94 protein-coding genes and 1 pseudogene (2 of these 95 cut by a window edge) are annotated in these 115,343 nt (G+C 57.7%); 40 read left to right on the top strand and 55 right to left on the bottom strand.

Annotated features, from left to right (window positions below; translation table 11 throughout):
- From ACZ1GS_RS04605 to ACZ1GS_RS04590, 4 genes are all read right to left on the bottom strand, one after another.
- Window positions 1–725, bottom strand: the 5' portion of a protein-coding gene (locus ACZ1GS_RS04605) for an acyltransferase family protein (protein ID WP_472697314.1). 328 nt of this gene lie to the left of the window's left edge; only the first 725 of its 1,053 coding nucleotides appear in the window; its start codon is at window positions 723–725; its stop codon lies beyond the left edge, outside the window.
- 131 nt (window positions 726–856) lie between these two features.
- Complete coding sequence (locus ACZ1GS_RS04600) at window positions 857–1,159, bottom strand: hypothetical protein (RefSeq protein ID WP_472697313.1); 303 nt, start codon at window positions 1,157–1,159, stop codon at window positions 857–859.
- Window positions 1,134–3,215: a ribonucleoside-diphosphate reductase subunit alpha gene (locus ACZ1GS_RS04595; protein ID WP_472697312.1), complete on the bottom strand. Its 2,082-nt coding sequence runs from the start codon at window positions 3,213–3,215 to the stop codon at window positions 1,134–1,136. Before ACZ1GS_RS04595 ends, ACZ1GS_RS04600 begins: the two co-directional genes overlap by 26 nt.
- Before the next feature lie 518 nt (window positions 3,216–3,733).
- Window positions 3,734–4,078 carry a hypothetical protein gene (locus ACZ1GS_RS04590; RefSeq protein ID WP_472697311.1) on the bottom strand — a complete coding sequence of 115 codons (345 nt, stop codon included), beginning with the start codon at window positions 4,076–4,078 and terminating at the stop codon, window positions 3,734–3,736.
- A gap of 194 nt (window positions 4,079–4,272) precedes the next feature.
- Between ACZ1GS_RS04590 and ACZ1GS_RS04585 the strand changes: the two genes are divergently transcribed.
- The 3 genes from ACZ1GS_RS04585 to ACZ1GS_RS04575 are packed head-to-tail and all read left to right on the top strand — an operon-like array spanning window position 4,273 to window position 7,819.
- A complete protein-coding gene (locus ACZ1GS_RS04585) occupies window positions 4,273–5,331 on the top strand; it encodes a patatin-like phospholipase family protein (RefSeq protein WP_472697310.1) in 1,059 nt (352 codons plus the stop codon).
- A gap of 15 nt (window positions 5,332–5,346) precedes the next feature.
- Window positions 5,347–6,873, top strand: coding sequence for a fumarate hydratase (locus ACZ1GS_RS04580; RefSeq protein ID WP_472697309.1), 1,527 nt, complete (start codon window positions 5,347–5,349; stop codon window positions 6,871–6,873).
- 28 nt (window positions 6,874–6,901) lie between these two features.
- Window positions 6,902–7,819: an EamA family transporter gene (locus ACZ1GS_RS04575; RefSeq protein ID WP_472697308.1), complete on the top strand. Its 918-nt coding sequence runs from the start codon at window positions 6,902–6,904 to the stop codon at window positions 7,817–7,819.
- On the opposite strand, the gene ACZ1GS_RS04570 is transcribed toward ACZ1GS_RS04575, so the two are convergent.
- Window positions 7,814–8,644 (bottom strand): SDR family NAD(P)-dependent oxidoreductase, encoded by an 831-nt coding sequence (locus ACZ1GS_RS04570; protein ID WP_472697307.1) that lies wholly within the window; start codon window positions 8,642–8,644, stop codon window positions 7,814–7,816. The two genes, ACZ1GS_RS04575 and ACZ1GS_RS04570, sit on opposite strands and share 6 nt — an antisense overlap.
- Before the next feature lie 101 nt (window positions 8,645–8,745).
- Between ACZ1GS_RS04570 and ACZ1GS_RS04565 the strand changes: the two genes are divergently transcribed.
- The 10 genes and pseudogenes from ACZ1GS_RS04565 to ACZ1GS_RS04520 all read left to right on the top strand — a co-directional run bounded on the left by ACZ1GS_RS04565 (window position 8,746) and on the right by ACZ1GS_RS04520 (window position 19,814).
- Window positions 8,746–9,015, top strand: a complete 270-nt coding sequence (locus ACZ1GS_RS04565; RefSeq protein ID WP_472697306.1) for a hypothetical protein — start codon at window positions 8,746–8,748, stop codon at window positions 9,013–9,015.
- Window positions 9,016–9,196: 181 nt separating this feature from the next.
- Window positions 9,197–11,266: a TonB-dependent receptor plug domain-containing protein gene (locus tag ACZ1GS_RS04560; RefSeq protein WP_472697305.1), complete on the top strand. Its 2,070-nt coding sequence runs from the start codon at window positions 9,197–9,199 to the stop codon at window positions 11,264–11,266.
- Between the two features lie 51 nt (window positions 11,267–11,317).
- A complete protein-coding gene (locus ACZ1GS_RS04555) occupies window positions 11,318–13,126 on the top strand; it encodes an ABCB family ABC transporter ATP-binding protein/permease (protein WP_472697304.1) in 1,809 nt (602 codons plus the stop codon).
- Window positions 13,127–13,215: 89 nt separating this feature from the next.
- Window positions 13,216–15,003, top strand: coding sequence for a DNA helicase RecQ (gene recQ / locus ACZ1GS_RS04550; protein WP_472697303.1), 1,788 nt, complete (start codon window positions 13,216–13,218; stop codon window positions 15,001–15,003).
- The gene (locus tag ACZ1GS_RS04545; RefSeq protein WP_472697302.1) at window positions 15,000–15,365 is read left to right on the top strand and encodes a hypothetical protein; all 366 of its coding nucleotides are present in this window, start codon (window positions 15,000–15,002) and stop codon (window positions 15,363–15,365) included. The genes recQ and ACZ1GS_RS04545 overlap by 4 nt, the downstream gene beginning before the upstream one ends.
- A gap of 103 nt (window positions 15,366–15,468) precedes the next feature.
- Window positions 15,469–15,897 (top strand): protein tyrosine phosphatase family protein, encoded by a 429-nt coding sequence (locus tag ACZ1GS_RS04540; protein ID WP_472697301.1) that lies wholly within the window; start codon window positions 15,469–15,471, stop codon window positions 15,895–15,897.
- 8 nt (window positions 15,898–15,905) lie between these two features.
- Window positions 15,906–16,913 carry a hypothetical protein gene (locus tag ACZ1GS_RS04535; RefSeq protein ID WP_472697300.1) on the top strand — a complete coding sequence of 336 codons (1,008 nt, stop codon included), beginning with the start codon at window positions 15,906–15,908 and terminating at the stop codon, window positions 16,911–16,913.
- On the top strand, window positions 16,910–17,257 hold the full coding sequence (locus ACZ1GS_RS04530; protein WP_472697299.1) for a TonB family protein: 348 nt from the start codon (window positions 16,910–16,912) through the stop codon (window positions 17,255–17,257). Before ACZ1GS_RS04535 ends, ACZ1GS_RS04530 begins: the two co-directional genes overlap by 4 nt.
- A 79-nt stretch (window positions 17,258–17,336) precedes the next feature.
- The gene (locus tag ACZ1GS_RS04525; protein WP_472697298.1) at window positions 17,337–18,293 is read left to right on the top strand and encodes a sterol desaturase family protein; all 957 of its coding nucleotides are present in this window, start codon (window positions 17,337–17,339) and stop codon (window positions 18,291–18,293) included.
- Window positions 18,227–19,814, top strand: a pseudogene (locus ACZ1GS_RS04520) (GMC family oxidoreductase). Before ACZ1GS_RS04525 ends, ACZ1GS_RS04520 begins: the two are co-directional and overlap by 67 nt.
- Window positions 19,815–19,938: 124 nt before the next feature.
- Here ACZ1GS_RS04520 and amt read toward each other — a convergent pair.
- From amt to ACZ1GS_RS04465, 11 genes are all read right to left on the bottom strand, one after another.
- The gene (amt, locus tag ACZ1GS_RS04515) at window positions 19,939–21,273 is read right to left on the bottom strand and encodes an ammonium transporter (protein ID WP_472697297.1); all 1,335 of its coding nucleotides are present in this window, start codon (window positions 21,271–21,273) and stop codon (window positions 19,939–19,941) included.
- Between the two features lie 17 nt (window positions 21,274–21,290).
- Complete coding sequence (locus tag ACZ1GS_RS04510; protein ID WP_472697296.1) at window positions 21,291–21,629, bottom strand: P-II family nitrogen regulator; 339 nt, start codon at window positions 21,627–21,629, stop codon at window positions 21,291–21,293.
- A gap of 143 nt (window positions 21,630–21,772) precedes the next feature.
- Window positions 21,773–22,591 (bottom strand): patatin-like phospholipase family protein, encoded by an 819-nt coding sequence (locus ACZ1GS_RS04505; protein ID WP_472697295.1) that lies wholly within the window; start codon window positions 22,589–22,591, stop codon window positions 21,773–21,775.
- 34 nt (window positions 22,592–22,625) lie between these two features.
- Window positions 22,626–22,838, bottom strand: coding sequence for a putative signal transducing protein (locus tag ACZ1GS_RS04500; RefSeq protein WP_472697294.1), 213 nt, complete (start codon window positions 22,836–22,838; stop codon window positions 22,626–22,628).
- Between the two features lie 6 nt (window positions 22,839–22,844).
- Window positions 22,845–23,402, bottom strand: a complete 558-nt coding sequence (locus ACZ1GS_RS04495; protein ID WP_472697293.1) for a pyridoxamine 5'-phosphate oxidase family protein — start codon at window positions 23,400–23,402, stop codon at window positions 22,845–22,847.
- Window positions 23,403–23,428: 26 nt separating this feature from the next.
- Window positions 23,429–23,965 carry a CPBP family glutamic-type intramembrane protease gene (locus ACZ1GS_RS04490; protein WP_472697292.1) on the bottom strand — a complete coding sequence of 179 codons (537 nt, stop codon included), beginning with the start codon at window positions 23,963–23,965 and terminating at the stop codon, window positions 23,429–23,431.
- A complete protein-coding gene (locus ACZ1GS_RS04485; RefSeq protein ID WP_472697291.1) occupies window positions 23,946–24,491 on the bottom strand; it encodes a DUF924 family protein in 546 nt (181 codons plus the stop codon). The genes ACZ1GS_RS04490 and ACZ1GS_RS04485 overlap by 20 nt, the downstream gene beginning before the upstream one ends.
- Complete coding sequence (gene tldD, locus ACZ1GS_RS04480; RefSeq protein ID WP_472697290.1) at window positions 24,491–25,921, bottom strand: metalloprotease TldD; 1,431 nt, start codon at window positions 25,919–25,921, stop codon at window positions 24,491–24,493. The genes ACZ1GS_RS04485 and tldD overlap by 1 nt, the downstream gene beginning before the upstream one ends.
- Before the next feature lie 48 nt (window positions 25,922–25,969).
- Window positions 25,970–26,182, bottom strand: coding sequence for a zinc-finger domain-containing protein (locus ACZ1GS_RS04475; protein WP_472697289.1), 213 nt, complete (start codon window positions 26,180–26,182; stop codon window positions 25,970–25,972).
- Window positions 26,183–26,250: 68 nt separating this feature from the next.
- Window positions 26,251–26,775, bottom strand: a complete 525-nt coding sequence (locus tag ACZ1GS_RS04470; protein ID WP_472697288.1) for a DUF4402 domain-containing protein — start codon at window positions 26,773–26,775, stop codon at window positions 26,251–26,253.
- A 77-nt stretch (window positions 26,776–26,852) separates the two neighbouring features.
- Window positions 26,853–27,374 (bottom strand): DUF4402 domain-containing protein, encoded by a 522-nt coding sequence (locus ACZ1GS_RS04465; protein WP_472697287.1) that lies wholly within the window; start codon window positions 27,372–27,374, stop codon window positions 26,853–26,855.
- 160 nt (window positions 27,375–27,534) lie between these two features.
- Here ACZ1GS_RS04465 and ACZ1GS_RS04460 point away from each other — a divergent pair, with 160 nt between their 5' ends.
- Together ACZ1GS_RS04460 and nadB are read left to right on the top strand one after the other, a co-directional pair.
- Window positions 27,535–28,470 carry an ABC transporter ATP-binding protein gene (locus ACZ1GS_RS04460; protein WP_472697286.1) on the top strand — a complete coding sequence of 312 codons (936 nt, stop codon included), beginning with the start codon at window positions 27,535–27,537 and terminating at the stop codon, window positions 28,468–28,470.
- The gene (nadB, locus tag ACZ1GS_RS04455; RefSeq protein ID WP_472697285.1) at window positions 28,467–30,071 is read left to right on the top strand and encodes an L-aspartate oxidase; all 1,605 of its coding nucleotides are present in this window, start codon (window positions 28,467–28,469) and stop codon (window positions 30,069–30,071) included. The genes ACZ1GS_RS04460 and nadB overlap by 4 nt, the downstream gene beginning before the upstream one ends.
- 24 nt (window positions 30,072–30,095) lie before the next feature.
- Here nadB and ACZ1GS_RS04450 read toward each other — a convergent pair whose 3' ends face one another.
- Complete coding sequence (locus ACZ1GS_RS04450) at window positions 30,096–32,501, bottom strand: HAD family hydrolase (RefSeq protein WP_472697284.1); 2,406 nt, start codon at window positions 32,499–32,501, stop codon at window positions 30,096–30,098.
- Between the two features lie 291 nt (window positions 32,502–32,792).
- On the opposite strand from ACZ1GS_RS04450, the gene ACZ1GS_RS04445 reads away from it, so the two are divergent.
- The 3 genes from ACZ1GS_RS04445 to ACZ1GS_RS04435 all read left to right on the top strand — a co-directional run bounded on the left by ACZ1GS_RS04445 (window position 32,793) and on the right by ACZ1GS_RS04435 (window position 38,346).
- Complete coding sequence (locus ACZ1GS_RS04445; RefSeq protein ID WP_472697283.1) at window positions 32,793–33,107, top strand: DUF4212 domain-containing protein; 315 nt, start codon at window positions 32,793–32,795, stop codon at window positions 33,105–33,107.
- Between the two features lie 11 nt (window positions 33,108–33,118).
- On the top strand, window positions 33,119–34,894 hold the full coding sequence (locus ACZ1GS_RS04440; RefSeq protein WP_472697282.1) for a sodium:solute symporter family protein: 1,776 nt from the start codon (window positions 33,119–33,121) through the stop codon (window positions 34,892–34,894).
- A gap of 77 nt (window positions 34,895–34,971) precedes the next feature.
- Window positions 34,972–38,346 carry a hybrid sensor histidine kinase/response regulator gene (locus ACZ1GS_RS04435; protein WP_472697281.1) on the top strand — a complete coding sequence of 1,125 codons (3,375 nt, stop codon included), beginning with the start codon at window positions 34,972–34,974 and terminating at the stop codon, window positions 38,344–38,346.
- Window positions 38,347–38,350: 4 nt separating this feature from the next.
- On the opposite strand, the gene ACZ1GS_RS04430 is transcribed toward ACZ1GS_RS04435, so the two are convergent.
- A complete protein-coding gene (locus tag ACZ1GS_RS04430) occupies window positions 38,351–38,998 on the bottom strand; it encodes a response regulator transcription factor (RefSeq protein WP_472697280.1) in 648 nt (215 codons plus the stop codon).
- A 294-nt stretch (window positions 38,999–39,292) separates the two neighbouring features.
- Here ACZ1GS_RS04430 and ACZ1GS_RS04425 point away from each other — a divergent pair, with 294 nt between their 5' ends.
- The 7 genes from ACZ1GS_RS04425 to ACZ1GS_RS04395 all read left to right on the top strand — a co-directional run bounded on the left by ACZ1GS_RS04425 (window position 39,293) and on the right by ACZ1GS_RS04395 (window position 50,671).
- Window positions 39,293–40,741, top strand: coding sequence for a DcaP family trimeric outer membrane transporter (locus tag ACZ1GS_RS04425; RefSeq protein ID WP_472697279.1), 1,449 nt, complete (start codon window positions 39,293–39,295; stop codon window positions 40,739–40,741).
- A 402-nt stretch (window positions 40,742–41,143) separates the two neighbouring features.
- On the top strand, window positions 41,144–44,284 hold the full coding sequence (locus ACZ1GS_RS04420; RefSeq protein ID WP_472697278.1) for an efflux RND transporter permease subunit: 3,141 nt from the start codon (window positions 41,144–41,146) through the stop codon (window positions 44,282–44,284).
- Window positions 44,281–45,432, top strand: a complete 1,152-nt coding sequence (locus ACZ1GS_RS04415) for an efflux RND transporter periplasmic adaptor subunit (protein WP_472697277.1) — start codon at window positions 44,281–44,283, stop codon at window positions 45,430–45,432. Before ACZ1GS_RS04420 ends, ACZ1GS_RS04415 begins: the two co-directional genes overlap by 4 nt.
- A gap of 5 nt (window positions 45,433–45,437) precedes the next feature.
- Entirely contained in the window at window positions 45,438–46,820 is a 1,383-nt protein-coding gene (locus tag ACZ1GS_RS04410) for an efflux transporter outer membrane subunit (protein WP_472697276.1), read from the top strand.
- Window positions 46,821–46,920: 100 nt separating this feature from the next.
- A complete protein-coding gene (locus ACZ1GS_RS04405) occupies window positions 46,921–48,105 on the top strand; it encodes a serine hydrolase domain-containing protein (protein ID WP_472697275.1) in 1,185 nt (394 codons plus the stop codon).
- A gap of 192 nt (window positions 48,106–48,297) precedes the next feature.
- Window positions 48,298–49,626 carry a TonB-dependent receptor plug domain-containing protein gene (locus ACZ1GS_RS04400; RefSeq protein WP_472697274.1) on the top strand — a complete coding sequence of 443 codons (1,329 nt, stop codon included), beginning with the start codon at window positions 48,298–48,300 and terminating at the stop codon, window positions 49,624–49,626.
- Complete coding sequence (locus tag ACZ1GS_RS04395) at window positions 49,580–50,671, top strand: TonB-dependent receptor domain-containing protein (RefSeq protein WP_472697273.1); 1,092 nt, start codon at window positions 49,580–49,582, stop codon at window positions 50,669–50,671. Before ACZ1GS_RS04400 ends, ACZ1GS_RS04395 begins: the two co-directional genes overlap by 47 nt.
- Window positions 50,672–50,726: 55 nt before the next feature.
- Here ACZ1GS_RS04395 and ACZ1GS_RS04390 read toward each other — a convergent pair whose 3' ends face one another.
- The 5 genes from ACZ1GS_RS04390 to ACZ1GS_RS04370 form a co-directional block, all read right to left on the bottom strand.
- Complete coding sequence (locus ACZ1GS_RS04390) at window positions 50,727–52,550, bottom strand: putative bifunctional diguanylate cyclase/phosphodiesterase (protein ID WP_472697272.1); 1,824 nt, start codon at window positions 52,548–52,550, stop codon at window positions 50,727–50,729.
- 222 nt (window positions 52,551–52,772) lie between these two features.
- The gene (locus tag ACZ1GS_RS04385; RefSeq protein ID WP_472697271.1) at window positions 52,773–53,570 is read right to left on the bottom strand and encodes a tryptophan 2,3-dioxygenase; all 798 of its coding nucleotides are present in this window, start codon (window positions 53,568–53,570) and stop codon (window positions 52,773–52,775) included.
- Between the two features lie 111 nt (window positions 53,571–53,681).
- A complete protein-coding gene (locus ACZ1GS_RS04380) occupies window positions 53,682–54,533 on the bottom strand; it encodes a 3-keto-5-aminohexanoate cleavage protein (RefSeq protein ID WP_472697270.1) in 852 nt (283 codons plus the stop codon).
- A gap of 1 nt (window position 54,534) precedes the next feature.
- Complete coding sequence (locus tag ACZ1GS_RS04375; protein ID WP_472697269.1) at window positions 54,535–56,244, bottom strand: N-acyl-D-amino-acid deacylase family protein; 1,710 nt, start codon at window positions 56,242–56,244, stop codon at window positions 54,535–54,537.
- Window positions 56,245–56,376: 132 nt separating this feature from the next.
- The gene (locus ACZ1GS_RS04370) at window positions 56,377–56,796 is read right to left on the bottom strand and encodes an Lrp/AsnC family transcriptional regulator (protein ID WP_472697268.1); all 420 of its coding nucleotides are present in this window, start codon (window positions 56,794–56,796) and stop codon (window positions 56,377–56,379) included.
- A 134-nt stretch (window positions 56,797–56,930) separates the two neighbouring features.
- Between ACZ1GS_RS04370 and ACZ1GS_RS04365 the strand changes: the two genes are divergently transcribed.
- Window positions 56,931–58,109: a PrnB family protein gene (locus tag ACZ1GS_RS04365; protein ID WP_472697267.1), complete on the top strand. Its 1,179-nt coding sequence runs from the start codon at window positions 56,931–56,933 to the stop codon at window positions 58,107–58,109.
- 6 nt (window positions 58,110–58,115) lie between these two features.
- Here ACZ1GS_RS04365 and ACZ1GS_RS04360 read toward each other — a convergent pair whose 3' ends face one another.
- The gene (locus tag ACZ1GS_RS04360) at window positions 58,116–59,198 is read right to left on the bottom strand and encodes a YeiH family protein (protein WP_472697266.1); all 1,083 of its coding nucleotides are present in this window, start codon (window positions 59,196–59,198) and stop codon (window positions 58,116–58,118) included.
- A 218-nt stretch (window positions 59,199–59,416) separates the two neighbouring features.
- Between ACZ1GS_RS04360 and ACZ1GS_RS04355 the strand changes: the two genes are divergently transcribed.
- Genes ACZ1GS_RS04355 through ACZ1GS_RS04345 form a run of 3 tightly spaced genes read left to right on the top strand, consistent with a single transcriptional unit; the run spans window position 59,417 to window position 64,854 of the window.
- Window positions 59,417–60,268 (top strand): cyanophycinase, encoded by an 852-nt coding sequence (locus ACZ1GS_RS04355; RefSeq protein WP_472697265.1) that lies wholly within the window; start codon window positions 59,417–59,419, stop codon window positions 60,266–60,268.
- Window positions 60,269–60,295: 27 nt separating this feature from the next.
- Window positions 60,296–63,094 carry a cyanophycin synthetase gene (gene cphA / locus ACZ1GS_RS04350; protein WP_472697264.1) on the top strand — a complete coding sequence of 933 codons (2,799 nt, stop codon included), beginning with the start codon at window positions 60,296–60,298 and terminating at the stop codon, window positions 63,092–63,094.
- An 11-nt stretch (window positions 63,095–63,105) separates the two neighbouring features.
- Window positions 63,106–64,854 (top strand): Mur ligase family protein, encoded by a 1,749-nt coding sequence (locus tag ACZ1GS_RS04345; RefSeq protein ID WP_472697263.1) that lies wholly within the window; start codon window positions 63,106–63,108, stop codon window positions 64,852–64,854.
- Between the two features lies 1 nt (window position 64,855).
- Here ACZ1GS_RS04345 and ACZ1GS_RS04340 read toward each other — a convergent pair whose 3' ends face one another.
- From ACZ1GS_RS04340 to ACZ1GS_RS04330, 3 genes are all read right to left on the bottom strand, one after another.
- A complete protein-coding gene (locus ACZ1GS_RS04340; RefSeq protein ID WP_472697262.1) occupies window positions 64,856–65,755 on the bottom strand; it encodes an isoaspartyl peptidase/L-asparaginase family protein in 900 nt (299 codons plus the stop codon).
- Between the two features lie 113 nt (window positions 65,756–65,868).
- On the bottom strand, window positions 65,869–66,537 hold the full coding sequence (locus ACZ1GS_RS04335; protein ID WP_472697261.1) for an SOS response-associated peptidase: 669 nt from the start codon (window positions 66,535–66,537) through the stop codon (window positions 65,869–65,871).
- 75 nt (window positions 66,538–66,612) lie between these two features.
- Window positions 66,613–68,082 (bottom strand): helicase HerA domain-containing protein, encoded by a 1,470-nt coding sequence (locus ACZ1GS_RS04330; RefSeq protein WP_472697260.1) that lies wholly within the window; start codon window positions 68,080–68,082, stop codon window positions 66,613–66,615.
- 109 nt (window positions 68,083–68,191) lie between these two features.
- Between ACZ1GS_RS04330 and ACZ1GS_RS04325 the strand changes: the two genes are divergently transcribed.
- Window positions 68,192–68,458 carry a hypothetical protein gene (locus ACZ1GS_RS04325; RefSeq protein WP_472697259.1) on the top strand — a complete coding sequence of 89 codons (267 nt, stop codon included), beginning with the start codon at window positions 68,192–68,194 and terminating at the stop codon, window positions 68,456–68,458.
- A gap of 14 nt (window positions 68,459–68,472) precedes the next feature.
- Here the strand turns inward: ACZ1GS_RS04325 and ACZ1GS_RS04320 are convergent, their stop codons facing one another.
- Window positions 68,473–68,898, bottom strand: coding sequence for a MarR family winged helix-turn-helix transcriptional regulator (locus ACZ1GS_RS04320; protein ID WP_472697258.1), 426 nt, complete (start codon window positions 68,896–68,898; stop codon window positions 68,473–68,475).
- A gap of 239 nt (window positions 68,899–69,137) precedes the next feature.
- Between ACZ1GS_RS04320 and ACZ1GS_RS04315 the strand changes: the two genes are divergently transcribed.
- Window positions 69,138–70,400 (top strand): acyl-CoA dehydrogenase family protein, encoded by a 1,263-nt coding sequence (locus tag ACZ1GS_RS04315; protein ID WP_472697257.1) that lies wholly within the window; start codon window positions 69,138–69,140, stop codon window positions 70,398–70,400.
- A 58-nt stretch (window positions 70,401–70,458) separates the two neighbouring features.
- Here ACZ1GS_RS04315 and ACZ1GS_RS04310 read toward each other — a convergent pair whose 3' ends face one another.
- From ACZ1GS_RS04310 to ACZ1GS_RS04245, 14 genes are all read right to left on the bottom strand, one after another.
- On the bottom strand, window positions 70,459–71,763 hold the full coding sequence (locus ACZ1GS_RS04310) for a serine hydrolase domain-containing protein (RefSeq protein WP_472697256.1): 1,305 nt from the start codon (window positions 71,761–71,763) through the stop codon (window positions 70,459–70,461).
- A gap of 238 nt (window positions 71,764–72,001) precedes the next feature.
- Window positions 72,002–72,184, bottom strand: coding sequence for a hypothetical protein (locus ACZ1GS_RS04305; RefSeq protein WP_472697255.1), 183 nt, complete (start codon window positions 72,182–72,184; stop codon window positions 72,002–72,004).
- A gap of 7 nt (window positions 72,185–72,191) precedes the next feature.
- Window positions 72,192–73,223 (bottom strand): PfkB family carbohydrate kinase, encoded by a 1,032-nt coding sequence (locus ACZ1GS_RS04300; protein ID WP_472697254.1) that lies wholly within the window; start codon window positions 73,221–73,223, stop codon window positions 72,192–72,194.
- Between the two features lie 2 nt (window positions 73,224–73,225).
- The gene (locus ACZ1GS_RS04295; protein ID WP_472697253.1) at window positions 73,226–73,882 is read right to left on the bottom strand and encodes a bifunctional 4-hydroxy-2-oxoglutarate aldolase/2-dehydro-3-deoxy-phosphogluconate aldolase; all 657 of its coding nucleotides are present in this window, start codon (window positions 73,880–73,882) and stop codon (window positions 73,226–73,228) included.
- Between the two features lie 24 nt (window positions 73,883–73,906).
- Window positions 73,907–74,662, bottom strand: a complete 756-nt coding sequence (locus tag ACZ1GS_RS04290; protein WP_472697252.1) for an SDR family NAD(P)-dependent oxidoreductase — start codon at window positions 74,660–74,662, stop codon at window positions 73,907–73,909.
- Between the two features lie 31 nt (window positions 74,663–74,693).
- Window positions 74,694–76,010 (bottom strand): MFS transporter, encoded by a 1,317-nt coding sequence (locus tag ACZ1GS_RS04285; protein WP_472697251.1) that lies wholly within the window; start codon window positions 76,008–76,010, stop codon window positions 74,694–74,696.
- A gap of 2 nt (window positions 76,011–76,012) precedes the next feature.
- Complete coding sequence (locus ACZ1GS_RS04280) at window positions 76,013–76,381, bottom strand: cupin domain-containing protein (protein ID WP_472697250.1); 369 nt, start codon at window positions 76,379–76,381, stop codon at window positions 76,013–76,015.
- On the bottom strand, window positions 76,374–78,557 hold the full coding sequence (locus ACZ1GS_RS04275) for a heparinase II/III domain-containing protein (RefSeq protein ID WP_472697249.1): 2,184 nt from the start codon (window positions 78,555–78,557) through the stop codon (window positions 76,374–76,376). Before ACZ1GS_RS04275 ends, ACZ1GS_RS04280 begins: the two co-directional genes overlap by 8 nt.
- Entirely contained in the window at window positions 78,554–79,474 is a 921-nt protein-coding gene (locus ACZ1GS_RS04270; RefSeq protein ID WP_472697248.1) for a hypothetical protein, read from the bottom strand. Before ACZ1GS_RS04270 ends, ACZ1GS_RS04275 begins: the two co-directional genes overlap by 4 nt.
- Window positions 79,417–80,778 carry a polysaccharide lyase 6 family protein gene (locus tag ACZ1GS_RS04265; RefSeq protein WP_472697247.1) on the bottom strand — a complete coding sequence of 454 codons (1,362 nt, stop codon included), beginning with the start codon at window positions 80,776–80,778 and terminating at the stop codon, window positions 79,417–79,419. Before ACZ1GS_RS04265 ends, ACZ1GS_RS04270 begins: the two co-directional genes overlap by 58 nt.
- Window positions 80,779–81,034: 256 nt before the next feature.
- Window positions 81,035–84,163: a TonB-dependent receptor gene (locus ACZ1GS_RS04260; RefSeq protein ID WP_472697246.1), complete on the bottom strand. Its 3,129-nt coding sequence runs from the start codon at window positions 84,161–84,163 to the stop codon at window positions 81,035–81,037.
- A gap of 309 nt (window positions 84,164–84,472) precedes the next feature.
- Window positions 84,473–85,213 carry a FadR/GntR family transcriptional regulator gene (locus ACZ1GS_RS04255; RefSeq protein WP_472697245.1) on the bottom strand — a complete coding sequence of 247 codons (741 nt, stop codon included), beginning with the start codon at window positions 85,211–85,213 and terminating at the stop codon, window positions 84,473–84,475.
- A gap of 148 nt (window positions 85,214–85,361) precedes the next feature.
- Window positions 85,362–88,454, bottom strand: coding sequence for a TonB-dependent receptor (locus ACZ1GS_RS04250; RefSeq protein WP_472697244.1), 3,093 nt, complete (start codon window positions 88,452–88,454; stop codon window positions 85,362–85,364).
- 295 nt (window positions 88,455–88,749) lie between these two features.
- The gene (locus ACZ1GS_RS04245) at window positions 88,750–89,508 is read right to left on the bottom strand and encodes a MipA/OmpV family protein (protein ID WP_472697243.1); all 759 of its coding nucleotides are present in this window, start codon (window positions 89,506–89,508) and stop codon (window positions 88,750–88,752) included.
- A 191-nt stretch (window positions 89,509–89,699) separates the two neighbouring features.
- Between ACZ1GS_RS04245 and ACZ1GS_RS04240 the strand changes: the two genes are divergently transcribed.
- Window positions 89,700–90,881, top strand: coding sequence for a helix-turn-helix transcriptional regulator (locus ACZ1GS_RS04240; RefSeq protein ID WP_472697242.1), 1,182 nt, complete (start codon window positions 89,700–89,702; stop codon window positions 90,879–90,881).
- A gap of 15 nt (window positions 90,882–90,896) precedes the next feature.
- On the opposite strand, the gene ACZ1GS_RS04235 is transcribed toward ACZ1GS_RS04240, so the two are convergent.
- The 7 genes from ACZ1GS_RS04235 to ACZ1GS_RS04205 all read right to left on the bottom strand — a co-directional run bounded on the left by ACZ1GS_RS04235 (window position 90,897) and on the right by ACZ1GS_RS04205 (window position 100,457).
- Window positions 90,897–92,315 (bottom strand): S41 family peptidase, encoded by a 1,419-nt coding sequence (locus ACZ1GS_RS04235; RefSeq protein ID WP_472697241.1) that lies wholly within the window; start codon window positions 92,313–92,315, stop codon window positions 90,897–90,899.
- Window positions 92,316–92,369: 54 nt separating this feature from the next.
- On the bottom strand, window positions 92,370–93,044 hold the full coding sequence (locus ACZ1GS_RS04230; RefSeq protein WP_472697240.1) for a hypothetical protein: 675 nt from the start codon (window positions 93,042–93,044) through the stop codon (window positions 92,370–92,372).
- Window positions 93,045–93,380: 336 nt separating this feature from the next.
- Complete coding sequence (locus ACZ1GS_RS04225) at window positions 93,381–94,421, bottom strand: ABC transporter ATP-binding protein (RefSeq protein ID WP_472697239.1); 1,041 nt, start codon at window positions 94,419–94,421, stop codon at window positions 93,381–93,383.
- Window positions 94,418–96,028, bottom strand: coding sequence for an ABC transporter permease (locus ACZ1GS_RS04220; RefSeq protein WP_472697238.1), 1,611 nt, complete (start codon window positions 96,026–96,028; stop codon window positions 94,418–94,420). The genes ACZ1GS_RS04225 and ACZ1GS_RS04220 overlap by 4 nt, the downstream gene beginning before the upstream one ends.
- Before the next feature lie 17 nt (window positions 96,029–96,045).
- On the bottom strand, window positions 96,046–97,086 hold the full coding sequence (locus ACZ1GS_RS04215; RefSeq protein WP_472697237.1) for an extracellular solute-binding protein: 1,041 nt from the start codon (window positions 97,084–97,086) through the stop codon (window positions 96,046–96,048).
- Window positions 97,087–97,153: 67 nt separating this feature from the next.
- Window positions 97,154–98,185, bottom strand: a complete 1,032-nt coding sequence (locus tag ACZ1GS_RS04210; protein ID WP_472697236.1) for a DUF6607 family protein — start codon at window positions 98,183–98,185, stop codon at window positions 97,154–97,156.
- A 19-nt stretch (window positions 98,186–98,204) separates the two neighbouring features.
- Window positions 98,205–100,457 carry a TonB-dependent hemoglobin/transferrin/lactoferrin family receptor gene (locus ACZ1GS_RS04205; RefSeq protein ID WP_472697235.1) on the bottom strand — a complete coding sequence of 751 codons (2,253 nt, stop codon included), beginning with the start codon at window positions 100,455–100,457 and terminating at the stop codon, window positions 98,205–98,207.
- A gap of 579 nt (window positions 100,458–101,036) precedes the next feature.
- Between ACZ1GS_RS04205 and ACZ1GS_RS04200 the strand changes: the two genes are divergently transcribed.
- Window positions 101,037–101,747, top strand: coding sequence for an IclR family transcriptional regulator domain-containing protein (locus ACZ1GS_RS04200; protein ID WP_472697234.1), 711 nt, complete (start codon window positions 101,037–101,039; stop codon window positions 101,745–101,747).
- Here the strand turns inward: ACZ1GS_RS04200 and ACZ1GS_RS04195 are convergent.
- Genes ACZ1GS_RS04195 through ACZ1GS_RS04180 form a run of 4 tightly spaced genes read right to left on the bottom strand, consistent with a single transcriptional unit; the run spans window position 101,744 to window position 107,022 of the window.
- Window positions 101,744–103,150, bottom strand: a complete 1,407-nt coding sequence (locus tag ACZ1GS_RS04195) for an FAD-dependent oxidoreductase (protein WP_472697233.1) — start codon at window positions 103,148–103,150, stop codon at window positions 101,744–101,746. The genes ACZ1GS_RS04200 and ACZ1GS_RS04195 overlap by 4 nt on opposite strands.
- An 11-nt stretch (window positions 103,151–103,161) precedes the next feature.
- Complete coding sequence (locus tag ACZ1GS_RS04190) at window positions 103,162–104,274, bottom strand: NAD(P)-dependent alcohol dehydrogenase (protein WP_472697232.1); 1,113 nt, start codon at window positions 104,272–104,274, stop codon at window positions 103,162–103,164.
- The gene (locus ACZ1GS_RS04185) at window positions 104,261–105,121 is read right to left on the bottom strand and encodes an isocitrate lyase/PEP mutase family protein (protein ID WP_472697231.1); all 861 of its coding nucleotides are present in this window, start codon (window positions 105,119–105,121) and stop codon (window positions 104,261–104,263) included. Before ACZ1GS_RS04185 ends, ACZ1GS_RS04190 begins: the two co-directional genes overlap by 14 nt.
- Window positions 105,118–107,022, bottom strand: coding sequence for an AMP-binding protein (locus ACZ1GS_RS04180; protein WP_472697230.1), 1,905 nt, complete (start codon window positions 107,020–107,022; stop codon window positions 105,118–105,120). Before ACZ1GS_RS04180 ends, ACZ1GS_RS04185 begins: the two co-directional genes overlap by 4 nt.
- Window positions 107,023–107,161: 139 nt before the next feature.
- On the opposite strand from ACZ1GS_RS04180, the gene ACZ1GS_RS04175 reads away from it, so the two are divergent.
- On the top strand, window positions 107,162–107,503 hold the full coding sequence (locus ACZ1GS_RS04175; protein ID WP_472697229.1) for a hypothetical protein: 342 nt from the start codon (window positions 107,162–107,164) through the stop codon (window positions 107,501–107,503).
- 11 nt (window positions 107,504–107,514) lie between these two features.
- A complete protein-coding gene (locus ACZ1GS_RS04170; protein ID WP_472697228.1) occupies window positions 107,515–108,606 on the top strand; it encodes a class I SAM-dependent methyltransferase in 1,092 nt (363 codons plus the stop codon).
- Window position 108,607: 1 nt separating this feature from the next.
- On the opposite strand, the gene ACZ1GS_RS04165 is transcribed toward ACZ1GS_RS04170, so the two are convergent.
- Both ACZ1GS_RS04165 and ACZ1GS_RS04160 read right to left on the bottom strand, forming a co-directional pair.
- Window positions 108,608–109,777, bottom strand: coding sequence for an FAD-dependent monooxygenase (locus ACZ1GS_RS04165; protein ID WP_472697227.1), 1,170 nt, complete (start codon window positions 109,775–109,777; stop codon window positions 108,608–108,610).
- Window positions 109,774–111,162 carry an FAD-binding oxidoreductase gene (locus tag ACZ1GS_RS04160; RefSeq protein WP_472697226.1) on the bottom strand — a complete coding sequence of 463 codons (1,389 nt, stop codon included), beginning with the start codon at window positions 111,160–111,162 and terminating at the stop codon, window positions 109,774–109,776. Before ACZ1GS_RS04160 ends, ACZ1GS_RS04165 begins: the two co-directional genes overlap by 4 nt.
- A 317-nt stretch (window positions 111,163–111,479) precedes the next feature.
- Here ACZ1GS_RS04160 and ACZ1GS_RS04155 point away from each other — a divergent pair, with 317 nt between their 5' ends.
- The 5 genes in view from ACZ1GS_RS04155 to ACZ1GS_RS04135 are tightly spaced (at most 18 nt apart) and all read left to right on the top strand, a layout consistent with a single transcriptional unit that may run on beyond the window.
- Window positions 111,480–112,376 (top strand): MFS transporter, encoded by an 897-nt coding sequence (locus tag ACZ1GS_RS04155; RefSeq protein ID WP_472697225.1) that lies wholly within the window; start codon window positions 111,480–111,482, stop codon window positions 112,374–112,376.
- A complete protein-coding gene (locus ACZ1GS_RS04150) occupies window positions 112,289–112,855 on the top strand; it encodes an MFS transporter (RefSeq protein WP_472698063.1) in 567 nt (188 codons plus the stop codon). Before ACZ1GS_RS04155 ends, ACZ1GS_RS04150 begins: the two co-directional genes overlap by 88 nt.
- Window positions 112,855–114,333: an aldehyde dehydrogenase family protein gene (locus ACZ1GS_RS04145; protein WP_472697224.1), complete on the top strand. Its 1,479-nt coding sequence runs from the start codon at window positions 112,855–112,857 to the stop codon at window positions 114,331–114,333. Before ACZ1GS_RS04150 ends, ACZ1GS_RS04145 begins: the two co-directional genes overlap by 1 nt.
- Entirely contained in the window at window positions 114,330–115,139 is an 810-nt protein-coding gene (locus tag ACZ1GS_RS04140; RefSeq protein ID WP_472697223.1) for an alpha/beta fold hydrolase, read from the top strand. The genes ACZ1GS_RS04145 and ACZ1GS_RS04140 overlap by 4 nt, the downstream gene beginning before the upstream one ends.
- Window positions 115,140–115,157: 18 nt before the next feature.
- Window positions 115,158–115,343: the 5' portion of a cupin domain-containing protein gene (locus ACZ1GS_RS04135; RefSeq protein WP_472697222.1), read on the top strand. It continues 318 nt past the right edge of the window; the window shows 186 of its 504 coding nt (coding positions 1–186); the start codon lies at window positions 115,158–115,160; its stop codon lies beyond the right edge, outside the window.

Here is a 115,343-nt window from a genome sequence, read left to right as displayed (position 1 = left end):
GGGGTATAGAGAAAATAGGTGCAGACCAGCGCGAGGGCGACGGCGACATAGAAATTGACCCGGCTGAACAGGGTGATCGCCTTGGGCCCGAAAGCACCGAGATAGATGAGCGCGACAATCGAACCGGCGAGAATTTCGTCGACCCGGTGCCAGGTGACAATGCTGATCGTCTCGCCCGCGCCAATGCGCAGGCCGGTGACCAGCACCGCGCCGACCGGCAGCAGATAGAGCCCGCGCTTGCCGAGCAGCGCGACGATCAATGCCGCTGCGAGATAGAATTGCGCCTCGACGCACAGGCTCCACAGATGCTCGCCCGCGGGTAGCAGACCGGCCGGCGGGATATTGGCGAAGAACAGCAGGTTGGCGGCCAGGTCGCCGGTGCTGCGGGTGTCGCCGGCGGCAAAATAGAGAATGATCATCGCCAGCCAGGCGAGCGGAATGATCCGCAGGATGCGGCGGATCAGAAACGGCATCGGCTCGGGCCGGTCAAACAGGAAGCGGGTGATCAGGAAGCCCGAGAGAACAAAGAAAATCGCCATGCCGCCAGCAGCCGAGGATTCGTTACCGCCGGGCAGGATCGGATTGATCGGCAGCAAATGGCCAGCCATGACCAGCAGGATGCACAAAGCCCGCCAGCCATCGAGCACCGCCAGCCGGTTCTCACCGGCCGACAGCGTCGGGTCTACCGGTGCGGCAGACGGATTGGCTGTGGCTGTCTTCAACATGAAATATACTAAACCTTATTTTTCCGATCCGTCCGATTGCTTTGACGGGCCCGGATTGCCGGAATTTCCCACTGCGGGAAAACGGCCCCCTCCCCTAAAGGAGCAAATCGGGAGGGGGCAGTGGGCAAACTCTAGATCACCAAACCAGCTCCCAATCCTGCGGCGATGCCAATCACGAAAAACAGCAGCGCTCCCATGATCATATTCTGCTGGAAACTCTTGTGCGGACCGATGAAATCGGCTTCGGGATCCTTGCCTTGCCCCGCCGCAAATTTCTGCTTCCGCTCGTCAAACTTGGCTTGAACGCCGGGCGTCGTGTAGAGCCAGGCGAGAAACGGTCCACCGAGTATCGCCATGAGAATGCCCATGCCGAAGCCCATCAGACCGCTCCGCCCATGCTCTGCGTTTCTACTGACATGCGAGGCATTCGTCATAGTCGGTGGTCTCTGCCGTCATCAGTTCGACCGTTTTCGGGTCGAGCGTGTTGTCGGCTTCGACACCGCCGCCGGATACGCCTTCTTCGGTATTGGCAAAGCCGGCGCGCTGGATCGATTTCGAGCGCAGATAATAGAGCGACTTGATGCCCAGCTCCCACGCCCGGAAATGCAGCATCAGCAAATCCCATTTGTCGACATCCGCCGGAATGAACAGGTTCAGCGACTGCGCCTGGTCAATATAGGGCGTGCGATCGGCGGCGAGTTCGAGCAGCCAGCGCTGATCAATCTCGAAGCTGGTCTTATACGCGTCTTTCTCTTCCTGGCTGAGGAAGTCGAGATGCTGGACACTGCCGCCCTGCTCAAGGATCGAATTCCAGATATTGGTGCTGTCCTTCGATTTGTCCTGCAGCAGTTTTTCGAGATGCGGGTTCTTGACCACGAAGCTGCCCGAGAGCGTCTTGTGGGTATAGATGTTCGCCGGGATCGGCTCGATACAGGCCGAGGCACCGCCGCAGATGATCGAGATTGACGCCGTCGGCGCGATCGCCATCTTGCACGAGAAGCGCTCCATCACGCCCTGATCCGCAGCATCGGGACACGGTCCGCGTTCCTTGGCGAGCATCATGCTGGCTTCGGAAGCTTTCGCCGAAACATGCTTGAAGATCTTCATATTCCACGATTTTGCGAGCGCGCTTTCAAAGCCGAGGCCACGCGCCTGCAAGAAGCTGTGAAAGCCCATCACGCCGAGACCGACCGACCGTTCGCGGCTCGCGGAATATTTCGCCCGCGCCATTTCGTCCGGCGCGCGGTCGATATAATCCTGCAGGACATTGTCGAGGAAGCGCATCACGTCCTCGATAAAGTCCTTGTCCACCGACCACTCATCCCATTTTTCGAGATTGAGTGAGGACAGGCAACACACTGCCGTTCTGTCCTCACCCAGATGATCGCGACCCGTCGGCAGTGTAATTTCGGAACACAGGTTGGACGTCGAGACTTTCAGACCCAGATCGCGGTGATGCTTCGGCATCATCCGGTTCACCGTGTCGTTGAAGATGATATAGGGCTCGCCCGTTGCCAGCCGGGTTTCGACCAATTTCTGGAACAGCGACCGCGCGTCAACCGTGCCGCGAACCGAGCCGTCCTTGGGCGACTTGAGATCCATTTCACGACCGTCACGGACCGCTTCCATAAATTCGTCGGTCAGCAACACGCCATGATGGAGGTTGAGCGCCTTGCGGTTAAAGTCACCGGACGGCTTTCTGATCTCGAGAAATTCTTCAATTTCCGGATGATCAATGTCGAGATAGCAAGCCGCAGATCCGCGCCGCAGGCTGCCCTGCGAGATGGCCAGGGTCAGGCTGTCCATGACCCGCACGAACGGGATGATGCCCGAGGTCTTGCCGTTCAGGCCAACCGGCTCGCCAATACCGCGGACACTGCCCCAATAGGTGCCAATGCCGCCGCCCTTCGAGGCCAGCCAGACATTCTCGTTCCAGGTGTTGACGATCCCGCCGAGGCTGTCGTCGACGCTGTTGAGATAACAGGAAATCGGCAAGCCGCGGCCGGTGCCGCCATTGGACAGCACGGGCGTTGCCGGCATGAACCAGAGCTTCGAAATATAATCATAGAGCCGCTGCGCGTGATCCTGATCATCGGCATAGGCATCGGCGACCCGTGCGAACAGATCCTGGAAACTTTCATCCGGCAGCAAATAGCGGTCCTTCAATGTCTCCTTGCCGAAGTCGGTCAGCAGGTCATCGCGGGACTCGTCCTGAACGATCGTGAACCGGCGCGCCTCGACGCTATGGCTGTCGCGCTCCGCTTTCAGTTCCTTTTCGTCATTTTTCTTTTCTGCGGCGGCCTCAGCGGCGGCTTTCTTATTTGTCTTCGGCGCAGCCTTGCTCGCTTCCGGTTCTTTTACCGGCGCTGCCTTTTCCGCTTTATTGTCGGCTTTGTCTTTTGGCGTATCTAGAACTTCTGCGCCCATATCACTCTCACTCATATCGCTACCATTATTGTCGGCGTCTGCCCGACTGTCTCTGAAGTCCATTAATGCCCCCTAATCACACTCTACCAACACTGCCTATCGGCTATGGCCAACAAGCGCTTTCGGGTCATTCTGCGGACTTTTTTGTTCTTGTCTTGTTCGACTCGGAACATGGTCCAAGGCCGAAGGTCTGACACTAACATTTTTACCGTCTCAATGGGCAGATATTTTTGCCCGAAAAACCCAAAAAATCTCTTGCGATTTGGCGCAAAGGGAGCCGTCCACCGAGTCGGTGTTACAGGCGAGTAATACTATACGTTGGTGTGCCCCCTTGGCCTAACCACAACCTATAGTGGCTGAACTGAAATTTTATGCAAGAGGGTAAATGACATTTTAACGACTCCATTCATCGTATAAATGAATCGCTTCGTCGACGGCCATTTTATGCTGCAGCGCAGCGACGCGTGGACCTGCTAAGGCTGTAGAATAGTGCAAGAGCTTAGGTCAAAATTTACAAAAAATCTATCCACAGTGGATGCACAGGCCAGAATGTCAATTTTGTGACACCATATCTGGTGTTTTCAGACTTTGGCGCGCTGCGGCCCCAATAACAGGGCGGTGACATTTCCACCCGACGAAATGCTGTGAAACAGAAGATAGGCCGACAGAAAAAACATGCCGCCGAAAAAAGCAAACAGGCCCAGAATCAATCCGGAAATCGAGAAATGATGCCGCCAGCTCACCCACAGGGCGGACAGGATCAGGAAGCACATAAAGTCGAAATTGAACTGACCCGGCCAGCCCATCGCCATCATGTCACCGAAAAAGACTGGCAGAAGATTGAGCCCATGCGCCGATATGGTCACCGCCGTATACCCCAATATCGTCACGAAAATCACGATCATCAAAATCCGAAAAGCCAGCATAGCATCCCCCTGTTGTTCCGGCGCTCCATTTGATTCGGCCCTATCGGACTTTTGCCAACCCGACAATTACCTCCCGGATAGGCCGCGCCGCGCGGGCCTGTCTCACGCCCAAAACCCGACCATAGCTGCAAAAGCAAACGTTTCGTGATAAGAAGATCGCGGGGCAGGACTGAAGAAAATCAGGAGGATAGCCCATGCCCAACCGATCCCGCTCCAGCGAACTGGCCGTAGTTCTTTCCGGTGGTGGTGCCAAAGGCGCATTCCAGGTTGGTGTGCTCGATGAGCTGATCACCAACCGCAAAGTGACAGTCGACATATTTGCCGGCGTGTCGACCGGTGCGATTCAGGCGCTCGGTGGTGCGATGAATGATATGCCCGGCCTGCTCGAACAATGGCTGACCATCCGGGGCAATGGTGATATCTACAAGAAGCGCCCACTGGGTGTCGCCGGGGCCGCCTTCGGTGCGGATTCAATCTATGATGCCAATCCGCTCAAACGCAAACTCAACGCCTATGCCGATCCCGCGAAACTGAAACGCGCGCGCCGCAAGTTGCGGGTCGGCACGGTCAGCCTCGCCACCGGCAATTATGTCGAGATTGACGAGAAAAACCCCGATATCGGCGACTGGGTCTATGCGTCCAGCGCCCAGCCGCCGTTTTTCCAGCCGCTCAAGACGAAGGATGATCAGGGCGTCACCGAACAATGGGTCGATGGCGGGGTCCGCAATATTACGCCGCTGCGCACCGCGATGCATTTGCGGCCGCGCGCCTTGCTCGTCATTCTGGCCGCGCCGCCCGAACCGGTGGTCGAGCCCGGCCGGACCTATGACAATCTGATCGCGATTGGCCTGCGCTCGGTGGGCATCCAGACCAGCGAGGTTGCGATGAATGACATTGGCAACGCCATGCTGATCAACGATCTGATCGCAGCGCGCGAGGCGCAGTTTCACCAATTGATGACCATGGGGCTGACTAGCGCCCAGATTGCGACGGCGCTGATGCCGCTCGACAGCCAATTGGCGCGCTATCGCTTTGCGCCGATCCGCATTATCGCGCCGCCGCCCGGCTTTGACGATGCCGACACGCTCGATTTCAAACCGGCGAAGATCTCGCGCGGCAATCGCGGCGGGCCGCGAAGCGGTCATCGATCAATGGCCGTCGCTCAAAATGTTTCTCGGATTGTAACGACAGCACAATCACTTGCCCGGCTCCGTCCTTTCAGCCAAAAGGCTCCCGGATCGCTTAGCCTTTGATATTCCGGAGCCACAATGACCGTCACGATAAAACAAGCCGACCTGATCGAAAGCGTTGCCGATGCGCTGCAATTTATCTCCTATTATCATCCGATGGATTATATCCGGGCGCTGGGCGACGCTTATGAAGCCGAACAATCGCCCGCGGCGAAGGATGCGATCGCGCAAATCCTGACCAATTCCAAAATGTGTGCGGAAGGCCATCGGCCGATCTGCCAGGATACCGGGATCGTTAACGTCTTTGTCAAATGGGGCATGGATTGCCAGCTCGACGAAACCGCGCAATCAATGCAGGAGCTGGTCGATGAAGGTGTCCGCCGCGCCTATCTGCACCCGGAGAACAAGCTGCGCGCGTCGATCTTGACCGACCCCGCCTTCACCCGGCGCAACACCAAGGATAATACGCCCAGTGTCCTGCATGTCGAAATGGTCCCCGGCAATAGGGTGTCTGTAGATGTGGCAGCCAAGGGCGGCGGCTCGGAAAACAAGTCCAAGTTCAAGATGATGAACCCGTCGGACAATATTGTCGACTGGGTGCTCGAGATGATCCCGCAAATGGGCGCCGGCTGGTGCCCGCCCGGCATGCTCGGCATCGGCATTGGCGGAACGGCGGAACGCGCGGTGTTGCTCGCCAAACAATCGCTGATGGACCCGATTGACATGGGCCAGTTGAAAGAGCGCGGGCCGCGCACTGATATCGAAGAATTGCGCATCGAAATATTCGACAAGGTCAACGCGCTCGGTATTGGCGCACAGGGCCTTGGCGGCCTGTCGACGATCCTCGACGTCAAGATCAACGACTGGCCCTGTCACGCCGCCGGCAAGCCGGTGGCGATGATCCCCAATTGCGCGGCGACCCGGCATGCACATTTTACGCTGGACGGCTCCGGCCCCGCCTATCTCGAACAACCCAAGCTCGACGAATGGCCGGATGTCCAATGGGCGCCGTCGGCCGAAGCCAAGCGTGTGCATCTCGATCAGCTTGATGCCGCCGAAGTGGCGAGCTGGAACCATGGCGACCGGCTGCTGCTCAACGGCAAGATGCTGACCGGCCGCGATGCGGCGCACAAACGGATCAAGGACATGCTCGACAAGGGCGAAGAGCTGCCGGTCGAATTTCGCGGACGGGTGATCTATTATGTCGGTCCGGTCGATCCGGTGGGCGAGGAAGTGGTCGGTCCGGCCGGCCCCACCACCGCCACCCGGATGGACAAGTTCACCGACATGATGCTCGAACAGGGTCTGCTCGCCATGGTCGGCAAGGCCGAGCGGGGTCTGGATACGGTCGGCTCGATCAAGAAGCACAAGAGCGCCTATCTGATGGCCGTCGGCGGCAGCGCCTATCTGGTGTCGCGGGCGATCAAGGGCTCGAAGGTTGTCGGCTTCGCGGATCTCGGCATGGAAGCGATTTACGAATTTGAGGTCCAGGACATGCCAGTCACCGTCGCGGTGGATGCCGAAGGACAAAGTGTCCACCATCTGGCGCCGCTGGTATGGCAGGAAAAGATCAAGAACGAGGGCTTGCTCCAACCCGCCGAATGATCTTTTCCGACACCGATAAGCAACCGATTTGATCATTCCGATCTGGATCCCGGCAGCGCTGCTGGCGGCGCTTTTTCTCGCCTGGCGGATGGCGGTCCAGCAACGCATCCGCTCGGAAATGTCGGTCAATGCCGCCGCGCTGTCGCGCTTCTTCTTCGGCTGGCCGATCGCTTGCGCGATGCTGGCCACCTACATGATGGCCACCGATCGCACCGCCCTGCCCAGCCTGCCCGCGGCCTTCTGGTGGTTTGCCTGGGCCGCCGGTTTCGCTCAGATGCTGGCGACCAACCTGATCATCATGTCCTTCGGTTTTCGCAATCTCGTCAGCGGCACTGCCTATATGAAGACCGAAACCCTGATCGTTGCGCTGCTCGGCTGGGTGATCCTTGGTGAAACACTGGCTCCGCTCGCCTGGCTGGGCATTGCCATTGCCTTTGTCGGCATCCTCTCGGTTTCGATCGAAGGCGGTGCCAAAGGCCTGTGGCAGTGGGTGCGCGGACTGAAGCAACCCGCGGCACTGACGGGCCTGAGCGCGGGTTTGCTGTTCGCGCTGACGGCGATCTTCATCAAGCAATCGGCCAACAGCATCGCCGGTGTCGAGCGGACCTATGCGGGGCTGATCGTACTGACCGCGGTGCTCGGATTCCAGGCGCTGATGCAGGGCAGCTATGTGCTGGCGCGCGAGCCCGACCAGTTCCGCGCGATGCTGGTCCGCTGGCGCGTAACCGCGCAAGTCGGCGTGCTCGCGGCCACCGCTTCGGCCGGCTGGTTCATCGCCTATGCCCATGCGCCAGTGGCGCTGGTCGGGATCGTCGGCCAGACCCAGATTCTCTACACGCTCGGCTTCGGGCGATTCTATCTCAAGGAACCGCTGGGCCGCAACGAGCTGACCGGAATCATGCTGGTCGGTCTGGGGGTTATTCTGGCTCTCGCATCCAGCCTATGATCCGTCTTTCGCCGCGTCGCGCATACGCTGCACGGCGATCTGCACATCCGCGGACTCATCGCCGTCATGCCGGGGCGCATAGCGGGCAAAAGCCGCTTCGAGCTCGTCATAGCGTTCGTGAAAGCGCACCATATTATAGGAATGGCTGACGCAATAATAAGCGTCAGCGGCCATTTGCTCGACGATCTTGCCGGCAAAAATATCGGTATCCATCGCTTCCGGTGCGGTGGCGTTAAACTCGGAGATTTCGGAGCGGACCCAGCCCGGAATGATCACCCCGGTGGTCAGCCAGTCCGGCGCTTCGCGGCGCAGCACCTCCATCAGACCGAAAACCGCGTGCTTGCTTGAAACATAGGCACCGCCGCCAAAAGGAAAGGCGTTGAACAGCGCATTTTCCGATGCGACCGAATAGATAGCGGCGGGCTGTTCTTCCGCCAGAAAGCGTTTGCCGAACACCGATATACCGTTCCACACGCCCCAGTAATTGACGTCGAACAAGGCGCGCGCCTCAGCCAGATCGGTCTTGATCACCGACTTCATCGCGCCGCCAATGCCGGCATTGCTGATCAGCATATCCGCCCGGCCATTTTCAGCCCAGGCAAAATCGGCCAGCGCCTCCATATCCTTGAGCTGCGTGACATCACCCACCAGATATTTGACATCCATGCCCAAGCTGACCAGGCTGTCCACTGCTTCCCGCAACCGATTTTCGCGCGGTTCGAACAGGATGAGCCGCGCGCCGGATCCGCCCATTTCCTTGGCCAGCGCAAAACCGATTCCGGTCGCGCCGCCGGTGATGACAACGGTCTTGCCTGCAAATTCCATCCTGCTCTCCTCCAGCGGGTTCACTGTCACCTGAAAACCACCATCACAATTTATCGCGCGGCGTCCCTGACAATGGCTGCAAGACATCCTATAGGATAAACATGCTGGTTTTCATCATCTTTATCTGCGGCATCGGCAATTTCGCGATGCACAAGGCGATGATGGACAGCAATCATCCGATGATCACCGAGGCGCGCGGCAGTTTCTCCAAATTTCTGGGGCCTTATGGCAGCTATATATTGGAATTTATCATGCTCGCGGCGGCACTGATCTTTGCCAATATGGGCATGATCAGTTCGGTGATCTTCTATGGCATCTATACCCTGGCCAACGGGGCGGGTGCGTGGTTCCTGTTTTCAAACAAACCTTAAGACTGAAGCGGTTATGATCGAGATTGCGTTCGGCAAAGCTGTTGGTCCGACTACAGATGTAGTTTATCGAAAGCTGGTTTCGGCTGAAACCAACTGCCCATAGCAGCCGTTCCAGATAAATAGATTACACAAACGTGAGCAGATCCGGCGGGGGGATAATTTGAAAAACGGGAATTGGGGGTTGTCCCTTGTCTTTGCGGGAAGCTTGCTGGCATCGGCAGCCATGCCGACCGCGGCATGGGCGCAAGAGGATAATGGCAGTGCGACCAGTCTCGAACCGCGGACGGAAAATGATCGGCAAATCTATGATGTCGTGCAATTTGGGCGATTCAACCCCAGAACCGCCCTCGACATTGTCCGGCAAGTCCCCGGTTTCACCATCGACACCGGCGACAGCGATGCCCGCGGGCTCGGTCAGGCGGATGAAAATGTTCTGATCAACGGCGCGCGCATTGCCGGCAAGAATAATGACGCCTTCACCGTCCTCGGCCGCATTTCGGCCAGCACCGTGTTGCGAGTGGAAATTGTCGACGGCGCCACGCTCAGCATTTCCGGTCTCTCGGGGCAAGTGCTCAATCTGGTCACCAGCAGCACCACATCCACCGGTATCAGCGGCAATTTCAAATGGCGGCCGCAATGGCGCCGGGCGGGCAATAACTGGTTTGCCGGAGAAGCGTCGATCAGCGGCAAGCTCGGCAAAGGCGATTTCACCCTGGCGGTTGAAAATGATGCGTTTCGCAACGGTGCGCAAGGCCCGGAACGGATTACCGATCGCTTTGGCAATCTTCTGTTTGAACGCGATGAAATCGCCCGCGTCCGCGGCGACCGGCCGGTGATCAACGCATCCTATAGCCGGACCAGCGAAGCCGGTTCCGTGTTCAACGCCACCGCAGAATATGGGCTTAACCGGTTTCGCCAGAAAGTGCGCACGATCCGGACCGAAGCCGGTCAACCGGATCTGCTCGAACCCTTTGTCGGAACCGAACGCGAATGGAACGCCGAATTCAGCGCCGACTATGAATTTGATCTCGGTGGGGGTCGGCTCAAACTGATCGGCCTGCAACGGCTGGAGCACAGCCCGACAATCGATGAATTCAATCAGACCCTCACCGACGGCACCACCATATTGATCGGCAATCGCTTTGACCGCACGGTCGACGAGGGTGAATCCGTTTTGCGGGCAGAATATGGATGGAAGACCGGCGGCGGGACCGACTGGGGCGTCAGTCTCGAAGGGGCTTATAATTTTCTCGAGAGCGAAGCCGAGCTGACGATTTTCCAGGACGGCCTGTTCCAGCCGCGGGCCCTGGACAATGCCAATACCAGGGTGACGGAAAAAAGAGGCGAATTCATAACCACCTATGGCCGGCCCCTGTCGGATAATCTCACCATCCAGGCCGCGCTTGGCGGGGAGTATAGCGAAATCAGCCAGGGCGATCTCAGCCGCTCTTTCGTCCGCCCCAAAGGATCGGTTGCCTTCGCCTGGAAGCCGGCCAATGATCTCGATTTCAGTTTCAAACTATCGCGCGAAGTCGACCAGTTGAACTTTTTCGATTTCATCGCCTCGGTGGAAGTGTCCAACGATGTGGTCGATTCCGGCAACCCGCAACTTGTGCCGCCGCAGAAATGGCGCGCCGAGCTGGAAGCCACCAAGACATTGGGCGCCTTCGGATCGGCGACCCTTACCCTATTTGGAGAAAAGATCAGCGATATTGTCGACACGGTCCCGATCTCGGCCACCGCCGAAGCGCGGGGCAATCTCGACAGTGCCGATCGCTATGGTGTCGAACTGGTATCAAGTCTTTTGCTCGATCCGTTGGGATTGCGCGGGGTCAAGATCGATATCGAAGCCGAATATGTCGAAAGCCAGGTGCGCGATCCGTTGACCGGGCTGAACCGGCGGATCGGTTTCGATGACATTTACAGCTATGAGGTTTCCCTGCGCCACGATATCCCCAATAGCGACTGGGCTTGGGGCGCGGGAATCGAGAATTTCGATGATGTTGGCAATATCCGGCTCGACCAGATCGCGGATTTTGACACGCTTGCGCCCTATTCCTGGGTCTTTGTCGAGCATAAGGATGTTTTCGGTCTGACGGTGAACGCCAATCTTGGTAATCTTTTCAATCGGGTAGACCGGTTTACCCGGACGGTTTACGAGGATCGCCGCGATGGCCCGATTGCCTTTGTCGAAGACCGGCGTCGCAAATTCGGGCTGATCTACCGCCTGACGATCAGCGGTAGTTTCTAGCGGCGTCCGCAGCGGATAGACTTTCCGGCAGCGTGGCCCTACATCGGTGACATGCCGCCCGATTACAGCACCAAGGGTCAGATCGACCCGCCGATGATTCCGACCTTGCGCCGCTTTCTGCCCTATTTGTGGCCGAAGGGCGAGCCGACCCTGCGTCTGCGCATCGTCGTGGCCGGACTGCTGGTGCTCTGCGCCAAGGCAGCCATTCTCTCGATGCCCTTTGCCTATAAGACAATCGTTGATGGCATGACCGAGGGTACGGTCGCCACATTGACCGTACTGCTCAGCTTTGTCGCCGCTTACGGCCTGGCGCGTTTCGGCCAGGTCATGTTCGACAATATGCGCAATATTGTGTTTGAAAAAGTCGGCCAGGAAGCCGCCCGGCGTCTGGCGACCAATGTGTTCAACCATCTCCACCAGTTGTCGCTGCGCTTTCATCTCAACCGGCGCACCGGCGAGGTTACCAAGGTCATTGAACGCGGCACCAAGAGCATCGACATCATGCTCTATTTCCTGCTGTTCAATATCGCGCCGACGATGATCGAGCTGATCGCGGTGCTGGTGATCTTTCAGATCAAATTCGGCTTCGGACTGGTTGCGGCCACGGTGGCGATGGTGGCGATCTATATCCTGTTTACCCGCAAAGTCACCGACTGGCGCAACGCGCTGCGCGCCGAGATGAACGATATGGACACTCGCGCCATCGGGCGGTCTGTCGATGCGCTGTTAAACTATGAAACGGTCAAATATTTTACCGCCGAAAAACGCGAGGGCGACCGCTATAATCGCGCGATGCAGGACTGGGCGGATGCCGCTGTCAAATCGGAAAATTCCCTTGGTCTGCTCAATATCGGCCAGTCGCTGATCACCAATGCGACGATGATCGGGGCGATGGGATATAGTGTTTACGGCTGGAGCCAGGGCCTGTTGACGGTTGGCGATCTGGTGCTGGTCAATACGCTGCTGATGCAATTGTTCCGGCCGCTCGATCTGCTCGGCATGGTCTATCGCACAATCCGGCAGGGGCTGGTGGACATGGATGCGATGTTCAAGCTGATCGACACCGATCCCGAAGTGCGCGATCGGCCCGATGCAACGCAACTGACCGTCTCTTCCGGGGAAGTCGCCTTCGACAAAGTCGGCTTTTCCTATGAAAAGGATCGCACGATCCTGCAGGAACTCAGCTTCACGGTACCCAGCGGCGGGACGCTGGCGATTGTCGGTCCGTCCGGAGCCGGCAAATCGACCATCGCGCGGTTGCTGTTCCGCTTTTACGATCCGCAGTCCGGCGGGATTGTCATTGATGGCCAGAATATAGCCACAGTGACCCAGTCCAGCCTGCGCGCCGCGATCGGTATCGTGCCGCAGGACAGCGTCCTGTTTAACGACACGATCGGCTATAACATCGGTTATGGCCGCGATGGCGCGACCCAGGCCGAGATTGAGGACGCGGCCCGCGGCGCCGCGCTGGATGAATTTATCGCCAAACTGCCCGAAGGCTATGATACGCCGGTCGGCGAGCGCGGGCTCAAGCTGTCCGGCGGCGAGAAGCAGCGGGTGGCGATTGCCCGGACATTGCTTAAAAATCCGCCGATCCTGATCCTCGACGAAGCCACATCGGCGCTGGACAGCCGGACGGAAGATGAGATCCAGGCGACACTCGCCCAGATATCGGAGCGCCGAACGACGCTGATCATTGCCCATCGCCTGTCGACGATCACCCATGCCGACGAGATTATCGTGCTGGACCAAGGCCAGATTGCCGAGCGCGGCGATCATCGCAGCCTGCTCGCCAAGGACGGGCTCTATGCGGAAATGTGGCGCCGGCAGGCCGAGGACCGCCAGATGGAAAATGCCTGATCCGGTTCGGGGCCGGATAATGCCAAACAATTTCGGTCATCGCGACTTTTGCGGTTCCGTTCCGCCGTCACTGGGGATAGGACAGAGTGATGACCGAACCCTTGCTGCCGCTGCTCAAATCCACCTTTGGCTTTAGCGCCTTTCGCGGCGTCCAGGATCAGGTGATTGACCGGGTGATGAACGCCCGGAACAGCCTGGCGGTCATGCCCACCGGTGCCGGCAAGTCGCTCTGCTATCAGCTGCCTTCGGTCGCAATGGAGGGCACGGTGGTGGTGATTTCGCCGCTGATCGCCCTGATGCACGACCAGCTGCGCAGCGCCGAGGCGGTCGGTATCCGCGCGGCCACCCTCACCTCGGCCGATGACAACAAGGCGGAAACCATCGCCCGCCTGAAAGCCGGCGAACTGGATCTGCTCTATGCCGCACCCGAGCGCGCGTCCGGCGATCATTTCCGCAATCTGCTGGAGCAAACCAAAGTCGCTCTATTTGCGGTCGATGAAGCCCATTGCGTGTCCGAGTGGGGCCATGATTTCCGGCCGGATTACAGGTTGCTCCGTCCGCTGCTCGACCATTTTCCGGCGGTTCCCCGCCTCGCCCTGACCGCCACCGCCGATGCCCATACCCGCGACGATATTCTCGTCCAGCTCGGCATCCCGCAGGATGGTCTGGTCATCGCCGGCTTTGACCGGCCCAATATTCGCTACAGCATCACCCCGCGCAAGGGGCTGTCCGGGCAATTGTCCGACCTCATTTCGCGGGTGCCCGGTTCCGGCATCATCTATGCCCCGACCCGCAACGCAACCGAGAAAATCGCCGCCCAGATCGCCAAGACGGGCCGGAGCGCGCGGGCCTATCATGCCGGACTCCCGCCCGAAGAACGCCAGCGCAACCAGGCCGATTTTGTTGCCTCCGAGGATATGGTCATGGTGGCCACGATCGCCTTCGGCATGGGGATCGACAAGCCGGATGTCCGCTTTGTGGCTCATGCCGGATTGCCGAAATCGATCGAGGCCTATTATCAGGAAACCGGCCGCGCCGGGCGTGATGGCGATCCGGCCGAAGCCCATATGTTCTGGGGCGCCGAGGATTTTGCCCGGGCGCGGCAACGGCTCGGCGAGGTGGAACAGCATCGCCTCGATAGCGAACGGCAGCGTCTGTCGGCGCTTGGCGGGCTGATCGAAACAGCCGGTTGTCGCCGGGCGGTCCTGCTCCGCCATTTCGGGGAGAACCCGCCCGCGCAATGCGGCAATTGCGACAATTGCCTGAACGCGCCCAAGACCCGCGACGTCACCGAACTGGCGCGGAAGTTCCTCTCGGCGGTCTATCGCACCGGACAGAGCTTCGGGGTCAATCATCTCGAGGCGGTGCTGACCGGCAAGCAGGATGACAAGATACTCTCGCGCGGCCATGATCAGCTGTCGGTGTTCGATATTGTCGGCAGCGACGACGCGCCGCTGATCAAACCGGTCTCGCGCTCGCTGCTGCTGCGCGACGCGCTGCGCAATACCGAGCATGGCGGATTGATGTTCGGGCCCGAGGCGCGGGCGATTCTGAAAGGCGAAACCGACGTTGCAATCGTCGAGCCGCCGGCCCGGGTGCGCAAACAAAGGCGCGGCGGCGCCTCACCCAACCCGGTTGGCGACCCGCTGTTCGATGCGTTGCGGTCCAAGCGGATGGAGCTGGCCAAGGCGCAGGGCGTGCCGCCTTATGTGATTTTTCACGACAGCGTGCTGCGTGACATGACCGGCTTCAAGCCGCGCAGCCTGACCGCGCTCGCCGAACTGCCGGGTATTGGTGCGGCCAAGCTGGAAAAATATGGTGAAGACTTTCTCGCTATCATTCAACAGGTTACCGAAGCACAGGAAGAGAGTGTATGAGGCCTGGTGCCGGTATGATGCTGCCGCTGATGTTGGCATCCGGGTGCGCCGCGCCGCCTGCCCCTGAGCCGTGGACCGACAATTTCGGCACGGTCCGCAGCGCCGCCATTCCCCAGGATGTCCGCGCGTTCATCATCCGGCGCCAGGGCTGCGATCATTTTCGCGGTGAACCTGGCTATAGCCCGGAGCGCCAGAAATTTCTCGATCAGCAGATTACGGACCTCTGCGCCGGCACCGATGCCGAACTGCGCCGGCTGCGCGCGATGCATGAAGACAATCGCGAAGCGATAAGCGCTCTGGCTGACTTTGAGGCCTGTATCGCCTATGATACAGACTGTACCGCAAACCAATCGGAGGATTGAGATGAAAATATTGCTACTCCCTGTCCTCCTGGGCTGCACCGCCTGCACGCAACAGCCAGCCGATAATAGACCCTTGGAAACCGCCCAGAAGGAAGTCCCGTCCATGTTCCGAACGATCACCGAAAAAGTCAGCGTTTCACCGCAAATCACGCTGGACGATGTTGCCGCCGCGAAAGCCGAGGGCGTGACGCTGATCGTCAACAACCGCCCGGATGGCGAAGAACCGGACGCGCCGCAAAGCGCCGATATCGCGGCGGCTGCCAGGGCCGCCGGCATTGACTATGTCGCCATTCCGATCACCCATAGCGGCTTTTCCGCGCCGCAGGTCGATGCCATGATCGAGGCGCTGGCCGGTGCAGACGGCAAGACCCTCGCCTATTGCCGGTCGGGCACACGCTCGACCTTGCTGTGGTCGCTCGCCCAGGCCAAGAAAGGCGTCGCCCCCGATGAAATCGCGCGGCTGGCTGGCAATGCCGGTTATGACATCACACCGATCCGGGCGATGGTCGAAGCCCTGGCCGGCGGGCAATAGCTAGCCGCTTGCCAGCGCGAGAATTGCCGGCGCTTTCGGGATTGAAGATCCGTATCGCAATGGCGGCTACGGTCTCGGTTGTGATGGCCGTTTCTGGCGCGCCGACAGAGGCGGTGCCGATTGCGATCACCGTTGTGGAACCCGAGAAACCTAATGATTTTTCAGAGATATGCACGAAGGCGCTGGCCCGCCCCGAATCCTTCCTGGCGCGGGTCGAGCGGCGCAAATATTCCGATGAGCGGGTTCATGATTTCATCGTTGCATTTCTCCACGGTCGCTATGGCTGCGCCCAAAATGTCGCCTTTTCCTACCGGATTCTCGACCGCCATGTCGGCGATCCGATCCGGCGCGACATTCGCCCGCATGACTATGGCAAATTGCTGTCCCACTATCGCGAAAAGCTGAGCGAGCAGCGGGCCAAAGAGCTGCAAGGCCTGTTGTTCCTCAAGGCGATAGTGGGCGCCGAGGCAGTGCCGGATCTCTGGACGAGCGAGGAAATCGAAACCCTGCTGATCACCGGTGACAATTGGCGATGGGCGGCGGAGGCGGTCCTGCGGGAGAAGGAACCGAGACGCAATACGTTGAGAGACGATCTGCTGATCCGCCATTTGATCGATCCGGTCTCCCCCCTTTACGATCTGGAGAAAGCGACCGAGCTGGTATCGGGTTCCTCCCGGTTCGGCTATCGGATTCGGGTGGCCGAACAGCGGGCCAGAAGAAACCGCGACGATGATGACCTGAGGGCGGCCCGAGCGCTGATGGGCTGGTATTCGCCTTTCGTGCATCGCGCAATTTCTCCGACCGACCGGCAAACAGCACCGCGGGTTTTCGGTGAGATAGTCCGCCTGATGGCCCAGAGTCCGGATGCGGCGTTGCGGACCCGGAGCCAGCAGATTCAAACAACCGGCAATCCCCATGCGGGCACCGGCAGGCGGGCTGAGGACAGGCTCGCCGATTTCAAGAAACCCGCGATCACAATCTCCTGGCCCAAAAATTCGGTCCGCGCCGCACTTTGAGATCGAACAACAGCTATCCCTCCCGCGCCTGGCGAGAGGGCATCGGCGGACGGGTGCAAGTCGCTGCGTTGTTCCTTCCAGACGGCACTTATGGCGGCATGATCACCCTTTCCTCCAGCGGAAGAGCGGACCTGGACGCGGCGACGATGAAAAATCTCGAACGGTATAACCGGCTGAAGCAAAAGGCACTGACCGGTTTTGCTGGCGAATATGTGCAAATTCCCATGCCTGTAGTGGAATGGCATATCCTCGACGAGGATATGCCAGGTGAAGGTGGTGTGTTTGCCAGCGCAGACGGCTTTAAGGTCGTATCAAAGCGGGTCAAACCGATAATATTGGAATGATGATCCGGACAGCGTCAGTAAACGCGATGCGCAAAAACGCCACTCGACAGCAACTGACAGTCATGTAAATAGAGGAGCCATGGAAAGCCTGCCCGACCCGACCCATTATGCGATTCCGTTTTTCGTGATCACGGTTGCGCTCGAGTTTTTTGCGAGCCGCTATCGCGATCATATTCGCTATGACGTGAAGGACATGGCAACATCGCTGACGCTGGGACTGGGTAGCGTCTTTGCCGGCATATTGACTGGCGGAATTGCGGTTGCCGCGAGCTTTTTCATCTATCAATATCGGATTTTCGACATTCCGCTAACCGCCTGGTGGGCCTGGGTTCTGGTCTTTTTTGTCGATGATTTCTTCTATTATATATTCCACCGCGGCGCGCACCGGATCCGCTGGGTGTGGGCGGCGCATGTCAATCATCACAGCAGCGAATTTTATAATCTCGGGACCGCGCTGCGCCAGCCCTGGACTAGCACATTCGCGCTGACCTGGATCTTCAGCCTGCCGATGTTCTGGTTCGGTTTTCATCCCGCCATGGTCGCCTTTGCCGGCGGCGTGAACCTGCTCTATCAATATTGGATCCACACCGAAGCGATTGACAAGATGCCGCGCTGGTTCGAGGCGGTGATGAACACCCCATCGCATCACCGCGTCCATCATGCCACCAATCCGCGCTATCTCGATCGCAATTATGCCGGTATTTTCATCATCTGGGACAAGATGTTCGGGACGTTCGAGCCGGAAACCGAGCAAGAGCAAATCCGCTATGGGATCATCAAGAATCTCGACAGCTATAATGTCCTTTGGGCCGCCTTTCACGAATGGGTCGGCATGGCTAAGGATCTGTGGTCGGCGCCGTGGCGCTACAAGTTAAATTATCTTATCAAACCGCCAGGCTGGAGCCATGACGGTTCCCGGGACAGCAGCGAAACCATAAAGGAACGCTGGGCACAACAGGAGAGAATATCGTGGCAGAATATGACATCATCGTCATCGGTGGCGGATCCGCCGGAAGCGCCATCGCCGGACGGCTGAGCGAGGATGGCAAACGCTCGGTCTGTCTGATCGAAGCGGGTGGAAACAACAATAATTTCCTCGTCAAGACACCGGGCATGATGCCGTTTCTGCTCAAGAACGCCAACTGGCAATTTGATACCGTCCCACAAAAGGGCCTGAACGGACGCACCGGTTACCAGCCGCGCGGGCGGGGCCTCGGCGGGTCGAGTGCAATCAACGCGATGGTCTATATACGCGGCAACAAGTGGGACTATGACAATTGGGCGGCGCTGGGCTGCGATGGCTGGAGCTATGATGATGTCCTGCCCTATTTCAAACGGTCCGAAAGCAATGAGCGCGGCGGTGATGCCTATCATGGTGGCGACGGGCCGCTGTCCGTCTCCGACCAGAAATGGCTGAACCCCGGCAGCGTTGCCTTTGTCGAGGCCGCCCGCAATCTGCAAATCCCGATCCGCGATGATTTCAACGGCGCCGAGCAGGAAGGTATCGGCATTTACCAGGTGACCCAGAAAGGCGGGGAACGCTGGTCTGCCGCGCGGGCCTATGTCGAGCCGGGACGCAGCCGCGCCAATCTCGATATCCGCACCAAATCGCTAGTCGAGAAGCTGGTGATCAAGGATGGCCGTGTGACCGGGGTGCAAATCCAGCGCGGCCGCAAGAGTGAGACGCTGTCGGCACGTGGCGCTGTGGTGTTGTCTGCCGGTGCATTCGGATCCCCGCATATCCTGCAATTGTCCGGTATTGGCGCCGGAGAACATCTGCGCGAAAAGGGCGTGGATGTGGCCGTCGACAAACCCGATGTCGGCGCCCATCTCAAGGATCATATTGATTTCGTGTCCGGCTATAAAACAGAGTCCAAAGAGCTGATCGGGGACTCGCTCACCGGCACCGTGCGGATGGGCAAGGCGATCATCGAACATCGCATGAAGCGCACCGGCATCATGACGTCTCCCTATGCCGAGGCTGGCGGCTTCTGGAGCTCCGATCCGGACCTGCCTGCGCCGGATATCCAATATCATTTCGTCCCCGCCATGCTCGAAGATCATGGCCGCGAAAAGGTCAAGGGCCATGGCTTCAGCTGTCATGCCTGTGTGCTGCGACCGCATAGCGAGGGCACGGTGCGTCTTCATTCCGATGATCCGACCGCACCGCCAGCCATTGATCCGAATTTCCTCGACGACGACCGCGACATTGCCACGCTGCGCAAAGGCGTCCGCCATATGCAGCGGATCATGGAATCGCCGCCGCTCACGGACTTCAAACCGACCGATCGCCATCCGATCGACATGAGCGATGATGATGCGCTCGATGCGCTGATCTCGGGATCGCGCGGATACCGTCTATCACCCGGTCGGCACCTGCCGGATGGGCAGCGATGATCAGGCGGTTGTCGATCCGCGGCTCAAGTTCAAGGGGCTGGAGGGGCTGTATGTCGCCGACGCGTCGATCATGCCGGAAATTATCAGTGGCAACACCAATGCCCCCAGCATCATGATCGGGGAACGGGCCGCAGACTTTATCAAGGCCGATCTCGCCTAACCCCTATCTTACAGACAAAAAAAGGCCGGGGTGTTTCCACCACCGGCCATAAAGTTGTTGTTCTCAGGAGGAACAAATTGAGGTGCCGACCCTTATTGGGAGAGGAAGGCCGGCACCAAACTGATTATCCTTTGGCGAACTCGGGATAGGCCTCGACACCGACTTCGACGATGTCCATGCCGGTCCGCTCGTCTTCTTCCGAAGGACGGACGCCAATGGTAAATTTCAGGATCGACCAGACGATCGCGCTGGTCACCACGGTAAAGGCACCGATGGCTACCACACCGAGCGCCTGGACGCCGAGCTGGGCACCAACGCTCATGGTGACGCCATCGACTTCCGACTGGGTGTTCCAGGCGACGATCAACGTGCCCCAGATACCGGCCAGCAAGTGAACCGGAATGGCACCGACAACGTCATCAATCTTCAGCTTGTCGAGCATCGGAACCGCGAACACGACGATCGCGCCGCCAATCCCGCCGATGATGATCGACTGCAGCACATTGGGGGCCAGTGGTTCGGCCGTGATCGAAACCAGGCCAGCCAGCGCGCCGTTCAAGGCCATCGTGACATCGATCTTCTTGTAGAGGATCTGGGTCAGGATGATCGCGACAACGACACCGCCGGCTGCGGCCATGTTGGTGTTGACGAAAATCTTCGACACATCACCCACATCACCAATCGTACCCATGGCGAGCTGTGACGCGCCATTGAAACCGAACCAGCCGAGCCACAGGATGAACGTCCCGAGGGTCGCCAGTGGAATGCTCGAACCCGGCATCACGGTCACCCGACCATTGGCATAACGTCCGAGACGGGGACCGATGATCAGGGCACCGGTCAGGGCTGCCCAGCCGCCGACAGAGTGGACCAGCGTCGATCCGGCAAAGTCGCTAAAGCCGCGTTGATCCAACCAGCCTGCACCCCATTCCCAGCTGCCCGTAATCGGGTAGATGAAACCGGTCAGAACCGCGACAAAGATCAGGAAAGGCCAGATCTTGACGCGCTCGGCGACGGTGCCGGACACAATCGAGGCGGTCGTGGCGCAGAAGACCATCTGGAAGAACCAGTCGGAGGCCACCGAATACCCGGTATCGACATCGGATTCGCCAACCGCCTGCATGGCATAGGGACCGAATGTGCCAATCCAGCTGGCCACGTCGGTGTACATCAGATTATAGCCGGTGACCCAGAACATGATGCCGGCAATCGAATAGAGTCCGATATTCTTGAGGCATTGCATCGAAACATTTTTGGACCGCACCAGACCGGCTTCGAGCATCGCAAAGCCAGCGGCCATCCACATGACGAGAAAACCGCCAATCATGAAGAGAAGCGTGTTGAAAATATAGGCGGTGTTCGCGCTTGGATCGGTGACTTCTGCCGCTTCCTGCGCGAAAGCAGGGGATGCCAGCGACAAAGCCGCCAATCCCGCTGATACTGTTAAAAGGCGTTTCATTATTCTGCTTCCCCCGATTAAATCGCTGTATCGCCGGTTTCGCCGGTGCGAATGCGCACGGCGTCTTCCAGACCCATGATGAAGATTTTGCCGTCACCGATTGATTCCGTGCCGGCCGCCTGTTGAATGGCTTCCACCGCCTGCGCCGCGACATCGCTGCCACAGGCAATTTCCAGCTTCACTTTCGGCACCATATTGGTGGTATATTCGGCCCCGCGATACACTTCGGTTTGCCCTTTTTGCCGACCGAAGCCCTTAACTTCCGACACGGTCATACCGGCCACGCCCACTTCCGTGAGTGCGTTGCGCACATCGTCGAGCTTGAACGGTTTAATTATGGCTATGATGAATTTCATTACGCCCCCTGTTTTGGTTTCCAGGGAGAAACATCGCAAAGCCTATGCCAGAATCACAAGCTATTGGATTCAATCAGGAAAATGGAATCGCACCGTCTTAAGAAAGAGTAAATATTGTGCAATGCAGCACCGTTGCCTAATTTTTAGGCAGCACCCTGTTCGAGCTTGGCGAGGATTTCAGGGATGATTGCCTCGGTCTCGCGCCGGCCAATGGCGATCAGCTCATCGGCCTTGGTGAAATTCTGCATATCGATATGGCCAACCGGCGGCGACAGCGCGAAATCCGGGGGATCAAGCGCGAGCGAATAGCGTCCGAGATTGCGCAGCGACAGGCCAACCGAGGCTTTGACAATGGCAATGCTGTTTGGGGCCTTGCCGTCGGTGCGACCAATGCCCGCCATTTCCGCGCGGCTTATGAAATCATCCTGCAGGTTCACCGACAGGCAGAGTACATCCGGGGCCAATGCCCGCGCCGGCGATACCGGCACCGGCAAGGCGGTTCCGCCGTCGACCAGCAAACGCCCCTCATAATCCACCGGCTTGAAAATGCCGGGCAGCGACATGGACGCGCGGATCGCGGGCACCAGCTTGCCGTTTTTCATGATGATCGTATCGCCGCTGCGCAGGTCTGCAGCGACTGCGGCGACCGGAATGGACAAGTCTTCGAAATTGAGTTCTCCGAGCTGGGCGTCGAGTTCTTTCTCGATCGTCCGGGCGCCCATCACTGCGCCACGCTTGAAATGCGGATCCATGAACCGCAGCATCGTTCGCATGCTGGCGGTCCGCGCGGTTTCCTCGAGATAATCCAGTTTACCCGCCGCATAGCTCGCACCAGCAATCGCGCCAATGGACGTGCCGGCAATCGCGGCAATGTCCAGCGGCGACTCCTCGATCGCGCGGAGCACGCCGATATGAGTCCAGCCGAGACCAGCGCCGCCGCCCAATGCCAAGGATATTTTCATGCCGCGATTCCCGTGTTGCGTCCGCCCTGCCCGATCATAAGGATACATCTTCCGCCAATATCGCCCGCGCCTCGTCGAGATCTTCCGTCAGCACCATCACCCGCGCGGGCAGCGCAATACCGGCCCCTTCGACAATATTGACGCCGCTGTCAAAACACACCGCCCCGATACCCGCCGCTTCCAGCCGTCCGCGGATAATCTCGGCTTCAAAGCCATGCATATGGCGAGACAGTTCTACCAGGCTCATCAGCGTCTATTCACCACCCAGATAACGATCGGTGGGCCGGGTTGGCAGACCGTCAATACTCTCGACCCGACCGGCCATTTTCTCGACCCATTGATCCGGATCGGACTGACGATGCGCCTTCAAGAGGGTCGGCCTTTCCTGCTTCAATTCCATATGCGGGACACCCCAGCCGCAGCTGGTCTGCAAGCTATCGACCGCAATATCGAAAATCTGGCGGGTGCCCGGCAATATGTCGAAATGGCCCGACAGCTCCGCCCAACCCGCGTCCTGCGGCAGCACCGGCTTGCCCGTGCCATAGAGCCGCATGATCAGCGCGGGATTGGCAAAATTGTTGAACATGATCGTAACCCGCCCGTCGGCCACCATATGGGCGTGGGTTTCATTGCCGGATCCGCCAAGGTCGAGATAAGCGACCCGTTTCGGTCCGAGGATCCGAAAGACATCATAGCCTTTGGGAGAAAGATTGATCCGGCCATCCGCCGCCGCTGTCGCAACAAAGAAAACCGGCTGCTTGGCAATGAATGCCGCGTGATCATCATTTAGAGCGTCAAAAAATTCGGCCATTGGTCAAACTCCCGTCGGATCGCGCATCATGCGCCGTAGAAAGGCCCTCCTAACAGAGATTTCCAGATCAGAACAGCGATCCAGTGGAGGAATATGGCCGGCCATAGCGACCGCGAAACAATCCGCACATGCGCCAGCACGATCCCCAATATCAAGGTTGCTAGCCAGAAGGTCGGATGGAGGAACAGGGCCGCCCAGGGTGGGCCCAATGTCAGCGCCTGTAGCGGGTGCCAGGCGACAAACAGCAAAGTGGATATCCAGGCGCCCCAGCGCGGGCTCCACCGATTGGACCAGGACAGCAACACACCGCGAAAAACACATTCTTCGAGCAAGGCCGGCACCAGCAGCAACAGCAGCGCGGCGGTCATTATCGCCATTGGCGCGGTCATCGGGTTCCACTCGAGCCAGCCGCCGAGAAAACCGGCAAGCGCGACCAGCGCCAGCGTGGGCAGACCGGTACGCAGGGTCATCGTCCAGTGCTTCGATTCCGGCCAGCAGCGCAACGCGGCCCAGGTTTGTCGCAGGGCTTCCATCAGATAGTCCTTACCATTTTGCACCGGCATCAATCGCGGCCTGTTCGTCCGGCCGGGTCTCGCGCCCAAGCACGGCGTTGCGATGCGGGAACCGCCCGAACTTTACGATGACATCGCGGTGGGCTTTGGCAAATTTGATATTTTCGTCACCGCCAAGCGCCGTGAACAGACCAAGCGAACGGGTCTGGTCTTCCAGATCTTCGCTATGCATGAAGGGCATATAGACAAAAGTCCGCTGCGTGGGAGTCAGCGCTTCGTCCAGTTCCTGATCCACCGCCCGTTGCGCAATTTGCAGCGCGAGATGATCTGTCGCGAACGCTTGCGCGGTGTCGCGGAACATGTTGCGGGAAAACTGGTCGAACAGGATGATGGCAGCAAGTGCGGTTTCGGGATCGGCACAAAAATCCTTGGCGACGTTAGACTTTTGCTCGTGCCAAAGTTCTTCAAAATGTTCGGTGATCTGCTCGTCAACAGCCGTACTGGAACCGAACCAGTCATCCGGCGCCAATGTTTCAAACCAGAAGCGGATAACCGCGTTCGGCCATGGCTCCGTCATCAGGCGGCGGTTCCCCCGACAGTCAGGCCATCAACCAGCAAGGTTGGCTGGCCGACACCGGCAGGAACCGACTGGCCGCCCTTGCCGCACACGCCAATGCCTTCGTCGAGCGCCATGTCATTGCCGATGCCGGTCACTTTGGTCAGCGCGGTCGGACCATCGCCGATCAGCGTTGCGCCTTTGATTGGCGCGCCGAGCTTGCCATTTTCAATTTTATAGGCTTCGGTGCAGGAAAAGACGAACTTGCCCGAGACAATATCAACCTGTCCGCCACCGAAACTTTTCGCGTAAATGCCGTTCTTCACGCGGCTCATCAATTCATCCGGATCGTCCTTGCCGCCCCGCATGAAAGTGTTGGTCATCCGCGGCATCGGGGCATGGGCATAGGATTCTCGGCGGCCATTGCCGGTCGCGGGCACGCCCATGAGCCGCGCATTGAGCCGGTCCTGCATATAGCATTTCAGGATTCCATCCTCGATCAGGACATTTTCCTGGGTCGGCGTGCCTTCATCATCAATGCTGAGCGAACCGCGGCGTTCGTCGATTGACCCGTCGTCGACCACGGTCACGCCCGGTGCCGCAACACGTTCGCCGATCCGGCCGGAAAAGGCGCTCGTGCCCTTGCGGTTGAAATCGCCTTCAAGACCATGCCCGATTGCCTCGTGCAAAATGATTCCAGGCCAGCCGGGCCCGAGCAGAACGGTCTGCTCACCCGCCGGCGCGTCGACGCTTTCGAGATTGACCAGCGCTTGCGCCAGCGCTTCATCAATCGCGCGATTCCAGCGGCCTTCTTCGAAGAGCTGGTCGTAAAGATAGCGCCCGCCCATGCCGAAGCTGCCGGTTTCGCGGCGGCCATTCTGCTCGGCGACGATCGACACATTGAGCCGGACAAGCGGCCGGACATCGGTGGCGACAAAGCCATCGGGGCGGACAATTTCGACCACGCTCCAGCTGCCGGACAAGCCGACGGAAACCTGCGCAACGCGGGGATCCCGCGCCCGGGCGGCTTCATCGATCTTCTGGCACAAGGCGACTTTCTGCGCGAACGGGATGGTTTCAAGCGGATTGGCCGCGCCATAAAGATGCTGGTTCGATCCGCGCGGCGGCGGTGCCGGTTCGCCCTTGGCCGGATCGAGCAGTTGCAGCGTCTGGGCCGCGCGCTTGATCGCCGCCTCGCTAATCTCGTTGCTGTGGGAGAATCCGGTCATTTCGCCAGAGACACCGCGCAGGCCAAAACCGCTATCGGTGCTGTAATCTGCGGTTTTCAAACGCCCATCGTCAAAGCCGAAACTTTCGACCGCGCTATATTGCAGGTATAATTCCCCGTCATCGCAAGCCGTTAGCGACTGTGCGGTGAGCGCCTTGGCGCGCTCGGGATCCAATCCATCTGGACGATAGAGAAACGAACGTGGGTCAATATTCTGGGTCATGCAGCTTATATAGAAACGAAATCGGGGCCGCACACCCCCAAAAGCGGATTATTCGCTTTCGCCAGGATCCACCGGGCTGTCCGCCGGCCCCCCGATCAGAATGAACCGCCGATCGCAATAGCCACAATCGACATAGCCTTTTTCGTCAATTTCCAGCCAGACGCGGGGGTGGCCCAAAGCCGCACCACCGGGAATCTCGGAAGCACCATCGCAGGCATTTCGGGTCTTGGTGGTTCTCACTATGTCGGTCGCATCAGTCATGCAGGCCGATTAGCAACGCTGCTCCGGCTGCGCAATGGCCTAACGTCATGCACGAAGCGTTTTTTGCTTCAGAAGTAGGTGACCGTAATATCGAATGTACCGCGATAAGTGCCTGGTTCCTGGTTGGCACCAACCTGCAACGTGCCACCGACATTCAGATCGACCACACCGGCGGTGTTGAGAAACCGGAAGGTTGCACCATCAAGGGTCAGGCCGCTGACATTCATCGTTTCGCTCCCGCCATCCCGGACCAGTACTGGCAACGGTCCGCGGGTCACAAAGATAAACTGCAACGGGCCGCCATAGGTGACGAACCTGGCCGCTGAACTGTCATTCAGACCGCCGATAACCCCGCCAGTGGTGGTCCGTCCGCCGGTAAACGCGTTCACCGTCGCGGTGCCGCCAGTGGTGCCGGGAATCAGCGTGCCGAATTCAAGATCGGTGACATTCACCAAGGACAACGGCGCCAGCGTGATGGCACGGGCATCCGCGTTGGCATCCTGAGCAAAGGCAGCCGGGGCGGCGGTCATCACGACAAGCACCGCCATCAGGCCGCCAATCAGGCGCGGAATTATCTGGTCTCTGGTCTTCATACTCTACTCACTACCCATAAAACTTTAATCATGCCGGTGGTCTTCATGGTTAACCGGAATTAACCATGATCCGGCATCTAGAAATAATCGATCGTTACATTAAACGCCCCACGATAGGTGCCGGCTGCCTGATTGGGCCCCACCCTGATCTGACCGCCGACCCGATAAGTCACTTCCCCGCCGGCATTGAGAAACCGGTTGCGGCCGCCATCAAAACGAAAGCGGTTGATCCTCATCGTTTCGGTTCCCCCGTCGCGGACGATGAATATCTCGTTCTGATTGCTGGTAATCCGGACACGCAGCCCCGGTGTACCGCTGGCGGTAAACGAGGCCGCGGTTGGTGTTCCACCAATGGCTATCGCGTTGCCATTGCGCTGAGTCAGCGCGCCGCTGTTCGGATTCAACCGAAACACGCTCCGGGTTGTGCCAGGCACGAAATCGCCAAAATCGAGATCGCTATTTTTAACGACACTCAGGCCCTGATTGATTGTCACCCGTGCATCACCATTGGATGTTTGCGCAAGAACCGGAGAAAAAGGCGTCAGACAGGACAAGGGCGCAAGCAGCAAGACTGCACGCGCATAGGCGGATTTTCGCATCCGTTTCTGGTCCCCACACCGTTTCACACGGCTGTATTACCCCAATGAACGCAAATATATGTTTAAGGCCGTGGTCAAATTTGGTTAACCATGAACCGCAACCGACGAGACCCGCGATCAAAGGCTTTGATTCCGCGCGCAACGGGTTTATGCGGTGGCCATGACAGAAGCAGCCATCGCCATTCGCAATCTCAGCAAAACCTATGCCGGGGGCAAAAAAGCCCTGGATGATGTGACGTTCGATGTGCAGCGCGGCGAGATTTTCGGATTGCTCGGCCCCAATGGCGCGGGCAAATCAACCTTGATCAATATCCTCTCCGGCATGGTTTCAAAGAGCGGCGGCACTGCCAGTATCTGGGGTTTTGATATTGATCAGGATCACCGCAACGCCAAGGCATCGATCGGTATTGTTCCGCAGGAGATCATGTTCGATCCGTTTTTCACCCCATCAGAATCGCTTGAAGTGGTGGCCGGACTCTACGGCATCAAAAAATCGCAGCGCAGGACGATGGAATTGCTCCGCGCGGTCCATCTCGAAGACAAGGCCGATGCCTATTCCCGAACGCTGTCCGGGGGCATGAAACGCCGCTTGCTGGTCGCCAAGGCAATGGTCCATTCCCCACCGATACTGGTGCTGGATGAGCCCACGGCGGGCGTCGACATTGAACTGCGGCAGCAGCTTTGGGAATATGTCGAGCAACTGAACCGCTCCGGCGTCACGATTGTTCTGACCACCCATTATCTCGAAGAAGCGGAAAATCTCTGTGACCGGATCGCGATCATCAATCATGGCAAGCTGATCGCGCTCAAGACCACGCCCGAGCTGGTCAATATGGCGCGGGAAAAACTGGTTGAGCTGACGCTTGACCGTGATCTGTCCGAGGATACCGACGCCGCAACCTTTACCGATGCCCTGTTCCTGAAAGCAGACATCATCGGCTCACGGACGGTTGCGATCACTTATAACAAGGATCACACCAATGCCGGCGGGGTGATGCGCGCGGTGCAAAAGCGGGGCTATGAAATTGTCGACGTCACCACCCGGGAAGCGGATCTCGAAGACGTCTTCCTGAACCTGACGCGCAAAGCGGCATGAGCGATTTTGACGTTATCATTGTCGGCTCCGGCGCCGCTGGCCTGAGCGCCGCGATCACCCTGGCCCGGACCCACAAGGTTCTGGTGCTCGCCAAAGGCGAACTGGCTAGCGGATCTACCGCCTGGGCCCAGGGCGGCATCGCGGCGGTACTCGACGCCGGTGATACGTTCGAGAATCATATCAATGACACGATGGTGGCCGGTGCCGGACTGAACCGGCGGGAAACGGTAGAATTTGTGGTTGAAAATGCACCGGCGGCGATCGAGCGGCTGGTCGAGATGGGGGTTCCGTTCAACAAGGAAGCGGAGGTTCTCCATCTCACCCGCGAAGGCGGACATAGCCACCGCCGGATCGTGCATGTTGATGACGCAACCGGCTGGGCGGTCCAGGAGGCGTTGCAGAAAACCGCGACGGCACACCCGAATATAACCCTGCAACCGCATATGGTGGCGATTGACCTGATCGTCAACCGGCACACCGAAACGCCCAGCGGCGCAAAAAATGTCTGGGGCGTCTACGCGCTCAACAATGCCACTGGCCATGTCGAGACCCTGATCTCCCGCGCGACGATCATGGCGAGCGGCGGCGCTGGCAGAACCTATCTGTTCTCAACCGCACCGCGCGGTGCCACCGGCGATGGCATAGCGATGGCCTGGCGGGCGGGCGCGCGCGTTTCCAATATGGAAATGATGCAATTCCATCCGACTTGCCTGTATAATCTCGAAGTCAAAAATTTCCTGATCACCGAGGCGGTGCGCGGCGAAGGCGGGCATCTTAAACTGCCCCCGCTGAAAAACGGCAATGTCGACGAGGGCGGCGAGCGATTCATGCAGCGCTTTGATCCCGAACGGCTCGAGCTGGCGCCGCGCGATATTGTCGCCCGCGCCAATGATCACGAGATCAAGCGGCTGGGTCTGGATTATGTCCATCTCGACATTTCCCACCGCGATCCGGAATTTGTGCGCGATCACTTCCCCAATATCTATGACAAGCTAATCGGCCTCGGCATCGACATGACCAGGGAGCCGATACCCGTGGTGCCTGCCCAGCATTATACCTGTGGCGGCATCCTGATCGATCTGGCCGGCCGCACCGATTTGCCCGGTCTCTATGCCGTCGGCGAAGCCAGCGAAAGCGGGCTGCACGGCGCCAATCGCCTGGCGTCGAACAGTTTGCTGGAATGTTTCGTATTTGGCGATGCCGCGGCCCGCGACATAGTCGAACGATGGGATGAACTCCCGGAACCACCGGCCGTGCGGCCGTGGGATGAAAGCCGGGTCACCGACAGCGACGAAGAGGTTGTTATCAAGCAGACCTGGACCGAAATCCGGCGGTTCATGTGGAATTATGTCGGCATCGTCCGGACCACCAAACGGCTCGAGCGCGCGCAGAACCGGATCGCCTTGCTGCGCGGTGAAGTCGAAGAATATTATGGCAATTTCCGGGTCACGCAGGACCTTATCGAATTGCGCAATCTGATCGAGGTTGCCGATCTGATCGTTCAGTCCGCCCTGGCCCGCAAAGAGAGCCGCGGCCTGCACTATATCACCGACTATCCAGACAAGCTGCCCGAAGCGCAGGATACCGTTCTCGCGCCCTGACAGCAGGGTTCACAAAGGCGCGTTTCAAGCGACCTGTCTGAGCTTGGCCGTCTGTCCGTCGCGCAACACTGTCGGGCGGAAAACGAAATTGAGCATCATCGCATCCGCCGTCTGCTGCGCCGGGGGCGGAATGAACACAAAGGCTTCCGGCGTGGCACATTGGTGCAGACCCGGCGCCATTTCGGTCATCGCTTCGAACAAGGTTTCCGCAGCTTGCGAGTCATCGTCAATTTTCTTTTTCATGAAATCGTCGACGCCATGGAAACTGACATCATCAACTTGCAGCCAGTCACAAATCTGACCGATCATGATCGCGATCGTGAACCCGCCGGTCCCGGCCGGTATCAGCGCCTGATAATAGCCCTCATTGGTTGGAAAGGCATCGATCTCGATCTGCATATGGTCGGTTTCATTGGCCAGCGTGACCGGCAATGTGATCGGCGCACCCTGAAAATCCTTCTGCACCAGCTCGAGCCCGAAACGGCGGCTGGCAAAGGTTGGCAGCAGTGCCTGCATACCCTGCTGCTTCAATTCGCCGGGCAGATACATCCGGGTGATATTCTTGGAATAAAATAGCCCGCGGCGGCGCAGGCCGGTGGCGGCGGCTTCAGGATCAAACAGCTTGATCATGTCGCCGGTGCCCATGTTCACATCATGATCAAAATTGTCGAATATCGCGACTTCGCTGTCGACCGGCAGGAACAACAGCCGCGCCAGCGACGCCGCAGCCATCCGGCGAGCGCAATCGCCATCCCAGGATGCCGGGGTCGTCGCCCAGCCATCGCCATGGCGCTTCATATACAGGATACAGGCTTGCTGCGCGGCATCGCGCGCCGCGTTCTGGCTGCCTTTGATATCGGCCTTGTCGCGCTCGGGATTGCCCGCGTCATCGTAACCGACAACAGACCCCTGGGTCAGGGTGCAGAGCTGTTCCATCACCGCAATCGATTCACACAGCGCGGTCAGCGCGCCGGTATCATAGTGGCGTTTGTCGATCATGCCGCGCTTGTCAAAGTCCGTCAGCACCTGCTCGCGCAGCAACAAATAGCGCCCGGCGACGGTCAGATTCATGCCGGCGCGCAAGATCGGCTCAATCGCGTTTTGCGCCGATCCATTATAGCCCAGGTCCACGAGCATCACGGTATCGCCCTGATGCACACCATTGGCTTCGAGATGCGCGAACAGCTGTTTGCCACATTTCGTCGCCCGCGCCGCGATCTTGGCAACATTTTTGGATTTCAGGATTTCGCGAATAAAGGCATCGGGTTTGGCAATCCGGGACAGCTTCGCCGTTTCCGGCTTGGTAAACAGTAGCTGCCGGCAATAGGCCGCCTGGCGTTGTTGGGAATAGGCGTCCTTCTTGTTGTTTGTCGCTTCCCCGATCAGATAGGCTTCGATCGCCTCTCTGGTGGTGAAGCTGGCGGCATTGGCGGTGAAACGGCTGATTTCGACCATTTCGATCTGATCGACACGCTCGGGATAGGCCGCTGCAAAAGCCTGGGCCGGCAGAAAACCATCGCGCAGCAGGAACAGCAGTTTCGGGGTTTTCCCGGTAGCGGCGGCGACCGCGTCGGACTCTTCCGCAATCCACTTTGCAAAGCCCTGCATGATGGGGCCAAGCACGTCATGCCCGAACCGGAAAAGCGGATCGTCTTCGCTGCGCAACGAAATTTGCGCGCGCTGCGGCTGGAAAATGGGGGCACCGCGGCGGCTGTCCTTTTCGAGCATCACCGAAGCGACCGCTTCCAGACGCAGCCGTTCTTCGGCATCGGCATCAAACTGTTCGAAGTGCACGCCGCAAATGCCCAGCTTTTCCGGCGCTTCGCAGTCAGCGATAAAATTGTCCCCGAGATGCATGATCGTTTTTGGCGACCGGCCAAGATCAGCCAGGACATTGCGAAACAACCCGCTCGCCTTGTTGCTTCCATAGTCGCAGGAGCAGTAGATATGATCAATCTGGTCGATCACCGCCTGCCCGGCTGCAGCGGTAATCAGCGCCCGCAGCTGCGGCTCCGACAAATAGGTGTCGGACACGATGATAACCGTCAGGCCTCGCCGCTTGGCATCGGCAATCAGTTTGCACACCGGGTCAAAGGCGAAACAGTGGCGTGCTTCGGCGTCCAGTTCGTCCCGCACAAACCGGCTATTGTCATTATTTTCCACACCCTGAAACAGATTGGCGTAGATATCGTCGATGGTGACTTCATTCTTGTTTTTCTGGAGCGCCAGCGCCTTGCGCGCGCGCTGTTCGGCGGCCACGCGCAGATACATGCTGCCACCCGGCAAACTCAGGTCATTGAAAACGTCCACCGGCTTGTTGACATTCCGCCAGATCAGCGTGTCGAAACAATCGAGCGACAGGATTTCGGTGGTTTCCGGGGCGTGATCGAGAAGGGATTCAATGTCCCGGGCCTGAACGGATTTTGGCATAGCGAGTGGGCTCCTCAAAAGGCAAGAAATTGCTGGCAGGTCCCACGGCCTATGTCCTCGTGCTTATTAACGATCATAGTTGCCAAAAGGTTAATCCCGTGGAGATTTTTGCCGGTTGCCGTTTTTCCGATCGGGTTAAGTGGCTGTAGCATATTAGATAAAGCTATTAGACCAAAGTCGGTCTATGAAAATCGTGGGACCAAACTAGCGTGCAAAGCTATGGCAAAAGCTGGCCAATTCTCACGCCTTGCCTAAATGCATGGTCAAACGACGACGAACGGGGAGAAGATAATGTCTGAAAACACGGAAGAACGATCCGCCGAGAGCGAGGAACCGGCCGATGCAGAACAGGATACAAGCGCCAACGAGCAGGCCTATTGGTCCAAAAATCTGAAGCTTTTATGGTCGCTCATGGCGATCTGGTTTTTCGTTTCCTTCGGCGCCGGCATCTTGTTCCGGGACTTTCTCGATCAGTTTTCGGTGGGCGGCTATCCGCTCGGCTTCTGGTTTGCCCAGCAGGGTTCGATCTACATCTTCGTCGTGCTGATTTTCTATTACACGATGCGAATGAAGACGATCGAACGCGAACATGATCTCGACGACTGAGGGAGGCTGACATGGATACCCAAACACTGATTTACGTTTTCGTCGGCTTGTCCTTCGCGCTCTATATCGGAATCGCGATCTGGTCGCGCGCCGGCTCCACAAAGGAATTCTACGTCGCTGGCGGCGGTGTCAATCCTGTGGTCAACGGCATGGCGACCGCAGCGGACTGGATGTCGGCCGCCAGTTTCATTTCGATGGCCGGCATTATCGCCTTTTCCGGCTATGACGGATCGGTCTATCTGATGGGTTGGACCGGCGGCTATGTGATGCTGGCTTTGTTGCTGGCGCCCTATTTGCGGAAATTCGGACAATTTACCGTTCCCGATTTTATCGGCACCCGCTATTATTCCAAAACCGCGCGGGTCGTCGCAGTGATCTGTCTGATTTTTATCAGCTTCACCTATATTGCCGGACAGATGCGCGGCGTCGGGATTGTCTTTTCCCGTTTTCTCGATGTGCCGATCGATCTCGGTGTCATAATCGGCATGGCGATCGTCTTCGTCTATGCCGTGCTTGGCGGCATGAAAGGCATTACCTATACGCAGGTCGCGCAATATTGCGTGCTGATCTTTGCCTATATGGTCCCGGCCTTTTTCATCAGCTTTCTGGTCACCGGCAACCCGATCCCGCAACTGGGACTGGGATCCACCGTCAATGACGGGTCCGGCCTATATGTGCTCCAGAAACTCGATCTGGTGCTGCAGGATCTCGGATTCGGGCCCTATACCGATGGTTCGAAGTCGATGATCGACGTTTTCTGCATCACCGCGGCGCTGATGATCGGCACCGCTGGCCTGCCGCATGTCATCGTCCGGTTCTTCACAGTTCCCAAGGCGTCAGATGCGCGCAAATCGGCAGGCTGGGCCCTGATCTTCATCGCCCTGCTCTACACCACGGCACCCGCGGTTGGTGCCTTTGCCCGGATCAATTTCATCGAGACGGTCAATGATACCTCCTATTCCGAAACGCCGGAATGGTTCAAAAATTGGGAAAGCAATGACCTGATCGCCTGGACCGACAAGAATGGCGACGGCAAGATGGACTATCGCGCGGGTGACGCCTTTGCCGGCAAACCCGAATTTACCGGCGAAACCGGTGCGAGTGGCGAGCGGTTGCTGGCCAACACCCCCAATCCGGACAGCGCGAATGAAATCTATGTCGATCGCGACATCATGGTTCTCGCCAATCCGGAGATCGCCAATTTGCCAGGCTGGGTCATCGCCCTGGTCGCGGCCGGCGGTCTCGCTGCGGCCCTGTCCACGGCGGCCGGTCTGTTGCTGGTCATCTCGGCATCGATCAGCCACGATCTGCTCAAGAACACCTTCCGGCCGCAAATTACCGAGAAAGGCGAGTTGATGGCGGCAAGGATCGCGGCCACCGCAGCGATCGTGGTCGCCGGTTATCTTGGCATTTATCCGCCCGGCTGGGTGGCACAGGTTGTCGCCTTTGCCTTTGGGCTGGCGGCGGCGTCCCTGTTCCCGGCCATTTTCATGGGCATTTTTTCGAAAGCCATGAACAAGGAAGGGGCGATTGCCGGGATGGTGACGGGGTTGCTTTTCACGTTCAGCTATATTGCCTATTTCAAACTGGTTGCACCGGAAAGCAATGTCGCCGCCAACTGGCTGTTCGGCATTTCGCCCGAAGGGATCGGCGTCATCGGCATGCTGTTGAACTTTGCGGTGGCCATCGCGGTGTCGCGAGTGACCGATGCGCCGCCGGTGGAAGTGCGCGGACTGGTGGATTCTATTCGTGTTCCGCGCGGTGCGGGTAAAGCCACCGAGCACTAGGACACTTCCCCGAAAGTGGGAGGGCGGTGCTTGGCGCCGCCCTTTTTTTGGCTATTGTGAACGGGAGAGGTTGCACCATGATATTGGGTATCACGCTGGCTGTGGCGGTGCTCTATTCCATCGGTTTGTTTCTGCTGGCGATCAACGGCGACAAAGGGCGAGTCCGCACAACACCCAAAGCGATGTCCTGGATCTACGGGCTGTCGCTGGCGGTCTATTGCACCAGCTGGACCTTTTACGGCGCAGTCGGAACGGCGGTTTCCGATGGCTGGCATTTCCTGCCCATCTATCTCGGCCCGATATTGCTGTTCACGGTCGGCTATACGATCGTCGCACGCACGTTGCGGCTGGGCAAAGCCCATCATTCCACGTCAATTGCCGACTTTCTATCCACGCGCTACGGGAAAAGCGGTGTGGTCGCTGCCCTGGTGACGGTCATCGCTACAGTCGGCCTGCTGCCCTATGTCGCCCTGCAATTGAAATCCGTCGGTCAGACCCTGTTCGCGATGGCCCCCAATATCCGGGCATCGGTAACAACCGATGATGTGGTTCTGGGCGTCACACTGTTCATGGCGCTTTTCGCGCTGCTGTTCGGGACCCGGCAAATTGATCTGTCCCAGCATAATCGCGGTCTGGTTCTGTCGATCGCAATGGAAGCTTTTGTCAAACTGATCGCCTTGCTCGCGGTTGCGCTATTCGCCATCATCCTGCTGTCGGATCCCGCCGCGCGGCCCGAAATCCCGATCGTCCCGATTTCGGATATCTTTACCATGGCGCAATTTGATTTGCGGTTTCTGGTGCTGACCATCCTGTCGGCCTGCGCCGCTTTGTGTTTGCCGCGTCAATTTCACATGACCATTGTCGAGGCGGTCAGTCCGAAAGCCAATGCGCCCATGCGCTATCTGTTTCCAGCCTATCTGGTCCTCACATCACTGGCAGTGGTTCCGATTACCCTGGCCGGAGTCAGCGCGCTGCCTAATGGTTCGGTCAATCCCGACATGATCATGCTCGCCCTGCCCCTGTCCGCGGGATCGGACTGGCTCGCAATCCTGGCCTTTATTGGCGGTTTTTCTGCCGCAACCGGAATGGTCATCGTAACGACCATCGCCTTGTCGGGCATGATCACCAATGATCTTATCGTGCCGTTATTCTATCGCCAACAATTCGAGCGGGGGGCGACGCCGATCATTCTCGGACCATCGCTGCTGCTGATCCGGCGGATGACCATTATCGGCCTGCTGATCCTCGCCTTTCTCTATTACCGGACCATCGACAGCGCCTCGACCCTGGCCGGTCTCGGCACGATCTCCTTCGCAGCGGTCTCGCAATTCGCTCCCGGCCTGATCGGCGGTCTGTTCTGGAAACAGGGCAATCGGTCCGGGATGATCGCCGGACTGTGCGTCGGGTTTTTTGCCTGGCTGCTGCTGTTGATCATCCCGGCCTATCTGGAAACCGATCCGCTCTTTACGATTGCCAGCGACACGCTTGTATCCGGCACCATAATCAGTCTGGGCGGAAATATTCTCGCCTATTTCCTGTTCTCTCTCAACGCCAACCCGACCATTATCGACAAGGCCCAGGCGGCGGCCTTCGTGACTATGGAATATGGCAGTGCCGCACCCGAACTGGGCAATGCCTCGATGCGCGTCGCAGATTTTCGCTTGCTGCTGCGCCAGTTTGTCGGGGAAGAACGCAGCCATGTCGCGATGCAACGGTTAAAAACCGAAACCGGTCGTTCGTTTTTTGACTTTGATCCCGCCGACTCCGCGCTCATCGAAATGACCGAACGGCAATTGTCCGGTGTGCTCGGAGCAGCCTCGGCGCGCGCGCTGATCATATCGACGATGGAAGGCGATCCGGTTCCGCTCGAACATGTCGTTGCGATGTTTGATGAAACTTCGCAACGCCTGCAATTTAGCGGTGAGTTGCTGCAAACCGCGATCGAGAATATCGACCAGGGAGTCGCGGTGGTGGACAGTGACATGAAGCTGGTGGCCTGGAACCGGCGCTATGTCGAAATGTTCGATCTGCCTCCCGAACTGGTCACGATCGGACGACCGATTGCGGATCTGATCGGGTATAATATGGTGCGCAACGGTCTCGACCCGGCCCGCAGCCAGGCGGCTGTCGAAAGGCGTCTTGATCATATGCGCGCCGGACGAAAACATGGCCTCGAGCGGGAACAGGTCAATGGCAAGATTCTGAGAATTCTCGGCAATCCCACCCCAACCGGCGGCTATGTGACGAGCTATACCGACATCACCGAAGATCGCCGGACCGAACAGGCGCTGGAAGCGAAAGTGGTGCAACGAACAGAACAGCTCACCAGTGTGAATGCGGCGCTGGAAAAGGCAACCCAGTCGAAAACCCGTTTTCTGGCGGCCGCCAGTCATGATCTCGTGCAACCGCTCAACGCGGCCCGGCTGTTTACTTCGGCGCTTGATGAGGAAATCGGCGACGCGTTGCCCAATGCCAAACGCCTGACCAAGGATATTGACCGGTCAATCGAAATGGCCGACCGCCTGCTCCGGACCTTGCTGGATATCTCGAAACTGGACGGCGGGGGCGTCAAACCGAATATTTCCCGATTTCCATTGGCCCCGCTGATCCAGGACCTGTGGTCGGAATTCAACCGCCAGGCCGAGCAGAAAGGCCTGCGACTGGATTTTCCGGAGACCGAGATATGGGTTGAGACCGACCGCAATCTGCTGCTGTCTGTCCTGCAAAACCTGATATCCAATGCCATTCGCTACACGCCCCGGGGCCATGTGCGCATGACGGTCGCGGCGATCGACGCCGGGATTGCAATCGGCGTGCAGGATACCGGCATTGGCATCGCCCGGTCGGACCAACAGCTGATTTTCGAAGAATTCCACCAGGTCCATTGCGGCGCCAAACAAAATGGCGTTGGGCTTGGTCTGTCCTTCTCGAAACGGATCGCCGAATTGCTGGGCACCGAAATTACGGTTGAATCGGAGCTTGACCAGGGCAGTCTGTTTTCCGTCATTGTGAAGCCAGCTGTGCCGCTGCCCCTCACGCAATGCCTGCAATCGGCAAACGATACGCTGCCGATCACCAGCGCGCTAAAGGGAAAGAAACTGTTGTGTATCGACAACGACCAGCAGGCGCTCGATGCGTTGGCGGCGTTGCTGGAACGCTGGGGCTGCGTGGTGTCCAAGGCGTCGGGGCGCGAACCGCTGCGCAGCTATGCCACCGATCCGCCCGATATTGTGATTTTGGACTATCAACTCGACAAGGGCCGGACCGGCGATCAACTTTATGCCGATCTGAGCGACCAGTGGGCGGTTTGCGTCCCGGCCATCTTGATCACCGCGGAAAATTCCGAGCACACGCGCAAGGCTGCCGAGGCACTTGGGGCTGAGCGGTTGCTGAAACCGGTTGCGCCAGCGGCCTTGCGCGCGCTGATCAATCAACTGCTCAAGAACAGCTGACCGGTCATCCCAATGTCGTCGGCGTCTGCTCGATCTTCAGTTTTTCGGCGACCAGCACGGCCTGGGTGCGATTGGCGACGCCCAGTTTCCGGAAGACGGCGGTCACATGGGCCTTCACCGTCGCCTCCGCGATGTCCATTTGATAGGCAATCTGCTTGTTCAGCAGCCCCTGGCTGACAAGTTTGAGGATGCGGCGCTGGGCCGGCGTCAGGCTGGCCAATTTGTCATAAATGGCATTGTCGGGATGCGGTTCCGCCATGGCGCTGTCGTCAAACCAGATCTCGCCATCCCGCACTGCGACCAGCGCTTCGCGCATCACATCAAGATTGGCGGATTTCGGAATGAAGCCGGACGCGCCGAGGCTCTGGCACGCGCGCACCACATGGCCATCTTCACTGGCCGACACAACCACCACCGGAACCGCTGGAAACTCGTGGCGAAAGTCGAGCAAGCCTGACAGGCCGTCACTATCTGCCATATGCAAATCGAGAATGAGCAGCTCGGCAGGACCAGCCGAAAGCGCGCCATGCGCCTCGGCCACGGTTTCCGCCTCCGCAATCTCCGCAGCGGGCCAGAGCTTGAGCACCGCCTGACACAAGGCGGCGCGAAACAGCGGATGATCATCGGCGATAATGATGCGGGTTGTGACCATGTTAGCCGGTCATCCTTCCGCTCCGGTCGCGGTCCGGCCCGTTGTAAGCAGGTTGTCCGGGATATGCGCAACAGCCGCTATCATGCCGGGGACGCAAAAAACGAGCGCTGCGGGCGGTTTTCTGTCCGCATCCTGCATCATAAACGTCTCCAACGGGCCCCCGTTTGTCAGCGCGTTATAATCTTAGCATAGCGGCCATTTGTATGCGACATTGGTCGTATAGACCATTGGCTAATTTATCCGGCAGGCTGCGGCTGACATGGTTTCCATCCCGTTCGTTCGAGAGGAAATCCCATGGGCAACACGCTAAAAGCAGACCAGCAGCCATCGCGCCGCATCCGCACCTTTCTATTGTCAGCCACTCTATTGTCGACCACCGCGCTGACCGCTGTGATTGCGACGCCTGCCATGGCCCAGGACAAGGACGCGTCCGAAACCCAGCAAGATGCGATCGATGATCGGCTCGACCGCCTCGAAGCGCTGGTCGGCACGCTGATCGAGCGGATGGACAAGAACGAACAAACCGTTTCGCAGAACGATCGCGCCATTGCGCGTCAGACTCAGGAAGCCGTGCAGGAAACACGGGCGCTCGCCGAGCGGACCAGCCAGGTCGAAGACAAGGTCGCGGCGCGGCCGGATCCCAAAAAAGGGTTTCATGTCGGCAACACCCGGGTGACCTATGGCGGCTATGTCAAGATTGATGCGATCAGCCAGCGCACCAGCGGCGGGCAAGTGGGCACCGGCAGCATCGTGCGGGATTTCCTGATCCCCGGTGCGATACCGGTCGGCGGCACCAGCTCGGGCTTTGATACGGATTTCAGCGCCCGCCAAAGCCGCTTTGTCCTGAAGACCGAGACCGATGTCGGCGAAGGCCACAAGCTGGCTTCCCATATTGAACTGGATTTCATGGTCACCGGCGGCGGTGACGAACGCATATCCAACAGCTATGTCCCCCGGCTCCGGCAGGCGTTCATCACCTATGACAATTGGTTGTTCGGCCAGGCTTGGTCCACTTTCCAGGATGTTGGCGCGCTGCCGGAGGCGCTGGACTTTATCGGCCCGACACCCGGCACGGTGTTTAACCGGCAGCCGATGATCCGCTATTCCGCCGGCGGATTGCAGCTTGCGGTCGAGCAGCCTGAAACCACAGTGACCAATGCCGCTGGCGGCCGGGTGCTGACCGGTGACGACGGATTGCCGGATGTCGTGTTGCGCTATAATCACAAGGGCGATTTCGGCCATCTGACCGTGGCCGGCATCGGGCGCTTCCTGCGCGTCAAGCCGGATGACTTCGGGCTCATTTCGGACAGTGCGATCGGCTATGGTCTCAGTGTTTCCGGCAAGGTCAAACTGGGCGTCAAGGATGACTTGCGCTTCATGGCGACCGCCGGGGAAGGTCTCGGCCGGTATATCGGGCTCAACATCGTCAATGATGCCGCATTGCGCGCGGATGGATCGATCACGCCAATCGCAACCTATTCGGGCTTTGCCGCCTACCGCCATTTCTGGACTGACAAGTTGCGCTCGACGGTGTCGGGATCCTATTTCAAAGCCGACAATCCGGTCCTGTTGACCACCGGAGCGGTCACCGACGAAAGCTGGAACCTGCTCGGCAATGTCATCTATTCCCCGGTCGCGCCGTTGGATCTCGGGATCGAATATATGTATGCCGAACGGGCGCTTGAAAATGGCGCGTCGGGCAATCTTCAAAAGGTGCAGGTCTCGGCCAAATATAAATTCTGACGCTCAGTTGCCGCGCCCGGAACCGCTCGTCAGGTCTGCCGATCAGAACAAGGCGATCCCCGGCGAGAGAGCCACGGCGTGGTCTGATCCCGCTTGGCCAAAACCTGCCACCCATGCCGACATATCGGGTCAGCGATAAAAATCGCTCGGAAAACCGCTCTTTTTACAGTAAAACTGTGGCAATCGGACGAGTGTCACAGCGGCCAATCCGCAATCTCATCCATCCTTCCCGGGCAATGCTGTTAATCGAACGCATCCCCATCTTGGTCGAAATCGGCTCAGAAAGTTACTTTTGATACGATAGCGGAAAGGCTCGACACAACTTTTGGGAAGTTGGGGACGGGAGGGTGTCCATATGCGCAAGCTAAAGTCTGATTCACGCTGCTTGGTTGGTGATACCAAATGAGCCTCACCAATATCGCCTTGAAATATCCCGCCGCCATAGCTGCGGCGCTGGCGCTGATTGCGCTTATCGGCGTGGTCTCTGCGTTCGGGACGCCGATCCAGCTGTTCCCGGATATCGAACGCCCGAGCCTGACCGTGCAGGCCGGCTGGCGGGCAGCCAGTCCCAAGGAAATCGAATCCGAAATCACCATTCCGATCGAGGAAGAACTGCGCGGCTTGCCCGGGCTGACCAACGTCCAGTCCTGGTCCAATAATGGCGGCGTCTGGCTGAATCTGGAATTTGCGCTGGGCACGAATATGGACAAGGCTTTTGCCGAGGTCTCCAGTCGGGTCCAGCGGGTGCGCAACTGGCCGCTGGATGCCGACCGGCCCTCGGTCGGCGGCGCCAATGGGCAGCAGGGGGAATCGCTGATCTACCTGTTTCTGCAGGCGCTGCCCGACAGCAATATGGACAGCGAGGCGCTGGCCCGGTTTGCGCGCGATACGATCACGCCCAAGATCGAATCGGTTGAAGGCGTCCAGGGCGTCGACATTCAGGCGCCGACGGGCGAACGGATCCTGCGCATCCAGTTTGACCCCTTGCGGATCGCCCAGCTCAATCTCACGATCGAAGAACTTGCTGCGGCTGTCGGCCGCTTTCAGGACATTGGTGGCGGCACTGTCGATGTCGGTCGCCGCGGCTATGCGCTGCGCTTCGAAGGCAATTTTTCCGCTGACCAAATTGGTGATCTGACGGTCGCGCAGCGCGGCTCAACGGTTATTCGCATGCGCGATGTCGCCGATATCAATGTCGGCCCGGACAAGGCTTTCGGGGTGACTTATCAGAACGGCAATCCGGCAATCGGCATGCAGGTCATCCGTCAACCCGGAAGCAATACGCTGGATGCGATTAATGGCGTGCTGGCGGAGGTCGAAAGCTTTAACGAGAATGAATTGAAAAGCGTTGGCGCGCGGATCGAAAAGAGTTTCGATCCCTCGGTCTTCATCAAGCGCGCCTTGTCTTTCCTCAGCGGCAATCTGCTGCTCGGCACCTTATTGGCAATCGGTTTGGTGTGGCTGTTCGTACGCCGGTGGCGGGCCACCCTGATCATCGCGGCAACCGTGCCGGTCTGTTTGCTGGCGACACTGGCGGTGATCGGCATGACCGGGCGCACGATCAATGTGATCTCCCTCGCCGGCCTCGCCTTTGCCACCGGCATGGTGCTCGACGCAGCGATTGTGGTGATGGAAAACTTCGTCCGGTTGCGCAATCATGGCCGGACACCGGGCGAAGCGGCCATCGAAGCGGTCACGCAGGTCTGGCCAGCGCTGTTTGCGTCTACCGCCACCACCGTCGCCATCTTCATCCCGATCATGTTCATCGAGGATGTCGAAGGCCAGCTATTCGCTGATCTCGCCCTGACCATCGCGATTTCGGTTGTCGCCAGTCTGATCGTCGCGGTCACCGTGCTGCCCGCCGCCGCTCGGCATTACGGGCAGCTCGACATGGAAGACAGCGAAAGCCGGTGGGATGGCTATGCCGATCGCATATTCCGGCTGATCGACAGCGACAAGAAGCGCAAGATCTGGATCCCGTCGCTGATCATCGCGCCGCTCGTCATCTCCTATTTCCTCTGGCCCCAGACGGATTATCTCCCGGATGTGAAACGCGATGCGGTCGATGCCTGGGTTGGCTTGCCATCGGGCGCGACGCTGGAATCTGCGCGCAGCGAGATTGCCGAAGAAGTGGTCGAACGGCTCGATCCCTATCTCAAGGGCGAGAAACAACCGGAGCTGCTCAACTATTATCTGTTCGTCAATCCCTGGGGCATTAATACCGGGATCCGGATCAAGGACCAGTCGCGCATCGACGAGATGACCGGCATTGTGAACAGCGAAATATTGGCGGGCTTCCCCGACGTGCAGGCCTTTGCTCAACAAGGCAGCCTGTTCGGCAATTTTGGCGGCAACGGCTCGATCGAGCTTTATCTGCAATCCGAGGATGACGAGGCATTGCGCGAAGCCGCACTGGTGGCCACTGACAGCATTCAGGCCGCCCTGCCCGGCGGCATGGTGCGCCCCAATCCCGATCCCAATGTGGTTGTCCCGGAACTTCGCCTGACGCCCAATGACCGGCGCATCGCCGAACTCGGCATGACCCGCGACCAGGTCGGCCGGGCGGTCCGGGCGTTTGGCGACGGTCTTTATCTCGGGGAATATGTCTCGGACGGCGAACGCATGCGGGTCATCCTGCGCGGATCGGAAGCGGCCGATCCGGAAGCGATTGAAAGCGCCCCGCTGGTCACGCCCAATGCCGGAACCGTTCCGCTGGGTGAAGTGGCCACGCTGCTGCGCGGTGTCGGACCGACCCAGATTGCTCATGTCGACGGCCGCAAGACGGTGACCCTGAATATCAGCGCACCACCGGGTGTGGCCCTGGGCGAAGCGCTGGAGACCATTCAGGCCGAAGCCGAACCGGCGATCCGCGATGCGCTGCAGACCGGAGGCACATTGCGTTACGGCGGCGATGCCGATGCGCTGATCAAGGCGATCAAATCGCTCAGCACCAATTTCATTCTCGCCGCGGCCTTGTTGTTCGTCATCATGGCTTCGGTGTTCCGCTCCGCCAGAGATGCCGCGCTGGTGATCATCGCCCTGCCCCTTGCAACGGTGGGCGGTGTGATCGCGATCCAGATACTCAATCTGTTCAAGCCGACGCCGCTCGATCTGTTGGGCATGATCGGTTTCGTTATTCTGCTTGGGATTGTCGTCAACAACGCGATCCTGTTGATGGCCCAGGCGCGCGAAAGCGAAGCGGGGGGCATGAGCAGAACCGAAGCGGCGCGGACCGCATTGCGTTTGCGCTTGCGTCCGATCCTGATGACCACCGGGACCTCGGTGATGGGCATGCTGCCGCTCGCGCTTGTCCCAGGCCCGGGCAGCGCGATTTATCGCGGTCTCGCGGTGATCATTGTCGGCGGCGTGCTGGTTTCAACCATCTTCACGCTCGTCCTGTTGCCCGCGCTGATCCAGCTCGGCTCTGCGAAAAAACCACAACTGACAACACCGGATGATGGTGAACCTTCATCCCCAAAACCGCAGCCATCCCGGCCAAAGCCCGATTTTGATGGTGGTGCCTTACCGGAGCCTGCTGAATGAATATTGTTCTTCCCGAAATGATCCGAAACAATGCCCGCTGGGTGATTGGCGGCGGCGCGCTATTGCTCGCCATTGCAATCTATTTCCTTGTGTTCGGATCCAATGCTGCGGAAGGGCAGCAAGGCGGACCCGGTCAGGGCGGCCCGCCGCCGGCCATTGTCACGCTGGCCAAAGTGGAACGGTCGGCGATCACGCCCAATTTCACCGCACCCGGCGACATTGTAGCCAATCGCGATTCCGTCGTGGCGGCAGAGGTTGCCGGTCGCATCCAAACCACGCTGGATATCGGCGCGCGAGTCAATCGCGGGACGGTGATTGCCGTCATCGACGATCGCACCGCCCGACTGGCGCGCGATCAGGCCCGCGCGGAAGTGGCGCGGCTGCAATCCGATCTCACCTATCAGAACCGTCTGGTCGGCCGGTTGGAGCAGCTGCTCCAGGAGGAAGCCGAATCCGAAGCATCGCTGGACGAAGCCAATTCAGCCCGGGACCAGACGCGCGCGCGCCTCGCCGCCGCGCAAGTGGCGCTCGAAACCGCACAGTTTGATCTCGCCCGCACCCGGATCCGGGCGCCCTTTGCCGGCCAGCTGGTCGAGCGCCGGATCGAAGTCGGTGAATATGCCACGCCCGGACGGGAAATTGCCCGGGTCATCGGCCGCGAAGGCTCGGAGGCGCGGGTCCGGGTTCCGATTGCGGTTGCCGGGTCTTTGTCGACTGGCCAGGAAGTGACCATAGTCGCCGATGGCGAACAGCGAACCTCGCGCGTGCGGACCGTGATCGAGGCCGGTGATGAAGTGAGCCGCACGCTGGAAGTGCGGGCTCCAATGGGCGCGCATAATCTCAAAATGGGCAGCGCCATATCGATCACCGTGCCGACTGGAGTGGAACGAAACGTCCTGACCGCCCCCCGTGATGCGCTGGTCCTGCGGGACAGCGGGATATTCGTCTATGTCGTCAATCCGAAAGACAAAACCGCCAAACGCATTGATGTCCAGGTCGGCGAGCCCGCCGGTGATCGCGTGGCGATATCCGGTCAGGTCGCGGCGGGCGACATGATCGTGGTCCGCGGCGGTGAACGGTTGCGCGATGGCCAGGCCGTCACCTGGAAAGGCGATTCCAAAGCAGACGCCGAGAAAAAGGCAGGATGAAAGTCATGAAATCATCGCTGATTTCGGCGCTCTGTCTGACGCTTCTGTCGGCCTGCACCATCGCCGGTGGTCCCGAGCTGGACCGCAACACTATCCCGCTTGCCCCTGATAACTGGGCCGCTCGCCCCAGCCTGACAACGACAGATACAGCCAGCTCGCTCAGCGATGCGCAAGCCGATGGCTGGGTTGCCCATTTCGGGGATCAGAATCTGGATCAGGCCATACAGGAAGCCTTTGCCAATAACCGCAACCTGCAGGCTGTTCTTGCACAATTGCGCGCCGCGAGAGCGGCGATGCGGGTGTCCCGCGCCGACTTGTTTCCACGCGTCGATATTTCCGGTTCTGCGACAGATTCGGAAAATTCCACAACGGTTTATGATGGCGCCCTCGAGGCGAGCTGGGAAGTGGACATTTGGGGCCGCAATCTGTCGCTGGCCCGGGCGGGCAATGCCGAGGCCCGCGCGGCCGCTGCCGATTTCGCCGCCGCCCGCCAGGCGCTGGCGGCCGCGGTGGCCCAGGCCTGGTATGACCGCAGCGCCGCGCAAATATCGCTCGACCTGGCAACCAGTGATCTGGAACGACGCAAGGATACCTTGCGGATCACCGATGCGCGCTTCCGGGCTGGTCTGGCCTCCCGCCTGGATGTCCGGCTCGCACAAGTCGCGGTGTCCAACAGCGAGGACCGGCTCGAAAGCGCGATACGCTCGTCTCGTAATGCCGCTCGCGCGCTTGAAGTGCTCATTGGGCGGTACCCGAGCGGCGCTGTATCGGGTGCAGACGATCTGGTGGCCCTGCAACCCTTGCCGAGCCTGACCGCGCCGGTTGCTATGCTGTCCGGCCGCCCCGACCTGATCGCCGCTGAAGCGCGCGTCGATGCCGCTGGTCTGCGGGCAACCGAAGCGCGCCATGCGCTGTTGCCGCGATTGACCGTGCGCTTTGATGCCACTTCGCGTTCCGGCAGTTTTGGCGATCTGTTTGATCCGGGCACCTATATCGAAGCGATTACCGGCGGCCTGTTGCAGCCGCTGTTTCGCGGCGGCGCCTTGCTGGCGGAAGCCGACCGGCAAGGGGAACAGGCCCGAACCGCCCTGTTTGACTATGCCCAGGCCACTTTGGTGGCCTTTCAGGAAGTTGAAGACCGCGTCGATGCCGAAGTCACGCTCGCCCGCCAAGTCGCTGCGACAGCGACCGCCGCGGAAGAGGCCCGGGCCGCCGTCGGCCTGACTCGCAGCCGGTATATCAATGGCCGCTCGACGATCTTTGATCTGATCAATGCCCAGACGACGGCCATTGCATCGGAAACGCGGGCGATCGAGACCCGGCGCGCGCAGATTGAAAACCGCATCAACCTCCATCTCGCTCTGGGCGATGAGCCCTTTGCCGGATGATCGCGGTCTGATCTGGGGCAAACACCAGCAATCACAAAGATAATCTGATTGCGCTTGCATCTGCCGCCGTCCAATGTGCCCAAGGTACAAAGGGGACATCATGACAGAACGTATCGGCGGCGCAGTCGACCCAAAATTCGCAAAAGTCGAACAGGAATTCCGGCGCAATTTTGCTGAGCGGGGCGAAGTCGGTGCTTCGGTCTGCGTTAGCGTTCACGGCGAAACCGTGGTCGATCTGTGGGGCGGTATGGCCGATCCCGCGACCGATATGCCCTGGGAACAGGATACGGTTTCGATTGTGTTTTCCTGCACCAAGGCCGCCACGGCGCTATGCGCCCATATCCTGATCGATCGGGGATTGCTGAAACTGCATGCACCCGTGTCCGATTACTGGCCTGAATTTGCGCAAAATGGTAAAGAAAATACGACCGTCCAGATGATGCTCAATCATGAAAGCGCTGTGCCCGCCTTGCGCGAGCCGGTCCGGCCGGGTGGCTTTCTCGACTGGGATTATATGATCAGCCGGATGGAAGAGGAACAGGCCTTCTGGGAACCGGGCACCCGCAATGGCTATCATATGGTCAATTTCGGGTGGACAGTGGGCGAACTGGTGCGCCGCGTCTCCGGCAAATCGCTCGGCACTTTTTTCCAGGACGAAGTCGCCGATCCGCTCGGTGCAGATTTCTGGATCGGGATCCCGGACGACTTTGATCAGCCGATTGCGCCGATCATCCCGTTCATTCCCGAACCGACGATGGCACTAAGTCCGTTTACCAAGGCCCTGCTGACCGATCCGCAGTCCATTCAGGCCTTGTCCTTCCTGAATAATGGCGGCTGGAGCCCCAATGATGCGGCCGCCCATAAGGCGGAAATCGGCGGCGCGGGCGGCATTGCCAATGCCCGCGGCCAGGTGGCGATGTATGAACCCCTGGCCAAGGATGGCAGCAAGGGTTCGCGGCAAATCGTCTCCCCCGAACGGCTAACGGAAATGGGCAAGGTATCGACCGCCACCCAGATTGATGCGACGCTGCTGGCTCCGACCCGCTTTGCTTCGGGCTTCATGAAGGCGATGGACAATCGCGCCTATCCTTGCGGTGATCAGATGTCCGCCGTGATCGGCGAGCGCGCTTTTGGCCATGTCGGCGCCGGCGGATCGATCGGTTTCGCCGATCCGGAATACGGACTGGCGTTTAGCTATACGATGAACAAAATGGGCGCGGGCCTGTTGCTCAACGACCGCGGTCAATCGCTGATCGATGCAACCTACGCAATTCTAAGGGAATAATGGTTATTGCCACTCGAAACTTGTTGTAAATCCGTCACAACAGATCGCCAGTTGGCCAACATTACTTATAAATATCAACAAGATAAATAACTATTGGTGCGTCAGATCGATTTGCTATCATGGAACGCGCAAAACAAGAAAAACATAGTGGGGCACACTTCGATTAGACGGATTTTCCGTGGGAGAAGCTTTGTGAAACCCTTATATTATTCCAGCCTCACAGTTCTGGCCGCTGCCTTGGCAACGCCTTCCGCCCGTGCCCAGGAGGCGGCCGAGGAGGATGACAGCAATGTCATCATCGTCACCGCGACCAAGCGCGATGCCAATCTTCAGGATATTCCGTTTTCGATCAACGCGCAGACGCAGGAAGATATTCAAAAAAGTGGCGCGGTCACCCTGGAGGATGTCTCGCGCAACGTTGCTGGTCTAAGCATCCAGAATCTGGGTCCGGGTCAAAGCCAGGTTGCCATTCGCGGCGTGTCGGCCGGCCAGATTGTCCGGGATCAGCCAGGAGTGAAGGAACAGGTGGGGGTTTATCTCGACGAGTCGGTCATATCCTTGTCGCTGTTCACGCCCGATCTTGATCTGTTTGATCTCAATCGGGTCGAGACATTGCGCGGCCCGCAAGGGACATTGTTCGGGTCGGGTTCGATCGGCGGGACAATTCGCTACATCACCAATCAGCCGAATCTCAATGAACTTGAGGGGGTCGTGGAAGGCGATCTGCAATTGGTCGACGGCGATGACCTCGGCTATAGCGTGAAGGGCGCGGTCAATGTGCCGCTGATCGAGGACAAGGCCGCTATTCGGGCGGTCGGCTATTATACCCAATTTGGAGGCTTTATCGATGCCCTGGGCGAAGGCGGTACGGTCCAGGAGGACATTAATTCGGGCGAACGCTATGGCGGGCGTCTGTCCTTGGCTTTGGAGCCGGTGGAAGGCCTGACCCTGACCCCGCGTCTGGTCTATCAGGAGATCAAGGCGGATGGCTTTAATCGCCAGGAAGTCTTCAACGTTTTTGCCAATCCGTTCACCACGACAAGGCCGCCGATCCAGCTCGGCGAACGGGAACAATATCTGTTGCTCAACGAGGCGTTTGAAGACCAGACGCTGATCACCGACCTGACGATCAATGCCGATCTCGGACCCGTCAACTTTACCGCTGTCACCAGCTATACGGATCGCGATATCCTGGTCAGCCGCGACGCCAGCGCGCTCAGCGGATCAGTGTCAATCGATTTGGGCTTTCCCGATGAAGCGGTTCTGCTCCCGTCCAATTTGCGCGACACCACGGATCTCACCCAATATTCGCAGGAAATTCGGTTTGCATCGAATAATGACAGCCGATTCCAATGGGTTGTTGGGGGCTTCTATTCCTCGGTCGAACGGCAATATCAGCAACGCCTTCCGACACCGGGCTATGACGCCTTTACCGATGCCACATTGGGTGCAGGAACCGCGGCGGCGGTGGCCAATGGCTTCCCGGCCAGACTCTCCGTTCAACTCCGATCTGGGCTATGACATCGAGCAATTTGCCGCCTTTGCCGAAGCCAGTTTTGATCTGACCGATCGGCTCACCGTAACCGCTGGCGGGCGCTATTATGACTTTGAAGAGACTCGGACTATTTCAACCGGCGGGCTGTTTGCCAATGGCGATTCCGGTGTGGTCGATGTGACGTCGTCCAACGGTTTCACCCCGCGGTTGCTGATCGCTTATGAAATTGCCGACGACATCTCGATCAATGCGCAGGCAGCCCAAGGGTTCCGGCTTGGCGGTGTCAACGATCCGCTCAATATCCCGCTCTGCTCGCCGCAGGATGCCGCGATTTTCGGGTCCTTTCAGGACTATGGCGATGAATCGCTGTGGAATTACGAATTGGGCGTCAAGGCCCAGCGCGGCGGCATCACCTTTAATGCGGCTGCTTTCTATACGGATATCAGTGACCTGCAGGTCACATTGGATGCCGGTTCCTGTTCCTCGCGGATCACCTTCAATGTCCCAGAAGCCCATACATTGGGACTGGAATGGGAGCTGAGCGCGGAAATATTGGCTGGCCTCGATATCGGGATTTCGGGTTCGATACTCGAAGCCGAGTTTGACTCGACGGTGGTTGACGGCAGCGGCAATATTCTCGGCGGCGTCGCGGAAGGCAATCGCCTACCGTCAGTTCCGAAATTTCAGATTGCCGGCGACGCCACTTACAGCTGGCCGATCGGGTCTGGCGAAGCCTTTATCAACGCGTCAGCACAACATGTCGGCAGCCGGTTCACTCAGCCCAGCGATCAGGTTGATAATCCGCGGTCGTTCGTTTCCGGCCTGCCATTTGGCGGCGCGACGGGTAATGAGGCGACGGTTATCGACTTGAAACTGCCCGCCTATGAACTGGTTAACTTGAGCGCCGGCGTAAAGTTTGACAATCAACTGGACATTACAATCTATGTCAAAAATCTGTTTGACGAGAACGCCTTGCTATCGTTTGACCGCGAACGCGGCGGCCGGGCCCGCACGGCCTTTCGCGTTGGCCAGCCCCGGACATTCGGACTGACCGTCCGAAAAGGATTCTAACATTATAGCAAGCCGGGATTGAAGCGCCGGGCGATATATATATATCAAACCCCGCCTAGCCGGCGGCCGCGACCGGCCCTATTTGCGGTTGCTCCAGAAAGCGCAGCGCAGCAGCCGGAGACAGCGGATAGGAGAAATAATAGCCCTGCAAAGTGGTGCAGCCCAATTGGCGCATCGCTTCCAGCGCCTGTTCGTTCTCAATGCCTTCAGCCACAGTGTTGAGTTTCAACTCCTTGGCCAGGTTGAGAATCGCGCCGACAATTTTCTGGCTTCGCTTGTTTTCAAACACTTTCTGGACATAGGACTTGTCCAGTTTCAATCCGGTAATCGGCAAATGATCAAGGTGCGTGATCGAAGAAAAACCGGTTCCAAAATCATCCAGATAAACCTTGATACCAAGGTTCCGGATCGCCTCAAGACTGTCCAACAGCGCCTCATTATCGACGTTCAATATCGAGTTTTCGGTAATTTCGATGCCCAGTTGCTCTGGCAACAAGCCATCTTTGGTCGAACAGGTCATCAGTTCGGTCATGAAGGACGGATTGAGCAGATCACTGGCTTCGACATTGATGTTCACCGAGCACATTGCAACACCCGCCCGCATCCAGTCGACCATCATGCCGGTCACGGATCGTAGCATATATTTGCTGAGTTCGAGACTAAGACCGCGATCGTCAAAGGTTTTCTGAAAATCAATCGGGGTCAATAGACCGCGTTTGGGGTGCTGCCATCTTGCCAAGGCCTCAAGGCTTTGGACACCTTCGCCGTTAACATCGATAATCGGTTGAAAATACGGTATAATCTGATTTTCAGCGAGCGCTGTTTCAATCTCCGAAAACAAATTCAGGTCACTGAGATATTCGGCGCCAAGCGCATGATCATAAATATCGATCCGGGAGAGACTGTTGTTCTTGGACCGGAGCAGCGCCAGGTCTGCGCATTTTAACAAATCCGTATAAGAGGCGGAATCTTCCGGATAGAGCGCAGCGCCAACGCTGAAATCGATTTTGAGATTCTGATTGCCCACCGCAATCATGAACGGTTTCTGGTCAACAAGTTTCTGCAAGTCCGCCGCCGGAATTTCCTCGCAATCCTTGCCGCAGACCAGAATCGCAAATTCATCGCCGCCAAGGCGAGAGATAATGATATCCTCTCCCATCATTTCGGTCATAAACTTCGCAAACTCGACCAACACCGCGTCGCCGACATCATGTCCATAGACATCGTTGACCAGTTTGAACTTGTCGATATCGCACATCAACAACCAGAACGACTCGCATTGCTCGTCCGCGATCTTCTCTTCGAGAATCCGGCGGAAGCGGGAACGATTGGGCAAGGATGTCAACGAGTCATGCGCAGCGCGGAATTCGGCCGAAGCCCGGGCAGCACCGAGCTGCTTCCGTTTCTTGTGCAGTTCCGTGATATCAATACCCATGCCGGCAATCGCAATGGTTCCGATCGGGTGATGGGTGGTTCGGCACAGACGATTCTGGCTGGCATGGATCAATGTCGGTTCCTTGCTGTGGAACCCTTCAAATATCTCCTCGATATTGCTGTCCATCTCGGCTTCCGAAATTTCCGGCGCAAAGGTCCGGATCTGCATCCGGGTTGCCTCTTCCATCGAAATGCCCTTGTCGATCGCGGCAAAGGTGACCGGCCAATAGGACCGCGCTGATGCATTGGCGTAAATGACCGTGTTGTTCCGGCCATAGAGGGTGACAGGTGACTCCGCCAGATCAAGCGCGACACCGAGAATGCGAAGCTCTTCGATGGTGAGGTCGCGGCTGGTTTTCGAACTGGCGGAAACGCCATTCTGAACATCAATAGACGTCAGGCATTCGGGCTGCTGGGATGCAGCGGTGATCCTGGAATGTTTCATGGGATCACCCGCCAACGCTGCGGCGTCCCAAAAATGCGCCAGGATAACGCAATATGATGCTTAATCTGCCCCAAATGAAACTTGCCTATTCAATCTTCACCAAATCCAGTTTTCTAAAAACGGTCCTGGCGAGATTAAATTAAGTCCACCGGCCTTCCGGCATGCCATTGGGCCGCTGGTTCGGCCAATCTGGAAAGACTGCATCCGGGCTCCGCGCTGCGATCACAATTGTGTTCGAAGCGACCATAGTTCGGGAAAGGCGCGTTTCGTGACTGTCGATTGCAGGTAGGAAACCCCGGCCGTGCCGCCGGTGCCCATCTTGCCCCCGATGATGCGCTCGACCGTTAGCACATGCTTGTGACGCCAGGTGGCCATCGCATCATCAAGATCAACCAGCTTTTCGGCGAGCTGATAGAGTTCCCAATAACGTTCCGGGTCCCGATAGACTGCCAGAAACGCGTCTTCGACCGCCTGTGAAGGTTGGTGGGTCTGGCTGTAGTCGCGCGCGAGCAGATCATCCGGGATCGCAAGCCCTGCCCGCCCGGCGGCGGCAATCGCGTCATCCCAGATACTCGACCCGTTCAAAGCCGCCAGCATGGCCGCTTGGGCCTCCGGCCGATCCTCCTGATATTTTAGGAAGGCCTTGTCCTTGAGGCCCAGCAGATATTCGACCGTTCGAAACTGATCGGACTGGAAGCCGGAACTGGGCCCCAGAACATGGCGGAACCGGGTATAGTCGCTCGGTGTCATGGTTGAAAGAACATCCCAGCTCAGGGTCATGACTGCCTGTATCCGGCTCACCCGCGCAAGGCCCTTATAGGCAGGCACCAGCGCATCCCGGGCAATTTGTTGCTTGGCACTGTGCAATTCCTGGATGATCTGTTTCAGCCACAATTCCTTGGTTTGATGGATGATGATAAACAGCATCTCGTCATCCAGATCGGATTGCGGGTTTTGCGCGGATAATATCGTGTCCAGCGTCAGGTAGCTGGCATAGGTGACGGTCTTTTCTTCTGTCATGTCAGAATTTCTCTGCTGAAATGGCTCGGTGTTCCGCTGATGCGCCCGTAACAGCGCCGCGGCAATGGGCAGGCTTTCGCATCCTTCAGCCGGATTGGCAACTGGTGCGCCTCAGCCAGCCGCCCGGATCTGCGCTGGCGTTGCCAGGTCGCGCCCGGACCGGGCAATTTTTGCCAGCGCGGCTTCGACCAGCACGAGATTGGATTGATCGCAACCCAACGGCGCATCTTCGAGACCGACCCTGAGATGTCCACCCTTGGCCAGAGCGCAATCGATTATCCCTTCGACATCGGCATCGAGTCCCGACAACATCCACGGCGCGTCCGGGGTAGTCTCGGCAAAATGCCGGGCGTAAAATTCCACCGCCGCTTCGCTGGGCGCCAGACCAAAAAGCAGATTGTCCGACAGCATCATCCGGTAGATCGGGGTTTTCATGTCGGGATAATTGGCGGCCCAGGCCGCGCCCAAGCGCGCGAAACCGGGCTCGTAAATGGCAAAAGCCGGCCGGCAGTCGTGCGCCACGGCAAATTCCAGCGCCTGTTTGATATGATCGTCAGGGTTCCGGTAAACCAGACCGCCTTTGCCCCGGGCCACCCGGGACCGATGGGTGATGTTGACGCTGCCAGGATCAACCACCGTCCATTCGAGCAAGCCGCTTTCCGCCAGCGCTGCCAATGGCGCCAATCGCGTCTCGATATCGCCGTCCAGCGCCAGGGTCGGATAGACAATCGCGTCGCATCGCGCCTTGATCCCGGCAATGATGCGCGCATAGATGTCGGCATCCTCGGTCGGCCGTCCCTGGTCATCATAGGCATGAAGGTGAATGATCGCCGCACCGGCCTCCGCGCAAGCGACCGCCTCTGCAACAATCTGTTCGGGGGTGATCGGAATGCCGGGTTGATGCTGTTTGCCCGCTGCTCCGTTCAGGGCGACTTCCAGCCATATCGGCGCCTTGTCGGTCAAATCAGGCTGCTCCCCGCACCAACTGGCCCGGCCGCGCACCGGTCGACTGATCGAAACGGCGGATGATCTCCCCCGACACAATCGTTGCATCATAGCCGGTGGCGCGCTGATGCAGGCGCTGGCCGCCAGCCGGCAGATCGCGCACCACTTCCGGCAAATGCAATTCCAGCGCGTCGAGATTGATCACGTTCAGATCGGCCTTGGCGCCGGGTTTCAACACACCCCGGTCCTGCAGCCCGACCGCATCCGCCGCTTTTTTCGACAGCATGTGCACCGCTTGTGAAAGTCCGAAGCGAAATTCTTTCGGATCCTGGACAAATTGCTTCAGCAAATAGGTCGAGTAGCTGGCATCGCAAATCGCACCATAATGCGCCCCGCCATCGCCCAGTCCCGGGATGCAATGCGGATGGCTGAGCATTTCGTGGGCGCTGGCAAGACTGGCATCTTCATAATTGCCGAGCGCTGCCAGGAACAGGCCCTTGCCATCCGTTTCGAGCAGCCGGTCAAAGGCAATTTCCTGGGGCGTGCAGCCTTTTGCGGCCGCTTGCCCGGCCATGCTCATCTCGCGGGCGGGTGCATAATCCGGTGGATCATCGAGCGGGAACAGCCAGTTCCAGTCGCGCGCCAGCGCATTGAACGGGTGACCCGGCTCAAATTCCTCGCCGAGCAAGGCCGCTCGCAATTCCGGATCACGCATCGCCACGACCTGTTCAGCGATCGACAGATCCGCGATTTTCGCCCAGCTCGGGCATAAAACAAAGGGGTGGACAGTCAGTTCGAGACCGGCGATCAGTCCAATCGGTCGCGGCATGATCTGGGCGGTCGCCTTGCCGCCTTCGGCATTGGTCCTGTCAATCATGTCGAGCACTTTGCGCCAGCGCGGCGGACCGTCATTTCCCGACGCCAGCGTAAAGGTCGCGGGCCGCCCGGAGGAACGAGTCACCCGTTCGATGACTTCATATTCCTTGTCCCATCCGACAAAAGCATCCAGCACGATCTGAAACGTCCCGGTCCCGGCATCCGCCATGCCACCGCAAATCGCTTCCAGTTCGGCAATATCCGCTTCAAAGGTCGGGATGCTCCCGCCATCGGCGGTCTTGTGGATCGACAGCCGCGATGTCGCAAATCCCAGCGCCCCGGCTTCCATCGCTTCGCGCGACAATTTGCGCATCTTGGCAAGATCGTCCGCCGTCGCCGGCTCCCGCGACGCACCGCGCTCGCCCATAGCATAAACCCGCAAGGGCGAATGGGGGAGATAAGCAGCGACATCAATGTCACGCTTGCCGCGCGCCACGGTCTCGAGATATTCGGGAAACGTCTCCCAGTCCCACGGCAATCCGTCGGCCATCACGACACCGGGAATATCTTCAACGCCTTCCATCACATTGATCAGGACGTCATGATCATCCTGGCGGCACGGCGCAAACCCGACTCCGCAATTGCCCATCACCGCGGTGGTCACGCCGTGCGACGAGGATGGGCTGAGTTCTTCGCCCCAGATACATTGGCCGTCATAATGGGTATGAACGTCGACAAATCCGGGGGTGACAATGCGGCCCTTGGCGTCAATTTCTTCCCGGGCTGTGCCGTCAACTCGGCCAACCGCGGCTATCTTGTTACCGGAGATCGCAACATCGCCCTGGATCAGGTCACCGCCGCTGCCGTCGGCAATCGTCCCGCCGCGTATAATCAGATCATAATCTGCGTCCATATCTCGTCCTATCCTCTGTCAGTCAGCGGTGGTCCGCGGCCTGTCGGTGATCCTGTCTGCATCATGCCACACATGGCATCAACATCTACTATTGATAAGAAAGGGGTAGTCGGATTCCGTCAGACGTAGTCGTCAAGCGCGGAGATCCTTGGGGGATCCCAATGAGATATAAGAGGTTATGCTGTTCACTTGTGACAATGTTCCCAGCGTGTCGGCATGGAATTTCTTATAGGCTTTCAGATCTGCCACCTCGACGCGCAGAAGATATTCGACCGCGCCGGTGATATTATGGCATTCCAGCACTTCCGGGGCGAGTGCCATCGCATTTTCAAAGGCTTGCGCGTCTTTCCTCAAGTGACCGGACAGACCAACCATCACGAAAATTGTCGCGCTCAGTCCCAGTTGCGAACGATCGAGCACCGCGCGATAGCCGGCGATGATGCCCTTGCGTTCGAGCTCCTGCACCCGGCGCAGACAGGCCGAGGGCGAGAGCCCCACCTTGCGCGCCAGATCGACATTGGACATCCGACCATCCGATTCGAGTGCGGACAATATATTTCCGTCTAATTGATCAAAATCCGTCATATATTGCGTATATCGACCCAAATATTCGGACAAAGCAAGGATATTCTCCCCATTTTCGCATATTATCCCGCAGAATATAAATCCATCTGAGGAATCGAAAAATGCAGAAACTGCTTCTTGAGGACTATGACATGTCGGCCACGCGCGGCTTTCTTTGCCGCCATGATGCGGATGCCGTGCGTTTGACCGGCAAGCTCGCAGAGGCCCGCGACGTTGCGATGCGGCTGCCGCAGATCCTGCCGTCCGGACAGGTCCGCAATTTCCTTTCCCGGAATCTCCCGCTGCTGGATATCGCCCGTGACATTGACACTTTGTCCGATGCCGAGATGCGGATGGCGATGGTGCACTATTCCTTCATGGTCCAGGCTTATGTCTGGGGCGAACCGGACGCGCCGGAAGTCCTGCCGCGATGCTTGGCACAGCCAATTGTCGAGCTTGCTGACCATCTAGGCCAGCAACCGCTGCTGCCCTATAGCGGCTATGTCCTCGACAACTGGGCGAAGATTGACGCCGATGCGCCGATCGACCTCGACAATATCTATATGATCCAGAATTTTCTGTCCGGCCAGGACGAGGCCTGGTTTGTGCTCATCCATGTCGCCATCGAAGCGCATGCCGGTGAAGTGTTGGCGGCGATGGGCCCGATCATCGAAGCCGTCGAACAGGATGATGCCGCCCTGGTCGAGACGCTTCTGGAACAGACGGCCAAGCGTTGGGCCGGCATCAACGCAATATTCGACCGCATGCCGGAGCGGTGCGATCCCTATGTCTATTTCGAACGGGTGCGGCCCTATATTCATGGCTGGAAAGACAATCCCGCGCTGCCCCACGGCATCATCTACGAAGGCGTCGAGCGCTTTGGCACAAAAGGTCAGGCTTTTCGTGGACAAACCGGGTCGCAATCGTCGATCGTGCCGTCGATGGATTCCCTGCTGGGCATCGGCCATGCGGCCGATCCGCTGCGGGAATTTCTCGATCAGCTACATATTTACCGCCCCCCGGGGCACCGGCGATTCATCGAGGATGTCCGCGCCGCGAGCGGTTTGCGATCCTATGTCGAGGCCAAGGCGCAGGCCGGTTTGGCGGATGCCTATAATGCCAATGTTCAGGCGGTCGCTGATTTTCGCACCCGCCATCTCGAATATGCGGCCAGCTATATCAACAAGCAGCAAGGGCGCGCCGATGGCAATGACACCGATGTCGGCACCGGCGGGACGCCGTTCATGCGCTATCTGAAAAAGCATCGCGACGAGACCGAGCATAATCTCGTGCGGGTCTGATCACCTTTAGTCTGCCAGAGTCACCAGCGCGATCATCAGCGAGAGCAGAAAGGCCGCGATCGTGGTCGCAACAATCGGACCGAAGCACCGCCAGCCGTGCGCCAGGATGCCGTTGAGATTGGACTTGAGCGCCGCGGCAACAACCGCAAATAGCAGGAATATCTGCGCTGCCTGCGATCCGGTTGAAACTATCCGGGCCGGCAGGGTCACGAAGGTGTTGACGGCCACTAGAATTATGAATCCCACGACAAACCACGGGATCGCCTGCCGGAACGTCAGCTTCTGACCCATGCCGTCAACGGCGGGCTGATGGGTCTTGTGCAAAATCACCGCGACAATGATCAACACCGGTGCGAGCAAGGTCACCCGCGACAATTTGACCACCGTGGCCACTTTTCCGGCTTCTTCGGAATAGGAGAAGCCGCCCGCAATCGCCTGGGCAACGTCATGAATCGACGCGCCGATCAGAAACCCGGCCTGGGTGTCGCTGAGGCCCAGAAAGGCCGCCATCGGCGGATAAAAGGACATGGCAAAGGCACTGGCCAAAGTAATGCCCAGCAGCACGATGGTGAACTGGGACTGGTCGAGCCGGCGGCTGCCGATCAGGCCCCACAAAGCCAGCGCGGCTGACGCCCCGCAAATGGCGGTGGCTCCGCCGGCCAGCAACCCAAACAGGACATCCTGTTTGAGCAGTTTTGCGGCGCCAATCCCGACCATGATGACCGCTGTCATGATCCCGATCAGCGCCAGAAACGGAGCGACACCGAGTTCCGCTATTTCGGTAAAGCTGATCCGCAGCCCGATCAGCACGATCCCGAGGCGGAGCAGCGTTTGGGAGGCAAAATCCAGTCCTGCGGACAGACGCTTGTCGGAATTCACGAAGTTCAGCGCCAGACCAATGAGCAGCCCCATGAGAATGGCCGGCGGGCCGTAATGTTCGCTCAGCCACAAGGCCGCCAGTGCGGCGACCCCGACAAACGCCAGGCCGGGAATGACCGACCAAAGGCTGCGTTTCTGATCCTGCTCGGACAGTTGCAGCTCTCCGAAGAGATCCGCCGCCATCGGCAATTTACGGTCTGGATCAGCCATGGTCTGGTTTCTTTCCTGTCATGGCCGACGCCGCTGGTGCCCGGGCGCAAATCCAAGGCGATAGTTTTGGCACGATCGTGCGACAAGTCAATCAGCCACCATCGACAAATCGCTGTTTGACGCGATTTTCTGTTGACTTCGCGCCTTTTCGGAGGCTGAGGTATTGGCCAATCGCGCGATTCAGGACGCGCCTCAATACTATGTGCTAGGAAATGTGAATGTGCCCTGCGGCAGTCGGTGAAGGGGACCAACGGGGATATATCATTCCCATTGGCGGCGGCGAAGACAAGGAAGCCAATCCAACGATTTTAAGGCGTTTTGTTGCCCTGGCCGGCGGCAAGCAGGCCAATATTGTCGTGTTGCCTACAGCGTCGCGGCTGGAGGATACCGGCGCGCGCTATGAAGCCATATTCACCGAGCTGGGGGCTGGCGAAGTAAGCTCGATATCCATTTCCGGGCGCGAGGATTGCAACAATCCCGAGTTTGCCGAGCGCTGCGAGAGCGCCACCGGCATTTTCATCACCGGCGGCAATCAGCTCCGGCTCAGCACGATATTGGGCGGTACCGACGTCGCGCAAGTGATCCGGAAAATCAATGCCCGCGGTGTACCAATTGCCGGCACTTCGGCGGGGGCATCGATCATGTCCGAACATATGATGGCCGGCGGCGACGCCGATCAGAGCCCCAGCGAGGGGGGCGCGGTGCTGGCGCCTGGCCTCGGCCTGACCAACGCGGCGGTTATCGATCAGCATTTTTCCGAACGCAACCGGCTCGGACGGCTGTTATCGGCGATCGCGCTCAATCCGTTTCTCCTGGGCATGGGAATCGATGAGGACACGGCTGCTTTTATCGGCCCCGACGGCATGATCGAGATTGTCGGCAGCGGCACGGTGACCATCGCCGATGGCAAGGACATGACCTATTCGTCCGCCCATTCTGCCAGCCGCAGCGAAGGGATCGGAATGCTCGGTCTCAAGATCGATATTTTGCACGAAGGCTGTGGCTATGATCTGAATCTGCGCGAAGCCTTTCCGCCCCTTGTAGAGGACAATAATCTCTGTAACCTCTAGATTGAAAGAATCATAAGGGGTCCATCGATGAGAATTCTCAAAACCAACCTGTATCTTGGCCCCAATCAATATGCGAAATTCCGGGTCATTCGCCACGTGCTTGATATTGGCGTACTGGAAGACTGGCCCTCTGCAAAACTGGGTCCGAAGTTTATCGACGGTCTGCTCGCCGCCCTGCCCGGGCTGGATGAACATGGCTGTTCCTATCGCAAACCCGGCGGCTTCGTCCGGCGGCTGCGCGAGGATGACGGCACCTGGATGGCCCATATCACCGAGCATGTGGCGCTGGAGCTGCAATGTGTAGCCGGCAATGAAGTCAGCTTTGGCCGGACCCGGTCAACCGGCGAACTGGGTCAGTATAACATGGTCTACGCCTATATTCACCGGGATGTCGGCCTCGCTGCCTGCGAGCTGGCGATCAAATTGCTGATGCATTTGCTGCCGCAAGAGGTTCAGGCCCAGGCCGGTTACGAAGTGGATGGGGACTGGAACTGGGATGAAGAGCTGCACAGTTTCATCCGGCGCGCACAGCGCCATGCCTTTGGTCCGAGCACCGCGTCACTGGTCGCCGCGGCGGATGAACGCGACATTCCCTGGCTGCGGCTGAACAAATATAGCCTGGTGCAATTCGGGCACGGCAAGCACCAGCAGCGGATCCAGGCCACGATCACCAGCGAAACCCGCCATATCGCGGTAGAAATATCCTGCGACAAAGAAGACACGCACAACCTGCTCAACGATCTCGGCCTGCCGGTGCCGCAACAGCATATGGTCTATAGCGAGCGCGAAGCCGTGCGCGGCGCGCGGTCGATTGGTTTTCCGGTGGTACTGAAACCGCTCAACGCCAATCATGGGCGCGGCGTATCGATCAATCTCTCGTCCGAGGACGAAGTGCGCACCGCATTCGGCGTGGCCCGTGATCAGGGGACCAGCAAAGCCGTGCTGGTTGAAAGCTATATTACCGGTTTTGACCATCGGATGCTGGTCGTCGGCAATGAACTGGTTGCGGTGGCCAAACGCGTGCCCGGGCATGTGGTCGGCGATGGCAAGCAGACGATTGCGCAATTGATCGATCAGGTGAACGAGGATCCCAGGCGCGGGGTTGGCCATGAGAAAGTCCTGACCAAGCTGGAGCTTGATAACCAGGCCGAGCGCCTGATGGCCAATGCCGGGCATGATGCGGAAACCGTGCTGCCCGCCGGGGCCATATTCTATCTCCGCGACACCGCCAATCTCTCAACCGGTGGCACGGCGATTGACCTCACCGATGTGGTCCATCCCGACAACCGGGAAATGGCCGTCCGCGCGGTCCAAGCCGTAGGGCTCGACGTCGGCGGCGTCGATTTCCTCACCGATGATATTTCCCAGTCCTACAAGGATATTGGCGGCGCGATTGTAGAGGTCAACGCCGCGCCAGGCTTCCGGATGCACGTCGCCCCCAGCGAAGGCGAACCCCGGGACGTGGCCGGCAAGGTCATGGAAATGCTGTTCCCGGCCGGCACGCCCAGCCGGATTCCGATCGCAGCAATTACCGGCACCAACGGCAAGACCACGACATCGCGCATGCTCGCCCATATCCTGAAGACTTGCGGCAATACGGTCGGCCTGACCACCACCGATGGCATCTATGTCGACGGCAAACAGACGGTCAAAGGCGATACCACGGGACCGCGATCCGCGCAGATGGTCTTGCGTGATCCGATGGTCGACTTTGCGGTTATGGAAACCGCCCGCGGCGGTCTCGTGCGCAGCGGACTGGGCTATGACAGCACCAATGTGTCAGCCTGTTTGAACGTGGCGTCCGATCATCTCGGACTGGGCGGTGTCGATACGCTGGAAGAGCTTGCGGCGATCAAGCGGATCGTGATCGAGGCAGCCACCGACACGATCGTGCTCAACGCCGATGACAAAAATTGCCTGATGATGGCGGACCATTCGGAAGCCAAGAACATCTTCTATGTGACGATGAACCATGACCATGCGTTGGTGAAACAACATATTGACGCGGGCGGCAAAGCCGCGGTGCTCGAAAAAGCCATGAACGGCGACATGATCACCATCTATGACAATTGCACCCATATCTCGCTGATCTGGACGCATCTTATTCCGGCGACGATCGAAGGCAAGGCAACGCATAATGTCCAGAATGCGATGTTTGCGGCCGCCATTGCCTATAGCTTCGGTCAGGATATTGATCAGATCCGGCTTGGGCTGAAGACGTTCAACACCACCTTCTCCCAGGCCCCCGGCCGGATGAATGTCTATGACGAACTGCCATTCCGCGTCATTCTGGATTACGCCCATAACGCAGCCGCTTTCGAAGGTTTGACCAATCTGGTCGACAAGCTCGACAGCCATGCGCGCAAGATCATTGCGGTCTCCTGTCCCGGCGACCGGCGCGATGAAGATGTCGCGGATGCCACCGCGATACTGGCGGGCCATTATGATCACTATATCCTGAAAGCGGACGACAATCGGCGCGGGCGCGGTGATGACGAAATTCCGCAGATGATGAAGAAGGGTCTGCTGAAACATGGGGTCAGCGAAGATGCGATCACCATCATTCCTGACGAACAGAAAGCGATCAACGCGGCTCTGGAAATGGGCGCGGAGAAAGACCTGGTCATCGTCATTGGCGACAATGTCACTCGGTCGTGGAAGCAGATCGTGAATTTTGGCGGCGATGATCTCAAGACCACGGCAGATTCATCGGAAATATCCGCCATTGCAATGAATTACGAGGACCTTGTCGACGAAGACCAATCCCTGATCATCGACGAACGCGGCGTGCGGCTCGCCAAGGAAGTCGATGAGGATGGCGATTGAAAGCGCCTGTCGTGCCGGTAGATATTGAAACCATCGAGAATTTTCTGACCATCCGAATGCCGGAATCGGATCAATTGGTGCTGGATGACAGTCGCCGGATCACCGGGCCCGGCATGATCTGGGACCGCCGCGGTGCGCTGCTTGATATTCTGGTTGAAGGCCATGACAAGGCCGCGGTCGTGGCGGCGTGGGAAACGGCGATTCAGCGGGTCTTGTCCGCCCTGCACTGGGATGACAGCAAGACCGCGCACCGGATTTTTGAAAATGGGGTCACGGTGGTCATCTCGGCGCCGACGGACCTGCTCTATTCCGCCGTATTCGTGATCGAAACCGGCTGGCATCTCGCCGCCCATGGCTTGCTGGGCCAGCAGCCGGACGATTTCGAGGGCCTGATTGCCGACCTCCAGGAGGTCATTGCACTCGAGCGGAATCCCGCCTTGATTGCCTTGGAACAAGCGGCCGACGCCAAGGGCATCGATATATTGTCCGACGATGATTTCGTTTCCCTGGGCCACGGCACCGGTTCGGAATGCTGGGATGTGACCGCGATAGCCGATCCCGACGCGATTGACTGGAGCAAGCTGCACAACCTGCCGGTCGCGCTGATTACCGGTACCAATGGCAAGTCGACCAGTGTTCGCCTCGCCACCGCCGTCGGCGAAGCGGCTGGCATGACCAGCGGTTCCACCTCAACCGACTATGTCAAACTGGGCGACGAGGTTCTCGACTATGGCGATTATTCCGGCCCCGGTGGCGCGCGCATGCTGCTGCGCGACAAGCGGCTGGAAATTGCCTTTCTGGAAGTGGCCCGCGGCGGGATATTGCGGCGCGGTCTGCCATTGTTTCAGGCGCGAGCGGCACTGGTTACCAATATTGCAGCAGATCATCTCGGGCAATATGGCGTCAACACGGTTGAAGCGCTGGCCCAGGCCAAATTTGCGGTTGCACGGGCGGTAGCCGATGACGGCACGCTTATCCTGAACGCCGATGACCCGCTGGTTGTCGCCAATGGCCTGACCTTCGCAAAGAAAAAATGCTGGTTCTCATTGGATCCCGACAACGGGCATGTTCAGCAGGCCCGGACACAAGCCGAACCGGCTTGCTGGCTGGATCAGGACGACATCTGCTATTTCGACGGATCCACGGTCAGCCTGACCATCCCGGTCGCGGACATTCCGATCACGATGAATGGCGGCGCGCGCTTCAATGTGCAGAATGCGATGGGCGTTATTGGCCTCACGCAAGCGATGGGCGTTGCCAGTAGCGCCATTCTGGACGGACTGAAGGGCTTTACCGCTTCGCCCGACGACAATCCCGGCCGCTGCAATGAATTTGTCGTCAACGGGGCCCGCCTGTTTGTCGATTTCGCCCATAATCCGCATGCGATTGGCGCGATGGCGGACTTGCTGACCCGCCTGCCCGCACACCGCAAGCATCTGCTTTTGAGTCATGCCGGTGACCGGTCCGATCAGGAGATTGCCGATCTGACCAGCGGTGCGGTCGGCTTTCACCCCGACCAGGTGGTCATCGCCGAGTTGGCCGACTATTTGCGCGGTCGCGAACTGGGCGAGGTTCCGGCCCTGATTGCCCAGCAATGTATTGCCGAAAATATCGACCCCGCAGCGATTACCCAGGTTTCCAGCCCCGGCGCTGGTGTGTCCCATATTCTCGGCAGCCTGCAGGAAGGCGATATTGGTTTGATCCTGGCCTTGTCAGACCGTGATCAGGTGTTCGAGCTGATCCGCGCCGCGCAAGCCTGATCTAGCGACAGGGTGCGAAGGTTGTCGCGGTGACCGGGCTGCGCTCGGACACGGACGCGCGTTTCATGCCGTCGGAATTATACTGCATGGCAATTTCTCCCGCCTTTGACACCGCGATAACACCGCCGTCACCGCCCAGGCGGCGGACTTCTTCCAGCATATGCCACAAAGCCTCTTCCAGCGTATCACCGGCCAGCCGATACCGGTTGGCGGCAGTCAGCGCACCACCTGCGCGCAGAAAATATTCACCAGTTCCGGTACAGGACAAGGCGATTTCGTCATCGGCCCAGGTCCCGATGCCAATGATCGGCGTGTCACCCACCCGGCCTGCAGGTTTGCCGAACACGCCGCCTGTTGAAGTGGCCGCTGCGAGCGCGCCCTGCTGATCCAGCGCGACGGCCCCGACGGTGCCATGTTGCATTTCGCTCACCGCAATATCGTCAGCGCTGACGCCGACCGGCAGGACATAATATCTGGCAGGATCGGTAACCTGATCACATCCCTGCTCGACCGCAAAGGCGTTGGCTCCGTCAGCAGTCAACATCACGCTCGGCGAATGATCCATTACGGCGCGGGCGACTTTGATCGGATAGACGACATCCTGAATGGCAGCGACCGCCCCCGCGTTCCGGGTCGGGCCGGACATGATGCTGGCGTCCAGCTCGACATGACCTGCAAGATTGGGCGCCGACCCTTTGCCAGCGACATACAGCCCGGAGGCTTCCATGTCGGCCACCATCGTTTCGACGACATCAACACTCGGCGCTCCGCCGCGCAACAGGGCTTCTCCGCGGGCGGTCAATTCGGTCAGATACCGCTCAACCACGGCATAATCTTCTCCGGCCTTGGCCCCTGCTCCGCCGTGCAGGGCAAGAGCGAATTTCTGCATTTTGTCAGCCACGCTGCGAGATCTCCATCAAAAATGGCCCTCCCCATGTCCGATTGCCTTGCCATTGTCGACAGCAAGATACCCAGCCATCATATTTCCAACGCCAAGCCCCTCAGTTTGATCTGCTAGAAATCAAGCTGGTTATCCAGGGGATCCAGCAGACCGGGATGATTGTTGCGCACATTGCCAACCGCGTTGGACACGGCGGTGACCGAAATATCGCCTTGATAGGGCATCGCTAGTGGCTTGGCCCCCGACCAGCCGCCATGCAACCAGGTTGGCACCTGCTCCGGTTCCAATATGGTCGGCAACCGATGATGAATCGATGCAAAGGCCGGCGTCGCTGCGGTTGTCATGACGGTATAGGTCGTGGTTTCGAAAACGGGATTGTCGGCCCACAGGCCGGCCAATATCATCGGCCGCCCATCGCTGCGTTCGACCTTATAGGCCTGCTTGGCCTTGCCGTCGCGTTGCCACTCGTAAAAACCCGACACCAAGATCGCACAGCGACAGGATTTCAGCAGATTCCGGAACGATGGCTTTTCCTCCACCGTCTCCGATCGGGCATTGATCATGTTGTAAGACCGGGTGGCATCCTTGGCCCAGGTCGGCACAAGACCCCACTGCATGGGCTTGAGCACCGCCCGACCGCTTTCCCAGACGCAAACCGGCATGATCTGAGTCGGTGCGATATTGTAATTGGGCTGCAAATTGGATGTCGGCTGGATGATATTGAGCATGTCGCGATAGTCCGCCCATGTCAGCTCTTCGCTCGCATATTTCCGCCCGCACATGATTGCCCCCCGACAAACCCCATGGCGTTCGGCATAGCCATATTTAGCTATACAACATAGTAAAATTCGATGGCGCTATTCAGCCTCCGTGCTCAAGCCCAGTTGCGGAATGCCGATCGATCGGCGGCCGCCAAAATCTGCTCGCACGACCACCGCACCCTGCTTTTCCATATACTCGACCAATCGGCGGATCCGGCCCGGAGATTGTGTGCCATAGGCGCGTCCCAGCGCTTCATCATCAGGACAGGGATTGCCCTCCATTGCCGCGCGCGCAATCTGCAGAAAGGGCGCAGACATATCTTCCGGCAATTGCCCGGCCGCTTCCAGCAAGTCTTTCCATCGCGCATCGCTGGGATCGAGAATACCGCCTTTGGCGAAAGCGAACCGCCGGCGAAACGCGGCCAGTTCAAGCGGAACAGTTATGAGCTTCTCCATCCGGCACCGCACGGAAAAATCCTGGTAGAGCAGCGCATCGGACTGAAAGGCGCTGTTCGGATCCGCGAGCATAGCCTCGAGAACAGAGATGATGACCGCTTCCTGATCCGGGCCATCTTCGCCAGCCGAATTGTCATCCTCGGAGAATTCCGGAGATAGTGACTCTGATGCGGTCGCGGTCGTCAGCTGGCGGATCAGATCTTCGGCCGCAATTGGTGCTGGCTCGGGTTTGCTGGCTGCGACAACGGGCTCCGCGTCCATCTCCGCGAACAGCATCGTGCGCAGATTTTCTGGCTCCGCCTCCGGCATTGGCAACAGGCTGTGCGTTCCCATCCTCGTGCTGGTGCGGGTCGGACCGATTTTCATCGCGATAGGTCGCCGGGAAATCGCCGGTCCAAGCCCGAGGAAACAGCCGCGCTCCAGATCCCGGATGCGCTCTGCCTGCCGCCGCTCCATGCCTAGCAGATCGGCCGCCCGCGCCATATCGATATCGAGAAACGTCCGGCCCATCAGAAAATTGCTCGCTTCCGCGGCGACATTTTTGGCCAGCTTGGCGAGCCGCTGGGTGGCAATGGCGCCGGCCAGGCCCCGCTTTCGTCCGCGACACATTAAATTGGTCATCGCACCAAGACTCGCACGGCGAACCGCATCGGGCACATCTCCCGCTACGGCCGGTGCAAACATTTGCGCCTCATCAACCACGACCAGCGCCGGATACCAATGATCGCGCGGCGCATCGAACATCGCATTCAAAAACGCGGCGGCACAGGTCATTTGCGCTTCCAGCTCCAGCGATTCGAGATTCAGGATGATCGACGCGCGATGTTCGCGAATGCGGGTGCCCATCGTCGCGATTTCATGTTCGTTATAGTCGCCGGCATCGATCACGATATGGCTATAGGCGTCCGCCAGTGTCGCAAAATCCCCTTCCGGATCAATTACGACCTGCTGCACCAGATGGGCGCTTTCTTCCAGCAAACGGCGGAGAAGATGGGATTTTCCAGATCCGGAATTGCCCTGCACGAGCAAGCGCGTCGCGAGCAATTCTTCGACGTCGACATGCACGGATTGCCCCGTATCGTCGTTACCAATTTCTATCCCTACGCTCACATTGCGGCCCTACCGGGATGGCCGTGCACTTGCAACAGATCGCAGCCGCAGCGCACGCGATTTTTGGATCCGGTTGCGCGGATGTAACGCACCGGCTAACCCCGGGGGCATGGATTTCGATTATCAACTGCAACGCTATTTTGGAACAACCGACCTTGCATCGGTTCCCGCCCATGGCATGAGCGCCGGTCTGGAGCGCATGCGCGTCGATTTCGGGCTAGAAACCGATCCCGGTCGTCGCTTCGCCTTATGGGCGGTGATGTACATGCTCGGCGACGCGCCCGATATCGACATTGCGTTCAAGGACGAATCCGAACGCAATTCGGCGCGAGATTTTCTGGACCTGATGGATAGCGTAGAGGGTCAGGATTTGTAAAATGGTCGGGGCGGTCAATCCGCTTCGTTGATTATCAATTCCAGCGCAGCGACGACGGTCGCAATCGTCTTTGCTCCCAGCAACGCGTCCACTTTCGCGCTGGTCAGATCCATGACCGATGCCGTTTTTTCGACCGCTTCATCGCCATATTTGGTCAGCCGTAACAGCCAGGCGCGGCCATCCTGATCATCCCGTACCCGTTCGATCATCTTCAGATCAACAAGCCGGCGCACCATCGCGGTTATCGCGGAATCGTTCAAGCCCAGCTCCTTTGCCAGCCGGGTTTGGGTGGTGGTTTCTTCCGAGGCAATGATCGTCAGCGCGGACATTTGCGCTGTGGTGACCCCGGCCAGTTCGAGCAATTGCCGATCCGAGCCCTTTTTCAGCGTGTGCGCCGCGATCTGCAAGCGCGAATAGAATCTGAGCTTTTTGGCGTGCATGCGGCGGGCGTACCGCAAATCGGACCGGAATGAAATGATTTATAAGTTCATCTGTGAATTATATTACTCGCTCGGCTTGCCATCTCAATCGTCAATTTCCTTATTTAATGGGCTTCAGACGAGATCGTTGCCATTTTCCGGCAGGTAATATACTTAAGTCGTGAACTAAATACCGACTCGCGCTTTCTCGGCTTTTCGGCCCCAAAGATCGTTCGACCGGCACAGAAAAAGGACTATCCATGACCAATGATCCCAATGATTCCGAACTCAATGACCTCAGAATGTCCGACAGCGGGCGTGCCCTCTATGATCAGGTCAAACGCTTTGTTGCCGAGGAAGTGGACCCGATTACCGAGCAGTTTTTTGCCATGGGCGAAGGCCGCGAAGAACGGTGGAGCTATGCCCCCGGTCAACTGGAACTGCTGGAAGGTGTCAAGGACAAGGCGCGCGAACAGGGATTATGGAACTTCTTTCTGCCCGACGCGGAATCCGGCGAGGGTCTGAAGAATCTCGATTATGCGTTTATTGCTGGCGTGCTGGGTCAGAACCCGCTGGCGTCCGAGTGCATGAACTGCAGCGCGCCGGATACTGGCAATATGGAAGTGCTCGAGCGCGTTGGCACGACCGCCCAAAAGCAAGAATGGCTGGTGCCGCTGCTCGAGGGCAAGATCCGGTCGGCTTTCGCGATGACCGAGCCAGGCCATCCTTCTTCGGATGCCCGCAATATCCGGACCGAAGCCGTTCTGGAAAAAGGCGAATGGGTTATCAATGGCGAGAAATTCTATATTTCCGGTGCCGGGGATCCGCGTTGCAAGGTGATGATCACCATGGTCCGGACCAACCCGGACGGGCCATCACACTCGCAGCAATCCCAGATACTGGTGCCGATCGACACGCCGGGCGTGGAAATTGTCGGACCGATGCATGTGTTTGGCGATGACGATGCGCCCCATGGTCATATGCATATCAAGTTCAACAATGTCCGCGTGCCGGAAGAGAATATCCTGCTCGGTGAAGGCCGTGGTTTCGAGATTTCACAACTGCGTCTCGGACCCGGACGCATCCATCACTGCATGCGCTCCATTGGGGTCGCAGAACGGGCGCTGGATCTGATGATCCACCGTGGCGGCAGCCGGGAAGCCTTTGGGCAACCGCTGGCGTTGCTGGGCAAAAATCTCGAGGTCATTTCCCGCGCCCGCATTGATATTGAAGCGATGCGCCTGATGGTCCTGAAAGCCGCCAAGGCGATGGATGTCATGGGCAATAAACAGGCCCGCGTCTGGGTATCCATGGTCAAGGCCTATGTGCCGGAAATCGTCTGCCGGATTATCGATGAAGCGATTCAGATTCACGGCGCTGCCGGTGTCTCGCAATGGACGCCGCTGTCCCGCATGTATGCCAATCAGCGGACCTTGCGTCTCGCCGATGGCCCGGATGAAGTGCATCACATGGTGGTTGGCCGCAACGAAATGGCCAATGCAGGATATAAGCCGCAACGCTAAGCGTTTCGGTTCGGGAGCCCACAACCCCCGGGTCTACTGCCGTTCCCCCTTGCCTCCGCTACCGCGCGCCGACCGATTCCGGTTGATCGCGGTCTGAGGGAGGCAAGGGTTCGGGAAAAGGCAATTCGGACAGATCGAGCCAGTCCTTCGCCTCCGGATCCTGCGCGTCAATGTCATAATAGCTATCCAGCGCCGCGAAAGGGATGCGAAATGGCATCCCCCAGCCGCTGTTCCACATGGCGACCACACCGGTGCGGGCTTGTGGATCAAATATGATCGTCGCTCGATACCCGTCCACGGCTCCGCTATGGCCAACCAGTCGTCGATTCTGGTAAGTAAAATTGCGCCAGCCCAATCCATAAGACGGCGCAACCAGCGCGCGGGCAAGATCGCCACCATAGACACGGCCGGTCTTGACCAGCGGCCCATGCGCCAGCGCGTTGACCTTTTCTGACAGAATATCTTCATTGCCCCCCAGCTGCGCCTGAAGCCAGCGCGCCATGTCGACAATATTGCTGCTGACACCGGCCGCCGCTGGCAGACGCCAATAGGATTCCGACAATATCCGCACCCGGTCGCCGCGATGCGGCCGCGCCCAGCTGGCCGCGCCAGTCAGGCCGTCCATGCCAAATCGCGCACTCTCCATACCCAGCGGTTCGAACAGTTGCTCCTGGACCGCGTCGCTGTACAAATTGCCCGCCGCCTGCCCGAGGATCTCGCTCGCGGCGTCAAAAGCAATATTCTGATAGCTGTGGCAACTGCCGGGCAGACATTGCAACGGGGCGGTGCCCAGCTGGCTGCGGAGCAGGCCCGGATCCTCGCCATCTTCCAGCTTGCGGTCAAAGGCATTTTTGGTCAGACCGGTCTGGTGCGAAACCAGCTGCGCCAGGGTGAGGCGCGCCATCGCATCACCGGGCAGCCTGAGCGATGTTTGCCAGCGATCCAAGGTCCGGTTCAAATCAAGCTGGCCATCCTCTGACAATTTCGCCGCCAGCGATCCCGCCACACCTTTGGATACCGAAGCCCAGCGGAACACGGTTTCCGGCGTGACCGGCTCTCCGCTGCGTTTGTCGGTTACGCCATAGGTCCGGACAAAGCTGATCTTGCCATCCTCGACAATGGCGACCGCCAAGCCGGCCGTTTCGGGACGCGCCGCCAAGGCTGCGATCCGCCGCTCCAGGCCGAGATAGTCAATCTTGCCTTGCCAGTCGGCGGGTTCCGTCGGCAGGCGATCTTCCGGCACGGCGGCGATCGTCTCTGGAACAGGAAATTCAATCCCCTCATTGACGAACGCGCGATAGCCGCTGAATCCGACCAGCAGCAAGGCCGCCAAACCAAAAAAAGGCACAAGATATTTTGCCATAAACGGCCCCGAAATGATGGTTCAATCCTCAAAACAGCGGCCATGAAAAACGCTGTCGGTCAGGACGTACAGGCGAATAGCCTAAAACATCTGAATCCGCCAAGACAAGAAAAATGAACCGTGCTGTTGGGATGATAGTCAGCGCCCATCGCTGCCACGCGCCCACCGGACGAGATGCGGCAAACGGGCTTGCTGGTGAACTTTCGTGGTGCGAATTGCGGCCAGACCGCAAACCAGCCTAGTCGGAATCACCGCTTATCGGGCTGCCACTGGTCTTGCTCAGTCCGCCCAGTTCGCGCTGTACGCATTTCTCGAACAACTGCTGTTCTCGTGACGGGTTGTCATTGGCGAAACGGCTAGCGGAAACCCCGGGTGGCTGCCTTTTACGGCCGACCGACACAGTGAGTTTGGTCTCGTTCACGCCGCGCCTATCTCTGAACGCGACCGGAGCCGTCACCGGACATTAATTTTTCAACCTCCGGCACGGACACCCGGTTGAAATCGCCGAGGATCGAATGCTTCAGGCAGCTGCCAGCAACCGCGAATTCCAGCGACTGCTGGCGATCTTCATAGGCATTGAGGCCATAGATCAGCGCCGATGCAAAGCTGTCGCCGCCGCCGACGCGGTCGATAATATCGGTTATTTCGTAGCGCCGGGACAATCTGAAATCGCCACCGCGTTCGCGCAGACAAGCCGACCAGCCATTGCGATCCGCGCTCATGCTTTCACGCAATGTTATCGCAATGGTGGTCATGTCCGGATAAAGTTCCAACACTTTTTCCGACAAGGCTTCATATTTCTTAGTGTCGAGGGCCCCGGCTTCGACATCGACATCAACGCTGATGCCGAGCGATTTCTGGCAATCCTCTTCATTGGCGATGCCGACATCGACATATTTGACCAGTTCGGACATCACTTCGGGTGCGCTTTTGCCGTAGTTCCAGAGCTTGCCGCGATAATTGAAATCACAGGACACGGTGACACCGGCCTTTTTGGCGGCTTGCACACATTCGATGCTGAGATCGGCAGAATCCTGGGTTAGCGCGGGCGTGATACCGGTAATATGGAGCCATTTAGCGCCGTCAAAAATCGTGGCCCAGTCGAAATCACCCGGCTTGCATTCGCTGATCGCGCTATGGGCACGGTCATAAACGACCTTGGACGGGCGCTGATTGGCTCCGGTTTCGAGAAAATAAATGCCGACCCGATCGCCCGATCGCCGGACCTGGGACGTATCCACGCCGAACCGGCGCAACTCGCCAATGGCCGACGCACCGACATCATTGTCCGGCAAGGCCGAGACAAATCCGGAATTCAGACCATAGTTGCTGAGCGCCACCGCGACATTGGCTTCGCCGCCGCCAAATGTGGCTTCGAACGTCGGGGACTGGAAAAAGCGGTCATGACCCGGTGTTTTGAGCCGAAGCATGATTTCACCAAAAGAAAGAAATTCAGCCACGTTTAATTCTCCGTTGGGCGCGCCCGGTGGCCAATGGCGACCGCCTCCTGCGCCAAAGTGGTTATCGCATCAAAATTGCCAGCGTCGATCGCACTGGATGGTGTCAACCAGCTGCCACCACAGGCCATGACCGATGGTAGCGCCAGAAAGTCACCCAGATTGTCTGCAGAAACCCCGCCGGTCGGCATGAACCGCATGTCGCGAAAGACCGAGGACAGGGCTTTCAGCATCGGGACACCGCCAGCGAGCGACGCCGGGAAAAACTTCACCGTTCGCAAGCCCAGCGCATAAGCCCGCTGGACCTCACCGGCGGTCATCGTGCCGGCGTAAAGCGGGATCGATTGGCGAAGGCAATAGTCCGCCACCGCATCGACCAATCCCGGACAAACAATGAATTGCGCGCCGCGCGCAACAACCGCCTCGGCCTGGGCGACGGTCAACACCGTTCCCGCTCCGACGATCAGCCCCGAGCTCTTTTTGGCAATCGCTTCCATGCAATCAATCGCCGTATCCGTCCGCAGCACAACCTCGATCACGCTCAGTCCGCCGGCACTCAGCGCTTCAGCGGTTTCTACCGCGACACCGGTGTCGTTCGCGCCGATAAGCGGAACCACCGGTGCTGCTTTGAGGCGCGATTCAAGTTGCTGTTCTATGTCCATGTCGATCTCGCTAAGCGCATCCCATCAAGAGAAAAACAGGCCGCCATTAATGTCGATATTGGTGCCGGTGATGAACGAGGATTCATCCGACGCCAGATAGACGGTTGCATCGGCGGTTTCGTCCGCATGGCCCTGGCGGCGCAGCGGCGTCGAATTGGCGACATTTTCGCGCACCGCATCGGCTGTGAACGTGTCATGGAACGATGTCGCGATCATACCCGGGCATAGCGAGTTGCAGCGAATGCCTTTGGGTCCGAGATCTTTGGCCATTGCGCGCGTGAAGGTCATCACTGCGCCCTTTGACGTGGCATAAGCCGCCGCGCCCGGACCGCCGCCGTCGCGTCCGGCGAGAGACGCAAAGTTCACGATCGAGGCCCCGGCTTTCATGTGCGGGACAACCGCTTGCGTCGCGAGAAAGGTCGACGTGACATTGAGCCGCATGACATGCTCGAAAAACTCCATGTCCATCTCAGCCAGGCCTTTGCGCTCGACCAGCCCGCCGGTCACATTGACCAGAATATCAATCGCCTCGCCAAAGGCTTCCTGACATGCGGCAACCATGCCCGCGACGTCGTCGGGCTTCATCATGTCGCCCTTATAGGCGATCGCGGTGCCACCCGCCTTCTTGATCTCGTCAAGCGTCACGTTGGCCTGCTCTTCGTTGTTGCAGTAATTCACAACGACCTTTGCCCCTTCGCCAGCCAGCTTCACTGACACAGCCCGACCAATATCCCGGCTCCCGCCGGTTACAATTGCTACCTTGTCTTTCAATCTAGTCATGTCTTCCCCTGTCTATAAAATGGTGAAAAATCTAAACGGTCGCTGTTTTGGTTTTGTGCGGTTTGAGCGGTTTGATCTCGCCGCACAAAATCCAGACGCTGGCTATGGCGGTGAGCGCCAGGCCCGCGCCAAGGACGAAAACAGAAAAGTAATTGGCGCCGGCGGTGATGATCGGAACGAGATAGGTTAATCCCGCTGCGGTCAGTTTCGCCGCCATCCCGGCAAATCCCGACAGCGTTCCCACTGTCCGCTTGCCGTAAAGATCACTGGGCAGAGTCTGCACATTGCCGATTGCGGTCTGGAAACCGAACAGGATCGTGAACATGAGTCCCAAGGCCAGCCACGGTGTCGATGCGACCGATAGCGCCATAAGCGCTGGCAACATGATGAGACAACCCAGCGTAATCGTGAACTTCCGGGTCTTGTTCACGCTCCATCCCGCTTTGAAACGGTTCTGGGCCAGCAAACCCCCAAACCACGCCCCGAGCATCGCGCCGACATATGGCAACCAGCCAGATGCGACCAGGTCCTTGACGTTGAAATTATGGACTTCGAACAAATAGGTCGGGATCCAGATAATGAACAACCACCAAATCGGGTCGATCGCTGCGGATGCTATGATGACGCCCCAGCTTTCCTTGCGCGACAGCAGCTCGCCAGTGGCCGGATTATAGCCTTCATCTTCCTCATCATCTGTATCTTCGGTTTTCTGACCGGTGAGAATATAGTCGCGCTCTTCGTCGGACAGCCAATCGTGATATTGCGGCGGTGCTTTGACGATGACCATCCAGGGCACCAGCCAGATCAGTCCGACGAGACCAACCAGGATGAAGATAATCTTCCAGTCAAAATACAGCGCCATATAGCCGATCAGCGGAATCGAGACTATCCCGCCAATCGCAGCGCCAGAGTTGAATATCCCCTGAGCGAGCGCGCGTTCCTTGGTCGGAAACCATTCTGCATTCGCCTTCGTCGCGCCTGGCCAGTTGCCGGCCTCTGCAACACCGAGGACAGCGCGGAAGAAACTGAAACTCAGCACCCCTTGGGCAAAGGCATGCGCCGCTGTTGCTATCGACCAAACACTGATCGACAGGACAAAGCCCAGTCGCGTGCCGATCCAGTCGAAAATTTTCCCGAAAATCGCCTGACCGGCCGCATAGGCAAAAATGAATACTGTGGAAACGATACCGAGAATATATTTATGGCCATCGGCATCCATGTCCGGAAACAGGTCAGGCGCGATATGGGCGGGCCACAAGACATTGATCGTTTGCCGGTCAATATAGTTGATGATCGTGGCCAGTGCGACCAGTCCAACCACCCACCAGCGTAATCCGTTAATTTTCATGATCATTCTCCCCCTTCGAGAAAATCTTCCCGAACAGGATTGAATATGTCGAGCAGCGAACCTGCCTCGATACATGTAATCCCGTGATCGGTATCCGGCGTTATGGCGACACTGTCACCCGCCACCAGATCCCGTTCCTGACCGCCCATCATGGCCCGAAAGCGACCGGTTTCAATATAGCTGATCTGGCTGTGATAATGTTGATGTACGGTGCCAGCGACGCCCGCTTCGAACCACAGCCGGCACAGCATCAGATCCGGACCATAGGCCAGTATCTGCCGCTTGATGCCCGGCTCCAGCGTTTCCACCGGTACTTCGGCGCCCCGCACGAAGGGATCGACTTGCGCTCCGCGCAATACAGCGTCACTCATCACCTGATTCCCCCAACCGCAGATGGGCGGCGAAACCGGTCCAACTGATTTTCTGGCCATTGATCGTGGCTTCATGTTTCTTGTTTTTGTCCTGATCATAGGAAATGGCGAGCACGGACCGGGCTCCGGCCAGCGTTTCGATCAGTAGGATATCCGCATCCCCTTCCTGGAAATGCTGGATAGTCTTGACCTGGCTGTCGCTTGCTGTCGTGCGCTCGGCCGCGCCGTCATAGCGACCATGCGTTTCGAGAATGGAGGCAAAGATCGTGTTTTTGCCGCCGGTCACGCGCTGCATCAGCATCGGTTCCCGGCGAAGATTGAATTTCGGGTCATTGGCACCGCTCTCCGCCAAAACGGTCTCGCTGCCGGCCTGCGGGACCCAGCGCGCGGTGTAGAACCGGTCATCCTTGATCCAGGTGACAAAGGCCTTATCGCCGGTGGACGGTTTGCCCGTCGCATCAACCCAGATATGTTGATAGCCATTGGCGGCGCCAAGAACCGGCCGGCCCTGGACGTTGGAATCCACATCAAATCCAACCCGCATAATATGACCGGCATAGTGCAGCGGCAGATCATATTGATGGGTCCCATCCGCCTTCACTCGCATGATATCGGCGACCAGCGGATGCTCCAGGCCTTGCACATCGAGCAAGGCCAATGTCCGGGTAAACGCAACGTCCGGATAAGCCCCTGCCATCGTTGCTGTGCTGATCTGGCTGACCGGCTCGTCCGCGAAATAGAGCTGGTCTGGCGCCAGCTTGTCCGCCGCCGTTCGATCGCCGCCGAAATGGCTCTGCTCGTCGACCACGAGGCTGTTATGCGCGATCGTCTGCTTTGCCCAACTTTCGTTTTCCGGCAGGTAGCGACCGCCTTGCTTGGCTTCAATATTCAGGAAGCGCGCCGCGCCGTAATCGCTGACAATCTCGTGACCATTGTCATAATATTGCCAGCTTAGCTTGTCGAAATGCCCATGCCCCATGCCCTGTGAGCTGTTCTTGGCAACCAGCGCCCGACCGGTCATGCCATTGCCCTGGCGCATGATCGCAACCGCGCCCTGCCTGCCTTCCGGTCCGTCGGACAGCAGCAAGGACTGGAACGCGAACGGCTTGGCCTTGCCTGCCGCCAGATCATTGGCAACCATCATCCCTTCATCGGTCAGCACCGTGCGCCCTTGCCATTGGGCAATGGATAGCAGACCCGGATCGCGCGTTTTCTTATAGCCGACCGCAACGCCATGATAGAGCTCGTCGGTCTTCAGACTCTTGTCGCGTATCGCATCGTTAAATGGGAAAAACCGGCCGGCATAGGTGAGCTGAATTGTCGTCCGCAGCGCTTTCAGCAAGATGCCGTCGCGATGTTCGAATATTTTCCGTGCCGGGTCGTTTTTCTCAATCGCTCCGGCAAAGACAATGAAGGGCTTCAGGGCGAAGCGCTGATAATAGGGTCCTTCGGTATAATAGCCATCGGGTGAAAAAAGCAGTTCGCTCTGCCGCAGAAACCCGGTCTTGCCGCTTTTATCGAGGCCCAGCAAGGCAACGTCTACCAGCTCCCGGTCCCCGAGAACATAGCCAGTCATGCCAACGCCAGCCGTGGCCCAAGTCGCGTGGTTGTGAATCTTGCTGAACGTGACCGCCGAACCGGTCGAAAGGAAGGCCGCGGCCTTGCGGAACAGATTGTCGTCGATATTCTTGCGGTCGGCTTCTGAAAGACTGTCCCTTATGGCCTCATAGCCCTGTATGCTGTCGACCATCCACATCGCATCGTTCAGCACCTGCCAGAAGAGCCGACCGGATCCCTGGCTGTTCTTGCGCGCGGGATGCTCTCCCAGCGTTGGATAAAGCGCCGCATAAGCGAGCAATATATCGCGCACATAGTCGGCATATTTCTGTTCACCGGTCAGTTTGTACAGCTGGCCGCCCTGATAGATGATCCTGAAATTCTGCTTGTGCTGTTCGTGGGTATAACCGCCGCCAGGGTCTTTTGGCACCGGCACCACAACGCCAGCCTCCATCATCCGGTCGACAAAGGCCCGCGATCGATCCAGTTCCTGTTGAAACAAGGGCGCGTGCTGTTGCACCGCTGCGGCAGAGCCGTTCAGGGAGAGTGCGACCGGCCCTGCCACCGCGGCGGAAGAAGCAGCGCCCCACATGGCGACCGCGAGGAGCTTGCCCATCATGGCTTTGCTGCACCTTCAAACCGGTTATCGGATAATGTGGCGCGATGCGCGCCTTCGTAATTCAATTCCTCGAGCACCGGCTCCGGCATATTCTGTGCCTTGTTGCCGGCGATCCGGGTTTGCGGCCGGCCGACCGTGTGCACGATTTTGATCGGGGCGGCATCGAGAAAATTATTGTCCCGGATGTCGCTATACTGGACGCCGTGAAGGATCATCGAAGCACGCGACACGTTATTCTTGCTGCGTCCGACATTGAGAAAATTGGAATCGGTCAGCGAAAAATGCGGCCCGAACGTGCTTTCATCGCGGCCTCCGCGATAGATATTGAAAAGCGCCGCGCCAATATCTTTGAAATTGGAATCCGACACCTCGACATATTCCACATTATACTGGCCATAATCCTCGGTTTCCGCAGCCGCCTGCAAAATCGAGCCGGAGATATTGCTGAAATTACTGTTCCGGATTCGAACCCGGTCGGCAAAGGAACTTTTGCCGAGGGTGATCACATGAAAGGAGCGATTGACGTCGAGATTGGTCACGTTGACGCCATCAAAGTCGATCAGGAAATTGGACTGGATCGGAAAAATGGTCGTGCGAACCACCGCATTGCCTACCGAATCCGGTGCCATATCGCCATCAATCGTCAGATTGGTCAGGCGGAGACTGCCACCCTGCTTGATCTCAATCAGCGATGGTCGCGCAAAACTGATCCGGGCAACGGCATCTTCGGGCCCCTCAACAGAAATGGCCTTGTCGAGTGGCAGAACCTTGTTCACCAGATACTCACCCGCACTCAGGATCAGGCGATCGCCATCAGCGGCGGCGGCAAAGGCATCGGTCAAACTGTCTTCACCCGGCGCTACAGTGATCGCCTTGCCCGTACCAAAGCGTTCGCCCGCGGGGGCTTCGGATACCATTTGACCCCAACCTGATCGCGGGTTACCGGCTTCAGGTCCGATGAGGCTCCGACACGCGATCCTTCCGGATAAAGCAGACCATTGGGCCCGCGCTTTAGCGCCATGTCGGTGGTGGAAATGCCAGCCACCGGCTTGTCCATCCGACCGTTTGTCAGCAGATTATTCGCATAGGCAATGCCGCTAATATCATCCTGGATGGCGACGAATGTGCTGCTATTCGTCCCGCCAAGCAGGTTGTTTTCGAAACGGCTGTTGACCGGTGCGGCAGAGCGCTCGGTATCGGCTCCGGCATTAAACGTGATGCGCGTGCTGTCGATAACCGTATTGTTTTCGACAATCGCATTGTCGACCTGGACATAACGATTGACCGGCGAATTGGGTACACCGTTCATCACGGTCAGGGCACTGGCAAAACCCGTGCCGCGCAAACCTTCCATATAGTTGTTACGCACCGTCTGGTTGCGATTGATCACGCGAATCCCGCCCGTATGGTCCTTGCCATTGCCGAAAAACACATTGCCTTCGACCAGATTGCCATCGCCGTGGCGGAGCGTCAGCGTCCCACTTGATTCAAAGAAGACATTCCCGCGGAAAATATTTTCACCCGCCTTCGAAGAGATAATCTCAACCTCGCCGTCGCAGCGGTCGAAATAATTATTCTCCACCGTCGTGTGCGAATTGAACATCGAATATTTGCTGGTCCCGATGCGCAAGGTTTCGCCACCGTTCGAACCGAGCACTGGCCGGGGTCCAAAATAATTATGATCAATGCGGTGATAATTTTCCTGGCTCTCGTCGGAGTCCAGCCGCACCGCAAAGGTCACCCCTTTGTTGGTCTTGCCCACCAGATGATTGTGATCAAAGCGGTTATGTTTGCCATACAGGCCAACCCAATAGTCGCTTTCATAGCGATCCGGTTTGCTGAAATGGTCGATCACCACATTGGTGACGCGGCTGTACGAGGCCAGATCTTGCTTGGAGCGACGAAAGGAAATCACCTCGCCAGTGGGGCTATAGCCATTTTTGAAAACCAGACCCGCTACGACCATATATGTCCCGCCAATACGCAGATTGGACTGGCCGGAAAGAATGACCTTGCCGACGCTTTGCGGACGCAGGGTTATCGGCTTTTTCTTGGTACCGTTACCCGAAAACTTGATTTCGAAATTATTCCAGACGCCGTCGGCCAGAACGATGGTATCGCCAGCCTTGAGTTTCTTTTCAGCCGCGAAATATTCTGTTTGGTCGCTGACAAGATAGACTTCTGCGGAGACTGGCGTTGCAACCAGAACGCATGCTATCAAATACAGGCCCAGCCTGAGCACCATCCCCAAAATATCCTCTCTCATTGTTGATTATCGGGTATCAACGATATCCGAGATTGTCAACCAATTCATACTACCAAATATATATACCAATTTATTATCTTTGTTGACTGGGTAGCTTCAATCGAAATAGGCGCGGCCGGGATAACCCGTGCCGCGCCTCCCCGTATTTGGTATTCCTGAGATTTGAAGTCTTGGGCTGGCCAGCCCAAGACTTCAAACGATACCGTCTCGCCTAGAAGGTGAAGCTCGCCCCGAATTGAATTCTGCGATCCGTGATGCCTTCGTAGCACAGCAATGCACCATCATTCACACAAGATATATTCTGGCTGGACTTGGTCAGGTTAGTCCCCTCCACACCAACGGTGATCTGATCGGTAATTGCATAACTTACGCTAGCGTTTAGCTGTCCTCTGGGCTCAACAGCGCCCCGGAAGCCAAGAGGCTCAAACACGTTACCTGTACCAGGCAGATCGTCCGTTCTAAACGTGTCACGCCACGTATAACGTACCCGCGCTGATAGACCGAATTTCTCGTAAAATGCCGTCACGTTATAAGCATGCTTGGACAGGTTCAGCAAAGTAGCCGTTTCACGTTGCACAGGATTCACGTTGGGATCAAAACCGAGTGACGCAAAGATTGCTTGAGCCCGGGAGCCAGCAATATCGGTGAAACCGGAGTTGTTACTTTCAGTTTGGTATGTGTAATTGGCCACGACACCAAGACCAGAGAGCCATCCAAAGCTGCCAAGCCTGTCTTCCCAATCGCTTAAGTTATATTGGAAAGCGACTTCAATACCTTCTTGAGTGGTTGTCCCATTTGAGTTGAATGGAGCCTGAAGCCCAACACAGACACCTGTTTCGCCATTACCAAAGATGCCTGCCTCTGTCAGCGGAGAGAAAATTCCGCCAGCTTCACAGACGGGACCGACTGTGTCGCGCGTGTTAGGCGCAATAACGCCTGCATCACCCGGGCCACCCGGCTCATCAACGTTAACTCCAAATAGCCCGCTACGCTCCTTGCGGAAATAGCCTACGCTAAAGACGGCTTCTGGCGCAAAATACCAGCTTGCCGACACATCATAGGAGGTAATCTCTTCAGGTCGCAAATTGGGGTTACCAGCTACGGCGTTACTGTTCACAGCACCCGCATCCGGAAGTTCCAGCGCCGATGATATGCTCACGAAGCCAGGTCGATTGATTTCCTCAGAGTAAGACGCCCGCAAGACAATGTCATCTGTGACATCAAAGGCGACGTTCACACGCGGCAAGAAGTGATCGTAGCCGCTTTCAATCGTGTTTAGGGTTGGATTGCCAGCGCCCAACACATTGGCTGTCGATGATATAGAGGTGTCGACCCAGCGTAGACCCGCATTCCCGCGGAACCTTCCATTCTCAGTTTCAAAATTGACTTGGCCGTAAATGGAATGCGTTTCTTCTTCGATATCAAAGAAGTCACCCGCAATCGACGTCAGTTCTGAGGTGAAGATTGGACCGAGGCCCTGGGCCGCAGCGGCCGCATTGATCGCCGCTACCGTATCTTCCGGATTGGCACCATTGTTCGGATCCAGGTGCAACACACCCGAAACGAACAAATCGCTACCCGTGCCCTGCCCGAAGTTGTCAGGAATTGGCGTTACGAGGCTCGCAATTCCACCTGCATTCAAACTGCCGGCCAATGAGCTTGAACCACTACGAGACGCTTGCCTGTTGTCCCTAAGGGTCGTGCGATTACTATAACGATAGCCAGCATCGATTGATCTTATAAAGGGCAACGCGTCCGTCAAATCATAGGAGGCGTCAAAACGAAATGCGTTTTCCTCATTTTCCTGAATATTGGCGGAATATGTAGGGGTGCCATCAAGCACATAGTTATTTGGATCCAGCAACTGAGCTGTTGTTGGTGCAAATGGGTCGGCAAAATTGATGCCGAAGGAAATGCCGTCCCTCAAGTCAAATATGATCGGGATGCCATTTTCGTCCCGAAAGCTGGTACCAGCAGCGTTGTTTGGTGCAATATCCGAATTCGGATTGATAAAGTTGAGGGTTGAAGACAGGTTTGGATTGACCGTATCTGAAGATACCCTGGAGAATTCGGCAGCGATACTTAGCCGGTCACTTTCCCACTCGGCCCCAGCTCTGAATACATCGCTTGTGGTCAAACGCGAACCATTGTCGCTGGATACGCGCATGAATGGCGCACCGCGCGCGTTTCTGAAGTCCTCGTCGGTAGCAAAATCCGATCGCTGTTGCGGCGTAAAAGTGCCTGCTGTGACGGCCAGAATGCTGCCCAGATCTTGACCTATGGCGTCGCGTCCCAAATTGAACGTCGCAAAGTCTGTGAAGTTAATATTGCCGCCGTTGGTTCTGTCGCTTGCGCCGTTCAACCGACTAACGTTGGAAAACTGCACCCTTGAACCGGCAAGCCTTCGCGTTTGGTCTGTATAAATATAATCAGCATAAAGCTTCAGATTGTCCGTAACTTGACCTTCAATCGAGCCCGCGATGTTGAACGTTTCGAAATTCTGAGTCTCTTGAACCTGATTCAGGAACTGAACCCCCAGAAATCCTGGCGCCCCAGCCGGACACGAGGTCGGTGGAGTGGCACCCGAACAATCTGTCAGATTATCACGATCAAGACGCGGACGAAAAGCGGTGTTTGATGATTCAGTGTAGCTGCCGCTCAATACAAATCCGAATTCCCGTCCATCGGAAGTTTCCCATTTTTTGCCGATTGCGCCTGAAATTCTTGGCTTCAAGCCGTCCGATGAAAGGCTGCTATCTTCAAGTTGCCCGCGGACGCTTAAGAGAAACTCAGATAAATCAAGCGGGCGAATGGTTTTCAGGTTGATCGTACCACCAACGGAACCTTCGATGTGCTTCGCTTCAGGCGCCTTGATAACTTCAACACCCGCGATGATTGACGGATTCAAATCTTCAAAGTTAATGCCGCCGCGACCATTACCCGCGCCAACCGTCGTTACGCCATTAATTTCGAGCCGGTTGCTATCCGTACCCCGGATTTGAACACCAGTACCAACACCGTTTTCGCGCGTGATCTGAACACCAGTGATGTTTTCCAGAACCTCAGCGAGGTTTTGGTCGGGAAGCTTGCCGATATCCTCAGCCTTAATGACTTCGATCAGACTATCTGCTTCGCGCTGCTCCGCAAGAGCGCTCGCGAGAGAGCTGCGAATGCCGGAAACGATGATAACATCGTCTTCCGCTTCGACCGTATCATTGCCGTCATTATTCTGGGCATAAGCGGGACTAGCCACCGCCATCATTGCCGAGCCCGCCAAAAGCGCTGCTGTGAAATTTGCCCGTGCGCCTTTTTTGCGCGCAGCCATAGTTGATTTAGTCATCGAGATCCCCTCCCAAGTCATTTTTGTCATTTGTCACAAAACTGACTTTGCCTACCAAGTATGTCAACCTTTAATGAGGACCTATTATTCATATTCTGTCATACCAATTATGCATTCCAGATAAAAATGCCTGTTTCAGAAACGCTTAGCGATTCTGAAACCCAAACAATCTCGGACGGGCGCGGAAAGACATTTTTTGTGTTACATTTTTGCGACACTCAGGTGTGCAGCGCCGGTGCCACCCGCAAGCGGGTTCCAAACATAAATCAGCGGCTCAATCAACGACAGTGATCTTCAAAAAGACCTTGGCTAGCCCATTCGGGCGACATCCAGAAAGCGTTCACGGCTTTCAATCGCGCGCTGCTGCACCTCGCGCAACGCTTCCTGCTCGGTCACATCCAGCATGGATCCGATCAGGCGGAGGAAATGTTCCCGCATGGCTCGCCGCGCGGCACCGGGGTTCCGGGCCTTTAGCGCATCCAGAATCGCGCGATGTTCTTTGGCACGGGCAGCGGCATCCGCTTCGCAAACCGCATCATAGCTATGCTTCACCTCAGGCAATTCCTCGCGCATGCGCCACAAGGATTCAATCGCATGGACCATCGCACCATTGCCCGATGATCGTGCAATCATGGCATGAAATTCGCGATCGGCAGCGAGCGATGTTTCCTCATCGCTATTGCCCATAGTCTCGATCAAATCGTCGAGTTTCTTGAGATTTTCATCGGAAATAATCTTCGCGGCCAGCGCCGCAGCCTCGGCTTCAATAAGCGAACGCGCCTCGGTCACCTCAAAAGCGCTGACTTCGGGCAGCTGACCAGGCTGTTGCGGCTGTTCTTCACTGACATAGACACCGGACCCGGTCTTGATTTCGATATGACCAACGGCCTGCAGGGCGATCTCGGCTTCGCGGATCGTGACCCGACTAACATCAAAACGTTCGGCCAGTTCACGTTCGCCGGGGAGACGCGTTCCCGGAGGAAAAACACCTTCATCAATCAGTTGCCTGATTTGCTCCGCAACGCGGTGATAAAGTCTTTGTTCGGCCATGTTCTCGTGAACTCCGTTACAACTGATTGCGACCTCTGGCTCTACTGTCTAGCGCAAACCCCTATAAATTGTCGACCGATTTGGTCTGTCAATGATGCATTATTGGTGCGACCAATAAAAAAATCGGTCGCACCTTCCTTTTGCTGTTCTAAAATTTGAACTGAACACCGGCAAAATAGCGCGGTCCATAGACCTGGATTGCCCCGAAATCATCGGGCGCACCGCGGAAATTGGTTCGCGGTTCGTTGAACAGGTTAATGCCTTCGAGCGTAAACTTGACATTTTTATTCAGTCGGAAGGACACCCGCGCCTCGAATACGCTCACGTCATCGACGTACCGGACACGGCCTGGCGTTGAAACGAACTGCTGGAAGTAGTTGCTCCGATATTTGTAGACACCCTGGAAATCGAACGGGCCGATCTCGTAATAGGCCTGTGCCGACAGAACATGCTTGGAAAAACCAAACAGGTTAGAAGGAACGATCAGTCCATTTTGGAAAACCGCACCGGTCGGGGTCGGGATCGTGATCGCACCCAATGTATCGTCCTCAAATTCAAAATTCGAGTCGGCATAATTGTAGCTCAATTTGAAACCGAGGCCATCAAAAGGCTTCGGCAGATAGCTGAGACGGTGGGCGGCTGTTATCTCAACACCATAGATTCTGCTGGTATCATCGGTGGTATCAACGGATCTCGTGAACAGCTCGACATTCTGTCCGTTGATATTGAACGTCTCGTTAAATCCGATCGCGTCAAAGCCGCCGTCAAAGCTCTTATAATAGGCGTTGAAGGCCAGCACCGTGTCATCGTTCGGATACCATTCGAGACCTACGTCCACGTTCCAGGAGAGCAGTGGATCAGTCAACGGATTGCCGGTCGCGTTCACATCGTTGAAACCGCCTGCCACCGCTTCTGCCGCTGTCGCAAACTCGTCGTCGTTGAAGCTGAAGGTCCGGCCATCCCCTAAGGCGGACGGATCCGGACGCGAAAGCGACCGATATATGGCAAAGCGCCCAAGCAGTTCGGGACGGAATTCAGCAACCAGATTCAGGCTGGGCAGAAACTCGGTATAGGAATTTTTCGTCTGCCGCCGGAGCAGGTTGGTGGTATCCTCGTCCAGCACAAAGCCGGCGGTTCCGTCGCCATCGGAATCATCCAGTATGACATTAAAGTCCGAACGGAAGCCGACCGAACGCACCGATGTCTTGACCACCCGCACACCGACATTTCCGCGCACGGGCATATCACCCAGGTCGCCGTCAAAATTGGCCTGAAGATAAGCGGCCCAGCTATTCTCCGTAACATCGGTATTCTGCGCAGAGTCAAAATCACCGGTCGGGAAAATGGGCACGCCATTCTCATCAAATTGCAGACCCGAAGGATCTTCCCGCTCCAATACCTGCGCAATACAAAGCGCATCAAAGGTTGCGAACGTGTTGGATGTACTGATGACATTGCCCGCCAGATCCACATTGGTGATCAGAGGATTTCCGCCGGAAACTGAAGACAAGAAACCCGTTTCGGGGAATGTCGTCCGACATTCCTGGTTTGCCACTGCCAGTGCACCGGTGCCATCGGTGTCATTATAGTTGTTTTGAAAGCGGCTGGCTCCCAGAGCGCCGGGCACGTCTTTATATTTCAACTCCTGATAGCGGGCACCGGCCTGCACAGTCGTAATGAAACCGTCCATCGCATATTCGACATCGCCGCGGAACGCCCAGACACTGTTGAACCGGTCCTGCTCGAGATCAGCGCGCAAACGTGGATCATTGGCGAACAGGCCGTAATCGGTCACATCAAAATTCTGGGTCACAAAGTTCAGTGCTTGCGAACCGTTCTGCATGATCTGAACAGCCGTCTCGATCCGGTCATCCGTACCGTTTGTTCGGCCGGCATTGGGCGTTTGATCGCTTTCAAAGGCTTCCGGGAAAAACGGATCGCCATTGGCATCCGTATTGCCGAAGATCGATTCACCATCTTCGGTCCGGAAGCGGATCTGCACCGCTTCTTCGATACGCTGCGTTCGCGAATAGGATGCATCCAGCGAAATCTTGACCCGTTCGGAAACCTGGGCATCCAGCGAAAGCCCGCCGCCATAATATTCCTCGTCCCGTTCGAGATATTCACTGACCGCCTCAATCCGCTGTTCGTTCGTGAACTGGCGCAACGCTCCGGTTTCGGTGAAAATCAGCGGAAGATCGATCCGGTTGGGATCCCCTGGCCCGTCAATGCGACGCCCTTCGGCGAAGTTCAAATCGCTGCGCTGTTCCCGGAAGAGACGTTTCGAATATTGGAAGTCGGCGTTGATATCGACGTCCGGGCTCGGCTTGAGCTGGATCGCGCCAAAGAAAGAGTCCCGTTCGTCATCGGTAATGTTGGACCGGAAGGAATAGCTGTTTCGCGCAATCACGAAATCGTCAGTGACAGTGCCGTCGCGTAGGCCGTCAATCGTGCCCGAGCTGGTGTCGCAATTGCCGTCATCAAATACGCCATCGCTGGTCGTCGTTGGATCAAGCACACAGGCCCGAATGGTGTTGGAAACATTGGCTTCCTGCTCGGGATTGGATGTCTTGTTGCGGGAATAGCCGAGCGAGATACCCAATTCTGCATCACCCAGCTGGAACTGGTCGATATAGCTGGCCGTCGCACGATAGCCAAATTTCTGGAACCGCTGGTCCGGATCGATATCCAGATTGTCCGGATTGATATTGAGCTTGAAATTGCCTTGAATGCTGCGCTTGCCAACGTCGAGCGGACGAACGGTCTCGAGCGCGATCTGGCCGGCGACGCCGCCTTCGATATAGCTGGCGGCCTGGGTCTTGTAGATACCGATCTTGTTGAAAAGCTCTGACGGGAACTGGCTGAAATTGACTGAGCGATCACCACTGCCGTTAGTCGCGATGCGACCGTTAATCACCGTCGAACCCAGAAATGGCCCGAGACCACGGATTGAAATCTCCGTTGCGCCGCCTTGTTCGCGGTGCGAACCTGCGCCGGTCAGGGTTTCCAGAGCCTCACCGATCGAGAGTGCGGGTATGTCTCCGATCTCCTCTGCCGAGAGCGCGTCAAAGACTTCTGTCGCGATGCGTTTTTCCTCAATGGAATTCTGAATCGTTCCGCGAATACCGGAGACGATAATCAAGTCTTCGTCATCAGCACTGGCATCCGCGCTTTGCTCTTGCGCCTGAACGGGCATGGTCAATGCCGCCGTTGCGCAGCCGGCCAGAAGATATTTCACCATTGATGAGCGGCGCTGCAATTGGGCGCCTCCGTTCTTCCGAAGCATCCTTATTCTCCCTGTTTCTATCTTTATGGCGGGAAAATGGGCACTGAAATTAAATCTGTCAACCTTTTATATATTCCAATAATCTCTTTTTGTAATACCAATATAATATACCTAATGTTTTCATTGGTATGATCACAAAGTGCCGGAGCTGATTGAGCGCGAACGCGGCGGATTGCTTGTGCGTACGCTGAAATCAAACGCGCCCCGCCGCAGCGCTACCCCCAAATGGCAAGGCGGCTATCAACAACAACTAAAACCGCTGCAAAATGGCCAGGCCGACTGTCGCCGAACCCTTTTTGTCGACCAGCGGACTTAAACGCACCTTTTTGCTAAGCCGTGTATATTGGGCAAAACCATAGATCAGGGTTTTGCTACTCAAGGCATAGCCCAGCTCCGCTTCGGCAAAAGCGTTGAACGATCGGGGCGGCGCGAATTCTGCCAGATCGGCCCGGGCCTCGTCCGACCGCACCCCAAAGAGATGCGCGTTGAGTTCTTTGCTGTGCAAGGAAACGCCGCCGCCGAGATCAATTGAAAACCGATCCCAATCCTGGGTCCAGCCGATTTTCGCGGTGGCTTCATATCCGTTGTGGACATCCGTAACATCATGCTGAAACTGGGTTTCGGCATAGACATTGCCCACGCTGAGCTTCGCCCTGGCGCCCACTTCCAGCGCCGTTTTTCTATCTATCCCTTCAAACAGCGGCGAGTCATCGGGGTCGGTGAACGAAAATCGCGGATCAGCCAGCAATGTGATCTCAAGCATGTCTGAATTGAAAAAACTATAGCTTATGCCATCAACCCCGATATGCGCATTTTCCCAATCCCATGCGATGTAAGGGATCGGCGTGACGTCTGGTGTTTCGACGCCTTGATAGGGCGAAAATTCGGCAATTATTCCTGCGCCCAGGGACAATCCCTCAGACGGTCCGAACCCGTTCAACTCGGCTTTTGCGGGCTGTGTTACTGAAAGAAGCGAGCAGGCAGAAATAGCTAAAAGATTGCGATACATGATGGTCTCCGTAGTTGGACGTTTCATTGAGAAACCAGCCAATGGCGCGACAGCCCTGCCCCTTCATCTGTTCATGGCGAGGGAGACATATCCCGTGTCTTTCCCGTCATTGATGGACAAGAGACTCCAGAAAAACCTTGTCACCGGCGCGCGGTCGGCATCTAGAAGGACTGGTGATGCTGGAGTAGTGCGTGAGTAATTATCAAACATTGGCGTTAACGCTGACCGTGATCGCATTGGCGCAGTCGCTGCTGTCTGCGAACATATTGGCCATGCGCAGCGCGATTCCGGATGTCCGCATTCCATTGATCATCTTTTTCCTCGCCAATGCGGTGACGGAATTGTCGTCCATGCCGTTTGCCTTTGCTATCGAAAACCGTGGTATTGAGCACGCAATCAGTCTTTCCGGTATCCCGGCCACATTGTTGCTGGCGCCTGCGATCTGGAAATATGTCGTTGCCTTGACGTCCGAACAGCCCGCGCCGCTGCAATGGAAAGACAGCCTGCATCTGATACCGTTCGTGCTCGGCATCGGAGTGTGCATCGCGATGGCAAGCTTTTCCTCCGCTGTCCGCGAACAGATACTCGGCGATGCCTCGGGCTCGGAATCGAGAGCAGTGGTGATCGCCACCGCGTTGCTGATCGGCATCACTCTGATATATATCGCGCAGTTGCTCGGCTATGTCGTGCCGATCCTGCTGCGGTTACTGCGCTATTGGAAACGGCTCAAAGACCTGTATGCGAGCACGCAGAATCGCGAGCTGACCTGGGTCTTGTGGATTTTGGCACTCCTGCTGATCAATGTGTTCTGGGGTGTCTACAGCATCATCTTCGCCATTTCCGAGAGCCGGGCCATCATTGGCGAAGTGGCGAATGTCGCCCTTATCTGGATGCTGTCGATCTGGGGTTTGCGCCAATTGCCCGGCTTGCGACAGGATGACAGCCAGGGTGCGCCATCCCCGGACGGACAGCACATCGCCTCCGAGCCAAAAGCCGGGAAACAGAAATATGATCGCTCGGCGCTGTCACAGGAACAGATTGAACGCATAGCGGCCAAGATTGATAGCGCCATGAAGGTCGACCGGCTGCACATGAATCCCAATCTGTCGCTGCGCGATCTGTCGCGTCACATTTCTGCCCATCCAAATTACGTCTCGCAAACCCTCAACGGAGAGTTACAGGAAACCTTTTTTGACTATGTCAATCGCTGGCGGATCCAGGAAGCCATGCCGCTGTTGCGGGACAGCGAAGAACAGGTGACCAACATCGCCTATGACGTCGGCTTCAATTCGAGGTCGTCCTTTTATAATGCCTTCAAAAAGGAAACCGGACAAACGCCTTCACAATATCGATCACGCAAACCGCAGCCATAGCTACCGCGCGTCGACCTAGTGTTTTTGTTCGATATGGGCGATCAGCCTCTGCACAGCCTGGATATGACTTTGCCCGAGATTGTCCGGATCAAAGACAGAGATCGGCAATTCTGGAGTGATCCCCCGGCTTTCCCATTTTTCGCCTTCGGCATCGGTATAGACTTCATTGGAAAGCGCCAGCGTCCATCCATTGGGCAATTGCTTTTCAAGCACATCGGACAAAGCACCGCGAGTGGCCTGACCGGCGTGGGTCACATGCGGAAGCACCCGCATGGCCATGGTCAGTATTTCACCGCCGCTGACCGTCGCATCCGACGTAAGCACATAGACGGGTTTGGTGAACCGGGTGCCGGCATAGGGCGTGATATAGTGCTTATAGGGTTCCGCGCCCGGAAGATCGGCAGCATATTTCGAATAGACAAACCGTTTTTGGTCGGCAAAGCGGCTGGCAATCGCGCGGCTGATAAAATCATAGCCGCCAAAATTCGTGCTCAGATCGATAACCATCGCCTTGGCGTTCGCCTGTTCAAATTGGGCAAAGGCACTGTCTAGAATGCGGTTAAGTGCAACCAAATCGCCGCGCTCATTCAGCAGATCGCCATTGCCGAAGCCGGCAACAGTCAGAAAACCGATATAGGCAATATCGTCGGTCGGCATGCCATATTGGACAAAATATCCAGCCGCCAGCTCCCCTTCCCCCTTGAGGATCGTCTCGCCGACACCCTCCATCCAGTATTTTTTCAAAAAGCCATCGCTATATTCTTTGCGGTCGGCGCCGGCGGCTTTCGCCATCTGGCTAAGGCTGTCAGCGACAATGCCCCGGTTTGGGCTATAGGTTTTGTCCTTGCCCTTTATCCTGGCTGATAGCGACAAGTGCCCGTCTTTCATCGGCCGCATCAGATCACTGAATATGGCAAAAAGCTCGGCGTCACTGGTTTTCTCGGTGACCATCGGCCGTTTCTCGGCAACGGCCGCAGGCCAGTCGATATTGTAGAGATCGAAAAAGGCATAATGTGTGGCAAAGTAGCTCGCAAACGCTTCGAAAGTGGCGCGCGGATCATCTCTGCTCAATCTGTCACAAACCGCTGGCAGTTGCGTGATGCGCCGGAGGGAAATGGGATAATCTTCCAGTGTGGCGTGGAACGCGGCGGTTTGTTGGTCTGGGCCCAACACGGGAGGTGTGTCTTCGAGATAATGTTTGACCTGAGCGGCTTTCTCCTTCGACCGCACACAAACCGTATCGGTCACATCATAGAGCTTGACCTTTTTCCTGCTGATATCGACGACATATCCATAGCCATCGGATTGCCACAAACCATGCAGGTTGACCTGACTGGCCAATTTGGTTTTTGGGTGTGCAATATCTTGCGCGCATGCGCCTGCAGAAAGCAGAAAGGTCGCTGCCATCAATGCCTGGGGTAGTTTGTACATCATCTGTTTCGATCCTGTTCGGGTTGGGGTTTAGCTTGGTCGAGAACGGGTGCCGGGTCAGTTCGGCGCGCGCCGCAGACCGGAATGAATGCGGGTTTCCTTCTCGACAAAATTCTGCATCATCGCCGATCCCGAAACATTGAGATCAAAGCGAGTGACATAGGTCCTGCCATCAGGCGTGCGCGCGCATTCTGCGCTGACGACAAAGGTCTTGATGCGGGCGACAAAGGCGGGCTTGAAGGATTTCGGAGCAGTGAGTCCGAATGCGACAATCGCCGGTCTGGCTTTGGCGACCGTGACGGTGCCGACCAGATGGCGCATCATTTTCGCATCATCCTTGTCACCCGGTTCGGGCAGGGGTGTGAACCGGTAGGTCGCTGTTTTCGCGTTCTGACTGATCAGTTTTGCACTTCGCAATGGAATGCGTTTGGCAAAGCTGTGGCACCAGAACGCCTTCGCGGCGTTCCTGTCCACGTCGATCAACGCCTTTTTCTCCGCCTTGCCCCATTCCGATTGCGGGGGCGAGATGATGCTCACGCGGCGACCCTTCTGCCGGCTGGGATCAATCCTGGCCCTGGCGCGAAATTCCGGCGAGATATAGTGCAGGTGATAGGAATAGACCGGACCGCTTGCGGTCGCCTTCAAAGCATCTTCCAGATAATTGCGGGCAGCTAGGGGCTGCGTCCCAACGCCTATGCTCAAGGCTGCAATGCCTAGGCCGATCTTGTTCATCACGTGTCTCCGTTGCTGTACGGTGGACAGGCTTAACGGCTCGGCCGGCACCAGGCATCTTCGCATGACGGATCGGACAGCGTTCGGCAAACCAACCGTCCGCGCGGTCATGGACGGACAGCAAAGGCTCTGCCGACGGCGGTTTATTAAGGGATGGCCGAAAGGCCAGAAGATGATAGCGGCCCTTTTGTCAAAAAGTGACCTCTGGATCCATCGCAAGATTTTCGACTACCATCTCGAGCATCGCGATGGAAGGTTGGTCCATCCCCGGTCGGGGCAGCGACAATCCTGGCAACCATTTCACGGCATAACGATTGGCGGACTTCCACTGGCCGTTCATGGGTCAGAGGACACAATATTGGTCAGGTCTGCAACAAGATCAATATCGACCTTGGCTCCCACTGCAAATCGGGATCCGATGGGCACCCTGCTCTGCCAGACCTCTCCGCCGGTCGTGCGGATGGTGATTGCCGCCATCGCTCCCAGCGGATGCACATCCACAACATCAAATTTTCCGGTTGGGTTTTCGGTCAGACCGACTCCTTCCGGCCGCACCAGCAATGTGACACGGTCGCCCTCTTCATGCTGCTCCGTCGCAATCGCACAAAACGGGCTATCGAGCTGTCCGTTCCGGACCACGCCGGTCCAGCTGTTCACATCCCCCATTAACCGGGCGGCGGCCGCAGATTGCGGGGCGAGGTAGAGTTCATCCGGCGTGCCCGCCTGAATGATCGCACCGTCCGCCATCAACGCCAGATTATCCGCCATGAACATCGCTTCTTCCGCATCATGCGTGACCACCAGAACGGCCGCGCCCGATTCCCGTAGCGCATCCAGCGCGGTTGTCCGCAGCTCTACTCTCAGCTTGGCATCAAGGCCGGAAAAGGCCTCGTCGAGCAGAACCACATCTGGCTGCGGTGCCAACGCCCTGGCCAGCGCCACCCGCTGCTGCTCCCCGCCCGACAAGGTATGCGGAAAAGCCTGGGCCTTGTCGGCCATCCGAACCGTGTCCAGTTGATCGAGGGCCTGCTGACGCTGGGCTGCTGCGGATCCTCCCGACAATCCAAACAGCACATTGTCGAGCGCCGATAGATGCGGAAAAAGCGAGAAGTCCTGAAACACCAGACCGATATTGCGGCGCTCCGGCGGAACCAGTATGACGCGATCGGTCAATGTTTCTGTGGCATTGACAACCTGACCGGCATCGACGGTTTCCAACCCGGCAATCACCCGCAACAGGGTTGATTTTCCGGTTCCGGAAGGCCCGAGTATCGCGGTAACCGAGCCGCGCTTGAGGTCGAGGTCGACATTGTCGAGAACCGGACGCCCGCGCCATGACTTGATCAATCCGCGAGCGCTAATTACAAAATCATTCACGCGCCATTTTCCCGGTTTTGTTGGTAAGACATGAGCCAGCTGACAATGATCATGATCGGCAAACCCAAGGCGATCAGCAGCAATGATGGCAATGCCGCCTGCGACAACCGTTCATCCGATGCAAAATGATGCGCGCTGACCGCCAGCGTTTCAAAATCCAGCGGGCGCAAAATCATCGTCGCGGGCAGTTCTTTCATCACTTCCACAAAGACCAGCAGCGCAGCGGTCACGATACCGCCAAAGGCCATCGGTATGTGGATGCGCCGGATCACCGACCAGCGACTGGCACCCAAAGAGCGGGCGGCATGGTCCATCGTCGGTGTAATGCGCCCCAGCGCGCTTTCACAGGGTCCGATCGCCGCCGCCGCAAACCGGGCTTGATAGGCAAATAACAGCGCAACAAGGCCGCCGCCCGCGATTAGCGGCGCAACGGACCCCGATGCGGTATCGAGCAATGCCTGTGCGGCCGCCAGCAGCGCAATCACACCGAGAGCGGAAACCGCCCCGGGCACCGCATATCCGGTATGGGCGGCGCGGACGGAAAAACGCGCAAACCAGCCGCCCGAACGCTGGGCATAGGCAGCGCCCAACCCGACAGCCGCGGCAATCACCGCGGACAGCGTCGCGACCAGCAGCGTCCCTTGCAGCGCGTTGATCGGAGAACGCAGCGCCGGATTGTCGAGCGCCAGCAACGCCAGATGCCAGACCGGCGCGACCAGCCCAAGCAGCACCGGGATCGTGCAACACAAAATTGCGAGTGCCGCAGAAGATGGTGACAAACGCACACGGCTGGACGGCTTGCTGCGTCCACCCGCCTCAGCAACGCTTCGCCCGCGCCGGAGCAAGCGCTCGCCGCCAAAAGCAACCAGCGTCAAGAGTAACAATATCAGGGCAAGCCGGGCCGCAGCTTCGGGATCGCCAAAGGAAATCCAGGCTCGCAGGATGCCGACTGTAAAAGTGGGTGTTCCGAGAAAATCCACCGTCCCATAGTCCGCCAATGTTTCCATGACGACCAGCGCGGCTCCCGCCATGATCGCAGGCCGTGCCAAAGGCAATGACACCGTCCAGAACGCCCGCAATGGCGAGGCCCCCAGAGTGCGCGCGGCTTCGAAACTGTTCATGCCATAGCTCGCAAACGCCTGTCTCGAGAGCAGATAAATATAGGGATAGAGACAGATGGAAAACACGAATCCGGCACCCAGAATTCCGCGTACAGCAGGCACCATTCCACCACTGTAGCTATCCAGAGGACCGCCGCTGGCGGTCATCGACAGCCAGGCATAAGCCGCGATGTAACTGGGCATCGCCAGCGGCAGCGGCAAGGCGATGGTAAAGAACAACCGGCCCGGGAAATCATATCGCGTCGTAAGCCAGGCCGTCGGAATACCCAGCAACACGGTGCCGAAAACCGTAAGCGCAACCACTGCCGCCGAATTGATCGCATAGTCGGCAAGCTGGGTTTCAACCAGATGGCCGACATGCGAGCCGCCACCGGCAAATGCCATCGGCACCAGGGCGAGAACAGGCAATGTGCACAGCAGCGCGGCAACAATGCCAAAGGGTGCAGGACCGATATTACGCCAGCGCCGAACAGAAAATTGGGTCATCCGGACGCATGTAGCGATCAGGGCCAGCCAGCGCGATCAAAAAGTTTCTGAGCCTCTGCCTGATTTTCTCCGAGTTTCTGCAAACTGATCGGATCCGACTTGAACGCGCCCAATTTCGCCAGCGCCGCGTTGTCATATGTGATCGACGGGACAGCCGGATATTCGTTGGTCAACTCGGCAAAAAACCGCTGCGGCTGCTCGCTGAGGGCAAATTCGATGAACCGCTTTGCCAATTCGGGATTTGGTGCATTTTTGGCGACACCCGCTCCCGAGACGTTGACGTGCACGCCTTCATCCGCTTCGGGCCAGAAAACTGCCAGGTCCTTGACGATGGCTTTGTCCTTTTCATCGTTCATCAACCGCGCGAAATAATAGTGATTGACCAAAGCAACATCGCATTCGCCCGCAGCAACGGCCTTGATCTGATCGGTATCGCCGCCGAGGGGATCGCGCGCGAAGTTACCGGCAACATTTTTGGCCCAATCCTGGGCTTTCTCTGCGCCCCAACGATCGATCAGTGCGGCGAGTAGCGAAATATTATAGATGTTCCCAGACGACCGGGCACAGACCCGCCCCTTGAAAGCGGGGTCGGCGAGACTTTCATAGCCGGAAAGCTGATCTTTCTCGACACGGTCTGTCGCATAGACCAGGACCCGCGCGCGGCTGGCCAGGCCATACCAGAGGCCATCGGGATGGCGGACACCCGCAGGGACGGATTCATCGAGAATGTCCGATTGCATTGGCGCAAACAGGCCCTCCTGCTCGGCCCGCCACAATCGGCCCGCATCAACAGTGATGATGACATCTGCCGGGCTTCTTGCGCCATCCGCCTTCAGCCGTTCAACCAGCAAATCGCCATCGGCTTCGATGGTGCGAACGTCGATACCGGTCTCTTTTTCAAACGCATCATAAAGCGCATAGTCGGAATCATAGTGGCGCGAGGAAAACACCACCAGCATCTCACCATCGGCGGATGCTCCGGCGCCGCCAGACGGGCCGGCATCACAGGCACTCAACCCCAGGACGGCGCAAACCGCAGCCAAAATTTTAAAACGCATTATGGATTTCCTTCATCGAACGGGAGGCTTTTAAAAAACAGGGGCATAGCCGCTCCGGCATGATCGATCAATATTCCGTAGACCCGGTATTTTTCCGAACCGCCGTTTTCACCGGGCGCTTGCTGGTGGCGTCCCTGATCAGCGACCGGGCTTCGCTCACCGCAGCCGTTTCCGTCATTTTCCCTTCCGAGATTTCGGTGCCCATTTCCAGCAGGCGGGCGCTGATGACCGTGCCGGTTGCGGCTTCTTCTTCCACCGTCACCCCACCATTTTTGGCGATAGCAACATCCCATTCACGGCGAACCTGATCCCAATAATCCTGAGTTTTGGCCCAATAATCATCCGCCGCACTGATCTTATAGCCATCAAATTTCTGATAGGTGTTGAGAACCGATTCCTGCACATAGGGAATGGCCTTGCCATCGACCATTTTCATCTTCGTATTGTCCTGCCAATGAATCCAGCCACCTGGCATCGGCTGGTGCCGGTTGATCGCCTGATAATGGTCGTAAGCCGGATTGCGCACCGCGTCGCGGCGAGCGAGCGGCCGCGCTGTGCGATTGCTCGTCCAGTTGCGGATACCGTTGATGGTTTTCCATTCACCCACCCCGCCATAACGGGGGCTGTCATCCACCTGCCAGACGGTTTGTGACCATTGTCCGGCCCGCTCGTCTTCGGGAATATCTTCATTCACCCATTTGCCAGCGCCTGCGTAAACCAGCACCTTCGCCGGTTCATAGACCCAGTCCTGGCGCCAATGTTTGATGACGAAGGTCTTGCCCTCGAATGTGGCAACCAGAAGATGCTGCAGGACGATCTCCTTGCCGGTATCCTTGATCACCCGGACGCTTTCATGACCGCCCGAGATTTTTGCCTTGATCGGCTCATAGTCCGCACGCCAGGAGGTGGTCTCTGCCATGTCAAATTTGACCTTATAGTCTCCAGCCATCGCCAGAATGTCGGCGCGATCCTGATCAAAGGTCACCTGGGCCTGGGTCGTCGTCATCTTCTGACGAGATTCATCTGCCATTGCCGGTGTTGCCAGAAGCGCAATCGCAAAAAACGCTGCGCCCAGTTTTGAAGTTGTTTTGATGGTCATGCGAAATCCTCCTGAATGGTCAAAATGAAGCGCTGAGCGAAACACTGATATTTCGTCCTGGCTGGGTAAAGGCATCGGTGATGTCTGACGTTGCGGCCAATCCGCGGACGCTGGACCACAGGGCATATTTTTTATCAGTGATGTTGAATATGCCCGCGCGGATCTTGAAAGCGTCGGTCAGCTGCACGAACGCGGTTGCGTCCAATATGATCGACTCATTGGGCCGGAAACAGGGCGTAGTGCACACGCCAACGGTTTCATTGGCTTCCTTTCGGGCGTTGTAGCTGGCAATCAACTCGCCGCCAAAGGCACCGCCGGGATCGCGATAGCCGACGCCGAATATCGCATTGAGCGGATCAATGGTGGACAGCGATTGATCCGGTTGTCCGGGAACGCCGGTATCGCCATCGGAAAACGCCAAGGCAAAGCGGGTTCGAAAACCATTATCGGCTTCGTAACTGGCTTTTACTTCAAAGCCTTTGACCTTCACATCCGCAATATTCACAAACTGGAACACCGCCGGATCGCCAGGCCGGAACGAGCCGCCCACCTGTTCCTGGCTGATGAAATCATCATAGTCCGCATAATAACCGATCAGCTCAAGATTGATGCCGTCCGCATTGTAGCGAATGCCCGCCTCAAAACTCGCGCTGGTTTCGGGTGTGAGATCAGGATTGGGCCTGGACGTATATCCAAAAGCCAGATTTTCGAAGAAATTGTTGACCTGACTGGGGGTCGGAGCGCGGAAACCCTGCGCGTAATTGCCGAACAGCCGCACATCGCCCAGTTTCACAACTGCGCCCAGTTTTGGTGACAGGCGTGAACCATTTTGACCGCTCGGCACGAAGGTCGGCAGCAGCGGATCGTCTGCGGCGGGGTCAAGATCGTAAAAGTCGAAGCGGATGGCGGGATATAGGGTCACAAGACCGTCACCAAAGGCAATGGCATTTCCCAGATAGATCCCGCCCAACGTAAAATCGGTCACCGGAAAAGCGCGGGACGGGAATATTTCGCCAAATGGCGGTTCCACGCCATCCCGAATGCCTTCTTGCTTGGTCTGACTGATATCAGCACCAAAGGTCAGCACGTGCTGGACTGCGCCGGTGTTGAATGAGGAACGGAAATCGGCGACCGCGCCGAACACCTGATTGTCAAACGTGTTCAGACGCTCGCGATCGGGCCGCGGCTGGACGCCGGTTGGCGAGCGATCCTCATCGGCAAATTGCCGGTCTTTCCCATCCTGCCAATAGGCAGCCAGATGGGCATAATCGATCAACCCGCTACCCTCCTCTCCGGAATCAAACGTATAGTCGATCGACGCGCGGGCGCGCTTGGTTTCGTCATTTGCGGTCAGGCTATCAACAATCCAGCTCGGCGTCGGCCCGAACAGGAAAACCGGGCCCCGACCGGACAAAATGTCGGAAAACACGTCGCGCTCCAGATATTCTCCGGTCAGCCGGACTTTGTGGAAATCCCTTTGCCACACCAGTTTGCCGAGAAACGCATTGGACTCGCCATCCTGTGGATTGGGTGTCGTCCGCGTGGCATCAGCGGTACCGATCGTGCCCTGATTGTCCAGCTCTTGAAAATCGCGACGCGAATAGGCTAGCATGGCGGAAAAATTGCCGGTCCGCCCAGCCAGAGCGACCGTTTCGGCAAATTCCTGATCCGCCGAGCTGTAATGCGCCCGCGCAAAGCCGCCAAAGCTGTTCCCGGCCGCAATGAAATCGACCGGATCAGAAGTGATGAAGCTGACCGCGCCGGACAAGCCATCACTGCCGTAGAGCGCCGACGCCGGGCCGCGGAGAATTTCCACCGATTTGATCAAGCCGACATCACTGGCATTGCCGCGCCCGACGCTCTGCGCACCGAAACTGAACCCCTGCGGTGACCTTATGCCGTCGACCTGGATCAGCACTCGGTTGCCGCCAATGCCGCGGATGTTGAAATCTTCATTCCCGGCCCGGCCGGTTGACCCGAGCGCCGCGCCGAAGCGTGCTGGGGCCCGACGGACAGTGATACCCGGCTCGAAACGCACGAGGTCTGCCGCATCGCTCGCCAACTCATCGGCAATGCGGTCCTGGTCGATCACCGTCACAGTAGCGGGTGCATCGGCTTGCGCCACCGGTGCCCGCGTAGCCGACACAACGATCGTGTCTTCTTCAAAAACCCCTTCGCCGTCATTCGCTGCCCAGGCCTGCTGGGCAAAGGTCAACGCAGCCAAGCTGCAGGCAACAGTGAATCGGCGTGCGCCGACCGCATTTCGCTTCATGAATATTTCCCTCTTGTCATTCACTAATTGATAATGCGAATGATTCTCATTCTTATTAGAGAAAGGACGTCAAAGCTGTCAATTGATAATTGCGGATTCTCCCTATCGGCCTTTAACCCAGCGCCTGGCCGCCTGGGAGCTGTCTTTTCAGGCAATGACCTCTCTCCCGTGGCAGTCTGGAAAGCCTTGAATTATGTCGCGGTGCACGATTTATTGCTAATACGAATCATTATTGTTTTGAGCATCTAACAGAATTGCCCCGGACTGGTCTGGTGATCCTGCCCGCCTTGATGAATCCGAGAGCGGTCCTTCAGGAGACAAGTTTCCGCGCTTTGCCGACGGCAATTGACGACCCTCGACTCCAAATGACTCACAATCAACCTGGGTCAAGCATCGCTACGATCACAATACCAGAAAAACCGGTGACAGCGCGAAAACAGACCTTGCCAAAGCCCGCCCATTCCGCTTATCTATCCGCCTGTCGGATAGTGAGGTGTTATGGAACGCGGTGTACCTGTCAGAGCAATTTCCCGCGGTATAGCGGTCTTGTCCGCGATCAGCCGCGATGGACCGATTACCATGATGAACATCTCGAAAAGTGCCGATGTACCTTATCCGACCGCCTGCCGGATTGTGCAAACATTGTTGCACGAAGGATTGATCGAACGAGAGCCCGCGCGCAAGCGGTACCGTGTCACTTCGCTGGTACAAACGCTGGCCACCGGGTTTCAGGCGGAAGATCAGCTGGTCGCAGTCGCCCGCCCGCATCTCGAGTCCTTGTGCCGCGCCATCAGCTGGCCGGTCTCTCTCGCCACCCGGGTCGGCACCCGGATGATGGTTCGCGATTCCACCCACAAGATGACCTCGCTGACCTTTTCAAACTATTATCCCGGATATACGCTGCCAATTGCTGAATGCGCGACCGGCAAAGCCTATCTGGCGCATTGTTCGGTTGAGGAGCGGCAGACAATTGTCGAGGCCTGGGAGGCAACCGACAATGAGACGTCGAAAATGGGCCTCTTGATGGTCTCTGACGATGTCGTGCTGAACAAGATCCGCGATGATGGCTTTGCTATGCAGGCCCGCAATTTCTACAACGAAGAGCCGGGAAAGACCTCTTCGCTGGCGGTACCGGTCAATGATTCCGAGGGTGATTTGATGGGATCGCTGGCGCTGATCTATTTCGCTTCAGCCTTGAAGCCCGACCAGGCGGTCAACGAGTTTCTTCCGGTGATGCAGCAAACCGCTCAAGCCATTACCGCCAGCCTGCCGGGCAATGGCACGACCTAGGCGGTGACTTGCCGCGCAGCATGGGTTCCCGCCAAGCGTCCTAATGTTGTTGCGGTCAGCAAACCATTGCCCGCGATATATCCATCGGCGCCGGGCCCTGAAATACCGCGAGCGGCTCCGCCACCGGCATAGAGATTGGGAAACGGGGTTCCATCTTCCCGTAACACTCTTGCATCACCATCGACTTCCAGCCCGCCTTGGGTATGGAACAGGGCGCCCGTCACGCGAACCGCATAGAAAGGCGGTGCGAGCTTGTTCTTGCCAGCGAAAATCCGACCAAACTCATCGGGAGCACCGCTGTTGACCAGGGTCCATGTTTGCTCGACACTCGCTTGCAATCCCGCCGGGTCTATTCCGGTTTTATCGGCCAGCTCGGCCAGGCTATCTGCCCGGATCAGACAACCGGCTGATTTCGCTTGCTGATAATCGTCAAACTGTTCCATGATTTGGTGGCGGGTCGCATCGTAGATGCTCCAGGCGACGTGGCCATCCTGCTCGAGCACTTTCACCGCCTGCTCGGAATAGCCTGCCGCTTCATTTGAAAACCGGTGACCAGCGCGATTGACCTGAATGCCGCCCTCGACAATCAACGGCCACAGGATCGGGATTCCGAAACCGGCTGCCAGCCCGGCATGCCCCTGATAAGCACTCAGGTCAGCCATGCGCGCGCGCAGTTGCTGTCCCCAGGCAATGGCGTGGCCCTTGTTACCCGGGTGGCCGTGAAACGTGGCATGTTCAAGCTCCGGAATCAGGTCGGCTACCATCTCCTGATTGCCAGCGAAGCCACAGGATGCAAAAATCACGGCGGCACAACCGACAATATCCTTACCGCCATCTGGACGGGTGGCGGCGACGGCGATAACGCGGTCTTCGGCGTTGACATATAAGGCATCGACCGTCGCCTCGGTGAGGATGTCGACACCGGCAGTCTCGCAAGCCGCAGCCAACGCCCCCATTAATTCGCCGCCCGATCGGCTGGGCATGCCGTGCATTCTGAGCGCGCTGTGACCGGGATAGGTAAAGCCTTCGACCAGACTGAGAGCGATGGCATGATCTTCGATCAGCCAGTCAACAGTCTGTGCCGATTGTTCGGTCAGACGCGCCACCAGAGCTTGGTCCACTTGGCCTTGGGTCTTTTTGACAATATCCTGGGCAAACAGCTCAGGACTATCCTCAATCTGATGGGCTTGCTGAACCTTGCTTCCCGCCGCCGGGATCAGACCAGTCGACATGGACGTCGTGCCCAGCGGCTGTCGATCTCTCTCGATCACCAGCACCTCAGCCCCTGCATCACGAGCGGCCAGGGCAGCACAAAGACCGGTTCCGCCGCCGCCAATAATGACAACCGGAATATCCATGATTGTCGGGACATTATCCGTGCGGATGACTTCAATATTGCTCATGTTTTTTACCTTCAGGTTTCCGCGTCGGCAAATGTCAGAACCGGCTTGATCACAGCGCCGCTGCGCTGCGCCTCAAAAGCATCGGCAATATCCTCGAATGGATATTCCGTGATCAGCTCGTCATAAGGCAGATGGCCGGCGCGATGTTGGTCGATCATCCACGGGATGAAACTGTCCGGAATGCTGTCCCCTTCGATAATGCCGGTCATGCTGGTGGTCATGAATGGCAGGCCACCCGGATGCGGCACCGAATCCTCAAACCCACCCGGCAATGTCAAAACGCCAAGATTACCGCCCGGGTGGAGACAGGCAATGGCCGTTTCGAACGTCGCCTGGGTGCCAGCGCTGTCAAGGGCATAGGATACGCCGCCGTCAGACGCGACGAACAGTTTATCAACAAAAGCCGGATCATCACCAGCGAGAAGGACATCGGCACCGTATTTTCTGGCCAGTTGCAATCGATCGGCCTGGATATCACTGGCGATAATCGGCTCACATCCGGCAATCTTGGCAGCCATGATCGCCGCCAATCCAACCGCACCACAGCCGATGACGAGCAAGGGTCGACCCGCTTTGGCCGCGAAATTGTTTAGCACCGCTCCTGCACCGGTTTGAATTCCGCAGCCCAAGGGCGCGGCCGATGCAAAATCCAGATCATCCGGAATCAGAACCGCATTGCGCTCCGTGACCAGCGCATGGGTCGCGAAGCTGCTTTGCTGGAAAAAGGCACCACCAATCTCTGTGCCATCGGGGCGCATCAGCGCCGGTCGCGGGCGCTGCCCATCAATGTTCAAGGCGATATTGTCAAAGCAATAGGCGGGATGATCATCGGTGCAATTGCGGCATTGCCCACAATATCCGAACGTCGCGACAATGCGGTCCCCCGGCTGGAACTTCCGGACAGCCGTCCCGGTAGCCAAGACCGTTCCCGCGCCTTCATGCCCGAAGACACGCGGTGTTTCGGCCCATTCCGATATTCCGATATCGGTATGACAAATAGCAGCAGCCTTGACCGCAATCACCATTTCATCGGGTAACGGGTCATCCAGCAACAGCGTCTCGATCACAGGAAGCGCGCCGTTTCCAGCGCTCACCGCCGCACGAATCTCTCTAGGCACCGCCATGCCTCCTCTGCATCGCAACCACAGCGTCAATCCCGAGCAAGCGAGACATTTCACCAAAGTCGAAATGGCCTTCGCCCTTGCTATTGGCATTGCCGGCTTTGAGATTGGCATAGAAATTTTTGGCCGCCTGCGCAGCGGCGAGCGGCGCCCCCGCCGGATAGATAACCAGTTTGGCACCCAGGTCCTGATAGTCTGCCGGCGCGAGAATGGGGGTGAAGCCGCCATGCGCGGCATTGACCAGCAGCGGTTTGCTGATTCGACTAGCCGCTTCCCTGATTTCCTCGATATCCTGCGGCGCCTCGAGAAACAGGATATCCGCTCCATTTTTAGCATAGGCGTTGAGCCTCGCAATCGCGGAGTCGAGTCCTTCGGTCCGGCGCGCGTCGGTTCGGGCAATGATCAGAATATCGCCCCCATCACGCGCCTCGACCGCGACATGCATCCGGCGGATCATCTCATCTGTTGTCACCGAAACGGCCTGACCGACATGTCCGCAGATTTTGGGAAAACCCTGATCCTCAATCTGCATCGCTGCTATTCCGGCGGCCTGATAGCCTTTGACGGCATGGGCCAGATTGGCAAGACTGCCAAAGCCGGTGTCCGCATCGGCAATGATTGGTGCTTTGCTCTTGGCAGCAAAACCGGAGAAAATCCGAACGAAGTCGCTATACCCAGCAACCCCGACATCCGGTTCGCCCATGGCGGACGCGGTGCCCCAATAGCCCGAGGCATAATGCGCATCAAAGCCGATCTCGTTGGCCATGAGCAAGCTCATATGGTCATAGATTCCCGGTGCAGCGATTATCCGGTCGCCGGCGAGTTTCGCTCTAAGATCCGCGCCGCTCATGCGCGCTCTGTCCGGTGATCAAAGAGACGAAAATATTCGTCCAACACTGCATGATCTTCAATTGTTGCCGGTATTTTCGGTTCTTCCCCATCAGCGATCTGACGGATATTCCTGCGCAATATTTTTCCGGACCGGGTCTTCGGCAACTTGTTCACCAGATAAGCCTGCTTGAACGCTGCCACCGGCCCAATTTCGCGGCGCACATCGGCGATCAGCGCCTGCACCATGGCTTCCGGCTCGATATCGATACCGGCTTTCAGCACGACGAAGCCGGCCGGGATCTGCCCCTTGAGATCATCATGAATGCCGACCACTGCGCATTCTGCCACGGCCGCATTAGCGCTGAGCACTTCTTCAATAGCGGAAGAGGAGAGACGGTGGCCTGCCACATTGATCACATCATCAATGCGGGTCATTACAAATACAAAGCCGTCCTCGTCGACATATCCTGCATCACCAGAGAGATAATATCCCTCATAGCGCTCCAGATAGGCATCAATATAGCGGTCTTCGGCATTCCACAAAGTCGGCGCCGCTCCGGGCGGCAATGGCAGTTTCGCAACGATCGCCCCGGTTTCATTGGCGGCGACGCGATGACCCTGGTCATCAAGACACTCAATATTCCAGCCAGGCATCGGAACACTGGTCGACCCGGGCTTGACGGGCAGCTGCTCGATGCCGATCGGGTTGGCACAGATGGACCAGCCGGTCTCGGTTTGCCACCAATGATCGACAACCGGTTTGCCCACCAGATTGGTGATCCATGCCAGCGTACTCGGATCGGTTCGTTCCCCGGCGAGAAACACGGCATGCAAAGCCGACAAATCGTGCGTGGTTGCCAAACCACCATCGGGATCGACCTGCTTGATCGCGCGAATGGCAGTCGGTGCCGTAAAGAAACTGCGCACCTTATGTTTCGCCATGATCTGCCAGAATATGCCTGCATCGGGTGTGCCGACCGGCTTGCCTTCAAAGATCACCGTCGGGTTGCGATTCAGCAGAGGACCATAAACAATATAGCTATGCCCGACTACCCAGCCGACATCGCTGGCCGCCCAGTAAACTTGCCCTGGAGGGCAATCATAAAGCCCCTCCATCGTCCACGCGAGAGCAACCAAATAACCGCCCGTATCGCGGACAATGCCTTTGGGCTGTCCCGTCGTTCCCGATGTGTAGAGTATGTAAAGCGGATCCGTCGCGGCGACCGGCACGCAGTCCGCCAATTGCGCTTTGGCCAGTTCGTCCGACCAGTCGAACGCACTGCCACGGGCGAGATCGGCTTCCCCCTGTTCCCTTTGCCAGAAGATCGTCGCATCGATCTCATGCGTGGCAAGGGCATAGGCATTTTCCAATATGGGCTGGTATGGCAAAATCTTCGCGCCCTCCACGCCGCATGAGGCTGCGATGACGATCTTGGGCGTGGCATCATCGATCCGGACCGCCAATTCCTTCGCCGCGAACCCGCCGAACACGACAGAATGGATTGCCCCGATCCGGGCACAAGCCAGCATGGCGATGACCGCTTCCGGAGAATTGGGCATATAGATTAACACCCGGTCCCCTTTTTCAACTCCCCGTGCGCGCAAAGCCCCGCCCAGCTTTGCAGTAGCATGCTGAAGGTCGTCAAAACTCAACCGTCGGGATATCCCGGTGACCGGGCTTTCGTAAAGGATCGCGGCTTGTTCGCCAAAACCCGCTTCAACATGGCGATCAACGCAATTATAGCAGGCGTTCAGCTCCCCGCCACCAAACCAGCGCGGTATCGATCCCTCTCCCGGCCCGACGACCTTGTCCCATTTCTTGGTCCAACTGAGCTGTTCGGCCGCCTGTCCCCAGAATCGCTCGGGCTGCTCAATCGCAAACCGGTATAAATCGGCATAGTTGTCAAATGCGGTGGTCATAATCTCTCCCTTGCCGATTTCCAGCGATAAGTTACTCTAGCTGTGATTCATATCCATTGCGCGGATATATTCATGGTCGCCTTTGAGCGACAGAAGCGCAACGGGCATGAACAAGTCTGGATAAAACGGATGACCAAAAATGACCGACGAGTCGCAAAAAATAGATATACCTGAAAATCTTGGCAATGAGATCGAGGGTAATGGCCGCGTTTATTTCGAGAATGTCGTAATCGACAATATGCTCGATGCGCTGCTGGAATTGTCGGCCACGGTTTGGACGCATCACGACCGGGTGATCGTGTTGGAGAAGATCCTTGCCGCCAAGGGCATTGACGTCAGCGACGAAATCGAAGCCCATTTGCCGGATGATGCAGAGATTGCGGTGAGAGCCGCCGAACGGGACGCATTTGTTGAACGGGTTTTCGGAGCCTTTCTGCGCCGTCCGACCCATGATTTGGCTGACAAAGTAGATATCGAATAGGAGCGAAAATTATGGACCGCGGAAATATTGGCGTCTTGCCCCGCCCAACGAAACTGGCCGATGAAAGCTATCTGGAATTTGTTACGTCTTTCCGAAAATTTGCCATCCAGAAAGGCTTTCCGGTGATGGCGGCCAACGGCGAAGCCGCACTTGGAAAAGCGCTAGAAACCGGTGCCATTGCAACGCCTGCTGACGACGAGGAATTGCCGCTGGATGAGATCAGGAAGGTTTTCGCAACCGTGCCTTTCACGCCCACCTGGCAGCGCTTTGTTCGGTCGCAACAAGAGATGATGTGGCGCGGAACCCGAAAATCTTTCCTGCGCAACGCAGACAAGATCATGGCAGATATGGCAGCTGCGGAGCAATCCCACCCCGACAATATCCACTATGACCCTGATTTCGAGCCACCCCAATATACCCGGTGCGAAATTCATTGCCAGCCGGGCGGCTATACCGATGATCCCCTGGGCGGAGCGGTCTTCCATTATGGCACCAAGATCTTCTACGAGGGTTTTAACGATCAGGACGAACTCCACATTGAATTGGCGGAGAAAGCAACCAAGCCGGCAGATGGCAAGGTTGACCGCATCCTTGACGTGGGCTGCAGCATTGGTCAGTCCACAACCGTGTTCAGGGACCTGTATCCGCAAGCGGATATCTGGGGACTGGATGTCGGATTGCCGCTCATCCGATATGCGCACATGCGTGCCGTCCAACGGGACAAGACCGTCAATTTCAAACAGGCGCTGGCGGAAGATAGCGGCTATGCCGACGATCACTTCGACATGGTGCACGCCTATATCCTGTTTCATGAAGTGCCGGTCAAGAAGATGAAGGAAATCATCGCTGAAATGTTCCGGATCTTGCGGCCTGGCGGCGTGTTTTCGATTTTCGAGTTCCCGAACAATGACAAGGGCCAGGTGCCTCCCGGCTATCGGTTCATGATTGACAATGACAGCCGCGACAATTGCGAACCCTATTCGCCAGCTTTCGTTGCGAGTGACTTCAAGGGAATCCTCGAAGCCGTCGGATTTGCAGTCGAGCCGGGCCCTGCGGTTTCAAACGAGTTCCTGCAATCGCTGATCGCGACGAAACCCGCCTGACCTATTTGACAAGCGGCACCGTCACCGGATCATAAGCGAAAATTCCAAGCGCATCTTCGTTCTTCACCGGAGCATCGCGAAACGCATAAGGATCCAAAGCCTGCAGGCGCTCCCCGCCGAGATTGGACTCCGCCTGCAGCAATGACGCCCGCTCCAGCCGGGTGTCTGCATAAATCTTGAGCGCTTGATCGGCGGTCTTCGCTTCCGCAAAAGCGCGCCCGAGAATGACGCCATCTTCAATCGCACTGGAGGCCCCCTGCCCCATATAGGGCAGCATCGGGTGCGCCGCATCGCCAAGCAAGACCGTGCGGCCACTGATCCAGTTGTCGAGCGGCTTGCGGACAAAAAGCCCCCAGCGATAGAGTTCGTCACCCGGTATCGCCTCCAGCAAGCCCTGCACGTAAGGCGCCCAACCCGCATAATGTTGCGCCAGTTCGCTTTTCTCAGCTTTGGCAGTCCAGCTTTCTTCCGCCCAGTCCTCGGCCTTGGTCAGCGCGACAATATTGACAAGATCGGTTCCCCGGACGGGATAGCTGACAATGTTGCGCCCCATCCCAAGGTGATTGATGTTGAGCCGTTCAACCGATTTCGGATCGAGCTGATCGGCCGGCACCAGCGCGCGCCAGGCGACATGGCCGCTGAACTCAGGTGGGTCACTGTCGAACAGGGCATCACGCACGGTCGATCGCAATCCATCAGCGGCGATGACAACATCCACTGTTTCGACCGTGCCGTCCTCGAACCGGAGCGTGGCCTGATCTGCGCCGCTGTCGATCGATGCAAGCGATTTGCCCATCGCACAATTTTCGCAACCGAAGGCTTCGATCAGCATCTGCAAAAGGTCGGCGCGGTGGAGTTGATAATATGCCGCCTTGTAGGTCTCCCGGCACCGGCGTCGGTCAAATGTCTTGAGCAATTCCCCGGTCTCGCCATGATATAGGCGCTGTTCCAGCGGTTCATTGGCAAGATCGGTCATCCGGCCCTGAAAGCCTAGCGACTCCAGACCCAATGTGGCATTTGGCGACATGGATATGCCGGCTCCGACTTCGCCAAATGCCGGTGCGCGCTCATAGATGCGGGGCGCGAAGCCTTGTTTTTGCAATGCAATTCCCGCTACCAGTCCCCCGATGCCGCCGCCGATTATTGCAATTTTGGTGGTCTTGTTGATCACAGTCCCAAAGCTCCTGGATTGATAATATTATCAGGGTCGAGCGCCTTTTTCAGATCGTGCAACAACTGGGCGGCTCCGCCTTCGCGGTTTTCCGCATAAGGATATAGCCGACCGATCTGGAAATGGCCGCCGCCATGGTCGTGAACCAGCGCATTAAACGCAGCCGTAAACTCGCCGACCAGTTCTCTGGCAGTCAGGTTTTCTGGATATTCCGGCATTTTTCCAGCGAGATAATCCGGCGTCAACCGATCGTGATAATCGTACAGCGCATCGGGCCAATAGAATACCGGTTCGTAGAGCAGGCCAATCCCGGCAATGCCGGCAAAAAACTCTGCAACGGTCACGTCAGCCTGTTCCATGCGGTCTGCGAAACGCGACTTCAGCGCGCTATATTCAACATGAAAATCATGCAGCGCAGAATGCGGGAAGACGCCATGAATAGGCAACATCCGGCGGCCATCCGGATGCGTCACCGGTAGAGCCGGAAACGGCGCCGCGCGGGTCATCAAGGGCACGGTGTTGACGATCTCGATTCCGGTCATCGCAAAGCTGCGTATGGCGTTTATCCGGCTTTTGAGCTCGGCCTGATCCCGACCTTCGACGACAAAATGGGCGGTATATTTGGCGCGATCGAGGAAGCGGCGGCCGCCCATCGCGATCTTGATCATCCGGCCGATGGCCGCCACGGGATTCCCCGCCGCCTGGCCAATGCGCCACATCGCCTTGGCATCTTCCAGAAGATCCGCCGGTCCGGCATTTTGGCGAGCAACATCGCCGTCCATTGCGATCATTTCTGAAGACAGCCGACGCGCTGAAAGCGCCGCAAATAGTTTCGCCATCGCATCAAAATCATCATAGGCAAAGGACAGCCCGCTGACTTGTGCCGGACGCGGTTCGATTTCGAGCGTGATTGCGGTTTTGATGCCGAGCGCGCCAGCATCATTGGCAAATATCCCGGTCAGGTCCGGACCAAAATTCCGGTTAAACGGGGATGTCCCGGCGGTCCCGTCCGAACCGCTGTGAACAATCGCACCGGTTCCGGTCACAATCTCGAAACTTTTGACCGCATTGCCGGACGCACCGGTTGTTCCCGAACCGAAGGTGATCGACCCCTGACTGAGAGAGCCCCCAACGGTCGCGGCGCCGCCCGACATGGGCCCCCAGAACCGCGCCCGCTGGCCATGTGGCGCAAGCGCGGCATCGAGATCGGCCCAGGTGCAACCCGCTTCGACCGTCACATGACCATCGTCGACCGCAATCTCGCGAATGGCCGCCAGATTGGAAAAGTCGAGCATGACCGCATTGTCGGCATGAGGCTGAAACGCATTGGTATAAGACATCCCACCGCCCCGGGGGAAAAGCGCCAACCCCGATGTCCGGCACAATCGGACAATGGCTGCGACCGATTCTCTGTCGGCGGGGCTGACGACAGCAACCGGTATTGCGCCTTCAAAAAAAGGTCCTGAGAGAAAAAACGGAGGTCAGCGGGATCGGTTGTGACAGCGTCACGGCCACAAATCGCAACCAACTGTTCCAATGGGTTTTTCTCGGCGCTTGTCACCATGTTCGCTTCCATTTTCATATGCTCGTCATGCGGTAGCATGGTTCTGAAAACGAGAGCAGCTAATCTTCTTATCCGGCTGACGGTTAAATACGCTTCTTGCCATGTGCCTAACGCAATGAAATCATATGCCCTTTATAGATGAACACAAATATATCATCACTGGACGCAAGCGCGGCTTCTCAAGCCGGACCGCTAGACAAGTCTTCATGGTCGCCCGTGCGATCATGGCTGGTCGTGGCCGCTTTGTCCTTCGCGGGGATTGTCAGCTATATTGATCGCCAGATCATCAATCTGCTGGTCGACCCGATCAAGGCCGACCTTGGGCTTTCCGATGTTCAGATCAGCTTGCTCCAAGGCTTCTCCTTTGCACTGCTATACGCGGTGATGGCCATTCCGCTCGCGTGGCTGGCCGATCGCCACAATCGCAAATGGGTAATATTGGGCGGCCTGATCATATGGTCGGCGGCAACCTTCGGGAGCGGATTGGCCATGGGCTTCGCTTTTCTGTTCTTTGCCCGGATGCTGGTCGGCGTTGGTGAAGCGACCCTGTCTCCAGCGGGATTTTCGATGATCAGCGATTATTTCCCAAAAGAGAAGCTGCCGGCCGCGATCAGCGTATTTACCGGCACCGGATTTCTGGGGTCAGGTTTGGCGCTAATCATTGGCGGTTATCTATATGCAGAACTGGTCAAACTCGGTCCGACGACGCTACCATTTGGGACGTTCCAGCCCTGGCAACTTACCTTTTTTGCGGTCGCCCTGCTCAGCGTACCGGTCTTTTTATGTCTCTTGCTGATCCGTGAACCGGCTCGCAAGGACGGCAATGTCGTGCTGGCCGCCGAGGACGCACCACCAGCGCTGGAAATCCTGAGTTTCATCCGGTCCCATGCAACGGTATTCTTTCCGCTTTTTTCGGCTTCTCCTGTTTTGCCGCCGCCCAGTTCGGCATTGGCGCCTGGGCACCGAGCTATTTCATCCGCGTTCATGCATGGACCCAACTCGAAGTCGGTCAGTATTTTGGTCCGGTGGTCATGATTGGCGGACTGGCCGGCGTGATCGCTGGCGGGTTTGCAGCGGAGCGGATGCTCGCCAATGGCAGCAATGACGCCACATTGCGCTTGCCGATGATGGCAATCGTCTGTGCCCTGCCATTCGCGATCGCTTTTCCATTGGTCTCGTCACCCTGGATCGCATTGGCGTTGCTGGCCCTGGTACTGTTCTTCGGAACCGTCCCGTTCGGCGCTGGCGTCTCGACCTTTCCGCTTATCACCCCCAATCGCATGCGCGCACAGGTTATCGCCATCTATTTGCTGATTGCCAATCTGCTCGGCTATTCGGCCGGGCCGCTGCTTGTTGCCTGGCTGACCGACAGAATATTCCAATCGCCCGACGCGATTGACCAGTCCCTGGCACTGGCACCCCCGACGACCATGCTCGTCGGCCTGGCGCTCGTATTGCTGGCGCTTAAACCCTATCAGAACATGATAAGAAAAATGGAAACGGAGACTCTTTAATGGCCTTGATTACCCTCGCTCCAGAAACAGAATCATTCATCGGCAAAAGTCAAAAACTGTTGATCGGCGGCCAATGGCAAGATGCCGGCAGTGACGCCTTGATTGACGTGGTGAATCCAGCCGACGGACAGCGCATTTCCGGAATCGGCGATGCCAGCGAGGCGGATGTCAACCACGCGGTTGCGACAGCGCGAACGGCCTTTGAAGCCGGGGCATGGCCCGAAATGAAGCCGGGCGAACGCTCGCGGGTCATCCATAAAATCGCAGATCTCATGGAGAGTCACGCCGAGGAACTGGCGCAGCTGGAGACACTCGACAACGGCAAACCGATAAATTTCGCGCGCGGCGACGTATTCGCATCAATCGGTGCGTTCCGATATTATGCGGGCTGGGCCGACAAGATCCAGGGCACCACACACACGATCAACCTTCCCGGTGACCATCATGTCTATACGGTGAAAGAACCAGTGGGTGTCGTCGCCTTGATTGTGCCATGGAATTATCCGTTGGTCATGGCAGCGATGAAATTGGGCCCCGCTCTGGCCGCAGGCTGTACCTGCGTTCTGAAACCCGCGGAAGATACCTCGCTGTCGGCGCTGCGGCTGGGCGAACTGGCGCTCGAGGCCGGTCTTCCGGAAGGCGTGTTGAACATTGTCACCGGCTATGGTCACACCGTTGGCAATGCGCTCGTCAATCATCCGGATATCGACAAGATCGCGTTTACCGGTTCGACCGCGACCGGCAAGGTGATTGCCCATGCTGCGGCAGAAAATCTGACCAAAGTGACGCTGGAACTGGGCGGCAAGTCGCCCAATATCATCATGCCGGATGCCGACCTGGAAAAGGTTATTCCGGCTTCGGCCATGGGAATCTTCTTCAACAGCGGTCAGACTTGCACTGCCCCTTCGCGGATTTATGTGCATGAAGATGTGAAAGAGGAAGTGATCAAGGGCATTGCTGCGGTCGGCAAATCGATGAAACTGGCCCCCGGTCTCGACGAAGAAAGCATGATGGGGCCGCTGGTGTCTGCCAAGCAATTTGAACGAGTCAGTGGATATATCGAAGCGGGTCAGAAAGAAGGCGCTGAAATCGCTTCCGGTGGGGTTCGCTATGGCGATGAAGGCTATTTTCTCGAGCCGACGATTATCGATCAGACCAACAACAGCATGAAAGTGGTGCAGGAAGAGATTTTTGGCCCTGTGCTGGTCGCCCAGAGCTTCAAGACTGAAGAGGAAGCGCTTAGCTTGGCTAATGACACGCAATTCGGACTGGCCGGGGCGGTATGGACGCGCGATATTTCGACCGCACATCGCATGGTCAGCAAGATCAAGGCCGGGATCATGTGCATCAATGCGGTGATGGGCGCCGACTGGGACGTACCGTTGGGCGGATATAAGCAATCCGGGATCGGTCGTGAAAATGGCAAAGACGGCCTGGAAAACTATCTCAACACCAAAACCGTGTTCACAGCCCTATGAGCACCATTCCGACCGATATCCAGCGGATCAATGTGGGCGATGCGGAAATCCATGTCGAGACCACCGGCAGCGGCCCTGACCTCATGCTGGTGGCCGGACTGGGCGGACGCGGCGCATTCTGGACCAATCAGGTCCAGGCATTTGCCGCGCATTTTCGGGTCATCACCTTTGACCATCGGGGCTGCGGCAACAGCACCCCGGACAAGGTCGTCTATGGTGCCGAGCATATGGCGCAAGATGTCTTGGCGCTGATGGATGCGATGAATATTGGGCAGGCCAGCCTAGTCGGCCATTCGACCGGCGGAGCGATCGGTCAGCATATCGCACTGGATCGGCCGGACCGTCTTAAAAAACTGGTCCTGTCGTGCAGCTGGGCCGGTCCCGATACCTATCTCACCGAGCTGTTCAGAACCCGCCGCGAGATTCTGATCAGCTGCGGACCGTTGGCTTATCTGACGATCGGAACCTATCTCGCCATGCCGAGCGCGACCCTGCAGCCGCAGATGACGTCCGCCCGGGCCTTTATGGAAGAACGGCTGGCCGCATTTCCTGGTCTCGAGGTCGAGCTGTCGCGCATCAATGCCGTCTATACCCATGATTTGCGCAGCCGCTTGCACAAGATCACGGTCCCGACCCTGTGCATTGGCGCGCAAGATGATCAGATCACGCCGCCTGGCTTTACCGAGGAAATGGGTCAGCTCATCAACGGCAGCGAGACCCATTTGCTGGAACGCGGCGGCCATTTCTGTCCCATCGCATCCACACCGTCCTACAACGCGCGGGTGCTGGAATTTTTGAAGACATAGGGACGACATAAGGAGGCCATGATGGCGCATGACATTACAAAGGGACGTTCGGTCATCGTGGGCCCTGATGAAGGGCGATCCCTTTGGCAACCCATGCCCTCGCGCGGTTATGTCGACGTCAATCTCACGCCCGACAATATGCCCTATGACACATTTTCCAGCGGCGTTCAGGTCATGCCGCCAGGCTGCATGGTTCGCGAACAT

It is taken from the genome of Parasphingorhabdus sp. W113 (assembly GCF_055693205.1).
This window is presented reverse-complemented; position numbering and strand designations above follow the sequence as displayed.

What these genes read in the sequence shown, in the direction of transcription:
- ACZ1GS_RS04600 (WP_472697313.1), bottom strand. Translation starts at nt 1,159, where the DNA reads ATGACGAATGCCTCGCATGTCAGTAGAAACGCAGAGCATGGGCGGAGC.
- ACZ1GS_RS04595 (WP_472697312.1), bottom strand. Translation starts at nt 3,215, where the DNA reads ATGGACTTCAGAGACAGTCGGGCAGACGCCGACAATAATGGTAGCGAT.
- ACZ1GS_RS04590 (WP_472697311.1), bottom strand. Translation starts at nt 4,078, where the DNA reads ATGCTGGCTTTTCGGATTTTGATGATCGTGATTTTCGTGACGATATTG.
- ACZ1GS_RS04585 (WP_472697310.1), top strand. Translation starts at nt 4,273, where the DNA reads ATGCCCAACCGATCCCGCTCCAGCGAACTGGCCGTAGTTCTTTCCGGT.
- ACZ1GS_RS04580 (WP_472697309.1), top strand. Translation starts at nt 5,347, where the DNA reads ATGACCGTCACGATAAAACAAGCCGACCTGATCGAAAGCGTTGCCGAT.
- ACZ1GS_RS04570 (WP_472697307.1), bottom strand. Translation starts at nt 8,644, where the DNA reads ATGGAATTTGCAGGCAAGACCGTTGTCATCACCGGCGGCGCGACCGGA.
- ACZ1GS_RS04565 (WP_472697306.1), top strand. Translation starts at nt 8,746, where the DNA reads ATGCTGGTTTTCATCATCTTTATCTGCGGCATCGGCAATTTCGCGATG.
- ACZ1GS_RS04555 (WP_472697304.1), top strand. Translation starts at nt 11,318, where the DNA reads ATGCCGCCCGATTACAGCACCAAGGGTCAGATCGACCCGCCGATGATT.
- recQ (WP_472697303.1), top strand. Translation starts at nt 13,216, where the DNA reads ATGACCGAACCCTTGCTGCCGCTGCTCAAATCCACCTTTGGCTTTAGC.
- ACZ1GS_RS04545 (WP_472697302.1), top strand. Translation starts at nt 15,000, where the DNA reads ATGAGGCCTGGTGCCGGTATGATGCTGCCGCTGATGTTGGCATCCGGG.
- ACZ1GS_RS04540 (WP_472697301.1), top strand. Translation starts at nt 15,469, where the DNA reads ATGTTCCGAACGATCACCGAAAAAGTCAGCGTTTCACCGCAAATCACG.
- ACZ1GS_RS04525 (WP_472697298.1), top strand. Translation starts at nt 17,337, where the DNA reads ATGGAAAGCCTGCCCGACCCGACCCATTATGCGATTCCGTTTTTCGTG.
- amt (WP_472697297.1), bottom strand. Translation starts at nt 21,273, where the DNA reads ATGAAACGCCTTTTAACAGTATCAGCGGGATTGGCGGCTTTGTCGCTG.
- ACZ1GS_RS04510 (WP_472697296.1), bottom strand. Translation starts at nt 21,629, where the DNA reads ATGAAATTCATCATAGCCATAATTAAACCGTTCAAGCTCGACGATGTG.
- ACZ1GS_RS04505 (WP_472697295.1), bottom strand. Translation starts at nt 22,591, where the DNA reads ATGAAAATATCCTTGGCATTGGGCGGCGGCGCTGGTCTCGGCTGGACT.
- ACZ1GS_RS04500 (WP_472697294.1), bottom strand. Translation starts at nt 22,838, where the DNA reads ATGAGCCTGGTAGAACTGTCTCGCCATATGCATGGCTTTGAAGCCGAG.
- ACZ1GS_RS04495 (WP_472697293.1), bottom strand. Translation starts at nt 23,402, where the DNA reads ATGGCCGAATTTTTTGACGCTCTAAATGATGATCACGCGGCATTCATT.
- ACZ1GS_RS04490 (WP_472697292.1), bottom strand. Translation starts at nt 23,965, where the DNA reads ATGCCGGTGCAAAATGGTAAGGACTATCTGATGGAAGCCCTGCGACAA.
- ACZ1GS_RS04485 (WP_472697291.1), bottom strand. Translation starts at nt 24,491, where the DNA reads ATGACGGAGCCATGGCCGAACGCGGTTATCCGCTTCTGGTTTGAAACA.
- tldD (WP_472697290.1), bottom strand. Translation starts at nt 25,921, where the DNA reads ATGACCCAGAATATTGACCCACGTTCGTTTCTCTATCGTCCAGATGGA.
- ACZ1GS_RS04475 (WP_472697289.1), bottom strand. Translation starts at nt 26,182, where the DNA reads ATGACTGATGCGACCGACATAGTGAGAACCACCAAGACCCGAAATGCC.
- ACZ1GS_RS04470 (WP_472697288.1), bottom strand. Translation starts at nt 26,775, where the DNA reads ATGAAGACCAGAGACCAGATAATTCCGCGCCTGATTGGCGGCCTGATG.
- ACZ1GS_RS04465 (WP_472697287.1), bottom strand. Translation starts at nt 27,374, where the DNA reads ATGCGAAAATCCGCCTATGCGCGTGCAGTCTTGCTGCTTGCGCCCTTG.
- ACZ1GS_RS04460 (WP_472697286.1), top strand. Translation starts at nt 27,535, where the DNA reads ATGACAGAAGCAGCCATCGCCATTCGCAATCTCAGCAAAACCTATGCC.
- nadB (WP_472697285.1), top strand. Translation starts at nt 28,467, where the DNA reads ATGAGCGATTTTGACGTTATCATTGTCGGCTCCGGCGCCGCTGGCCTG.
- ACZ1GS_RS04450 (WP_472697284.1), bottom strand. Translation starts at nt 32,501, where the DNA reads ATGCCAAAATCCGTTCAGGCCCGGGACATTGAATCCCTTCTCGATCAC.
- ACZ1GS_RS04445 (WP_472697283.1), top strand. Translation starts at nt 32,793, where the DNA reads ATGTCTGAAAACACGGAAGAACGATCCGCCGAGAGCGAGGAACCGGCC.
- ACZ1GS_RS04440 (WP_472697282.1), top strand. Translation starts at nt 33,119, where the DNA reads ATGGATACCCAAACACTGATTTACGTTTTCGTCGGCTTGTCCTTCGCG.
- ACZ1GS_RS04435 (WP_472697281.1), top strand. Translation starts at nt 34,972, where the DNA reads ATGATATTGGGTATCACGCTGGCTGTGGCGGTGCTCTATTCCATCGGT.
- ACZ1GS_RS04430 (WP_472697280.1), bottom strand. Translation starts at nt 38,998, where the DNA reads ATGGTCACAACCCGCATCATTATCGCCGATGATCATCCGCTGTTTCGC.
- ACZ1GS_RS04425 (WP_472697279.1), top strand. Translation starts at nt 39,293, where the DNA reads ATGGGCAACACGCTAAAAGCAGACCAGCAGCCATCGCGCCGCATCCGC.
- ACZ1GS_RS04420 (WP_472697278.1), top strand. Translation starts at nt 41,144, where the DNA reads ATGAGCCTCACCAATATCGCCTTGAAATATCCCGCCGCCATAGCTGCG.
- ACZ1GS_RS04415 (WP_472697277.1), top strand. Translation starts at nt 44,281, where the DNA reads ATGAATATTGTTCTTCCCGAAATGATCCGAAACAATGCCCGCTGGGTG.
- ACZ1GS_RS04410 (WP_472697276.1), top strand. Translation starts at nt 45,438, where the DNA reads ATGAAATCATCGCTGATTTCGGCGCTCTGTCTGACGCTTCTGTCGGCC.
- ACZ1GS_RS04405 (WP_472697275.1), top strand. Translation starts at nt 46,921, where the DNA reads ATGACAGAACGTATCGGCGGCGCAGTCGACCCAAAATTCGCAAAAGTC.
- ACZ1GS_RS04395 (WP_472697273.1), top strand. Translation starts at nt 49,580, where the DNA reads ATGGCTTCCCGGCCAGACTCTCCGTTCAACTCCGATCTGGGCTATGAC.
- ACZ1GS_RS04390 (WP_472697272.1), bottom strand. Translation starts at nt 52,550, where the DNA reads ATGAAACATTCCAGGATCACCGCTGCATCCCAGCAGCCCGAATGCCTG.
- ACZ1GS_RS04385 (WP_472697271.1), bottom strand. Translation starts at nt 53,570, where the DNA reads ATGACAGAAGAAAAGACCGTCACCTATGCCAGCTACCTGACGCTGGAC.
- ACZ1GS_RS04375 (WP_472697269.1), bottom strand. Translation starts at nt 56,244, where the DNA reads ATGGACGCAGATTATGATCTGATTATACGCGGCGGGACGATTGCCGAC.
- ACZ1GS_RS04365 (WP_472697267.1), top strand. Translation starts at nt 56,931, where the DNA reads ATGCAGAAACTGCTTCTTGAGGACTATGACATGTCGGCCACGCGCGGC.
- ACZ1GS_RS04360 (WP_472697266.1), bottom strand. Translation starts at nt 59,198, where the DNA reads ATGGCTGATCCAGACCGTAAATTGCCGATGGCGGCGGATCTCTTCGGA.
- ACZ1GS_RS04355 (WP_472697265.1), top strand. Translation starts at nt 59,417, where the DNA reads ATGTGCCCTGCGGCAGTCGGTGAAGGGGACCAACGGGGATATATCATT.
- cphA (WP_472697264.1), top strand. Translation starts at nt 60,296, where the DNA reads ATGAGAATTCTCAAAACCAACCTGTATCTTGGCCCCAATCAATATGCG.
- ACZ1GS_RS04335 (WP_472697261.1), bottom strand. Translation starts at nt 66,537, where the DNA reads ATGTGCGGGCGGAAATATGCGAGCGAAGAGCTGACATGGGCGGACTAT.
- ACZ1GS_RS04325 (WP_472697259.1), top strand. Translation starts at nt 68,192, where the DNA reads ATGGATTTCGATTATCAACTGCAACGCTATTTTGGAACAACCGACCTT.
- ACZ1GS_RS04320 (WP_472697258.1), bottom strand. Translation starts at nt 68,898, where the DNA reads ATGCACGCCAAAAAGCTCAGATTCTATTCGCGCTTGCAGATCGCGGCG.
- ACZ1GS_RS04315 (WP_472697257.1), top strand. Translation starts at nt 69,138, where the DNA reads ATGACCAATGATCCCAATGATTCCGAACTCAATGACCTCAGAATGTCC.
- ACZ1GS_RS04310 (WP_472697256.1), bottom strand. Translation starts at nt 71,763, where the DNA reads ATGGCAAAATATCTTGTGCCTTTTTTTGGTTTGGCGGCCTTGCTGCTG.
- ACZ1GS_RS04295 (WP_472697253.1), bottom strand. Translation starts at nt 73,882, where the DNA reads ATGGACATAGAACAGCAACTTGAATCGCGCCTCAAAGCAGCACCGGTG.
- ACZ1GS_RS04290 (WP_472697252.1), bottom strand. Translation starts at nt 74,662, where the DNA reads ATGACTAGATTGAAAGACAAGGTAGCAATTGTAACCGGCGGGAGCCGG.
- ACZ1GS_RS04285 (WP_472697251.1), bottom strand. Translation starts at nt 76,010, where the DNA reads ATGAAAATTAACGGATTACGCTGGTGGGTGGTTGGACTGGTCGCACTG.
- ACZ1GS_RS04280 (WP_472697250.1), bottom strand. Translation starts at nt 76,381, where the DNA reads ATGAGTGACGCTGTATTGCGCGGAGCGCAAGTCGATCCCTTCGTGCGG.
- ACZ1GS_RS04275 (WP_472697249.1), bottom strand. Translation starts at nt 78,557, where the DNA reads ATGATGGGCAAGCTCCTCGCGGTCGCCATGTGGGGCGCTGCTTCTTCC.
- ACZ1GS_RS04270 (WP_472697248.1), bottom strand. Translation starts at nt 79,474, where the DNA reads ATGGTATCCGAAGCCCCCGCGGGCGAACGCTTTGGTACGGGCAAGGCG.
- ACZ1GS_RS04260 (WP_472697246.1), bottom strand. Translation starts at nt 84,163, where the DNA reads ATGACTAAATCAACTATGGCTGCGCGCAAAAAAGGCGCACGGGCAAAT.
- ACZ1GS_RS04255 (WP_472697245.1), bottom strand. Translation starts at nt 85,213, where the DNA reads ATGGCCGAACAAAGACTTTATCACCGCGTTGCGGAGCAAATCAGGCAA.
- ACZ1GS_RS04250 (WP_472697244.1), bottom strand. Translation starts at nt 88,454, where the DNA reads ATGGTGAAATATCTTCTGGCCGGCTGCGCAACGGCGGCATTGACCATG.
- ACZ1GS_RS04245 (WP_472697243.1), bottom strand. Translation starts at nt 89,508, where the DNA reads ATGTATCGCAATCTTTTAGCTATTTCTGCCTGCTCGCTTCTTTCAGTA.
- ACZ1GS_RS04235 (WP_472697241.1), bottom strand. Translation starts at nt 92,315, where the DNA reads ATGATGTACAAACTACCCCAGGCATTGATGGCAGCGACCTTTCTGCTT.
- ACZ1GS_RS04230 (WP_472697240.1), bottom strand. Translation starts at nt 93,044, where the DNA reads ATGAACAAGATCGGCCTAGGCATTGCAGCCTTGAGCATAGGCGTTGGG.
- ACZ1GS_RS04220 (WP_472697238.1), bottom strand. Translation starts at nt 96,028, where the DNA reads ATGACCCAATTTTCTGTTCGGCGCTGGCGTAATATCGGTCCTGCACCC.
- ACZ1GS_RS04215 (WP_472697237.1), bottom strand. Translation starts at nt 97,086, where the DNA reads ATGCGTTTTAAAATTTTGGCTGCGGTTTGCGCCGTCCTGGGGTTGAGT.
- ACZ1GS_RS04210 (WP_472697236.1), bottom strand. Translation starts at nt 98,185, where the DNA reads ATGACCATCAAAACAACTTCAAAACTGGGCGCAGCGTTTTTTGCGATT.
- ACZ1GS_RS04205 (WP_472697235.1), bottom strand. Translation starts at nt 100,457, where the DNA reads ATGAAGCGAAATGCGGTCGGCGCACGCCGATTCACTGTTGCCTGCAGC.
- ACZ1GS_RS04200 (WP_472697234.1), top strand. Translation starts at nt 101,037, where the DNA reads ATGATGAACATCTCGAAAAGTGCCGATGTACCTTATCCGACCGCCTGC.
- ACZ1GS_RS04195 (WP_472697233.1), bottom strand. Translation starts at nt 103,150, where the DNA reads ATGAGCAATATTGAAGTCATCCGCACGGATAATGTCCCGACAATCATG.
- ACZ1GS_RS04190 (WP_472697232.1), bottom strand. Translation starts at nt 104,274, where the DNA reads ATGGCGGTGCCTAGAGAGATTCGTGCGGCGGTGAGCGCTGGAAACGGC.
- ACZ1GS_RS04185 (WP_472697231.1), bottom strand. Translation starts at nt 105,121, where the DNA reads ATGAGCGGCGCGGATCTTAGAGCGAAACTCGCCGGCGACCGGATAATC.
- ACZ1GS_RS04180 (WP_472697230.1), bottom strand. Translation starts at nt 107,022, where the DNA reads ATGACCACCGCATTTGACAACTATGCCGATTTATACCGGTTTGCGATT.
- ACZ1GS_RS04175 (WP_472697229.1), top strand. Translation starts at nt 107,162, where the DNA reads ATGACCGACGAGTCGCAAAAAATAGATATACCTGAAAATCTTGGCAAT.
- ACZ1GS_RS04170 (WP_472697228.1), top strand. Translation starts at nt 107,515, where the DNA reads ATGGACCGCGGAAATATTGGCGTCTTGCCCCGCCCAACGAAACTGGCC.
- ACZ1GS_RS04155 (WP_472697225.1), top strand. Translation starts at nt 111,480, where the DNA reads ATGAACACAAATATATCATCACTGGACGCAAGCGCGGCTTCTCAAGCC.
- ACZ1GS_RS04145 (WP_472697224.1), top strand. Translation starts at nt 112,855, where the DNA reads ATGGCCTTGATTACCCTCGCTCCAGAAACAGAATCATTCATCGGCAAA.
- ACZ1GS_RS04140 (WP_472697223.1), top strand. Translation starts at nt 114,330, where the DNA reads ATGAGCACCATTCCGACCGATATCCAGCGGATCAATGTGGGCGATGCG.